Source organism: Streptomyces sp. NPDC033216 (assembly GCF_055577115.1).
This window is the reverse complement of record NZ_JBVIQK010000011.1, coordinates 170,700-261,606: the sequence shown is the minus strand read 5'-3', so window position 1 is coordinate 261,606 and position 90,907 is coordinate 170,700. Positions and strand designations below refer to the sequence as shown.

Here is a 90,907-nt window from a genome sequence, read left to right as displayed (position 1 = left end):
GAACGCCTCGGCGTCTCCCAGATGCACGTCTCCCGGCTGATCTCCCGTCTCCTGGCCCACCTGCGCGAAGGCATGCTCAGCACCGCCTGACGGCCACCACCCGCCCCGCCCACGGTACGAAGCACCGGTGACCCGGCGGGCGGGGATGCGGGTCCCCTGAGCCGAGCCGAGCCGTGCGGAGGGGCACGTCCGACAGGAACCGGCTGCGGCCCTCCGGGTCGCAGCCGGTTCCCGCGTTCACGCGGAGGGTCGTGCGGGGTCCTGCGCGGCACGGAAGACTCGGCGGGCGGCCGCGAGGCGCATCTCCTCGAGCATCACGCTCTGGCGGTCCGCGCGTTCCAGGAGGGAGTCCAGGTGTTCGGCGTAGAGCCGATCGTCGGTTTCCGCCAGGGCGCGCAGGAGGCGCCAGCAGCCTGCTTTCCCCTCCACGGCCAGGCGCATGGACTCCAGTTCCAGGACGTCGCTGAGGGGGGACCGGGAGAAGAGGTGGCCGTTGGGCTTGAGGCGGCCGGCCTTCTCGGCGAGCCAGCCGAGGGCGATCTTCGAGTGGGCGGTGGCCACGTCGAGGTCGGCCATGATCTGTACCAGGGAGTCCCGGTCCTGCTCGGCCTGCTTGGCCAGTTCGACCAGCGAGGTGTTCTCCTGGTGGCCCTGCTGGGCCTGCGCGGCCCGCCGGAAGAGTTCCAGGCCCGCGGTCGCGCCCGACAGGTGATCGTTGAGGTAGATCGCCAGCAGCTCGGCGCTCTCCGAGGGCCCCTTCGCCGTCGACGCGGTGTTCGCGTTCGCCGCCTGTCCGGCGCCGTCTTCCTCCTCGTGGGCCGCGGAGAGCATCTCGCGGCCCACGGTGCTGCCGAGTTCCGCCCAGCTCTTCTCGAACTTGGCCAGTCCCTCACGTTCGAGGGTGTCGGTGACATCCGCGAAGTCGACGCCGACGCGGCCCAGCGCCTGGAAGTGGGCGGCAGCCTCGGTGTAGTCGCCGGACGCCGGTGTGCGGGCCTGGACGACGCCGTGGTCGGCGAACGCGGCGAGTGTGGTGCCGGGCATGGTGTTGACGGTGCCCGCGATCACGAGTTCGCTGACGTACATGGTGTCGGGGTACGCCGGGTCCTTGACACCGGTGGATGCCCACAGGGGACGCTGCGGAAGGGCACCCGCCGCGGCCAGACTCCGCCAACGCGGCTCGGCGGTCATCCGCTCGTACGCCTGATGGGCCAGTCGAGCGTTGGCGATCGCGGCCTTGCCCTTGAGGGCGCGGGCCTCGGGGGTGCCGATGGCGTCGAGGCGCCGGTCGACCTCCGTGTCGACCCGCGAGACGAAGAACGAAGCCACCGAATGGATGCCGGCCAGGTCGTGTCCGGCGTCCCGGGCCTGCTCCAGGCCCGTCAGATAGGCGTCCATCACCGCGCGGTAGCGGTCCAGCGAGAAGATCAGCGTGACATTCACACTGATCCCCTGGGCGATGACGGCGGTGATCGCCCGCAATCCCTCGTGGGTGGCTGGGATCTTGACGTAGAGGTTCGGTTCGCCGACCGTCGCCCACAGGTCGCGTGCCTGCGCGATGGTCGCGTCGGTATCCCTGGCCAGTCGGGGGTCGACCTCGATCGACACCCGCCCGTCCAGGCCGCCGGTCCGCCGGTGGACCGGGCCGAACGTCCGGCAGCCGGCGCGTACGTCGTCGGTGGTGACGGCGAAGACGGCCTCGTCGACGCTCCTGCCCTCGCCGCGCAGTCGGCGCAGCTGCTCCGTGTAGCGGTCTCCCTTGGACAGCGCGGAGGCGAAGATCGTCGGGTTCGTCGTCACCCCCACCACGTGTTTCTCCGCGATCAGCTTCTCCAACCCCCCGCCCGCGAGGAGTTCACGCGACAGGTCGTCCAGCCACACCGACACCCCGGCGGCTGACAGTTCGGCGAGCGGATCGGACGCGGTGGCAGCGGACATGTGAACCTCCGGGAGGATATGGGGACCGAAGTCGGCGGCGGGCCGGTCCGGACCACGCGGCGACGACGTGGGACGAGTTGCACGGGCCACCGTGAGGCAGCCGCCGTGTGCCGGGTTCCCGGACAGGTGACGCCGGCCCGACGGCGGTACGCGCGGCGACTTCCTCGCTGCTCACCGACTGTCTCCTGGGGACCGTCGCCGGCCCGGGACATCGGGCCGGGCCGTCAGCCCCGGTCACCGGTGCCCCCGTCGGTGGGGGCGGAAGTGCGCTGGTGGCCGCCGGGACGCGGTGCCTGGCGGGTGTCGCGGACGCTGTCACGGGCGGCTTCGGCGACGGCCTGCGGCGTGATGCCGAACTCGGCGTACAGGCGCTGGTAGTCGGCGGAGGCGCCGTAGTGCTCCAGGCTCACGATCCGTCCGGCGTCACCGACCACCTCGCGCCAGCCCTGCCCGACCGCGGCCTCGACGCTGACCCGGGCGCGCACGTCCGGCGGCAGCACCTGGTCCTGGTAGGCAGGCGGCTGGGCGGCGAACCACTCCCGGCAGGGCATCGACACGACGCGCACCGCGAGTCCGTCGGCCGTCAGCAGCTCACGGGCGTCCAGAGCGATCTGGACCTCGGAGCCCGTCGCGATCAGGATGACGTCCGGGGCGGCGCCGTCCGCCGCGTCGGCGAGGACGTAACCGCCTCGGGCCGCCTCCCGCGCGGGGGCGTACTCTCCGCCGTCGCGGTCCAGGACGGGCAAGTTCTGCCGGGTGAGGACCAGCCCGGCGGGCCGGTCCGTGTGTTCCAGGACGGTACGCCAGCAGGCGGCTGTCTCGTTCGCGTCCGCGGGGCGCACCACGTCGAGGCCGGGAATGGCACGCAGGGCGGCCAGGTGTTCCACGGGCTGGTGGGTGGGGCCGTCCTCGCCCAGGCCGATGGAGTCATGGGTCCAGACGTAGACGGCGGGCAGCTTCATCAGCGCGGCGAGCCGTACGGCGGGGCGCATGTAGTCGGAGAACGTCAGGAACGTGCCGCCGTAGGGGCGGGTCAGGCTCTGGAGGGCGATGCCGTTGAGGATGGCGCCCATCGCGTGCTCACGGATACCGAAGTGCAGGGTGCGGCCGTACGGGCCGCCCTTCCACTCCTTGGTCTGCCGGTCGGCGGGAACGAAGGAAGGCTCGCCGCTCATGGTGGTGTTGTTGCTCTCGGCCAGGTCCGCCGAGCCGCCCCACAGCTCCGGCAGCACCGGCGCCAGCGCGGTCAGGACCTGGCCGGACGCCTTGCGGGTGGCCATGCCCTTCGGGTCGGCCGGGAACGTCGGCAGCGCGTCGGCCCAGCCATCGGGCATCTCCTGCGCCTGGAGCCGGTCGAGCAGGGCGGCGCGGTCCGGGTTCGCCTCGCGCCACGCCGCGAAACCGCGCTCCCACTCGGCGTGCGCTTCGCGGCCCCGGCCGGCCACCGCGCGGGTCCGGCTCAACACGTCGTCCTCGACGGTGAACAGCTGCTCCAGGTCGAAGCCGAGCACCCGCTTGGTGGCGGCGACCTCGTCGTCGCCGAGCGCCGAGCCGTGCGCCTTGCCCGTGTTCTGCTTGTTCGGAGCCGGCCAGCCGATCAGCGTGCGCAGCATGATCAGCGACGGGCGGTCGGTCTGGCGCCTGGCCTCCTCGATCGCGGCCAGCACCGCGTCGACGTCCTCGACGTACGAGCCGGTGCGGGTCCAGTCCACGGTCTGCACGTGCCAGCCGTAGGCGGCGTACCGGGCGGGAACGTCCTCACTGAAGGAGACGTCGGTGTCGTCCTCGATGGAGATGTGGTTGGAGTCGTAGAACGTGATCAGGTTGCCCAGCTCCTGGTGGCCGGCCAGCGAGGCGGCCTCGGAGGTGACGCCCTCCATCATGTCGCCGTCCGACGCGACCACGTAGACGTGGTGGTCGAAGGGGCTGTCGCCCGGCGCGGCGTCGGGATCCAGCAGGCCGCGCTCGCGGCGGGCGGCCATCGCCATGCCCACCGCGCTCGCCAGACCCTGGCCCAGCGGGCCGGTGGTGATCTCCACACCGCGGGTGTGCCGGTACTCCGGGTGGCCGGGAGTGGCCGAGCCCCAGGTCCGGTACGCCTCCAGGTCGGACAGCTCCAGCCCGTACCCGGACAGGTAGAGCTGGATGTAGAGGGTAAGGCTGGAGTGTCCGCAGGAGAGCACGAAACGGTCCCGCCCCAGCCACTGGTCGTCGCTCGGGTCGTGCCGCATCACGTTCTGGAACAGCAGGTACGCCAGCGGGGCCAGGCTCATCGCCGTTCCGGGATGGCCGTTGCCGACCTTCTGCACCGCGTCGGCCGCCAGCAGCCGCGCGGTGTCGACGGCCCGCACGTCCACCGCGTCCCAACCGACCCGGTCCGCCACCGGTACCGGTACCGACCTGTTTCGCCGGCTGCCCGACTGCTCACTTGCCATGCCCATTGCTCCTCACGCGAACCGGTGGGTGAACCTACGGGCCACGAGCCCCGTGGTCGGAGCCGGATTCCGGCTCCGACCCGGACGGGGCCAGTGGCACTGATCTGCTCCGGGGGCGTCGTCGACCGCCTCGCGGACGCCGCGGGAACCGAGTCGGCCCCGGTACGCCCCGCAACGAAGAATCGGCCCGGATCCGGCCGGGCGAGCACTCCGTGGTGCCGGCCGTTCGGCCCGGCAAGGGCCCGCCTGCCCTGTGCCGGCTCAGGCGGGCCGTGTGCGAGACGTGTCCCGAGGGACAGCGTTCCCGCGTCCCCGTTCTCCGCTTCCTGGCGAGCGGGCTCCCCGGCTGCCGTCGTAGGGGTCTCGACTTCCGGATTTGGCCAGTCCTCGGCTGATCGTGTATCCGACGGTCAGGATCACGATGTACAGCAGGCGATCAGGACCGCGACGACGGCGGCGAGGTAGACGAAGACTCCGTGGTCTTCAGCGCCGACTTCGTCTCGGCGGACAGCCTGCGGGTGGAATCAGCGGTGCGTCACCGCCCGCGCGGTGGGCCGGGTTGCCGACCGGGCTCCTCGTGTCCATGTGTCTGGGTCCTCTTGTGTCTGCGAAGCACCTGATGCACTCCGCGGGGCACCGCCAGAAGATCAACCTGCCCGCTCCGAGTACCCGTGGGTACGGAAGTAAACAGCGCATCAGTACTTGACCATGACATATCAGACAGGTGTCTGGCCGACCGCAAGGCCGGGAGCAGACCCGTTCGGGGTGTCGGCCAAGAGTCACCGGCTGCTCGTGCCCGTGATCGCCGAGGGGGGACGGGGGACGGGTTCACACCGCAGACGCCGCCGAGGAGGAGAGCCGCGGCGACGGCGGTCGCGGCGACCGGCGCGGAAAGATTTCCGGCTCCGGGGCGACGGCGGCGGCCAGGGCTGTTCCGACCCGTCCTCGGACGGCTGTCACAGAGCCAGGAGGTCAGTTGTCGGAAAGCGCGTCTTCGACCGTCTCGCGCACCGGCAGCACGGATGTCAGGCGGGTGAGCTCCAGGATGCGTCTGACCTCCGGTTGAAGACCCGTCAACGCGAAACGGCGCCCCGCGTCCGAACGGCGGCGGTGGATCTCGACGAAGGCGCCCAGAGCACTGGAGTCGCAGAAGTCCACACGGGTCAGATCGAGGATCAGCACCGGGACGTCCTGCATCTCCTTGGTGGCGAGGTGCCCCAGCAGTTGGGGTGCGGTGTGTTAGTCGATGGGGCCGTCCACGGCGACGACCGCGTGTCGTGGACCGCGGTGCGAGGCGAGGGTCAGCGTGGGGCCCGCGGGAAGCAGGCTGTGGGGATCGGCCGATGGTGGGGTGTCGGCGGGCTCGTGCCCCTCGCGGCCGGACGGGGTCATCGGGGGCGGCTCTCCTGTGTGAGGGGCGAACGGGCCGGCCGGTCGTCCCGGTTCCGGTCGGGCAGCGGATCGAGGCAGCTCATCACGAGGTCTTGACCTCCGCCCACACCACTTTTCCTCCGTCGATCCCGCGGGTGCCCCAGCGCGTCGCGATGGCGTCCACCAAGAATATGCCCCGGTGCCCGAACTGCCCGGGATGGGAGACGATCGGACGAGGTTCCTCGGGACTGCTGTCCGTGACCTCCAGGACGACGCGTTCACCGGCCCGCCGCAACTCGACGCGCAGCGGTGTCCTGGCGTGGCGTACGGCGTTGGCGACCATCTCGTCGGCGATCAGCATCATGTCGTTCACCAGATGGGCGAGGTCCCACTCGCGCATGACCTCCGACACCAGCCGGCGTGCGTCCGGGACCGCCCCGGAGACCGGGGCGTAGTCACGTACGACCAGCGCCACCGCACCGTCCGCGAGCGGTATGAGATCCACCCGGTCACCGCCGACGCCGCGGTCACGGGTGGCGGGCAGGTACCGCGATGTGCTGGCGATCCCCGCCACGCGCGGCAAGTCGGCAGCAGGTGGCGCTGCAACTCCATGGCCGCTTCCCGCTCGTGGCGGTACGTCTGCGCGTTCTGAAGGGCCACGGCGGTCTGCGCGGCGAGGCCGGTGACCAGGCGCTCGTGCCGCTCGGTGGAGACACGCCGCCCCGCCGGCCTCTTTCCGCAGGTGGACACCACACCGGGCTATCTCGCTGAGACCGAAAGCGGACAGATCGAACCGGGCGTCCTGCTCTGCGTCGCACCTCGATACCCGAAGACGGTAGGCCATGGCCTCGACAGATTAGGCCCCGGCCGATGCCGGTCCGCCCCGGCGGCGGTGCCGTCCCGACGCCCGGCCGCTCCGTACGGGTGCGGTACGCCACGGCAGGTCAGTGGTGGAGTGCGGCGAGAGCGTCGTCGGTGGTGGGGTGGAGGACGAACACCTGGTCCAGTCCGACGGTCTGGAAGACGCGGGTGAGATCGTGGCTGAGTCCGGCCAGGCTGAGGGAACTGCCGGCGGCCCCGGTGCGGTGGTAGGCGGTGACGAGCACGGTGATGCCCGTGGAGTCGCAGTACGTGAGACCGGAGAGGTCGATCACCAGGGGGGCGCTGGGCGCGAGAGGGATGCTCTCCAGCGCCCGGGTGAGCTGCGGGGCGGTGTGATGGTCGAGTTCGCCCGTCACCTTCAGCAGGACGGGGCCGGCCTCGTGGATCTGCTGGCCGACGGTCAGGGTGGGCTCGGTCACCGGTTCTCCTGAGGGGGTGATGCGGGTGGTACGGGTACGGACAGGGCGAGCAGGGCGGTGTCGTCGCCGACGCCCGGACCCAGGCTGCCGAGGAGGCCGTCCACAGTGTGCAGCAACTGGTCGGCCGACGACCCGCCGGTGGTCGTGAGATGCCTGATGAGACGTTCTTGGCCCAGTACGGCGCCGTCGGGTGTGCGCGCCTCGACCAGGCCGTCGGTGTACAGCAGCAAAGCCTCGCCCGGACCGAGGCGGGTGGTGGCCGGCACGAACCGCGGCTCCGGCAGCAGGCCGATGAGCTGGCCGCCCATCGTGGAGATCGGCTCCACGGTCCCGTCGGCACGAAGGACGAGAGCGGGGGGATGGCCACCACCGGCCAGCGTGATCGTGAAGGAGTGTTCCCCGACCGGTTCCAACACGCCGAACAGGGCGGTGCAGTGACGGGGAGCGCCACCTTGTTGCTCCCCTTTGAGGACGGTGTCGAGGTTGCTCAGGACGGTGCAGGGGTCCGGGTCGTAGATGGCGGCGGCCCGCAGGGTGTAGCGGGTGAGGGAGGTGAGGGCTGCGGCACCGGCGCCCTTGCCGCACACGTCGCCGATGAAGAAGGCCCACCGGCCGTCGTCCAGCGGGAACAGATCGTAGAAGTCGCCACCGACCTCGTCCGGGGAGGCGGTGTGGTAGGCGGCGGCCGTGAGGAGGCCGGGCACCGCGGGCAGGGCCGGGGGCAGCAGGGTGCGTTGCAGGGTGCGGGCCAGACGTTCGGCGTCGGCACGCCGCGCGCGCTCGGCGGCCACGGTACGCAGAGCGGACAGACGCAGATCGAGGTCTTCCATGACCAGGGCCGCCAGGTCGTGCAGAGCGTCGAGCTGGTCACCGGTGGGCCGGCGCGGGCGGGTGTCCCACACGTTGACGGTACCCAGACGCTGTCCGTCGGCGGTGGTGATCGGCGCGGCGGCGTGGAACCGGATCCCGGGTTCACCACATACCAGTGGGTGATCCGCGGTGCGCGGATCGGTGAGGGCGTCGGTGACCACGTACGGACGCGGTTGCAGGACGGCCGAGAGGGACAGCCCCGGCAGGCCCACCGTCTCGGCCCCGTGGGGCACGCCCTGGGCGGCCCCGAGCCGCACCCGGTCGGCGTCCACGATCGCCACGCCGGCCATGGGGGCGTCGAAGATCCGGGCCGCCAGGGAGACGATTCTGGCGAAAGCGTGATCGGAGGAGGTGTCCGCCAGCGCGTACCGGTGGACGGACACGCCTCTGTCCTCGTCGGGGGACAGGTCGAGGAGGCGTGCCGACGCACTCGAAGTCATTGCCGCCGTCCCCCGCGTGAGTCGCCCTCTGGGTCGTGCCCGGTGCTGCTGCCCCGGCTGGTCGGCCTATCCTACGAAGCGATCGGTCCCGACGTGGGCAGGACGGTTGCGGTACCGGCGGGAAAGTGCCAGGCAGACACCGTTCGCGTCGGCCTGCCCGCCCGGTGGGTACGTCGCCCTGCCGAGGACGCGGTACGAGGGTCGGCCATGCCGCGGTCCCGCGGTGGCCAGGGTTGGACAGTGTGGACGAAGGGGTCACCTGTGGGGCGTTCTGCGGATGCCGAGCACCGGCCGTCGGCCGGTGCGGCCGATGTGTTCGCCGCCGACGCGGAGGTCGGCGGGGACCTCGCGGCGGTGGACTGGTCCGCGACCCCGCTCGGGCCGCCGGACGGCTGGCCGCAGAGTTTGCGGACCGCCGTCAGCATCCTGCTCTCGTCACGCTTTCCCATGTGGATGGCATGGGGGACCGACCTGACGTTCTTCTGCAACGCGGCCTACCGCCGGGACACCCTGGGCCAGAAGTACCCCTGGGCCCTGGGCCGCCCCGCGAGCCAGGTGTGGACGGAGATCTGGGACGACATCGGCCCGCGCATCGACGCCGTACTGGCCACCGGCGACGCCACCTGGGACGAGGCGCTGCTGCTGTTCCTCGAGAGGTCGGGGTATCCCGAGGAGAGCTACCACACCTTCTCCTACAGCCCGCTGCGGGACGACTGCGGGGCGGTGGTCGGGATGCTGTGCGTGGTCAGCGAGGAGACCGAGCGGGTCATCGGCGAACGGCGGATGGCGACGCTTCGTGACCTCGGGTCGGACCCCAGCGTCGTACGGACCGAGGAGGAGATGCTCGCCTTCGCCGGTCAGCAGCTCGGCCGCAATCCGCGTGACCTGCCGTTCACCCTGACGTACCTCTTCCAGCCGGACGGCACCGCGCGACTGGCGGCGTCCACCGGGCTGTCCGCCGGACACCCGGCGGCGCCCGACACCCTGCCGGCGAACGCCGAGGACGCCCCGTGGCCGACCGCCGCGCCGGCCCGGGGAGAGTCCGCGGTCCTGACCCTCGACGGCGCCCCGTTCACCGCGCTGCCCGCCGGGGAGTGGCCGGAGCCGCCCACCCGGGCCCTGGTCGTGCCCATGCTGCAACAGGGGAGCGCGCCCTACGGGTTCCTGGTGGCCGGCCTGAACCGGTACCGCCCCCTGGGCGCGGGCTACCGCGGTTTCGTCGAGCTGGTCGCCGGACACATCGCCGCCGGGATCGCCAGCGCGCGCAGCTACCAGGCCCAGCAGCGGCGGGCCGAGGAGCTGGCGGAGCTGGACCGGGCGAAGACCACGTTCTTCTCGAACATCAGCCACGAGTTCCGCACCCCGCTCACGCTGATCATGGGGCCGGTGGAAGAGCTCCGCGCGCGGTTCGACGGCGCCGACCCCCGGGTGCGCGAGGAGCTGGAGGCCATCCACCGCAACGGTCTCCGACTGGGCAAACTCGTCAACAGTCTGCTGGACTTCTCCCGCATCGAAGCCGGGCGGATGCAGGCCAGGTACGAGCCGGTGGACCTGTCGGCGGTCACGGCGGAGCTGGCCAGTGTCTTCCGCTCGGCCGTGGACAAGGCCGGACTCGCCTTCGAGGTCGACTGCCCCGCGCTGGACGAGCCGGTGTACATCGACCGGGGCATGTGGGAGAAGGTGGTCCTCAACCTGCTCAGCAACGCGCTGAAGTTCACCTTCGAGGGTTCCCTCCGCGTCGCGGTCCGAGCCGAGGGCGACCACGCGGTGGTCACGGTCGCCGACACCGGCATAGGGGTGCCCGCGACGGAGATGCCGAGGCTCTTCGAACGCTTCCACCGCATCGAGACGGCCCGCTCCCGCTCCAACGAGGGCAGCGGCATCGGCCTCGCCCTGGTCAAGGAGCTGGTAGGCCTGCACGGCGGCACGATCAACGCCGACAGCGCCGTGGGCCGGGGCACCCGCTTCACCATCCGGCTGCCCTTCGGCTCCGGGCACCTGCCCGCCGACGCCCTCACGTCGGCCCCGTCCGCCGGGGCGGTCTCGGCCACGGCCGAGCCGTACGTCCTGGAGGCACTGCGCTGGCTGCCCACCGGCACGTCCGGGCCGGACATGCCCATGGTGCCGACGTCCGACGGCGCAGTGCCCTACACCTCCGGACCCGTCGTACCGGCTCGGGTGTTGATCGCCGACGACAACGCCGACATGCGCGAGTACCTCACCCGCATCCTGCGCGGCGCCGGATATCACGTGCAAGCGGTCGTCGACGGTCGCCAAGCCCTGCGAGCCGTCCGCGCCGACGCCCCGGATCTCGTGGTCAGCGACGTCATGATGCCCGAGCTCGACGGACTGTCCCTGGTGCGGGAGCTTCGCGCGGATTCGCGTACCGCGGCCGTGCCCGTGCTGCTGCTCTCCGCCCGAGCCGGTCAGGAGGCCTCCATCGAGGGCCTTCAGGCCGGTGCCGACGACTATCTCGTCAAGCCGTTCGCGGCGGCCGAACTGCTGGCGCGGGTGCGGGCCAACGTGGAACTGTCCCGCCTGCGCACCCATCACGCCCGCTGGCGCACCGCGCTGGTCGACTCGCTGCAAGAGGCGTTCTTCGTCTGCGACGAGGGCGGCGCGGTCGTCGAGATCAACGCGGCGTTCACCGGCATCCTGGGTTACGGCCCCGAGGAGCTGCCCTACGCGCCGATCCACCCGTGGTGGCCGGACGCCGACAGCGACCCGGACGCTCACCGCCAGACCCACGAGGCGTTCACCGGTCTGATGGGGGAGGGGCACGGTCGCTACACCGTTCCCGTCACCCACCGCGACGGGCATCGGCTGTGGATCGATGCCGCCTTCAACCAGGTACAGGACCCCGACACCGGGCAGCGCGTGATCGTGGGCACCTTCCGTGACGTCACCGCCGAGCACTACGCCGTCCAGCGCGACAGCGCCCTCGCGGCGCTGAGCCTGCGGGTCTCCCAGGCCACGAGTCTGCCCGAGGCGCTGACCGGTGCCCTGAGCGAACTGAAGGAACTGTGGCGGGCCCGGCAGGTCCTGGCCGTCGTCTTCGGCCATCGGGCGGAGCCGGTACTGACCGCCACGGACGCCGCACCGCACTGGCAGGAGTTGCCCGCCGACCGGCGCGAGGCACTGGTCGCGCTCCGCGAGCGGCCCCTGCTGACTCCGGTCACCGACCACACCGGTGCGGGCATCACCGTGGAACACCCCGACGGCCCGATGGTGCTGTGGGTGGACCTGGGCCAGAACCGGCCCTTCACCGACGAGGACAGACTGCTGTTGTCGCTGCTGGCGGGGCACCTGGCCCAGGGCCTGGTCCGTGTCCACCAGATCGACCAGCAGCGTGAGACCGCCATCGCCCTTCAGCGGGCCATCCTGGGCCCCTCCCACCTGCCCGACGGCTTCGCCGTCCGCTACGAACCGGCCACCCAGCCCCTGGAAGTGGGCGGTGACTGGTACGACACCGTCGCCCTGCCCGACGGGCGGATCGGCATCGTGGTGGGAGACTGCGTCGGCAGGGGACTGGAAGCGGCCACCGTCATGGGACAGTTGCGCAGCGCCTGCCGTGCCCTGCTCCTCCAGGACGCCAGCCCCGCCCAGACCCTGATGGCCCTGGACCACTTCGCCGCCGGCGTTCCCGGCGCCCTGTGCACCACCGTGTTCTGCGGTGTCCTCGACCCGGAGACCGGCCGTCTGACCTACTCCAGCGCCGGCCACCCGCCGGGCATTCTCGCGTACCGCGACGGCACCACCCACCTCCTGGAGGACGGGCGGTCCCTCCCGCTGGCGGTGCGCCCCGGCAGACCGCGCCCCGAGGGAGAGTGCACCATCCCCGCCCGCGCCACCCTGCTGCTGTACACCGACGGCCTCGTCGAGCGCCGTCGACGCCCGCTGAGCGAGGGCATCGACCAGGCCGGTGAAGCCGTCCAGGACGGCAGGGAAGCCGCCGTCGACGATCTCGCGACCCACGTGATGACCCGCCTGGCTCCCGAGAACGGCTACGACGACGACGTCGCCCTGTTGCTGTACCGGCACCCCGCGCCGCTGGAGATGACCTTCCCTGCCGAGTCGTCGCAGCTCGCGCCGGTCCGCAAGGCGCTGCGCACCTGGCTGGAACGGTGTCAGCTGCCCCCGCAGACGGCGCAGAACGTCCTGGTCGCTGTCGGTGAAGCCTGCGCCAACGCCATCGAACACGGTCACCGCCACGCGCCCGGCGACCCTGTCCGGCTGCGCGCCGAGGCGTATGTCGACGACGTACGCCTGACCGTCGCCGACACCGGTCGGTGGAAGACCCCGCAACCCGAGGCCAACGCTCACCGCGGCCGCGGCATGACCCTGATGAAAGCGCTGATGCACCAGGTCACCGTCACCTCCGGCGCCGCCGGGACCACCGTCGACATGCACACGAGGATCGCGTGATGACCACTCCGCTCACCCTGACCCCCGGCCGGCGGCCCGACGGCACGGCGCTGCTGACGGCTGTCGGCGAGATCGACATGACGAACACCGACGCCCTGGCCGAGGCCCTGGACACCGTGCACGGCCCGGTCGTCCTCGACCTCACCGGCGTCGAATACCTGGACAGCGCCGGTCTCAACGTGCTGTTCTTCCGCGCCGACCGCGTCGAACTCGTGGCCACTCCCCTGCTCGCCCCCGTGCTGACGATCTCGGGACTCACCGACCTCACCACCGTCCACGGTCTGTAGCAGAGCCCCTCGTGCACCGATCGGGCGGTTCGCTCGCCGTGGTCGGCGTGCCGACCCGTCCGCACCGGTGAGCACCGCCCACCGACCGGGCGCACGCTCGCCGACGCCGGAGTGAACGAACTCTTTCCGGCGGGCATCCCACGGCCGCCGACCCGGTGCGAGGCCGGGTCGGCGGGGCCGTCCTCCGTCCGGACGGCCCCGTATGCCGCTCGTGTCGCGTTCCGTGCCCGGGCCGGCGGACGGAAGCAGGACCAGCCGAACCGCGCATGATCCGTGGCGCCCGCACCGCGGACCCCGGCCTTCGCCGTCCGGCAGGCGAGCCCCCGCCCGCCGCGGCGCTCGTCGAAGGTCCTGCCGAACGGGGGTGTTCCGGGGCCCGCCGCCCGAGGACGCGTCCGGGCGGCTGCCGACCCCCGTGCCCGGCCTCGACGCCCGGCCGCGACCGGAACACCGAGGGCCGTGCCGCCGGGCTGTGGCTCAGGCGTCGATGATGACGGGGATGATGAGCGGCTTGCGGCGGTGCGTGCGGAACGCCCAGTTCGCCACGGCGCGGGCGATGAGCTGTTCGAGTTGACGCGCGTCCCCGACGCCTTCCTCGGCCGCGGTGGCCAGGGTCTTCTCGATGACCGGGACGACCGGCTCGAAGGTGGTGTCGTCGTGGACGAAGCCGCGAGCCAGGAAGTCGGGGGCCTCGGCGAGGGCGCCGGTGTCCGCGTCGACGATCGCCACCACCGTGACGACGCCTTCCTCCGCGAGGGTGAGGCGGTCCTTGAGGGACGCTTCGGTGGCACCGCCGACTTCCATGCCGTCCACGTAGACGTTGCCGGCGGGAACCTTGCCGGTGATGGACGCGCGCCCGTCGACGAGGTCGACGACGACGCCGTCCTCGGCGATGACGACCCGGTCGGGGTCGACGCCGGTACGGATGGCGAGGTCGGCGTTGGCCCGCAGGTGGCGCCATTCGCCGTGCACGGGCATGACGTTGCGGGGCTTGACGACGTTGTAGCAGTAGACGAGTTCGCCGGCGCTGGCGTGCCCGGAGACGTGCACCTTGGCGTTGCCCTTGTGGACCACGTGGGCGCCCCACCGGGTGAGTCCGTTGATCACCCGGTAGATGGCGTTCTCGTTGCCGGGGATGAGGGAGCTGGCGAGCAGGACGGTGTCGCCCTTGCCGATGCGGATCATGTGGTCGCGGTTGGCCATGCGTGACAGCGCGGCCATCGGTTCGCCCTGGGAGCCGGTGCAGACCAGAGTGATCTTGTGATCCGGGAGCTTCTCCAGCTCCTTCGTGCTCACGACCAGACCGGAGGGGACCTTCAGATAACCGAGGTCACGGGCGATGCCCATGTTGCGCACCATCGACCGGCCGACGAAGGCGACCTTGCGGCCGTGCTGGTGGGCGGCGTCCAGGACCTGCTGGATGCGGTGCACATGGCTGGCGAAGCTGGAGACGATGACCCGCCGCGGCGCGGTGCGCATCACCTGCTCGATCGCCGGGTTCAGCTCACGCTCGGACGTGGTGAAGCCGGGCACCTCGGCATTGGTGGAGTCGGTGAGGAACAGGTCCACACCCTCCTCGCCGAGCCGGGCGAAGGCGCGCAGGTCGGTGATGCGGTCGTCGAGGGGGAACTGGTCCATCTTGAAGTCGCCGGTGTGCAGCACCATCCCGGCCCTGGTGCGGATCGCGACCGCGAGGCTGTCCGGGATGGAGTGGTTGACCGCAACGAACTCGCAGTCGAAGGGCCCGAAGCCGCGCCGGTCGCCCTCCCGCACCCGCACCGTGCGCGGCCGGATGCCGTGTTCCTTGAGCTTTGCCTCCAGGAACGCCAGCGTCAGCTTGGAGCCGACCACGGGAATGTCCGAGCGCTCGCGCAGCAGGTAGGGCACACCGCCGATGTGGTCCTCGTGTCCGTGGGTCAGCACCACGGCCACGATGTCGTCCAGCCGGTCCCGGATCGAGGTGAAGTCCGGCAGGATCACGTCCACGCCGGGCTGGTTCTCCTCGGGGAACAGCACGCCGCAGTCGACGATGAGCAGCTTGCCCGCGTGCTCGAAGACGGTCATGTTGCGGCCGATCTCGCCCAGGCCGCCCAGGGCGATGACCCGCAGCCCTCCCTCAGGAAGAGGCGGCGCGGCTTTCAGTTCGGGGTGCGGATGACTCATACCTTGACGTTACCCGGAGAGTGGGAGGGGTTGATCCATTGCCTGTGTGATCTGCCTTCCCCACGGAGCGGGGCATCGGCGCCGGCTGCCCCCGGAGCGATCGGCTGACGCCGGCGGCCGGGACGGGAGTGCGGGCGGCACCACCGTCCGTGGGAAGCCGCTCGGGGCCGGGCTCCCGGCCGGGCTGGTCACTGTGAATGCGCCGTCGAGGACGGCGACGCGGCGGCGGATGCCCGGCAGGCCGGAGCCGCCTGCTCGTCACGCCGCCGGTGTCCTCGTCCCGGAAGACCGTCCGCAGCCGGGCAGTCAGGCGCGAGAGACGAAACGGGGCCCGGCGTCCGCCGCTGTGCCCGGCCATGCTGGTCAACGGTTCCGCCACCGCGAGGTACGCGGCCGCCTCCACCGCCGCCGGGTACCGCGGTCCTCCCTCATGGCCGCCCGGGATCGCCACGGCCACTTCCAGCCCGTTGCCGACCGCCGGCGCCCGCGCGGCGCCGACCCGGCCGCGGTCGGAGAGGATCGGCGGGTGAAGGCCGCCGCCACGGGCCGTAGCACCGCGTGGTGGCCTGGATCAGGAGAAGGCCGGTCCCTGGTTCGTGCCCCACTCCTGTTCGGGGGCACTCGCCCGGGCGGGCCCTCACCGTCAGGCGGGGGACGGTTCCGAGCGGAGCGTCTCCCAGTGGATCGTGCGGTCGCACCAGCGGTGCAGGAGGGTGCGGTCGTGGCCGACGGCGAGCAGGCCGGCGCCGGTGCTCCGGCGGTAGTCCTCGACCACCGTGACCAACGCGGCGGTGGTGGAGGCGTCGAGCATGGCGGTCATCTCGTCGCAGATCAGCCAGCGCGGTCGCAGGATGAGGGCTCGGGCCAGGCAGGCGCGCTGGAGTTGGCCGTCGCTGACCTCGTGCGGGCGCCGGACGATGAGGTCCGGGGTCAGGCCGACCGTCGCGGCGAGTTCGGTCACCCGCTCGGAAGGTGCGTCGCGGCGGCCGGTGGCGCGCAGTGGTTCGGCGATCAGGTCGGTGAGCCGTAGCCGGGGATCCGCGGAGAGTCTGGGCTGCTGGAAGACGACGCCGAAGGCGGTGCGGAGTTCACGCGGGGCGCGATGGCGCCAACGGCGTACCGGCGTGCCGTCGAGGAGGACGGTTCCCGAGTCGGGGCGGTGCAGGAGAGCGGCGACGCGGGCGAGCGTGGACTTGCCGCAGCCGCTGGGGCCGAGCAGGCCGACGGCTTCACCCAGCGCGACCTCCAGGGAAGCGCCGCGCACCACGGGGGTGTGTCTGTCGTATCCGGCGGTGATGGCACGCAGTTCAAGCACGGGCGTCCTCCGGTACGTGCGGGTGGTGGCAGGCGACCGTGTCGGCCAGGCGAGGCAGTGCGGCGCAGGTGTCGGTGGCACGGTCGCAGCGGGGCGCGAAGGCGCAGCCGTCGGGGAGGTCGCCGAGTTCGGGGGGCATGCCGGGGATGGGGGCGAAGGAACGGTCGGGGAGGGCCTGGAGGAGGCCGTGGCTGTAGGGATGGCGGGGGCCGGGCGCGCCGAAGAAGGCGGCCGCGTCGGTGACTTCGACGATGCGGCCCGCGTACATGACTGCCACGCGGTCGGCGATGCGCTCCGCCGCGGACAGGTCGTGGGTGATCATCAGCAGGGCCCGGTCGGCGTCGTCGATGTGGCGCCGTAGTTCGTCCACCGTGTGCTCCACCAGGTCGCGGTCGAGTCCGGTGGTCGGTTCGTCGGCCAGCAGGAGAGGGGCGTCGCCGACGAGGGCGAGGGCCGTCGCGGCGCGCTGGGCGAGGCCGCCGGAGAGCTCGTGCGGATGGCGGTCGAGGTGGTCCCCGGGGAACGCCGTGCGTTCGGCGGAGGCTTCGGCGGCGGTACGCACGGCCTTGCGGCCCCGTACGCCGGTCAGCGCTGCGACGGTTTCCTCCAGTTGGGAGCGGATGGTGCGGACGGGCGTCAGGTGTGCGGCAGGGCTCTGCGGGATGAGGCCGATCCGGCGGCCCCGTACGGTGCGGGCGAGGGTGCGTTCGTCGGCGGTGAGCAGGTCGAGGTCGCCGAGGCGGGCCTCGCCGGCGGTCTGGGCGTTGGCGGGGAGCAGGCCCAGGAGGGCTGAGGCGAGGACGGACTTGCCGCAGCCGCTCTCGCCGATCAGGGCGAGGCACTCGCCGGGTGCCACGTCGAAGCGTGCGTCGGTGACGGCGGCGATGCGGCGTCCGCCGGGCATCAGGAAGCGCACCGACAGCCCGCGCACCGACAGCACGGGAGGCCGCGTGGTCGGTCGGTGGGGTGCTTGCCCGGTCACAGCATCAGCTCCGATCGGCGGCGCGGGTTGATCCGTTCCCGCCAGGCTCCGGCGAGTCCGGCGATGGCGAGGGTGGGGACGATGATGAAGAGGCCGGGGAACAGGGTGGGCCACCACTGGCCGGCGAGCAGCGAGCCCCGCGCGCTCTGGATGAGGGTGCCGAGGCTCGCCGTGTGGGTGGGCAGGCCCAGGCCGAGGAAGGACAGGGCCGATTCGTGCCACATGGCGTGCGGCACCATCAGCACGGCGGCGAGCGCCGCCTGGGGCAGCACGCCGGGCAGCAGGTGCCGTACCGCGATCCGCCACCGCGAGGCGCCGCCGGAGACGGCGGCGTCGATGTACGGGAGGGAACGCAGGGAGAGGACCTCGGCGCGGACGATCCGGGCGGTGGACAGCCAATGGGTGAGCGCGACCGAGACCACCACCGGCCACACGCCCGGCCGGAACATCGCGACGACGAAGATGCCGAGCAGCAGGTGGGGTACCGAGGAGACGGTGTCGACGACCCGCATGAGGGCGCGGTCGGCCCAGCCGCCCAGGGCGCCGGCGGTGGCACCTACGGCCGTGCCGATCACGGTCGCGGTGAGCGCGGCGGCCATGCCGACGAGCAGGGAGACCCGCAGGCCGTAGACGCAGCGCAGCAGCAGGTCCCGGCCGACGTCGTCGGTGCCGAAGGGGTGTGCCCAGGAGGGCGGCAGGAGCTTGGCGGACAGGTCGACGGCCTGCTGGTCGAGTTGGGCCAGCGGGGGGACGACGAGGACGGCGAGGGCGACCACGGTCACCAGCGCGGCCGAGGTTCGCACCCGCAGGGTGCGGGTGGAGCGGCGGTTCGTGCCGGGGGAGCGCCATGCGGTCCCGGACGGCTTCTCGGTATCGACGGTGGCCTCAGCCATGGGAGTCACATTTCACTGAGCTTCACCCTCGGGTCGAACAGTCCGTAGAGCAGGTCGGCGGCCAGGTTGCCGATGAGGACGGCGGCGGTGGCCAGCGTGGTGAGGGCGGCGAGCAGCGGGAAGTCGACGGCGGTGGCCGCTTCGACGGTGGCCGCCGCGATGCCGGGCCAGCTGAAGACGCTCTCCACCAGCAGCGCGCCGGTGATGAGTTCGGGGATGCGGGAGCCGATCAGAGTGAGGACCGGCAGGAGACCGGAGCGCAGGGCGTGTCCGAGCAGGACGGTTCGTTCGCTGAGGCCCCGTGCGCGTGCGCCGCGAACGGGGTCCTCCGCCAGGGCGTCGCCGACCCCCTGCCGTACGTACAGGGTGAACCAGGGGATCTGGGAGACGGCGAGCACGCCGGCGGGCAGGACGAGGTGGCTCGCGACCTGCCCCGGGGTGACCTGCTCGCTGGCGGTGTCGGTGAGGCCGCCCGCCGGGAGGACGTCCAGGCGGAGGGCGAACAGCCAGATGGCCAGTAGGGCGATCCAGAAGACCGGTGCCGCCTCCAGGGTGTAGGCGAGCGAGCTGACGGCCCGGTCGAGCCACGAGCCGGGGCGGCGGGCGGCCACCACCCCCAGCAGGGTGCCGGTCAGCACCGCTGCGACGAAGGCGACCGCGCACAACAGCGAGGACCACACCAGGCGTTCGCCGATCACCTGCGCCACCGGCTGCCGCAGCACGCCGGACTGGCCCAGGTCGCCGCCGAGAGCGGAGGTCAGCCACTCCCACCAGCGGGCGGTGAAGGGCTCGTCCGCGCCGAGGTTGTCCCGTAGCCGGTCCAGGGTCTCCTGGTCGGCGCCGAGGGCGGCCGTGCCCGCGTACGCCTTGACGGGGTCGAAGGGGGAGGCGGCGGCGATGGCGAAGACGCCGAAGGTGACGACGAGGAGGACGGGAACGGCGAACAGCAACCGCCGTCCCGCCAGGCGTGCCATCGCTCCCCAGGGCAGGGAGGTGACGGTCACTTCTTCGGCCGCCAGTCCTCGATGTTCCACCAGGGGCCGCTGGCGAAGCCGTGCTCGTGCGGCTCGAGCTGTGTGGTCAGCCCGTCCCAGTGGTCGGCGAGCACGTAGAGGTGGTCGATGTGGGTGAGGAACGTGTAGCCGGGGTCCTCCACGAGGGCACGCTGGAGCGTGTCGTAGGCGGTCTTTCGGGTCGCCGGGTCGGAGCTGCGGCGGCCGGTGTCGAGTGCCTTGTCCACGGTCGGGTTGTCGTAGCGGGCCATGTTGTTGAAGCCGTCGCCGGCGAGGGAGGAGTGCAGCAGGGTGTAGAGGCCGAAGTCGGGGTCGCCGGTGCTGCCGAAGCCCGCGAGGACCGCGTCGTTCCTCATCCGTGGCTCGATGACCTCCCAGGTCGCGCTCTCCACCGTCACGTCGATGCCGGCCTTCATGGCGTCGGAGGCGTAGGCGAGGGCGTGGTCCTGGCGGACCTTGTCGCCCGAGGGGTAGAGCAGGGTGAACGCCGCCCGCTGACCGGCTCTGGCGCGGATGCCGTCCTCGCCGGCCTCCCATCCCGCCTGGTCGAGGATCCGCCTGGCCTTGCCGAGGTCCTGGTCGCGCTCCATGCCCTTCGTGAACCAGGGTTCGCCGACGGGCAGCGGCCCGTACGCCGGTCGGCCCGCGCCGTCGAGGATCTTGTCGACCATGGTCTCGCGGTCCACGGCGGCGTCGAGCGCCTGCCGCACGGCACGGTCTCCGGTGACCTCGTTCGCGGTGGGAAGGGTGACGGCGCGGAAGTCGTAGGACTCGGCGTCGTACGTCGTCATGTCGTGGTCGTTGTCGAAGGTGGCGGCGAGGTTGGGCGGGAGGACCGCGCCGTCCAGGTCGCCCGAGCGCAGCCGGGTGGCGCGCACGTCGTCGTCCGCGATGACGGCCATGGTGAGCGTCTTCACCTTCGGTGTGCCGCCCCAGTAGTGCGGGTTGGCCTTGAAGGTGAGCTTCTCGCCCTTGCTCCACGCGGAGAGGACGTAAGGGCCGGTGCCGACCGGCTGCGTGTTGAACGAGCCGGTGTTGGGGTCCTGCCCGCCGGCCATGTGCTCGGGGACGATGGGCAGCACCGTGCGCCCGGCGAACGGCGCGTAGGGGTACTTCAGCGTGAAGACGACCTTGTCGTCACCGCTCGCCCGGACCTCCTTGACGGCGTCCAGCTCGCTGCGGGAGGCGTTGTTGGTCTTCTCGTCGAGGACGGTCCGGTAGGTGAAGACCACGTCGTCGGCCGTCAGCGGCTCGCCGTCGCTGAACTTCACGCCGTCGCGCAGGGTGTACGTGTAGGTGAGCCCGCCGCCGCCGACGGCGGGGAGCGCTTCGGCGAGGGCGGGTCTGAGTCCCAGGTCGGCGTCACGGGCGAGCAGGCCGTCGAAGATCTTGGAGTTGCCGTCCTTGCCGTAGCCGAGCAGTGGGCTGAGGGTGTCCGGCTCGGAGGCCACGCCGATCACGACGGAGTCGGCGGCCCCGCCGTCGCTCCCGGCGTCACCGGGTGCGGAGCAGGCGGTGCCACCGGACACCACAACCGCCGCCACCACGGCGGCACTTCGTATTCGACGGGTCGTCATGAACCTCACACCCCTGTTGCTCGTGAATCGTTGTCGCATGTCATGTGCGTCGGGAGGATCACCCAGGCGCATGGCGCATCGGTCCGCCGCGGCGGTCGGCGGGCTTGCCGCGCGGCTGTGGCGCACCGGCAGGGCCGTCGCGATCAGGGGGCCCTGCCGGGTGGATCTGTCTCGCCGGGGAACGGCCCGACGTCCGGCCGGTGCGCAAGCGGCGTGCGGGGATGTTCACAGGGGCAGGGCGGCAGCCGTACGGGCCGGATGGCGCGGACCGAGGAAGACGGCGACCCCGTCGCCCCGCGGGGAGGGGTGGGTGACCTGGGTCCAGCCCTGGCCGCGGTAGAAGGCGACGGCCCGGGGTGCCCGGACCGAGGTGAGCAGCCAGCTACGGCCTTCCGGGGCGTCGGCGGTGACGGCCTGAAGCAGCGCGGCGGCCAGGCCGGTGCCCTTGGTGGCGGGACGGACGGCCAGTTCGTCGATCTCGCGCGCGCCGCACAGCCACTGCCGAGTGCGCTCGGGGCCGAGGCCCGCGGCGGCCCGGGGGTAGCGGCGGTCCGTGGGGAAGGGGGTGCAGGTGGTCCAGGCCGTGGCGAAGCCGGCCACGTCCGATCCCGTCAGGGCGAGCGCGGCGGTGAAGCCCGGCCGGTGCACGTCTCCGGCGAGGCGGCCCACGAACTCGACCGCCTGCTGCTCGTCCTCGTTCCAGGGCGGGGCACAGAAGGCGTCGGCATACACGGACCGCAGCGCGGTGGCGTGCGTGAGCAGGTCCTCGCCCGTGAAGAGGCGGATGTCCGTCAGCATGAGGCCGGCCGCGCCGTGGTTGCCGACGCCGGGGGAAGAGGCGCCGACCGGCCGGTCGACGGATCCGGTGGCGCGGCTTCGGCCCCGGTCCGGACGAGGACGTTCCCGACGGCCGCGATCACCGCGCCGTCTTCCGCGTACAGCCGTGGCCCGGCCCCGTCCGGTGCCCGCCCGGTCACCGGCCGTACGGCGTGCAGGTGCGCGCGGGCGGCGCTCTCGGGAGCCACGCCGCCGTGGCGGGAGTGCCGGTCCCCGCTCGACGCCCTCGCGTGGCCGGGCAGCCGGCCGCCCGCGCTCCGCCCTGCGCCGGTCCCGTCGCAGGACGGCTCGGCGCCGAGCACGATCGGAGACCTCACGCGACCACCCTTCTCTGCATTCCACTGGCTGTTGCAATAAGTGTGCAACAAGAGGGAGGTGTTGTGTACCCGGGGCTGACGAGTTGTCGGGCGACAGCCTTCTGCCCGTGTCAGCTCGATCTCACTCCGGCCCGGACGCCGCGGCAGGTCCTCAGGGGAGCCGGTCCGGCGCCTGTGCGTTCAGAACCCCGTTACAGGACGGGCCGCGGAGGACGTCGTCGGCCGGCGCGCCGGCGCAGCCCTTCCATGAAGGCGCGGGTCGCGGGCACGAGCCGCCCTCACCGGCGGATTCCCGGTCTCCGGGAGGCGGCGTCCGCCCAGGTCCACCCGAAGGATCGTCAACGCACCGCGTCCGCACCCCCCGTGCGTTCCCGGTGGCGCGGCACCAGGGCCACCGCCAGGGCCGGGACAGCGGCGAGGACGAGCCAGGGAACGGCGGCCGGGAGACCGAGGTCGAGCAGGGACCCCGTGGCCGCGCTGCCGACGAGGACGATCAGGCCGGAGACGGAGGACAGCGCGCCGATGTAGAGGCCGATCCGGCCCTCCTCGGCGAGGTCGGGCACCCACGCGCGGGCGGCGGGGACCACCAGCATCTGCCCGAGGGTGAGCAGGACGACGAAGCACGCGGCGGGCAGCAGGCCCGAGGCGCCGGTCCGGTCGGCCGGGCGGGCCACGGCCACGACCGCGAATCCGGCGGCGATGAGCAGCAGCCCGGCGGTCATGGAGTGACGCAGGTCGAGCCGGTCGCCCGCCCAGCGGGTGACCGGGAGCTGGGCGAAGACGACCAGCAGGGAGGAGAGGGCGAACAGCCAGGACAGGGGCGCCTGGGAGCCCGCGGCGCGCTGCACCTCGTCCGGCAGGGCGAGGTAGAGCTGGTTGTAGGCGAGCAGGTAGCTGCCGTAGGCGCAGCACAGGGCGAGGAAGCGGCGGTTGCGCAGCAGCGCGAGCATCCCGCCCCGCTCCCTGGTGCGGACCCGGCCGGGGATGTGCTGCGGCATCAGCCGCGCGTGTCCGGCGAGGATGAGGACGAAGACCGCGGCCCCGGCAAGGCAGGCGGTGCGGAAGTCCACGGCGAGCAGCAGCGCGCCGAGGAGCGGGCCGACGAAGGCGCCGGCCTGACCGGCCACGGTGAACATGGCCAGGACTCGGGTACGCGGGCCGTTGCCCTCCTCCTCCCAGGCCACCGCCTGCCGGGCGACCTCGGACTCCACGGCCGGGGAGAACAGCGCGGCCGCGAAGCCGATCACCAGTACGGCGCCGGTCACGGCCGGCGCCGCCTGCGCGTACCCCAGCCAGGCGAACCCGGCGATCCGCAGCGCGCAGCCGGCCAGGACGACTGGGCGCACCCCGTACCGGTCGACGAGCCAGCCGCCGACCACGAACAGGCCCTGCTGACTGAAGGTGCGCAGGCCGAGGACGAAGCCGACCAGCCAGCCCGCCATGCCGATCGCGGTGCCGAGGTGCTCGGCGAGGAACGGCAGGACGGCGTAGAAGCCGATGTTGAAGGCGAGCTGGGTCCCGATCAGCAGCCGCAGCAGCGGTGACAGGTCCTTCCAGAGTCTCCGGGCCCGCTCGGGCGGGGCCTTGGGCGTCCGGCTCGGGGATGTTCCGTCCTTGGGCCCTCGGGGTGTTCCGTCCTTGGGCGTACGGCCGGTTCGCTGGGCCGGGGCGCGGGAGATGCGAGGATCGGTCATGGGGTCCGTGTGGGTGAGGTGGGCACGGGGACGGGTGCCAGGAGGGCGTACGGGCGGGTCGGCTGCCGTTCCGGTTCGGGCACGGCCCTCTCGGCCTCGTCGGGCGTGCCGGACGGGATCCCCGGCCGCTTCCGTCGCCGGGGCGGCCGTACGCCGCCCGCGGCGGTCACCGCGAGAGCGCCGAGCAGGGCCAGCACGGCGGCGGGGAAGAGGACCGCCCACGGGGCGCGTTCGGCGTACGGCTGGTTCTCGGCGAGCAGCAGACCCCACTCGGGGGAGGGCGGCTGGGCACCCAGTCCGAGGAAGCCGAGCGCGGCCAGGGACAGGGCGACGCCGGGCAGCCGGACCAGGGCGTGCCGGGTGACCGGTGGCAGGACGGCGGGCAGCAGTTCGTGCCGGAGCAGGTACCAGCGGCCGGCGCCGAGGGCTCGGGTGGCGGTCAGGTGGGTGGTGGCGCGCTCCTGTCGGAGCAGGGCTGAGGTGTGGGTGGCCAGCGGGGACCAGGCGACGAGGCCCACGGCCAACGCCGGGGTCCACGGGCTGCTGCCCGCGATTCCGGTGACGAGGAGGCCGGCCAGCACGGCGGGTACGGCGGTGACGGTCTCGACGAGCGGGGCGGACAGGCGGTGCAGCAGTCCCAGCAGTACCCCGGCCACGAGTGCGGCCACACTCACGGCGAGGGCGACGGCGAGGGTGTTCAGCGCCCCGTGCGCGATGCGGGCCAGCAGGTCGCGGCCGAGCGCGTCGGTGCCGAAGGGGTGCGCGGCGGACGGGGCCTGGAGTCTGGCTCCGGTGTTCAGGGCGAGCGGGTCGCGGGGCAGACCGAGGCCGACGACCGCGAGAAGCAGCGACCCGTGGAGCAGGGGGAGGATCCGGGGCGCCGGCGGGGTGGGCCGGTGCAGGGAGTGCAGGGCGCCGTCCCGCAGGGCGGGCCCGATCAGCCACCGCGTCGCGAGCCGGGCGAGGACCCCGGCGGCCGCCGCGAGGAGCACGAGGGCGAGCGTGCCGGTCTGTAGGACGGGCAGGTCCTGGGCGAGGGCGGCGCGCAGTGTGAGCCGGCCGAGGCCCGGGATGTCGAAGATCTGCTCGACGGCGACCGAACCGCCGGTCAGGCCGACCACGAACAAGCCCGCGTTGGGCAGGAGTCCGGGCACACACCGTCGCAGCGCCTGCCGGGCCACGGTCCTCGGCGGAAGGCCGCGTGCGGCGGCGGCCAGCGCCCACGGTTCGGCGAACGCGCCGGGCAGCACATCGTCCAGCATCCGCCCCAGCACCGCCCCGGCGGGCAGCCCGAGGGCGAGACAGGGCAGTACGGTCCACTGCGGCCCGTACCAGCCGAGCGCCGGTAGCCAGCCCAGCTGCACCCCGATCACCGAGGCCAGCACGGACGCGAGAAGGAACTCGGGCAGCGCGGCCAGGACGGCCGTCGCGGTGCCGCCCGGCGTGCGGTCGCCGAGACGGCGCCGCGAGCCGAGCCACAGGGTGCGGGCGCACACCGCCGCGGCCGTGGCTACGGCGACCGCCAGGGCCCCGGCCATCAGCAGCAGGGAGACGCCGAGGGCCTGCGCGGTGGCGGGCAGCACCTCGGTGCCGGAGATCCACGACGTGCCCACGTCCCCGTGCAGCAGCCCGCCGAGCCACTTCCCGAGCAGCGGCAGCGGGCCGTCGTCCAGGCCGATCTGGTCCCGGACGGCCCGCAGCGTCTCGGGTGTCGGGTCACGCTCGGCCGAGCGGGCCTTGAGGACGGTCACCGCGGGGTCGGTCCGGGACAGCCACGGCAGCAGGCCGATGCCGCACACCAGGGCGGCCGTGAGCACGGCCCGCCACAGCAGCGTGAGGCCGCCGCCCCGCGCGACGGCGCGCAGGACGGCGACGGTGCCCTTGGTCAAGGGTTCGTCCGAGCTGTTCAGCGCCGAGTCCCCGTACCCGCGAAGGTGCGCTCGTACGGGTCGAGCAGTGCGCCTTGCACGGACGTGCCGATGCCCGTCGCGACCTTCAGATGCACCAGCGGAACAACGGCGTCGGTGCCGAGAACGGCGGCCTCCGCCCTCATCGCGGCGACCTGCCGCTCGACCGTGTCGGACTCGGCCTGGGCGGCGGCGACGAGCTTGTCGATGTTCTCGTCGCACAGGAGCGACAGGTTGAAGGAGCCTTCGCACGTGTAGTCGCTGGCGAGGACGGAGACCGGGTCGCCCGTGTCCGTCATCATGTTGCGGGAGGCGACGGCGGCGTCGAACTTCCCGGCCAGCAGGTCGCTTTCGAGGCGCGCGTACGTACGCACCTCCAACTTCACCGTGAAGCCGGCCTTCTGAAGCCGCTGCTGGAGCACCTGGGCGGCCTCCGGCAGTTCGGGCCGGTCGTTGTAGGTGGCGATGGTGATGCTCTCGCCGTCGGGGTCGGTGGCCTCGGCCCGGCCGGTCGGCTCGACGCGCTTGCCCGACGCCCAGGTGAGGGCGGGGCCGTAGAGGCCCTTGGCCGGTTCGGCGTATCCCTCGTACACGTCCTCGGCGATGACGGAGGTGTCGACGGCCTCGCGCGCGGCGGCCCGCAGTCCCGCGTCGGTGAAGGCGCCGGACTTGGTGTTGAGGTGCAGGCTGAGGTTGCGGGCGGTGTCGACCTCCTTGACGGTCTCCTTGCCCAGGGAGGCGAGTTGGGCGACGGGGAGGGCCTCGGCGATGTCGACGTCGCCGGTGCGCAGGGCGTTGGCGCGGGCGGTGCCGTCGGAGACGAACTTCGCGTCGATCCCGGATGCCTGGGCGCGTCCGCCCCAGTAGTCGTCGAACCGGTCCAGCGTGGCCGCCGTGTCGCCGGTGGTCCTGGTGAGTTCGAACGGACCGGTGGCGGTGCCGACCGTGTTCACGGTGCCCTTCTTCCCGTACGCCTTCGGGGAGAACACCGAGAGGGACGGGTTGGACAGCCGCAGCGGCAGGACGGGGTCGGCCTCGCCGGTGCTCACGCGCACCCGGTTCTCGCCCACGGGTTCGGCCGTCAGCCGCACGCCGGAGATCGCGGAGGGGGCGGGGTCGGCCTCGCCGGCGGCGGTGAGGGCGGCGGCGACGGCCTTCGCGGTGACGGCCTCGCCGTCCTGGAACGTTGCGTCCCGCAGGGTGAACACCCAGCTCTTGCCGCCGTTCTCGTTGCTCCACGACTCGGCGAGCGCGGGGGCCGCGGTGCCGTTGGCGTCCAGCTTCGTCAGCCCCTCGGCGACGCCCAGCCGGGACAGGGCGAAGGCGTCATACCCGTACGGGGAGTAGTTCTCGGTCGGAGCGAAGGCGAGAGCGACACGCAGGCGCCCGCCGTCGGCGGATCCGGTGGAGCCCGAGGACGACGAGTTGTCGCCGGAGGAGGCGAAGCAGCCCGAGAGCAGCGGGGTGAGCAGCAGGCCGGCTGTGAGCCGACGGCGGGGGTTTCTCATGGTCCTCGTCGTTCGTGGTCTGGTTCTGTGTGCGGTCTCCAGGTCTGACACCGGATGTGAAGTATATGAATGTCATTTTCATTTAAACAAGTGGGATCTCGAAGTGGACGACGCCACTCCCGCCGCCGGGCACTTCCTCCCGCTCGTCGCAGACCTCCTTGCCCAGGGTCTGCCACAGGCCCATCGCGCCGGGTGAGCGCGGGTACGTGTGGAGGTACACGGCCTGGTAGCCGCCGTCCGCCTTCGCGAAGTCCAGCAGTCCTGCCACCAGTTGCCGGGCCAGTCCGCGGCGCCGGTGCTCGGGGCGGACGTACACCCGTCGCAACTGCGCGGTCTCACCGGAGGGATACCGCTCGGCCAGCCGACGCGGGTTCGGCGGATGCGCGGGCCCCCGCGCGTCGAGCGCGGCCGTGGCCGCCACCGTCCCGTCCCGCTCGTCGACCGCGACGAGCAGGGTGTGCCGCGGCGGTACGAGATAGAACGTTGCCGGATCGATGATGTCGGCGTGCCAGTGCGGCACGTACCCGGTGCCGAAGTCGCGGTACACGGTGTCGAGCATCACGCCCCGCGCCCCGCCGAGATCCGCCGTCGTGGCTTCCCTGATGCTGTAGTCGCGCATTTGCGCATCATAGGCAACAACAGATTGTCGTCTCGTGACCGCGGCCTGATCGCAGACCAGGGCGAGGCGGAGACGTCGTCGCCGCCGGCCGTGTGGCGGACGCCGGTCCCGGCGCGCGACCGCGAGCGCGCTCCGTGCCCTTGCCCGCTTCGTCGCGGGGCCCGAAAGGCCTCGCCGACCTGACGGCTGGTCGTGGCGCCACCGTCGCCCGGCGCCGAGCGCCGCGCTCAGCCGTCGCGAGCTGTGCCGTTGCGGCCTCGTGGCACGATGTGGTCCGCCTGCACGCAGGCCCCCGCCACAGGGGCTTCCGCGAGAGATGAGAGGGTCTGACGGGTGAGCGAGACACCACCGAACACCCTGCAACACCGCTTTGACGGGCCAGAAGACGCACCTGTCCTGATCCTGGGTCCTTCCCTGGGCACCACATGGCACATGTGGGACCGGCAGGTTCCCGAACTGGCCCAGCAGTGGCGGGTCTTCCGGTTCGACCTGCCCGGTCACGGCGGGGCCCCGGCCTATCCGGCGGGCTCCGTGAGCGACCTCGCCGAGCGGCTTCTCGCCACGCTCGACGCGCTCGGCGTGCAGCGCTTCGGCTACGCGGGCTGCGCGCTCGGTGGCGCTGTCGGTGCGGAACTGGCGCTGCGTCACCCCGAACGGGTCGCCTCGCTCGCGCTGATCGCGGCCTCGCCGCGGTTCGGCACGGCGGACGAGTTCCGGCAGAGGGGCGTCATCGTCCGCACGAACGGCCTCGACCCCATCGCCCGCACCTCGCCCGACCGCTGGTTCACCAGCGGCTTCGCCGCCGCCCAGCCCGCGATCACCGAGTGGGCCGTGCAGATGGTGCGCACCACCGACCCCGGCTGCTACATCGCGTCCTGCGAGGCACTCGCCTCGTTCGACGTGCGGGCCGAACTCGGCATGGTCGGTGTGCCGACGCTCGTCCTCGTCGGCTCGGACGACCAGGTCACCGGCCCGGCCGAGGCCCGCACGCTGGTCGCGGGCATCCCGGACGCCCGCCTCGCCGTCGTCCCCGGCGCCTCCCACCTGGTGCCGGTCGAGCAGCCCGCCGCCGTCACCGACCTCCTGGTCCGCCACTTCTCCACGGCCTGGCAGCCCGCCCACGAACACAGCACGGGCCAGACCGCCGTCCCCGGCGTCTCCCTCAGGCCGGTGCGGACAGTGCCCCCGCAGGCGGGGCCGATCGCCGAGATCGCGCCCGCTCCGGCGGCCGCGCCGCCGCAGGCCGTGGGCCGCCCCGACCCGTACGACGCCGGGCTGAAGGTGCGCCGCGAGGTCCTCGGGGACGCCCATGTGGACTGGGCGCTGGCGCAGGCCGACGACTTCTCGGGCGACTTCCAGGAACTGGTCACCCGTTATGCCTGGGGCGAGATCTGGGACCGCCCCGGCCTCGACCGGCGCTCGCGCTCCTGCGTCACGCTCACCGCGCTGGTGGCCGGCGGGCACCTCGACGACCTGGCTTTCCACACCCGCGCCGCACTGCGCAACGGTCTCACCCCGGACGAGATCAAGGAGGTGCTGCTCCAGGCGGCGGTCTACTGCGGCGTACCGGCGGCGAACAGCGCGTTCCGGGTGGCGCAGCACATCATCCGGGAGGAGACCACGCCCCCCGGGTGAGCCGCGTGCCCGGCGGAGGCAGGATGGGTCCATGACGCCCCCGACCCCCGAGACGCCCATGACTGCCATGAAGCTCACGAAGAAGTCGCACGCCTGTGTCCGCCTGGAGAAGGACGGCCGCACCCTCGTCCTCGACCCGGGCGCGTTCACCGAGGCGGACGCCGCGCTCGGCGCGGACGCGATCCTCGTCACGCACGAGCACCCCGACCACTTCAGTGAGGAGCGGCTGCGGGCCGCCCTCGAGGCCGACCCGGCCACCGAGATCTGGACCCTCGGGGTGGTCGCGGAGAAGATCGCGAGTGCCTTCCCGGGCCGCGTCCACACCGTCGGACACGGCGACGCGTTCACCGCGGCGGGCTTCGACGTCCAGGTCCACGGCGAACTGCACGCCGTGATCCACCCGGACCTGCCGCGTGTCACCAACATCGGCTTCCTCGTCGACGGCGGCCGCGTCTTCCACCCCGGGGACGCCCTCACCGTGCCCGACCACCCGGTGGAGACCCTCCTCGCCCCGGTCCAGGCCCCCTGGAACAAGATCGCCGAGGTCATCGAGTACGTCAGGGAGGTGAAGCCGCGGCGGGTCTACGACATCCACGACGCCCTCCTCACCGACCTCGCCCGCCCGATCTACGACACCCACCTGGGCAATCTGGGCGGTGCGGACCACCAACGGCTGGCCTCGGGGGCGTGGGCCCAGATCTGAGCGTGGGTGTTGTCGGACCCTCCGGGTAGGTTGTCGGTCATGCGCATCGCGACCTGGAACGTGAACTCGATCACCGCCCGCCTGCCGAGGCTCCTGGCCTGGCTGGAGAGCAGCGGCACCGACGTGCTCTGCCTCCAGGAGGCCAAGGTCGCGGAGGCGCAGTTCCCGTTCGACCAGCTGCGCGAGCTGGGCTACGAGGCGGCGGTCCACGCCACCGGACGGTGGAACGGCGTGGCGGTGATCTCCCGAGTCGGTATCGAGGACGTGGTCAAGGGCCTGCCCGGCGATCCCGGGTTCGACGGTGCCCCCGAGCCCCGCGCGATCTCCGCGACCTGCGGCCCCGTCCGCGTCTGGTCGGTCTACGTGCCGAACGGCCGCGAGGTCGACCACCCGCACTACGCCTACAAGCTCCAGTGGTTCGAGGCCCTCGAGGCCGCCGTCGCCGGTGACGCCGCGGGCAGCCGCCCCTTCGCCGTGCTGGGCGACTACAACGTGGCGCCGACCGACGACGACGTCCACGACGTGGCCGCCTTCGAGGGCCTCACCCATGTCACCCCCGCCGAGCGCGCCGCCCTCGCCTCCCTGCGCGGGGTGGGGCTCTCCGACATCGTCCCGCGCCCCCTGAAGTACGAGCAGCCCTTCACGTACTGGGACTACCGTCAGCTCTGCTTCCCCAAGAACCGCGGCATGCGCATCGACCTGGTCTACGGGAACGCGCCCTTCGCCAAGGCGGTGAAGGACGCCTACGTCGACCGCGAGGAGCGCAAGGGCAAGGGTGCCTCGGATCACGCCCCGGTCGTCGTCGACCTCGACGTGTAGGCCCGAGGACCGCTCCTGTCCGTCCGATCCCGTCTTCCGCACGCGGTGACGGTGGTCCGGACACCGGGACGGTGGCGAAGCCGTCGCCTGCCGGTCGATGCGCCGCGAACGGCGGGGGAGGGGAGGCCGGCCGCCCGCGCGCCTGTGGTGCGCGCGCCGGTGTGAATGTCACGCTGGGCTTATGAACATCCCTTTCCTGGGCAGCAGGCGCAAGAAGCACGCCGAGGCGACGCTGACCGCCGCGGACCCCGAAGGGGTCGCCGAACTGCTGTCCGAGTGCGAGCTGCTGCGCACCCTGGCGGAGCGGGAGGGCATCCGGCTCGACGACACACCGGCCTCTCTGGAAGCACTCGACCAGTTGCTGCCGCGCTGGCGCGACGACGAGGAGATCCTGCCGTGGCTGGGCAACGATGCCGGCCTCTACCTCGGCACGGTCGTCGTGCGCACCGTCCCCGGTGCCGCCTGGGAGGTCTGGCCCGGCGGCCAGCCCGTCGTGCGCCTCGCGTCGGGCCGGGAGTTCGACGTGGTGACGGCCGGGCAGGAGTGGGCCGTGAACGGCGTTCCGGAGCTGTCTCAGCACTACGGCGAGGTGGCGGAGGTCTGAGACCGAGGCCCAAAGGCCGAGGGCGGGTCCGGTATGGGAGTAAATACGGCTAATGCACAACGGGTGCGTGTCGCCACTTCAGGCCGGTTCCACCTGGATAGTTTGCGGCAGCACGGGACAGCCGAGAGTGAGTAGGGCTGCGCATGGCCGTCGATCCGTTGATCGAGCTGCGTGACGTCAACAAGTACTTCGGGGAGCTGCATGTCCTCCAGGACATCGACCTCACGGTCGCCAGGGGGGAGGTGGTCGTGGTCATCGGCCCTTCGGGGTCGGGCAAGTCGACGCTCTGCCGGGCGATCAACCGGCTGGAACCCATCGGCTCCGGCACCATCCTGCTGGACGGCAGGCCGCTGCCGGAGGAGGGCAAGGAACTGGCCCGGCTGCGCGCCGATGTCGGCATGGTGTTCCAGTCGTTCAACCTCTTCGCGCACAAGACCGTCCTCCAGAACGTGATGCTGGGCCAGGTGAAGGTCCGCCGAACGGACAAGGCCGAGGCCGAGGAGAAGGCGCGTGCCCTGCTCGACCGGGTGGGCGTGGCCGACCAGGCCGACAAGTACCCCGCGCAGCTCTCCGGCGGCCAGCAGCAGCGCGTCGCCATCGCCCGGGCCCTCGCCATGGAGCCCAAGGTGATGCTGTTCGACGAGCCGACCTCCGCCCTGGACCCGGAGATGATCAACGAAGTGCTGGAGGTCATGCGGCAGCTCGCCCGGGACGGCATGACCATGATCGTCGTCACCCACGAGATGGGCTTCGCGCGCTCGGCCGCCAACCGCGTGGTGTTCATGGCCGACGGCCGCATCGTCGAGGACCGCAGCCCCGACGAGTTCTTCACCGATCCGCGCAGCGACCGGGCCAAGGATTTCCTCTCCAAGATCCTCAAGCACTAGTCCGGTGCATGCCAGCCATTGCCTCTGAGCGGACCTCGTCTAGGATGGGCCGTTCATCTGGGCCACAGGGGCAGCAGTTCACAGGAGCCATACCCGCCCGGCGGCGGCCGGAGATCACTGTTCGCGCAGCGGGATCGACACGTATGACGGGTCGTTCGCCGGCGAGGAGAAGGTCAGCCGCGCGCCGGTCGGGTTGTGCTCGATGTAGAGCGGGTCGACCGTGTCGACGACCACAGCCAGCCGGTGCCCTGCCGGGACGTCGTAGGCCGTGGAGAACAGCTCCAGGTCGACGCCGAACGGCCTTCCCGGCGCGCGCCCGTGAAAGGTGTGGGGCGCGGTGGTGACCAGCTTGCCCAAGCCGAGCGTCCCCACGTCGTAGAGGTGGGCGACGAGGGTGCCGCTCTCCGCGGTCGGTGTCACGGTGGTGTGCAACCTCGCCGTGCCGCGCACCCGTTGGACCTCGGTGTACCTCTCCGACTGCCATACGGCGGCCCAGCGGCGGGGGAGCAGGGGGATCGAGGCCACCGGGGGGAGCCGGGCGATCTGGTCGAGGACGCTCGACAGGAAGACGATCCCGCCGTTCGCTCCCGAGTCGACGTTCGCACGGATGGTGGTCGGGCCCGCGAGGTTCACCTTGCGGGTGGTGGCGGCAACCGACTTCCAGTCCGGATAACCCTCGTAACCCCCTGTGGAACGGGACCTGAGCCGCACCGGCTGTTCGCGGTCGACGCCGTTGTCCACGCCCCTGAGGTGGTGGTCGAACCAGCGCACCGTGTCGGACCACACGTCGTTGGGCAGCCCGAACAGGCCGGTGAGTTCGGCCGTCGCGTGGTCGCCGGGCCGGAACAGCAGCCGCTTCGGGCCGGTCAGCTTCTCGTAGAAGTCGGCGTACTGGTTGGGCGGAAACACGCTGTCGCCCCAGGTGTTGGCGAGCATCACCGCCGCGCCGTTCGCGTTGAGCCGGTTCAGAAAGGTCGCCGGAGAACGTTTCTCCCCCCAGGCGATCAAATCCTGTTCCTTGGACAGGTCGGCGGAGTAGAAGTCGTCGAAGGCCCGGCGGGTCTCGGCGCTGTGGCGGCCGGTGACGGTGCCCGTGGCGTCCAGAAGGGCGGCCGCCTGGACGTGTTCGGTGCGGCCGGAGTAGATCGAGCCGGTCAGGTCCGCCCAGCCGCTGAGTGCAGCGACCGCCTTGATGCGCGGGTCGTGGGCGGCGGCGAGCAGGCTGATACCGGCGCCGTAGGAGACGCCGCCGATGCCGATGTGGCGGGGGTCGGCGGCGGTGTGCGCGAGCGCCCAGTCGACCACCGCGGACGCGTCGGCCACATCGGCCGGGCCCGCCACCTCTATCTCGCCGCCGGACTGCCAGAAGCCGCGCACGTTGTACGTGAGCACGACGTAGCCCGACTCGGCGAGCCTGTGGGCCTGGGCGAGGTACTCGCCCTGGGGGAAGGCCCAGCTCGTGGGGAGCACGACCAGCGGGTGGCCGTCGGTGGCGTCGGCTCCCACGGGTGCGACCACGTTCGCCTTGAGGACGGTGCCGTCGGCGCCCCGGATGTCGACGAAACGGATGCTGCTCGTGGCGGCCTGCGCGGCGGGGGCGAGGCCGAGGAGGCCACCGGCGAGAAGGGCCGCGGAGACGGCGCCCACGGCGGTCGTGCGCAGGCCCGTGCGGTGGTGTCCCACGGTCACTCCTCACTCGTTGTCAGTGCAAAGTGACCCGACGGTAACCTCTCGCCTCGACCGCGAGTAACCCGCCCGTGAGTTACGTGCCAGTAACGATCGTCGAGCGGGAGCGGCAGGCGGTGTGCGCGGACTCAGGACGCACGGTGCGAGGTGCGGGTGGAGCCGGCCTGCGCGGGCAGCGGCGCCTGGGCCGCCCGCGTCACGTCGGCGACCAGTTCCACCACGTCCGGGCCGTACGCATGGGAGTTGACGACCTTCAGCAGCAGCACGAAGGAGTTGTTCCCGTACTTGCGGTACAGGCGCTCGTGGTTGCGGGCCAGATAGCGGGTGGCGGCCTGGTTGGTGATCGCGCGCTGCCCGCAGAACAGGAACACCGGCCGCGCCTCTCGGCGTTGGGCGGCGGTGAGCCGGGCGAGCAGTACGTACTCGGTGACGCCCGCCTCCAGGCGGTGGCGCTCGGCGCCGATCTGGAACGCGCCCCGGTCCGGGCCCGGTTCGGCATCGACGTCGACCCGCACGCCGGGCAGCATCGCCGACATGTGCGCCGTCATCCGCCGGCTGGAGGCGGGACCGCCGACGCAGAACTCGGTGCGCTCGCCGAACCCCTGCTGGGCCGTGTCCTGGGTGACCACCTGGATGTTGGCGCCGCAGTCCTTGATCAGCGCGGACAGCTCCAGGAGCGCGAAGACGTCGAAGCGGTGGACCGCCGGTTCCGAGGTCGCCGGGTCCCGGTTGACGACGAGCAGGCACTCCGAGTTGTCCGGCAGTCCGAAGAAGGCCTGCTTGCGCCGTAGCCTCCGCCGCCAGAGGTAGGTGCGGGCCACCCAGCCCAGCGCGGCACTGATGCCGGCCGCGACCACACCCAGCACGAGGTTGCGCACGTCGTCATTCATGGGCGTGCACAGTAGTGGGGTCCCATGGCCGGAACGTACCCGTGTTCGATGTATGCCAGTCGTACGACACGCCCCGGAAGGGGGCTGTCGGGGGGCGGGTGTTGTGGTTACGCTGCGCGGACGTTCCCGGACTGGAGGTACGGATGCGCCGCTCTGTCGCGCGGAAACTGTCGGCCCTGGCGGTCTCCGCCGCCGTGGTCTCGGTAGGAGCGGCGGCGCCACCCGCCGACGCTCAGAGAACGGCCGCCGAGAAGGTACCCCTCGCCGTCGGCTACGGCGGCGCCGTGTCCAGCGTCGACGCGGACGCCTCCGCGGCCGGTATCGAGATCCTGCGCAAGGGCGGCAACGCGGTCGACGCGGCCGTCGCCACCGCTGCCGCCCTCGGCGTCACCGAGCCGTACTCCTCGGGAATCGGCGGAGGCGGGTACTTCGTCTACTACGACGCCAGGTCCCGTACGGTGCGCACGATCGACGGCCGCGAGACCGCGCCCCTGACCGCCGACGCCGACCTCTTCGTCGAGAACGGCAAGCCCCTCGCCTTCGCCGACGCCGTAAGCAGCGGCCTCGGCGTCGGCACCCCCGGCACGCCCGCCACCTGGGCGACCGCCCTCGACCGGTGGGGCAGCAGGAAGCTCGGCGCGGTGCTCAAGCCCGCCCAGCGACTGGCCCGCGACGGCTTCACCGTGGACGCCACCTTCCGCAGCCAGACCGCCGCCAACGAGACCCGTTTCCGCTACTTCCCCGACACCGCCGAGCTGTTCCTGCCCGGCGGGCAGCTCCCGGCCGTCGGCTCGACCTTCAAGAACCCCGATCTCGCCCGCACCTACGCCGAACTGGCCCGCAAGGGGGTCGGCGCGCTCTACCGGGGCGACATCGCCGAGGACATCGTCGACACCGTCAACAAGCCGCCCGTGGACCCGGCCTCGGGCTGGAACGCCCGGCCCGGCGAGCTGTCCGCGAAGGACCTGGCCGCCTACCGCGCCAAACTCCAGGCGCCCACCCGGACCGCCTACCGCGGCCTCGGCGTGTACTCCATCGCCCCCTCCTCCTCCGGCGGCACGACCGTCGGCGAGGCCCTCAACATCCTGGAGCGGACCGACCTGTCCAAGGCGAGCCGGGCCCAGTACCTGCACCGGTTCATCGAGGCCAGCCGCATCGCGTTCGCCGACCGCGGGCGCTGGGTCGGCGACCCGGCTTTCGAGGACGTACCGACGCAGGAACTGCTGTCGCAGCGGTACGCCGACTCGCGGGAGTGCCTGATCAGGGACGACGCGGTGCTGACCAGCCCGGTCCCGCCCGGCGACCCGCGCCGTCCGGCGGCCTGCGCCACGGCGGGCACGGCGGCACCGACGACGTACGAGGGCGAGAACACCACGCACCTGACCGTCGCCGACAAGTGGGGGAACGTCGTCTCCTACACGCTCACCATCGAGCAGACCGGCGGCAGCGGCATCACCGTCCCCGGCCGGGGGTTCATCCTCAACAACGAGCTGACGGACTTCTCCTTCGCCCCGGCCGATCCGGCCGTGCACGACCCGAACCTGCCCGGTCCGGGCAAGCGGCCGCGCTCGTCGATCGCGCCGACCATCGTCCTGGACCGGCACAACCAGCCGGTGGTCGCCCTCGGTTCACCCGGCGGCGCCACCATCATCACCACCGTGCTCCAGACCCTCACCGGGTTCCTCGACCGCGGGCTGCCCCTCGTGGAAGCGATCGCCGCGCCCCGCGCCAGCCAGCGCAACGCCGCCCGGACGGAACTCGAACCAGGCCTCTACGGCAGCGACCTGGCCCGGCAACTCGAGTCGATCGGGCACTCGTTCCGCCTGAACCCGGAGATCGGCGCCGTGACGGGAGTACAGCGGCTGCCGAACGGAAAGTGGCTCGCCGCGGCCGAGACCGTGCGGCGGGGCGGCGGCTCGGCGCGGGTGGTGCTGCCGGCGCCGTAGGGCGCCGGCCGCCTCACAGGCCGGGAGCGGGTGGCTCGTCGCGGCTCGTGCGGAACGCGAGCCGCCCGTCCGCGACGTCGACCGTCACGCGGGCGCCCTCCTTAATCCGTCCGTCGAGCAGCAGCCGCGACAGCTGGTTGTCGACCTCGCGCTGGATGGTGCGGCGCAGCGGACGGGCGCCGTACTCGGGCTGGTATCCGCGTTCGGCGAGCCAGTCGACGGCGGCGTCGGAGAACTGCACGGCGATGCCCTGCGCATGCACCAGCCGACGGGTCCCCTCCAGCAACAGATCGGTGATCCGGCGCAGTTGATCACCGCTGAGCTGGCGGAAGACGACGATCTCGTCGATGCGGTTGAGGAACTCGGGCCGGAAGTGCTCGCGCAGCGGGCGCAGGATCTGCTCCCGGCGCGCCTCCTCGTCGGCCTCGGCGCCGCCCGCCCCGAAACCGATTCCCGCGCCGCGCCGAGTGATCGCCTCCGAGCCCAGGTTGCTGGTCATCACGATCACCGTGTTGGTGAAGTCGACCGTGCGGCCCTGCGCGTCGGTCAGCCGCCCGTCGTCGAGGACCTGGAGCAGGACGTTGAAGACATCCGGATGCGCCTTCTCCACCTCGTCGAGCAGCAGCAGCGAGTACGGGTGGCGGCGGACCGCCTCGGTGAGCTGGCCGGCCTCCTCGTGGCCGACGTAGCCGGGCGGGGCGCCCACCAGGCGGCTGACGGTGTGCCGCTCCTGGTACTCGCTCATGTCCAGGCGGACCATGCGCTCCTCGCTGCCGAACAGCGCCTCGGCGAGTGTGCGGGCCAGTTCGGTCTTGCCGACGCCGGTCGGGCCGAGGAAGAGGAAGCTGCCGATCGGCCGGTCCGGGCTCGACAGTCCGGCACGCGAGCGCAGCACCGCGTCCGAGACGACCCGTACGGCCTCGTCCTGGCCGACGACGCGCTCGTGCAGATGCTGCTCCAGCCCCAGCAGCCGGTCCTTCTCCTCCTGGGTGAGGCGTGCGACGGGGATGCCGGTCTGCCGGGAGACGACCTCGGCGATGGCCTCGGCGGTGACCTCCAGATGCTGGCCCTCGTCGGCCTCGCCGCCCCCGGCCGCGATCCGCTGCTTCAACTCCACGATGCGGTCACGCAGCTGGGTGGCGTGCTCGTACTGCTCGTCGGCCACCGCCTGGTCCTTGTCGCGGGCGAGCTGCTCGACCTCGCGCTCCATCGCGCGCACGTCCGTGCCCTTCGTGCGGGCACCGAGCCGCACCCGGGCACCGGACTGGTCGATCAGGTCGATGGCCTTGTCGGGCAGCCGCCGGTCGGTGAGGTACCGGTCGGACAGCTCCACGGCCGCCACCAACGCCTCGTCGGTGTAGCGGACCTGGTGGTGGGCCTCGTACCGGTCGCGCAGACCGCGCAGGATCTCGATCGCGTCCGGGGCCGACGGTTCCGGCACCAGGATCGGCTGGAACCGGCGGGCCAGCGCCGCGTCCTTCTCGATCCGCCGGTACTCCTCCAGCGTCGTCGCGCCCACGATGTGCAGTTCGCCGCGGGCCAGCGCCGGTTTGAGGATGTTGCCCGCGTCCATCGAGCCGCCCTCACCGCCGCCGCCCGCGCCGACCACCGTGTGCAACTCGTCGATGAAGACGATGAGCTGGTCGGAGTGCTCGCGGATCTCGTTCACGATGGCGTTGAGGCGTTCCTCGAAGTCGCCCCGGTAGCGGGTGCCGGCGACCACCCCGGCCAGGTCCAGGGCGACGACCCGGCGGCCGGTCAGCCCGTCCGGGACGTCGCCGTCGGCGATGCGCTGCGCGAGCCCCTCCACGATGGCGGTCTTGCCGACACCCGCGTCACCGATGAGCACGGGGTTGTTCTTGCCCCGCCGGGACAGCACCTCGATCGTCTGCTCGATCTCGTCGTCCCGGCCGATCACCGGGTCGATACGGGCCTGACGCGCCAGCTCGGTGAGATCGCGGCCGTACTTGTCCAGGGTGGGTGTGGAGGTGGGCCGCTGCCGCTCCTGGCGGGACTGCGGGGGCATGGTGTCCGCGGGCTCGGACGGCCCGGTGGGCGGAGCGAAACGGGCCGCGTTGAGAATGTGCCCGGCGGCGGAGTCCGGGTTCGCCGCGAGGGCGCTCAGCACGTGTTCGGGGCCGATGTAGCCGGTGCCGCGCGAGCGCGCCAGGTCGTGGGCGTCCAGCAGGGCCCGCTTGGCGGCAGGCGTCAGCGACAGCGAGGTGGGCGGCGGTACCTCGCCCGGTGGGTGCTGGACCGGGCCCGAGCGCTCGTCGATCTCCGTCGCGAGGGAGTCCGGGTCCGCCCCGGCGCGGCTGAGCAGACCGCGGGTCGGCTCGGTCGCGAGGGCGGCACGCAACAGGTGCTCGGTGTCCAGATCGCGGCTGCCGTGCTCGGCGGCGTACTGGGCCGCGCCGCGGACCAGTTCCCTGGCCGGCTGGCTGAGGAGCTGGCCGATGTTGATCTGACGGGGGCCGGGGCGCGGCCCGCCGAAGAAGCGGGCCAGGAATTCACCGAAGGGGTCGCCCTCAGGGCCGATGTAGCCGCTGGTCATGGCATTCCGTTCCCTCGACTGCGTTGCCGGTGCGGACGCGTCTTTCGTCCGGGTCGGGCTACACCACGATGACACGTTCCTTTTGAGGCGGCATGTCCTGGACGGTCCGGGGCGTCAGTGGCTCCCGCGGGGCGGGTGCGCCTGCCGTTCGGTCACGACGCGGGGTCCGGTGGCCGTGATCGTCGGCATCGGTTCCGTGGAGGCACGCCCCGGAGTGATTCCACCGTGCCAATTATTATGCCGGTATTAGAATGGAGCCATGGTACGTACCCCGCTGACCCCCGAAGAGCGCGAACGCGGCGAGCGGCTCGGCAAGCTGCTCCGCGAGGCCCGTGGCGGCCGCAGCATGGTCACGATCGCCGCGAGCGCCGGCATCTCCGCCGAGACGCTCCGCAAGATCGAGACCGGCCGCGCACCGACCCCGGCCTTCTTCACCGTCGCCGCCCTCGCCCGCGCGCTCGGCCTTTCCATGGACGAACTCGGGGCGCGGTGCGCCCTCGTGGCGGTCGCGGAGGTCGACGCGGCCGATCCCGGCGGAGCGGCCGTTCGGGTCGGCCGGGCCGCCTGAGCGGTGGCCGTGTCCCGCACGCCGGTTCCGCCCCCTCCGTCGGGATCGCGTCGCGGGACCGTCGCGCCCGTTGGAAAACTCCCTGTATCCGCTCTGTAACACGGATGGTGTTCCCTACGGACCGGAGTGTTCCGGTCGGCGGGAGCGGGGCGATGGCTTTAGATCAACTCCCAGAACAGGTGCGGGAGTTCATGAACTACCTGGACGGACTGCTGGCGCGCCTGGATCAGGGTTCCGGCTGGTGCGTGGTCTTCTGGCGGCGCGACCCGGACGGCATGCGGGCCTGCCTCGACGGCCGTGAGGTGCCGCCCTGGGACGTGGTGGCGGCCCTCCTCCAGGACCTCGCCGCCACCTACGGCACCCCTCTCGCCGCCCGGGAGGCCGAACGTGCCCGGCCCCTGCACCTCGCGGCACTCGCCGCCCACGACGCCCGCCCCGGCGCCCGCGACGCCCTCGGGGACCGGCTCGACGTCATGCTCCGCGAGCGGCGCCACGCTGTCGACCGGCAGGCCGAACTGGGCCGCCTCCTGGCCGCCGCCACGGGCCCCGAAGAGACCGAGGCCATCCGCCTCGACCTCGCCTGGGCCCACGACGACCACGAACGGGCCACCGCCCGCTGCGCCGAACTCCGTTCTCGAATAGCGGAGTTGGACCGGCGTGACAATGCCGGTGGTGGCGGCCTCGCCGCCTGGGACCCGCCGATCCGGCGTGCGGAAACGGACGCGTACGGCTACCCCCGGCCGTCCCCCGCTCCAGGTGACCCGCGCGCCTCCCGGACCCCGTACGGCGACCCCCGCACGTCTTCGGTGTCGCCGTACCCCGAGGCGGCCCCGACCGCGCCGGCCGCCCGCGTCCCCGGGGACTCCGGCACCCCCTCCCGCGAGGCGGCGCCCTCCCACGAGGAGCCGCTCACCGAACCCGCCGCCCGCCGACCCGCCCCGGACGACACCTCCCCCGCCGTGCCCAAGCAGCGCAAGCGCCGCCGGGGCGGTGCGCGGTTCGCCGGGATGGCCGAGGAGGAGGCCGCCCCCGTCGCCGTACCGCCCGCCGCCGAGGCACCGCCGCCGGACTCCGCGCCGAGCACGCGCCGCACCCCGCGCGGCGCCCGCTTCGCCGGGGTCGCCGAGGAACCGCAGCAGCGGCCCGAGCGGCAGGCCCGGCCGTCGGCCCCGGCCGGGCCGACGGGCGCGGCGGCCCGACGGGAGACCGCCGAGGCAGTGGAACGGCTGATCCGGCTCCGCGCCGAGGGCCGCGGCGGCGAGGCGCACGCGCTGCTCGTCGAGTTCGCGTACTGGCCCGCCGCCCGCATCCCGCTGCTCGCCGCGGGCCTGCAACGCAGCGGGCTCACCGCCGACTGGACGACCCTGGTGTGGGAGGCCGCCTCGCTGCCCGCCGACCGGCTCGTCGCCGCGGCGGACGCCCTGGCCGAGGCGGGCCGCACGGCCGACGGGGAGCACATCCTGCGGCAGGGCGTGGCCCGCCCGGCCGAGGAGATCGGGGAGGCGGTCGCCGCCCTGGCGGCCGAGGGCCGCCGCCGTGAGGTGCGCGCGCTGCTCGACGCCTACGTCCGCGTCCGTACCCCCGAGGAGGCGGCCCGCAGCGTCGCCCCCGACCCGCGGCTCCTGGTCCCGCTGCTGCTGGAGGCCGCCCGCGGCGTCTCGGACGAACGGCACTGGGATCTGGTGCACGCCCTGCGGGTCGCGGGCTTCACGACCTGACCCGCGTCGTCGCCCCTACGCCGTCCGCCCGCGACTCACCCACCGGAGTGTGAAACGCGATCGACTCCGCGGGTTGACGACGATGGTCTTGGCAAGCCCGTCCCCGAGGCTTACGTTCGTCCCTCTACGGCCCGTTTCTACGGGCGTAGAGGCTCTGACGTCTTCCGTCGAAGGAGCAGCTCATGGCCAACGTCGTACGTGCCGCCCTGGTCCAGGCCACCTGGACCGGCGACACCGAGTCCATGGTGGCGAAACACGAGGAGCACGCCCGCGAGGCGGCCCGGCAGGGCGCGCGGATCATCGGTTTCCAGGAGGTCTTCAACGCGCCCTACTTCTGCCAGGTCCAGGAGCCGGAGCACTACCGCTGGGCCGAGCCCGTCCCCGACGGGCCGACCGTGCGGCGTATGCGGGAGCTGGCCCGCGAGACGGGCATGGTGATCGTCGTCCCGGTCTTCGAGATCGAGCAGTCCGGTTTCTACTACAACACCGCGGCCGTGATCGACGCCGACGGGACCTACCTCGGCAAGTACCGCAAGCACCACATCCCGCAGGTGAGGGGCTTCTGGGAGAAGTACTACTTCAAGCCGGGCAATCTCGGCTGGCCCGTCTTCGACACGGCCGTCGGCAAGGTCGGCGTCTACATCTGCTACGACCGCCACTTTCCCGAGGGCTGGCGCCAGCTCGGCCTCAACGGCGCCCAGCTGGTCTACAACCCGTCCGCCACCCACCGGGGGCTCTCCGCCCACCTCTGGCAGCTCGAACAACCCGCGGCGGCCGTCGCCAACGAGTACTTCGTCGCGGCCATCAACCGGGTCGGCGTCGAGGAGTACGGCGACAACGACTTCTACGGCACGTCCTACTTCGTCGACCCGCGCGGACAGTTCGTCGGCGGGACCGCCGGCGACAAGGACGAGGAACTCCTCGTCCGCGACCTCGACTTCGACCTGGTCGAGCAGGTGCGGCAGACCTGGGCCTTCTACCGCGACCGACGCCCCGACGCCTACGACGGGCTGGTGCGGCCGTGAACGACCTCCACGCCCGCCACCGACGGGTCCTGCCGGACTGGCTCGCCCTCTACTACGACGAGCCGCTGGAGATCACGCACGGGGAGGGCCGCCACGTCTGGGACGCCGAGGGGAACAAGTACCTCGACTTCTTCGGCGGCATCCTGACCACCATGACGGCGCACGCGCTGCCCGAGGTCACGAAGGCGGTGAGCGAGCAGGCCGGACGGCTCATCCACTCCTCCACGCTCTACCTCAACCGCCCGATGGTCGAGCTCGCCGAGCGCATCGCCCGGCTGAGCGCCGTCCCGGACGCCCGCGTCTTCTTCACCACCTCCGGCACCGAGGCCAACGACACCGCCCTGCTGCTCGCCACCGCCCACCGGCGCAGCAACACGATCCTGGCGATGCGCAACAGCTACCACGGTCGTTCCTTCAGCGCCGTCGGCATCACCGGCAACCGCGGCTGGTCGCCCACCTCGCTGTCCCCGCTCCAGACGGTGTACGTCCACGGAGGCGTGCGCACCCGCGGCCCGTACGCCTCGCTCGACGACTCCGCCTTCATCGCGGCCTGCGTCGAGGACCTGAAGGACCTGCTCGGCCACATCCGGCCACCGGCCGCCCTGATCGCCGAGCCGGTCCAGGGCGTCGGCGGCTTCACGTCCCCGCCCGACGGGCTGTACGCGGCGTTCCGCGAAGTGCTGGACGCGCACGGGATCCTGTGGATCGCCGACGAGGTGCAGACCGGCTGGGGCCGTACCGGCGACCACTTCTGGGGCTGGCAGGCGCACGACCGCAACGGCCCGCCCGACATCGTCACCTTCGCCAAGGGCATCGGCAACGGCATGTCCATCGGCGGGGTCGTCGCGCGCTCCGAGATCATGAACTGCCTCGACGCCAACAGCATCTCCACCTTCGGCGGCACCCAGGTCACCATGGCCGCCGGCCTCGCCAACCTCGCCCACCTGCTGGAGCACGACCTCCAGGGCAACGCCCGACGGGTCGGTGGACTGCTCATCGAACGGCTGCGGTCCGCCACCGCCCAGGACCCCGGCGTACGGGAGGTCCGCGGACGCGGGCTGATGATCGGGATCGAGCTGACCGATCCCGGCACCGACCAGGCCGACCCCGGCCGGGCCGCCGCCGTCCTGGAGGCCGCCCGCGCCGAGGGCCTGCTGATCGGCAAGGGCGGCGGTCACAGCACCAGCGCCCTGCGCATCGCCCCGCCCCTGTCCCTGACCGTCGCGGAGGCCGAGGAGGGCGCCGCGATCCTCGAAGGCGCCCTGAGGAGCACGCGGTAGCGCCTGAGCGTCCACAGCAGCTCCCGAGCCGAGGGAACCACGCCATGACCACCACCATCCGGGAGCACCGGGGCCCCGTCGAGCCCCTGGAACCCGCGCTGTCGGTCCGTCAGGTCCTCGCGCTGGAACGCGTGCTGGCCGGAGAGCCCGAGGTGGTGGCCGGCGCGGCCCACCTCGACCGGCCGGTGCGCTGGGTGCACGTCGCCGAGGCCGCCGACGTCGGCGTGATGCTCAGCGGCGGCGAGATGGTCCTCACCACCGGAGTGCTGCTGGCCGGCGACGAGAACGCGCAGGCCGAGTACGTCCGCTCGCTGCACCGCGCGGAGGCGGCCGCCGTCGTCCTGGGCCTCGGCCGGGCCTTCCCCGCCCCGCCGGACATGATGCGGCGCGCCGCCGAACGGTGCGGACTGCCCATGGTCGTCCTGCACCGGCCGTTCCCCTTCGCGGAACTGACCGAGGAGGTCCAGTCCCGGCTCGTACGGCGGAAGTTCGCCGCCGTCAGTCTCTCCGAGGCCGTACGGACCGCGCTCACCGCACTCATCACCGCCGGGGCGCCGCTGCAACGCGTGCTCGACGAGATCGCCCACCACACCGGGTGTCCCGTCGTCGTCACCAACCTCGCCCACCGGGTCCTCGCCACGGCGGGGGAACGTTCCGCGGTCGACGACGTGCTGCGCGACTGGGAACGCATCGCCCGCCAGGCGGGCGGCAGCGAGGGCGACGGCTGGATCCGCGCCGAACTGGGCGGACGCGGTGAACGGTGGGGGCAGATCATGCTCTGCGGCTACCGCGGCGACACCGCCGGCGGGCGGTTGCTCGCCGAGCGGGCCGCCGAGGCCCTCGTCCTGCACCGCATGCTCGGCGGCACGTCCGTGCACTCCTGGGAGGAGCAGTGCGCGCAGGGCCTGCTCACCGACCTGGTCTCGGGCGTCGTAGCGGCCCGCCAACTGCTGCCCCGCGCGCGGTCGACCGGCCTGCCGGTCAACCGGCGCACCTTCGTCCCGCTGGTCGTCCGCGACGGCGACTGCCGCCAACTGGAGCGATTGCTACGCCTGTTGGGCATGGCCGGGCTGGTCGCCGAACTCGCCGACGGGGCCACCGCCGTACTGCTCAGCCTCGCCCGGGACCAGGACGCCGAGGCGCTCACCGCGCACTTCGCGGCCCGGCTGCGCACCGAGTCCGGCGAGAGCGGCACGGTCGTGGCCGCCGCCGCACCACGCATCGCCTGGGACGACGTACCCGCGGGACTGCGCGAGGCGCAGCACGTTGCCGACGCCGTCGCCGACTCCTCGACCGTCGGGGACCTCCCGGCCGTCGTCCGCCTGGGGGACGTGCACCTGCGCGGTCTCATACGGCTCTTGCGGGACGACCCGCACGTGCAGGCCTTCGCCGAACGGGAACTGGACGGGCTGCTGTGCGCGGCCGGGGACGATCTGCTCGCCGTTCTGCGCACCTACCTCGCCACCGGCCGCAACAAGTCCCGTACCGCCCAGCTCCACCACGTCTCACGGCCCGCGCTGTACCGGCGGCTGGAGGCCATCCAGGCCCGGCTGGGCGTCGACCTCGACGACTTCGAGCAGGCCGCGTCGGTGCACATCGCCCTCCTGGCGCACGACGCGCAGCAGACATGACAAGCGTTGCCGCGGCCGGTCCGCCGCGGGGCCGGGACGGGGCGCCCCGTGTGGCGCACGACAGGCGGCGGACGGCGGGCCCGCCCGGCGTGCAACAGGAGTGAAACATGCGACGACCTGCGAAAACGGTGGTGAAACATGCGTCGGCCAAGTCGTGACACCGTGGCACGCCCAACGCTCCCGGACGTGACACCGTGCACCTCAAAGCCCGCTTTCGGACTTCCTAGGCTCCTCGCACACCGAGCGACCGGAGGTCCCGATGAGCCGAGTGATCCGAGCCGCCGTCTTCCAGACCGCATGGACCGGCGACAAGGAGTCGATGATCCAGGTGCACGAGCGGGCGGTGCGCGACGCGGCCGCCCAGGGCGCCCAAGTCCTGTGCTTCCAGGAGCTGTTCTACGGACCGTACTTCTGCCAGGTCCAGGACCCGGCGTTCTACGAGTACGCCGAACAGATCCCCGACGGACCCATCGTCAAGCGGTTCCAGGCCCTCGCCAGGGAGCACGGCATCGTGCTGGTGCTGCCGATGTACGAGGAGGAGCAGCCCGGCGTCCTCTACAACACGGCCGCGGTGGTCGACGCGGACGGCTCGTACCTCGGCAAGTACCGCAAGCACCACATCCCGCAGGTGAAGGGATTCTGGGAGAAGTTCTACTTCCGTCCCGGCAACGCCGGCTGGCCCGTCTTCGACACCGCGGTGGGACGGATCGGCGTGTACATCTGCTACGACCGCCACTTCCCCGAGGGCTGGCGTGCCCTGGGCCTGGAAGGCGCCGAGATCGTCTTCAACCCGTCGGCCACCTCGCGCGGCCTGTCCGCCTATCTGTGGCAGCTGGAGCAGCCGGCGGCGGCCGTCGCCAACGAGTACTTCGTCGGCGCGATCAACCGGGTCGGCGTCGAGGAACTGGGCGACAACGACTTCTACGGGACCTCGTACTTCGTGGACCCGGAAGCGCAGTTCGTCGGCGAGGTGGCGAGCGACAAGGAGTCCGAACTCGTCGTGCGCGACCTGGACATGGCCAAGCTGCGCGAGGTCCGCGACCGCTGGCAGTTCTACCGGGACCGCCGTCCCGACGCCTACTCCCCGCTGACCGCGCCCTGACCCGTGCGCATACCCGCGCCCCCCGTGCGGGGCCGAGCCCTCAGCGGGGGGCGCGGGACGGCGTCCGGGTGCGGCCTCGCCGCGGGACGCGACCAGCCCCCCACGACCCGTCCCTGCCGACCACGACCCAGCGGAGCGTCACCGCATGAGCCGAACCGTCATCCGGGGTGGCCTCGTCATCACCGCGTCCGACGAGATCCACGCCGACGTCCTGATCGAGGACGGCCGTATCGCCGCCCTCGCCGCCTCCGGTACCCCGGCCGCCGAGGCCTGGACCGCCGAGGGACGCGAGAGGGGAGCACCCCCGCCCGAAGGGTGGGGGCAGGTCATCGACGCCACCGGGAAGTACGTCATCCCGGGCGGGGTCGACGCCCACACCCACATGGAGCTGCCGTTCGGCGGCACCTTCGCCTCCGACACCTTCGAGACGGGCACCCGTGCGGCCGCCTGGGGAGGCACCACGACGATCGTCGACTTCGCCGTGCAGAGCGTCGGACACACCCTGCGCGAGGGCCTGGACGCCTGGCACGCCAAGGCCGAGGGCACCTGCGCGATCGACTACGCCTTCCACATGATCGTCTCCGATGTGAACCAGGAGACGCTCAAGGAGATGGACCTGCTGGTGGCGGAGGGTGTGACCTCCTTCAAGCAGTTCATGGCCTATCCGGGCGTGTTCTACAGTGACGACGGCCAGATCCTGCGCGCCATGCAGCGCTCCGCCGAGAACGGCGGCCTGATCATGATGCACGCGGAGAACGGCATCGCCATCGACGTGCTGGTCGAGCAGGCGCTGGCGCGGGGTGAGACCGATCCCCGCTACCACGGCGAGGTGCGCAAGTCGCTGCTGGAGGCGGAGGCCACCCACCGCGCGATCAAGCTCGCCCAGGTCGCCGGCGCGCCGCTCTACGTGGTGCACGTGTCGGCGATGGAAGCGGTCGCGGAACTGGCGCGGGCGCGCGACGAGGGGCTGAACGTCTTCGGCGAGACCTGCCCGCAGTACCTGTTCCTGTCCACCGACAACCTCGCCGAGCCCGGCTTCGAGGGCGCGAAGTACGTGTGCAGCACGCCCCTCCGGCCCCGGGAGCACCAGGCCAAGCTGTGGCAGGGCCTGCGGACCAACGACCTCCAGGTGGTGTCGACGGACCACTGCCCCTTCTGTTTCGTGGGCCAGAAGGAGCTGGGCCGGGGCGACTTCTCCAAGATCCCCAATGGTCTGCCGGGCGTCGAGAACCGCATGGACCTGCTCCACCAGGCCGTCGTCGACGGACACATCTCGCGCCGCCGCTGGATCGAGATCGCCTGCGCCACTCCGGCGCGCATGTTCGGCATGTATCCGAAGAAGGGCACCATCGCCCCCGGCGCCGACGCGGACGTGGTGATCTACGACCCGCACGCCGAGCAGACCGTCTCCGCCGAGACCCACCACATGAACGTCGACTACTCGGCGTACGAGGGCAGGCGGATCACCGGCCGGGTCGAGACGGTCCTCTCGCGGGGCGAGCCCGTCGTCAGCGAGCGGGAGTACACCGGTCGCGCCGGTCACGGCGCCTACATCCCCCGCTCCACCTGTCAGTACCTCAACTAGGAGTGGCGCCATGGACTTCGGACTCGTCCTACAGACCGACCCGCCGGCCTCGAAGGTCATCAGCCTGATGAAGCGGGCCGAACGCAACGGCTTCACCCACGGATGGACCTTCGACTCCGCCGTGCTCTGGCAGGAACCGTTCGTGATCTACAGTCAGATCCTCGCGAACACGAGCAGGTTGACGGTCGGCCCGATGGTCACCAATCCGGGCACCCGCACCTGGGAGGTCACCGCCTCCACCTTCGCCACCCTCAACGACATGTTCGGCAACCGCACCGTGTGCGGCATCGGCCGCGGCGACTCAGCGATGCGCGTCGCGGGCCGCAAGCCCAACACCCTGGCCCGGATCAGCGAGGCCATGAAGGTCATCCGTGCCCTGGGCCGCGGCGACGAGGCCGACCTCGGCGGCACGGTGATCAAGTTCCCGTGGATCAGGCCGGGCGCCGAACTCCCCGTCTGGATGGCCGCGTACGGCCCCAAGGCCCTGAAGATGACCGGCGAGGAGGCCGACGGTTTCATCCTCCAGCTGGCCGACCTGTACCTCACCGAGTACATGGTCAAGGCCGTGAAGGACGCGGCCGTCGCCTCCGGCCGCGACCCCGGCGAGGTCAGGATCTGCGTCGCCGCCCCGGCGTACGTCACGGAGGACGACTCGCCCGAGGCGCTCGCCCACGCCCGCGACCAGTGCCGCTGGTTCGGCGGGATGGTCGGCAACCACGTGGCCGACCTGGTCGCCAAGTACGGCGAGCACTCCGCCGCCGTACCCGACGAACTCACCGACTACATCAAGACGCGTGAGGGTTACGACTACTCGCACCACGGCCGGGCCGACAACCCGGACACCCGGTTCGTGCCCGACGAGATCGTCGACCGGTTCTGCCTCATCGGCCCGGTCGGGAAGCACATCGAGAAGCTGAACGCGCTCCGCGAGCTGGGCGTCGACCAGTTCGCGGTCTACGACATGCACGACGCGCAGGAGGCCACCATCGACGCCTACGGCGCCCAGGTGATCCCCGCCGTCAACAGCTGACCGTGCGGCGGAGACCGGCGCCCCGTCGGTCACCGGCTCTCCGCACACCCCGGGATCCCCCTTCCCGCCGTCCGGGGGAGGGGGCCCGGGGCGCCTCCCGCGCACCGCCCGCACGGCCTCTCCCGTCCCACCTCGTTCGATTGGCCTGCTCATGACCGACACGGCTCCCACGGCCATACCGCCGACCTCTCAAGTCACCCTTCCCGACGGCCGGGTGGAGATCGCCCCTGGCACGCCGCCGCCCAGCGGTCCCTACGCCAACGAGGACCTGCTGCCGGTCCCCGTCGAGAGGCGCACCTGGACCACGTACAACTTCTCCGCGCTGTGGATCGGCATGGCCCACAACACGGCCTCCTGGACCCTCGCCTCCGGTCTGATCGCCGTCGGCATGGACTGGAAACAGGCGGTGTTCACCATCGCCCTCGCCAACCTGATCGTGCTGGTGCCGATGCTGCTCACGGGGCACGCGGGACCGAAGTACGGCATCCCCTTCCCGGTCTTCGCCCGCGCCTCCTTCGGGATCCGCGGCGCCAACCTCCCCGCCGTCGTGCGGGCGTTGGTGGCGTGCGGCTGGTTCGGCATCCAGACCTGGATCGGCGGCGAGGCGATCTACTTCCTCGCCGGGAAACTGATCGGCAACGGCTGGAGCGAGGCGGGCGGGTTCGGCGGCCACCCCTGGACGATGTGGCTGTCGTTCGCGATCTTCTGGGCACTCCAGGTCGCGATCATCTGTCGCGGCATGGAGACGATCCGCCGCTTCGAGAACTGGGCGGCGCCCTTCGTCCTCGTCGGCGCGCTCGTGATGCTGATCTGGATGAGCGACAAGGCGGGCGGTTTCGGCCCGCTGCTCGACCAGCCCTCCAGGCTCGGCTGGGGCGGCGACTTCTGGAAGCTGTTCTGGCCGTCCCTCATGGGCATGATCGGCTTCTGGTCCACGCTGTCGCTGAACATCCCCGACTTCACGCGGTACGGAAAGTCACAGCGGGCACAGACCTGGGGACAGGCCCTCGGCCTGCCCACGACCATGACCCTCTTCGCGCTGCTGTCGGTGATGGTCACCTCCGGTTCGCAGGCCGTGTACGGCGAGACGATCTGGGACCCGGTACAGCTCGCCGCCAGGACGGACAACGTCGTGGGTCTGCTGTTCGCCCTGGTGACCGTGCTGGTGGCGACCCTGTCCGTGAACATCGCGGCCAATCTGGTCTCGCCGGCCTTCGACTTCTCCAACATCGCGCCCCGGAGGATCAGTTTCCGCACCGGCGCGCTCGTCACCTGTGTGCTCGGCGTGCTGATCTTCCCGTGGAAGCTGTACTCCGACCCGCAGGGCTACATCTTCACCTGGCTCGGCCTGGTCGGCGGGCTGCTCGGCACGGTCGCCGGCATCCTCATCGCCGACTACTGGGTCCTGCGCCGCGGCAAGCTCGACCTGACCGACCTGTATCGCACCGAAGGCCGCTACTGGTACGACGCCGGCTGGAACTGGCGGGCCGTCGTGAGCTTCGTGGTCGGCGGTGTCCTGGCCGTCGGCGGCGCGAGCTTCAAGCCCCTGGTCGACGGCCGTCCCGTCCCGGCGCTGGAGCCGCTGGCCGACTACGGCTGGGCGGTGGGCCTGGGCACCTCGATGGCGCTCTACCTGGCGCTGATGCTGCTGAGAGGACGGGAGAAGGCCACCGCGTGACGCAGGGCGCTCGATGCAGGACGCGCGCACGCAGGGCGCGTGACACAGGAAGAAGGAAGGACGGGCAGGGCGGCGGGCGGGCGGAAGAACCCTCCGCCGCCCTGTTCCGGCTCCTTCGCCTCAGTTCACCGCCGCGGCCCTCAGTGAAGCAACCGCTTCCTTCGCCGCCTTGATCGCACCCCTGTTGATCTCGTCCGTGCCGGGAGCCTTCTTCGACTCGAAGTCGCTGCCGTTGTAGGTGACGACGACAAGCGCGTTCGCCACCCGCGCGATCACGGTGCCCTCACGGGTCTGCTGCTTGTCCTCCGTGATCAGGTTCACCACCGAGTAGCCCTCGTCCCCCAGCCCCGGAACGGCCCCGCCGCCGCCCTTCTCCGTGGTGCGGTCCTTGTACGACGTCGCGGCGGCCTGGTCGGACTCCAGCAACTCGAAGGAGACGTCCAGCCAGCGGTAGTCGTACCCCTTCAGCGCGTTCCAGGAGCAGGTACGGCGCAGGGAGGTGTCCGTCGACGGGATCTCCTTGCCGGCCGTCCTGGCGGCCGGCACCAGCGAACCCACGGTCTTCGCGGCCACACTCGTGCACGGCGCGGGCGCGGCGCCGTACGTCTTCGTCACCGCCTCGGCGGACGGCGCGGAGGCCTCGGAGAGAGGTTTCCGCGTGTCCTCGGCCGCGACGTCCTTGTCGGGTTCGAGCGGACCGGACGACAGCGCCCAGCCCGCGCAGGCGAGCACGATCACCGGGGTCAGTCGCGCGGTGAGGGCGAGCGGCAGAGGGAGAGAACGCACGGCGCGCTTTCGGGGGACGGTGCGGACGGGGTCCACGATGCGGACAGGGGGCGCCAGTTTCACACGACTCCCCGTGGGGTGGAAGGGCGAACTCGCTCCGTGGCGGGGCGGTAACAGGCGAGCGTGGATTTCCCGCCACGGCGGACGGTGCGCGGCCCGGTGGGGGAGGCTCACCGCCGGGCGGTACCGGTGATCACGCCCGACGGCCCGCTCGGTGGGCCCGGTCGTCGGCGCCGCCGCGGGCGACGGCCGGTGAGGCCGGACGGCGGATCGGCACCTGCTTTCGGATGACCTCGCCGTCTGTCGCCGGTGACGGTGGCCCGTCATGGCCGAGGATCGCGGTCGGCGGCCATCGCTGCCGGCCGTTCGTCCGCCCGGAGGCAGCCGTGCACATCCTGCTCGTAGCCAGCGCGTTCAACAGCCTCACCCAGCGCGTCCACGCCGAACTGCGCGACCGCGGCCACAGCGTGGCGGTGGAACTCGTCCTGCCCGGCCGCCCGTTGCCGGAAGCCGTGCGACGGCACGCACCCCAGCTCATCGTGGCGCCGATGCTGAAGACGGCGATTCCCGAGGAGGTGTGGACGGCGCACACGTGCCTCGTCGTCCATCCGGGGCCCGTGGGCGACCGCGGACCGTCCTCCCTGGACTGGGCGATCCACGAGGGCGTCGACCAGTGGGGCGTCACCGTGCTGCAGGCCGATGGCGAGATGGACGCCGGTGACGTGTGGGCCTGCGTACCGTGCCGGGTCCCTCCGGTGTCCAAGAGCGAGCTGTACCGGGGCGAGATCGCCGACGCCGCGCTCGAAGCCGTGATGCTCGCGGTGGAGCGCTTCGCCGGGGGAACCCACGTACCGCGCAAGCAGGAGGCGGCACGCACGGCCGACGCCCGCCTGCGCCCGCGTCCGTACCTCGACCAGACCGTCCGGCGGATCGACTGGGCCGAGGACTCCACCGCGGACGTCCTGCGCAAGCTGAGAGCGGCGGACTCGCAGCCCGGTGTGCTCGACGTGCTGCTCGGCGGTGAGTGGTACCTGCACGGAGGTCATCCCGAGAGCGTGTTGCGCGGCCGCCCCGGCGAACTCCTGGCCACGCGGGCCGGAGCGGTCTGCCGGGCCACCAGGGACGGCGCCGTGTGGATCCCGGAGCTGCGGCCCCGGCGGCTCCCCGGGCAGCCGCCGACGTACAAGCTGCCCGCCGTCTCGGCCCTCGGCGGCCGGCTGCCGTCCCTGCCCGAGGTCGGCGAGGCCACCTGGACGGACATCCGCTACCGGGAGGACGGCGACGTCGGCTTCCTCTCCTTCTCCTTCCCCGGCGGCGCCATGAGCACGGAGCAGTGCCGGCGTCTGCTGGACGCCTACCGGGAAGCGTGCACGCGACCCACGTCGGTGCTGGTGCTGGGCGGTGGACGCGGCTTCTTCTCCAACGGGATCCACCTCAATGTCATCGAGGCCGCGGACGGCCCCGGCGCGGAGTCCTGGGCGAACATCAACGCCATCGACGACCTGGTCGAGGCGGTCCTGACGACGACGGACCGGCTGGTGGTGTCGGCTGTCGGGGGCAACGCCGCGGCGGGCGGGGTGATGCTCGCGCTGGCGGCGGACGAGGTGTGGTGCCGTGCGGGCGCCGTGCTGAACCCGCACTACCGGTTGATGGGCCTGTACGGCTCCGAGTACTGGACGTACACCCTGCCGCGCAGGGTGGGTGCCGCGACCGCCGAACGGCTCATGGGCGAGGCACTGCCGGTGAGTTCGGCCGCCGCCCTGTCCCTCGGACTCGTCGACCGGGTGGTCGACTGCGGCCCGCAGGAGTTCGCGGCACAGGTCGGCTCCCTGGCCGCTCGCCTGGCGTCACTGCCGGCCACGGCGTCACGGATCACCGCGAAGAAGACCGAGCTGGACCGGCAGGAGAGCGTGACCCCGTTGGCCGTCTTCCGGGAGCGGGAGCTGGCCCGGATGCGCCGCGCCTTCGACGATCCGGACGCTCCGTTTCACGCTCTGCGTCGCGCGTTCGTCCGCAAGGAGCGGCCGACGCGCACCCCGCCGCACCTGAACCCGGCCGCGGTCGCGCGAACCGGTCCGGCCGCTTCGGACGCTCACGTCACCTGAACGGCCCTCGATCGGGTCCCATCACGGCCGAGCCGCTGATACCAAGAAGGCTGGTGGTCGAAATGACGGCCTTCATCCCATACCTCCCCGGGAGGCGGTCCCATGACTGAGGCGACGCCGGACACGGTCGTCGCTGCGGACGCCGTAGGCGCGCCCGCCGACGAGACACCCACGATCCACATTCTCTGGATCAACGCGGGGCTGAGCTGTGACGGCGACTCGGTCGCGTTGACAGCGGCCATGCAGCCGAGCATCGAGCAGATCGCACTCGGTGTTCTGCCAGGGCTGCCGAAGATCGCCGTCCACTGGCCGCTCATCGACTTCGAGTGCGGTCCGGTCGGTGGCTCGGACACGTTCATCGAGTGGTTCTTCAAGGGCGAGCGGGGCGAGATCGACCCGTTCGTGCTGGTCGTCGAGGGCTCCGTCCCCAACGAGGCGATCAAGCCGGAGGGCTACTGGTGCGGCTTCGGGGACAACCCGGAGACCGGTCAGCCCATCACGACCAGCGAGTGGATCGACCGGCTCGCGCCGAAGGCCCTGGCGGTCGTCGCCATCGGCACCTGTGCCACCTACGGCGGCATCCACGCCATGGCGGGCAACCCGACCGGTGCTATGGGCGTGCCCGACTACCTCGGCTGGGACTGGAAGTCGAAGGCCGGTATCCCCATCGTGTGCGTCCCGGGCTGTCCGATCCAGCCCGACAACTTCGCCGAGACGCTCACGTATCTGCTCTACCAGGCGGCCGGCGCCGCCCCGATGATCCCGCTGGACGACAAGCTGCGTCCGACCTGGCTCTTCGCGGCCTCCGTGCACGAGGGCTGTGACCGCGCGGGCTATTACGAGCAGGGCCAGTTCGCCCTCACGTACGACTCTCCGCAGTGCCTGGTCAAGCTCGGCTGCTGGGGCCCCGTCGTGAAGTGCAACGTGCCCAAGCGCGGCTGGATGAACGGTATCGGCGGCTGCCCGAACGTCGGCGGCATCTGCATCGCCTGCACCATGCCCGGCTTCCCCGACAAGTTCATGCCGTTCATGGACGAACCGCCGGGCGCGAAGGTGTCGAGCAAGGCGAGCGGGGCCTACGGGGCCGTGGTCCGCAAACTGAGGTCCTTCACGGCCAAGACCGTGGACAAGGAGCCCAAGTGGCGTCGCACCGGGGACCGGATCACCACCGGGTACCGGCCACCGTGGTGAGACCCCGCCGCAAGTGATCCCCGATTCGTGCACCCCCACCCCTCCCGCGCAACGAAGGGCACGGCATAAGCGATGGCACTGACGACGAAGGCGGCCGGCGACGGCGACGGCCTGGTGGAGATGGCCTGGGACCCGATCACCAGGATCGTGGGCAGTCTCGGCATCCACACCAAGATCGACTTCAAGCAGAAGCAGGTCGCGGAGTGCTACAGCACCTCGTCGGTCTTCCGGGGCTACAGCGTCTTCATGCGCGGCAAGGACCCCCGCGACGCCCACTTCATCACCAGCCGTATCTGCGGGATCTGCGGGGACAACCACGCCACGTGCTCGGTGTACGCGCAGAACATGGCCTACGGAGTGAAACCCCCGCACATCGCTGAGTGGATCATCAACCTCGGCGAGTCCGCGGAGTACATGTTCGACCACAACATCTTCCAGGAGAACCTGGTAGGGGTCGACTACTGCGAGAAAATGGTCAGGGAGACCAACCCCGGTGTCCTCGAACTGGCCGAGCGCACCGAGGCACCGCACGCCGGGGACCACGGCTACCGCACGATCGCCGACATCATGCGGTCGCTGAACCCCCTGGAGGGCGAGTTCTACCGCGAGGCCCTCCAGGTCAGCCGTTACACGCGGGAGATGTTCTGCCTCATGGAGGGGCGCCACGTACACCCCTCGACGCTCTATCCGGGCGGCGTCGGAACGATCGCCTCCGTGCAGCTCTTCACCGACTACCTCAGCCGGCTGACGCGGTACGTGGAGTTCATGAAGCGCGTCGTGCCCCTGCACGACGACCTGTTCGACTTCTTCTACGAAGCCCTGCCCGGGTACGAGGAAGTGGGCCGCCGGCGTGTCCTGCTCGGCTGCTGGGGAGCGCTCAACGACCCCGAGCACTGCGACTTCACCTACGCCAACATGACGGACTGGGGCCGGCGGATGTTCGTCACGCCCGGCATCGTCGTGGACGGCAAACTCGTCACCAACGACCTGACCGAGATCAACCTCGGTATCCGCATCCTGCTGGGCAGCTCCTACTACGAGGACTGGCAGGGCCAGGAGCAGTTCGTCACCCACGACCCGCTCGGGAACCCGGTGGACCCACGGCACCCATGGAACCAGCACACCATTCCCGCCCCGCAGAAGCGGAACTTCGACGACAAGTACAGCTGGGTCATGTCGCCCCGGTGGTTCGACGGCAAGGACCACCTCGCCCTGGACACCGGAGGCGGCCCCATCGCCCGACTGTGGTCCACCGCCCTGTCGGGACTTGTCGACGTGGGGTACGTGAAGGCCACCGGCCACAGCGTGGTCATCAACCTGCCCCGCACCATGACCAGACCCGAGGCCACCTTCGAGTGGCAGATCCCGAAGTGGAGCAACGCGCTGGAGCGCAACCGCGCGCGCACCTACTTCCAGGCCTACACCGCGGCCATGGCCCTGCACTTCGCGGAGAAGGGACTGGAGGAGGTCCGGGCCGGACGCACCCAGACCTGGGAGAAGTTCGAGGTGCCGGACGAGGGCATCGGCGTCGGATTCACCGAGGCGGTACGAGGCGTCCTCTCCCACCACATGGTGATCCGCGACGGCAAGATCGCCAACTACCACCCCTACCCGCCCACCCCCTGGAACGCCAGCACCAGGGACACCTTCGGCACGCCCGGCCCCTACGAGGACGCCGTGCAGAACACCCCGATCTTCGAGGAGAACACGCCGGAGAACTTCAAGGGCATCGACATCATGCGCGCGGTCCGCAGTTTCGACCCCTGCCTGCCCTGCGGCGTCCACATGTACGTCGGCGGCGGCCGGACCGTGCAGAAGATGCACGTGCCGACCGGCCTGAGCGGACTGGGCGGATGAGCGCGGCGACGGGGACGCGCCCCGTGAACGCCGAGCAGACCTGCCGCCGTGTCGAGGACGTACTGGACCGTCTGGCGGGCGCCGGCGATCCCACGGTCGCCGCGGCGGCGGAGGAACTCGTGCGGTCCCTCATGGACTTCTACGGCTCCGGCCTCGCCCGCATCCTCCAGTTGCTGCCCGCTTCCGGGGAGCCGGTGGCGAAGCTGCTGGACGACGAACTCGTCGCGAGCCTCCTCGTCCTGCACGACCTTCACCCCGAGGACCGGGACACCCGTATCGCGCGGGCCCTCGACAGCGTCCGCGACCACGACCTGGAAGTGGTGGGCTTCGACGTGGAGAGCGGCACCCTGAGGCTGCGGACGCGGGCGAGCGGAGGGTGCGGCTGCGGCACCGGCGCCGGCGCCCGGCAGGCCGCGGAGGACGCGCTCGCCTGCTTCGCGCCGGAGGTCAGGGCCGTCGACGTGCAGGACGCCCCCGCGGAGCCCGCCCTGCTCCAGATCGGCACCGGCCCGGCGCAGGCGAAGACACCATGAGCGCTGCCCCGGCACCCCTTCGGCCACCCGGACCGGGCCCCCGGAGCCCGGGCCTGCGCCGGTTCCTGACCGAGCGTCCGGCACGGCCGGAACGGTGCGAGCTGTGTTCGGCGGCGGTGCCAGAAGGAGACCACCGCCACCTGGTCGACACCGAGAGACGCGCCCTCGCCTGCGCCTGTGTCCCCTGCGCGCTGCTGATGGAACAGCCGGGCGCCGCGGCGGGCCGCTTCCGCGCGGTCCCGGCCCGCTACCTCACCGACCCCGGCCACCGCCTCGACGACCGCGCGTGGGAGTCGCTGCGGATCCCGGTCGGTGTCGCCTTCTTCTTCCGCAACGCGGCACTGGACCGGCTGGTCGCCCTCTACCCGAGTCCGGCCGGAGCCACCGAGAGCGAACTCGAACCGTCCACGTGGACGGAGGTCCTCGGCGGCAGCCCGCTCGCCGAGCTCCTCGAACCCGACGTGGAGGCGTTGCTGGTGCGCCGCACCGACGGCCGGTGCGACTGCTACCTCGTACCGATCGACATCTGCTACGCACTGGTCGGCCGCATGCGGCTGTCGTGGCAGGGTTTCGACGGCGGCGTCGAAGCACGCGCCGCCCTGGAGGCGTTCTTCGGGGACGTCGCGCGACGCGCCCGGCCCGTGGGGGAGGTGAGCGCGTCGTGACGGAGTTCTCGTTCGCCTGCACCGGTGTCCGCGCCGACCGGTACGCCGCCGGGCCGACCCTCGCCTTCCGGCTGCGCGTCACCGCGGCCGACAACGCCCGCGTGCACGCCCTCGCCCTGCGCTGCCAGATCCGTATCGAACCCGCCCGCCGCGGCTACGAGGCCGCCGAGGCCGACGGGCTGGCGGATCTCTTCGGCGAGCGCTCGCGCTGGGGCAGCACCCTCCAACCCGTGCAGTTCGCCCAGGTCCCGCTCATGGTCCCCGGTTTCACCGGGGAGACCGAAGCCGACCTCGTCGTGCCCTGCACCTACGACATGGACGTCGCCGCGAGCCGCTACCTGGCCGCCCTCACCGGCGGCGAGGTCCCGCTGCTGATGCTGTTCTCGGGTACGGCGTTCACCGGCGCGGGCGGCTTCCAGGTCGAGCCGGTCCCGTGGGACCGCGAGGCGCCCTTCCGGATGCCGGTCGCCGTATGGCGGGAGATGGTCGAGCAGCACTTCCCCGGCTGCGGCTGGATCCGGCTGCCCCGGGACACCATGGACGCCCTGCTCGCCTACCGCTCCCGGCGCGCGCTGCCCTCCTGGGAGGCGACGGTGGGGGCACTGCTCGACGAGAGCGGCGCCGCGGACCCGCCGGTGACGGACCCCTTTCTCGCCCTCACGAACACCACCGGAAGGACCCGTCCGTGACCGTGACCGCGTTCGCTCCCGAGACCGAGGCGCGGTTCGCCGTCGCCCGGCAGGTGGCCGACGCCGTGCTCTTCGAGGGCTACGTGCTCTACCCGTACCGGGCCTCGGCGGCCAAGAACCGGCTGCGCTGGCAGTTCGGGGTGCTCGTACCGCCCGCCTGGGGCGCCGAGTGCGAGGAGCACGACTTCCAGCACACCGAGTGCCTGATGGAACCGAAGCCGGGCGCGACCCTGTCGGTCGAGCTGCGCTTCCTGCACGCCCGGCGGCGTGGTGTGCAGCGGCTCCGCCCGGACGGCGGCTACGACACCGTTCCCGAACTCCACCTGGAGGACCGGGTGCTGGTGCCCTGGGACGAGGGCGCCGAGGAGCGCGTCGAGGTGGTCGCGACGGTGGAGGAGCTGCTGGGGGACGGCGTCACGTTTCCCTTCGAGCGACCCGCCCGTCAGGACACCGAACCGGTTCTCGACGCGGCCGGCCGGACCGTCGGCCGACTGGTCCGGCAGTGCCAGGCGATCAGCGGCGCGGTGCGCCTGTCCGCCCGCGAAGTCGACGGACCCTACCGGGCGTTGCGGCTGACCGCCGTCGTCGAGAACACCACGTCCTGGACACCCCCTGAGGGTCGAGGCGCCGACCGGGACGCGGCGCTGCCGCACTCCCTGGTGGCCGCGCACCTCCTCATGGCCCTCAGCGCCGGATCGTTCCTGTCGATGACCGATCCCCCCGAGTGGGCCAAGGGCGCGATCGCCGGCTGCCGCAACCTGCACACCTGGCCCGTACTCGCCGGCGAGCCCGGCCGGGCCGACCTCGTGCTGTCCTCGCCGATCATCCTGGAGGACCACCCGGCCATCGCACCGGAGAGCCCCGGCGCGCTGTACGACGCCACGGAGATCGACGAGATCCTCGCCTTGCGGACCGCGGCCCTCACCGACGTGGAGAAGCGCGAGGCCCGGGGCACCGACGAGCGGGCGGCCGCCGTGATCGACCTCGCGGACTCGATGCCGCCCGAGGTTCTGGAACGCCTGCACGGCGCGGTACGGAGCCTGCGGGAGGTGACCGGCTCCGCCGCGGCCCCTTCCGCCGCGGACGGGTTCCCGGACGAGTACGGGGTGCCGCGCCCGGACACCCCGTGGTGGGACCCGGCGAGCGAGGCCGGCTTCGACCCGGCACAGGACCGAGTCGTCGTGGACGGCCGGTCGCTGGGCGCGGGCAGCCGAGTGGTGCTGCGACCGGGTCTGCGGCGCACCGACGCACAGGACCTGTTCCTGCGAGGGTGCGGCGCGACGGTCGAGGCGGTGCTGCACGACGTGGACGGCGGCGTGCACCTGGCGGTGACGGTCGAGGGCGATCCGGGCGCCGACATCCGCCGGGAGCAGGGCCGTTTCCTGTACTTCCGACCGGACGAGGTCACACCGCTGGAGGACGACGAGTGAGCCTTCCCTCACAGGCGGGGCCGAGGATCCTCGTCGCGGGCATCGGCAACGTCTTCCTCGGGGACGACGGATTCGGCGTGGAGACCGCGCGCAGGCTCGCCGAGCGGCGACTGCCCGGACACATCGAGGTCGTGGACATCGGCGTGCGCGGGGTGCACCTCGCCTACAAGCTCCTGGACGGCTACGACACCCTCGTCCTCGTGGACGCCACGGCACGCGGCGAAGCACCCGGCACGCTGTACCTGATCGAGCACGACGGCCCTCGCGCGGGCGAGTCGCAGGGCGTCCCCGCGATCGACGGTCACCGGATGACCCCCGACACCGTCCTGGCGTTGCTGGACACCCTCTGCGCCGGGACCGGCGGCGAGCCGCCGCGACGCATCCTGATCGTCGGATGCGAACCGGCCACCGTGGAGGAGGGCATCGGGCTCAGTTTGCCGGTGTCCGAGGCCGTACCGGAGGCCGTACGGCTCATCGAGAAGACGCTGCGGGGCGGCGAGCCGCCCGCGGCGCGCGCCACAGCCACGAAGGCATCGAAGTGAGGAGAGACGGGATGAAGAAGACCCTCGTCGGTGGCGCGGCCCTCGCCGCGGCGGTCGCACTTGTCGCACAGGTTCTTCCCGACATCAGACGCTACCTGCGGATCCGCCGCATGTGAGCGGGACCCCGGACGGGTACGTCACGAGGTTGCGTCGAACGGCGTACCCGGCCGGCCGGTGGCGGCGTGCCTGGCCGTCGAACCCGGCCCCCTCGCCTCTAATGACGGCTGGGAGGACACAGACCTATGCACGAGATGTCCGTCGCGCTCGCCGTGATCGACCAGGTGGAGGAGGCCGCCGCCCGGGCCGGTGGCGTCACGGCGGTGCGGTCCGTGCGACTCCAGGTGGGTGAACTGGCCGGGATCGTGCCGGACTCCCTCTCCTTCTGCTTCGAACTGGCCTGCGCCGGAACGGTGCTGGAAGGCGCGGAGCTCGTGACCGAAGCGGTGCCGGGGCGGGCCCGTTGCGCGTCCTGCGCGTACGAGTGGGCTGTCGGCATGCCACCCCGGCTGAGCTGTCCCGAGTGCGACGGGGCGAGCACCGACCTGCTCTCGGGCCGGGAACTGAAGATCGTCAGCGTGCACTGGGAGGACGGCCGGACGCACGCGCAGACCCGCGAACCGATCTTTGAGGAGCGCTGAACCATGTGCCGTGTCGTCGACCTCCAGCAGGCCGTACTCGCCAAGAACGACGCGACCGCGCACACCCTGCGCGCCCGCCTCGCGGCTCGCGGCACCGCCGTCGTCAACCTGCTGTCCAGCCCCGGCAGCGGGAAGACCGCGCTGCTGGAACGTGAACTGCTGCTGGCACGCGAGCGGTCCGTCCCGGTCGCGGCGCTGACCGCCGACCTCGCCACCGAGAACGACGCGACACGCCTGGCGCGTTCGGGTGTACCGGTCAAGCAGGTGCTCACCGACGGGCTGTGCCATCTGGAGGCGGGAATGCTCGGCGGCCATCTCGAGGGCTGGCTGCCCGACGACACCCGGCTGCTGTTCGTGGAGAACGTCGGCAACCTGGTCTGCCCGGCCTCCTACGACCTGGGGGAGACGCTGAGAGTCGTCCTCGCCTCCGTCACCGAGGGCGAGGACAAGCCGTTGAAGTACCCCACCGCCTTCGGTCTCGCGCACCTGGTCGTGGTCACCAAGACCGACATCGCCGAGGCCGTCGCGTTCGACGAGAGCGCGTTCCGCGCGAACGTGGAGCAGGTCAATCCGGGAGTCGAGGTGCTCCTGACCTCGGCACGCCGGGGCGAGGCGATCGGCGCCCTGCTCGACAGGGCGATGGCGGCCGCCGACGGCGCGCCTCTCCACCGCCCTGTCATGGCCCGCAGGCCGGACGTCCTCCCGGTCGAGGACCCCGCTCATCACCACGACGGCCATGGGCACGTCGGTCCGCACGGCACGGGCGCCGTGGCCCGGACCCGCTCGTGAGCGGTCCGCGACCCTCGATCGCCGTCGCGGGCGACATGCCGCTGCGTCGGCGGGTCGTCGTTCGGGGAGTGGTCCAGGGCGTGGGCTTCCGGCCGTACGTGTACAGCCTCGCCACCGAGCTGGCCCTGGCCGGACATGTGACCAACACTCCCGAGGGCGTCGTCGCCGAGGTCGAGGGGACCGCCTGGGCCGTGGTCCGGTTCTGCGACCGGATCGCCCTCCACGCGCCCCCGCTGGCCCGCGTGGAGTCCGTCCACCACAAGGAGCTACCGGTCACGGGTGACGCCGCGTTCACCATCCTCGCCTCCCGCACCGACGGGCCGGCCCGCACCCTCGTCTCCCCGGACACGGCCACCTGCGCCGACTGCCTCGCCGAACTGGCCGATCCCGCCGACCGGCGACACCGCCACCCCTTCGTCAACTGCACCCACTGCGGACCGCGCTTCACGATCGTCACCGGTGTTCCCTACGACCGGACGAACACCACCATGGCCGGCTTCCCGATGTGCTCCGACTGCACCCGTGAATACGCCGATCCGGGCGATCGCCGATTCCACGCGCAACCGGTCGCCTGCCCCGCCTGCGGTCCGCGTCTGCGGCTGATCGTCGCCCGACAGCCGCCCGGCGGGCGGCCGGAGAACGTCGGCGGGGCGGACCCGGTGGCCGGGGCCCGCGCGCTTCTCGCGCGAGGGGCGATCCTCGCCGTGAAGGGCCTGGGCGGCTACCACCTCGCCTGCGACGCCTGCGACGCCGAAGCCGTCGGCCTGCTGCGCCGCCGGAAGGGTCGCGGGGACAAGCCGTTCGCCCTCATGGCCAGGAGCGTCGACGACGTCGAGCACCTCGTCCGGCTGAGTCCCGAGGAGCGCGGCCTGCTGGAGGGCGGCACCAGGCCGATCACGCTGCTGCGCCGCCGCGCGGAACCCTGCCACGGGACAGGGGCCGCGCGGCCGGCCGAGGCCGTCGCGCCCGGCAGCCCCGACCTCGGCGTGATGCTGCCGTACACACCCCTGCACCATCTGCTCCTCGGCCTGCCCGGTGACGTCGAGGCCCCCCGCCTGCTGGTCATGACCAGCGGCAACGTGGCCGGTGAACCGATCGTCACCGACGACGACGAGGCGCTGGAACGGCTGGCGCCCCTGGCCGACGCCTGGCTCACGCACGACCGGCCGATCCATGTGCCCTGCGACGACTCCGTGATCCGCGTCAGTGACGGGAAGCCGCTGATGGTGCGGCGGGCTCGCGGCTATGCCCCGCTGCCGGTCGCCCTTCCGCTGCCCGTCCGTCCGGCCCTCGCGGCGGGCGGAGACCTCAAGAACGCGTTCTGTCTCGGGGAGGGGCGTCGCGCCTGGCTGTCCGCGCACATCGGCGACATGGACGACCTGGGCACGCAGCGAGCCTTCGAGCGGGCCGTGGGACAACTGGCCTCCATCACCGGCGTGCGCCCCGAGACCCTGGTCGCCGACCGGCATCCCGGCTACCGCTCCGCTCGGTGGGCCGAAAGGAACGCCGCCGGCCGGCCCGTCGTGCGCGTCCAGCACCATCACGCCCACGTCGCCGCCGCGATGGCCGAACACGGGCTGGACGGCACCCGGCCGGTGATCGGCGTCGCCTTCGACGGCACGGGCCACGGTGACGACGGGGCCGTGTGGGGCGGGGAGGTCCTGCTCGCGGACTACGACGGCTTCACCCGGTTCGGGCATCTCGCGTACGTCCCTCTCCCCGGTGGGGACGCGGCGGTGCGCAGGCCGTACCGGATGGCGCTGGCCCACCTGCGCGCGGCCGGGATCGGCTGGTCGGACGACCTCCCCTGTGTCTCCGTCTGCCCGCCCGACGAACTGCGCGTCCTGGGACGGCAGTTGGAGCGGAACCTGAACTGTGTCCCCACCTCCAGCATGGGCCGGCTCTTCGACGCCGTGTCCTCCCTCGCCGGCGTGTGTCATCGGGCCGGATACGAGGCCCAGGCGGCCGTCGGGCTGGAGAGCGTCGCACTGGGCGCGCCCGCCGAGGACACCACCACGTACGCCTTCGCCCTCCGCACCCCGCGGTCCGACGGGGGCGGCGCGGTGCTGGCCGACCCGGCACCCGTCCTCGCGGCGATCGTCGCCGATCTGCGGGCGGGTCTGGAGCCGACCGTGGTCGCGGCCCGCTTCCACCGGGCGGTGACCGACCTGGTGCACCGGATGTGCGCGCGGGCGCGAGAGCGTCACGGACTGGACACCGTCGCCCTGACCGGGGGCGTGTTCGCCAACACCCTGCTCTCCTCGGCCTGCGCCGGCGCCCTGCACGAGGACGGCTTCACGGTCCTGCGGCACCACCTGGTCCCGCCGGGCGACGGCGGCCTGGCGCTCGGCCAGCTCATGGTGGCCGCCCGTGCCACTCCCACCGACCGACCGACGCCCGACCCACAGCAAGGAGAGGCCCATGTGCCTGGCGGTACCCGGCAAAGTGCTCGACATCGAGGAACGTGACGGCACCCGCATGGCCACCGTCGACTTCGGCGGCGTGGTCAAGGAGGTGTGCCTGGAGTACCTGCCCGACCTCCGGGTCGGCGAGTACGCCATCGTCCATGTCGGGTTCGCCCTGCAACGCCTGGACGAGGAGTCGGCGAAACAGACGCTCGAACTCTTCGCCGAACTGGGTTTGCTACAGGAGGAGTTCGGCGACCCCTGGGAACTGGCCGCGGAAGCGGGACAGGCCGCCGGGCGCGCGGGTGAGGACACCGTCGAGGAGGTGCGGAAATGAAGTACGTCGACGAGTTCCAGGACCCGGAACTGGCCCGCCGGCTCCTCGACGACATCCACTCCACGGTCACCCGGCCATGGGCCCTGATGGAGGTCTGCGGAGGACAGACGCACAGCATCATCCGCCACGGCATCGACCAGCTCCTGCCGGAGGAGGTCGAACTGATCCACGGGCCGGGCTGCCCGGTCTGCGTGACCCCGCTGGAAGTCATCGACAAGGCTCTGCACATCGCCTCCCGCCCGGAGGTGATCTTCTGCTCCTTCGGCGACATGCTCCGGGTGCCGGGTACCGGCCGGGACCTGTTCCAGGTACGCGGGGAAGGCGGCGACGTGCGCGTTGTCTACTCGCCGCTGGACGCCCTGCGGATCGCGCAGCAGAACCCGGACCGCGAAGTGGTGTTCTTCGGCATCGGCTTCGAGACGACGGCGCCCCCCAACGCCATGACCGTCCATCAGGCGCGCCGGCTGGGCATCCCGAACTTCAGCCTGCTGGTCTCCCACGTCCGCGTGCCGCCCGCCATCGAGGCGATCATGGCGGCGCCGAAGTGTCGTGTACAGGGTTTCCTGGCGGCCGGGCACGTGTGCAGCGTCATGGGTGTCGGGGAGTACCCGGACCTGGCCGAACGCTTCCGCGTGCCGATCGTCGTGACCGGCTTCGAGCCACTGGACATCCTCGAAGGCGTGCGCCGGACCGTACACCAGCTGGAACGCGGCGAGCACACCGTGGACAACGCCTACGCGCGCGCCGTCCGTCCGGAGGGCAACCCGGCCGCCCGGGCCATGCTGGAGGACGTCTTCGAGGTCACCGACCGGGCCTGGCGAGGCATCGGCGTGATCCCCGACAGCGGCTGGCGGCTGGCGGAGAAATACCGCGACCACGACGCCGAGTACCGCTTCTCGGTCGACGGGATCCAGACCCGTGAACCGGCCGAGTGCCGCAGCGGCGAGGTCCTCCAGGGACTGCTCAAGCCGCACGAGTGCGAGGCCTTCGGAACCCTCTGCACGCCCCGCACCCCCCTGGGGGCCACCATGGTCTCCAGCGAGGGCGCCTGCGCCGCGTACTACCTCTACCGGCGCCTGGACCTGACCACCGCGGACCAGGAGGCGAGTTCCGTTGTCTGACAACACCGGCCCCGCGGTGACGGCGGTGGACCCCGCGGCCTGGACGTGCCCGGCCCCACTGCGCGACCGCCCCCGCGTGGTCATGGGCCACGGCGGCGGCGGTGCTCTCTCCGCCGAACTGGTCCAGCAGGTCTTCGCTCCCGCCTACGGGGGTGAGACGCTCGCCCAGATGGGTGATGCCGCCGCTCTCTCCCTGGGCGGCGCCCGGTTGGCCTTCTCCACCGACTCGTTCGTGGTACGGCCGTTGTTCTTCCCCGGCGGCAGCATCGGCGACCTCGCCGTCAACGGCACGGTCAACGACCTCGCCATGAGCGGCGCCCGAGCCGCCTACCTGTCCTGCGGCTTCATCCTGGAAGAGGGCGTCGAACTGGAGGTGGTCGCCCGAGTGGCCGAGGCACTGGGCGGGGCGGCCCGCACCGCCGGCGTCGAGGTGGCGACCGGCGACACCAAGGTGGTCGAGGCCGGCCACGGCGACGGAATCTTCATCAACACGGCCGGCATCGGCCTCATCCCGGCGGGCGTCGATCTGCGCCCTCAGCGGGTCACCCCCGGCGACGTCGTGATCGTCAGCGGCGCCATCGGCGTGCACGGTGTGGCGATCATGAGCGTCCGCGAGGGCCTGGAATTCGGCGTGGAGATCGACAGCGACTGTGCGGCGCTCGGCGGCCTGGTCGACGCCATGCTCGCCGTCACCCCGGACCTGCGCGTGCTGCGTGATCCCACCCGAGGGGGCCTGGCGGCCGCGCTCAACGAGATCGCGGCGGCCTCCGGCACCGGGGTGGTCATCCGGGAGCGCGACATTCCGGTCCCGCCGACCGTGGCCAACGCCTGCGCCATTCTGGGCCTGGACCCGATGTACGTCGCCAACGAGGGCAAGCTGGTGGCCTTCGTCCCGCGCGAGCACGCCGACGCCGTCCTCGAGGCGATGCGGGCCCACCCTCTGGGCGCGGACTCCGTGATCATCGGCGAGGCCGTCGAGACGCATCCCGGCATGGTGGTGGCCCGGACCGGGCTGGGGGGGACGCGGGTGGTCGATATGCCGATGGGGGAGCAGTTGCCGCGGATCTGTTGACACGGGGCTTCGCGCGGCGCTTCCCCGGCAGGGAAGGCGCCGCGCGTTGCCGGGCGTCGCGCACCCGGCGGGAATCGTCAGAACACGCCCTAACCCGGTCGGCGCCCGGACGGCGGGTCCTGCGGGTCCACGCCGGTGAACGCCGAAGCGTCCCTCGTGCCGCTGGGCCGCTGGGACCTGCCCTTGCGTCCGGTGTCCCGCATGCCCTTCTGGTCCTCGTCGCCGTACTCCTCGCCCCGCGCACCGGCACTCTCCACCGTGTCACCGGGCACGGACTTCGTCTCCTCTTCGGACCTGGTCCGGCCGGGGCCCCTGTCGCCGGCGTGCTCGGCGTGGAAGGAGCGGTGAGCGCTCGGGTTGTCCTGCTGACGCGTCTCATCCACGTCGGGCGACCAGCCATGCTGCTCGGTGCCCTCGTGACGGCTGGGGCCCTTGCCGTGCGGTGGCTCGGACGAACGTGGCTTCTTCGACATGTTCCGATCCGCCTTTTCATGGTCAGAGGGGGACGCCGGGCACGCGCACCCGCGATGACTGAATTATCCCCTCTTGCAGGAATTCGAGCATGTTGTGAACGCTTCCCGCTTCCCGCTTCCCGCTCCCTGCCGCTCGGTGCGACCGCGACGCGGCGGCCGGCCCGGTCCCTGGTGAGGGTGGTGGGGATCAGCGCGTCACCGTCGAGCGGTGGAGGCGGAGCCCCGGGTGCAGAGGCGGCCGCGCGGACGCCGCGGCAGGCGTGCGGGCCGACACACGGCGGGAGGTCCAGGTCGCGCCCTGTCCCCGGTCTTTCGGGTCGCTCGTGTGCGGAGCATCGCGAGCAGGCGAGGAACGTCGGCGTCGGCTGCGCGGTGGTGGCCCGTGCGTCAGGCAGTGCCGGTGCTCACTCGGAGGTCCGTTCGGCCTGGTGAAAGGGGTGGCCTCGGTCGGTGACGCGCCTCTACGCTGCCTGCGGCAGCGGCCGACGTCGGCAGCCTGACCCAGGGGGCCGAGGACATGGGGCGGTGCGGAGGAGATGGTCTCGCGTTCGTTCTCCCCGGATCCCCCCGCGGCCCATTTCGCCGTGACACCGGACCACCGACGTACACCCCGAGGTCAGATATGCGGTTCACGACTCGCCCCACCCTGAGTGGCACCTTCGGCATGGTGTCCACCACCCACTGGCTGGCCTCCCAGTCGGCGATGGCCGTCCTGGAGGACGGCGGCAACGCCTACGACGCCGCCGTGGCCGGCGCCTTCGTGCTGCACGTCGTGGAACCCCACCTCAACGGCCCCGCCGGCGAGGTCCCGATCCTGCTCGCCCCCGCGGGCGGCGAGGTACGGGTGCTCTGCGGGCAGGGCGTCGCCCCGGCCGGCGCGACCGTCGCCCACTACCGGGGCCTCGGACTCGACCTCGTCCCCGGCACGGGCCCCCTCGCGGCGGCCGTCCCCGGCGCCTTCGACGCCTGGATGCTCCTGCTGCGCGACCACGGCACCAAGTCCCTCGACGACGTCCTGAAGTACGCCATCGGATACGCCGAGCACGGGCACGCGCCCGTGGAGAACGTCGGCGCGACCGTCGAGACGGTACGCGAGCTGTTCGAGAACGAGTGGACGTCCTCGGCGGACGTCTACCTGCCCGGCGGCGAGGCGCCGCGCCCCGGCCGGCTGCTGCGCAACCCGGCGCTCGCCGCCACCTGGAAGCGGCTCCTCGCCGAGACCGCGGGCGTGGCGGAGCGGGAGGCCCGCATCGAGGCGGCCCGGAAGGTCTGGCGGAGCGGATTCATCGCCGAGGCCCTCGTCCGGCAGGCACGGCGCCCGACCCTGGACACCAGCGGCACCCACCACACCGGCACGCTCACGGCCGCCGACCTCGCCGGCTGGTCCGCGACCTACGAGGCGCCGGCGGCGTACGACTGGAACGGCTGGACCGTCTGCAAGGCGGGCCCCTGGAGCCAGGGCCCGGCCTTCCTCCAGCAGCTCGCCCTCCTCCCGCCCGAGCTGCCCGCCCACGGCTCCGCCGACTACGTCCACCTCCTCGTGGAGGGCTGCAAGCTCGCCATGGCCGACCGGGAGGCCTGGTACGGCGACGCGGCCGAGGTCCCGCTCGGCGAACTGCTCTCGGCTCCGTACAACGCGGGCCGACGTGCGCTGATCGGCGACCGGGCGTCGTACGAGCTGCGGCCCGGCAGCCCCGACGGACGCGAGCCCCGGCTGAGCGCCCACGCGCGCGTGGTGGCCACGGACGAGCCCGGCTCTCACCCGATGGGTGCTGGCGAGCCGACCGTCGCGAAGCCTCCGACGTCGCCGGTGCCGGGGGAACCCGACACCGCCGCGGACGGGGCCACGCGGGGCGACACCTGTCACCTCGACGTCGTCGACCGCTGGGGGAACATGGTCGCGGCCACGCCCAGCGGCGGCTGGCTCCAGTCGAACCCGGTCGTGCCCGAACTGGGTTTCCCGCTCGGCACCCGGTTGCAGATGACCTGGCTGGAGGAGGGCCTGCCGAACTCCCTCACCCCCGGCCGCCGCCCCCGTACCACCCTCACGCCGTCCATCGCCCTGCGCGACGGCGTCCCGGTCCTCGCCTTCGGCACCCCCGGCGGCGACCAGCAGGACCAGTGGCAGCTGCACTTCTTCCTGGCCGTCGCCCTGGGCGCGCGCGTGCGTGGCGGCCTCGATCTCCAGGGCGCGATCGACGCCCCGAACTGGCACAACGACGCCTTCCCCGGCTCCTTCTACCCGCGCGGCATGCGTCCGGGCAGTCTGACCGTGGAGTCCCGCATGCCGCACCCCGTCATCGAGGACCTCCGCGGACGCGGCCACGACGTGACCGTCGCCGACCCGTGGTCCGAAGGGCGGCTGTGCGCGGTCGCCCGCGACCCGGAGACGGGAATCCTGTCGGCGGCGGCGAACCCTCGGGGAATGCAGGGGTACGCGGTAGGACGCTGAGGAAGGGGGCCGCCCCTCTCCTCTTCATCCGGATTCCACCCGGTGTGCACCGACGGGGCGGGGAATGTCAGTGGGGCGTGTTCTCATGGGGGAATGATCGAAGACACGGAAACCATCGACGAGTTTCTCGCCCGCCACGCCGCTGATGTGGAGGAAGCGGTCCGCGAGGCCGCAGCCGCGGAGATCATGCCGCGCTTCCGGCAGCTCGCCGCCCACGAGGTGGATCAGAAGAGCGGACCGCACGACCTGGTCACGGACGCCGACCGCAACGCCGAGCTGTATCTCACCAAGGTCCTCCGCGCGCTGCTGCCCGGCTCGCTCGTCGTCGGTGAGGAGGCGGTGCACGCCAACCCGGCCGGATACGAGGCGATACGGGGCGACACCCCGGTGTGGATCGTCGACCCGGTCGACGGCACACGGCAGTTCGTGCACGGCGACGAAGGCTTCTGCACCCTGGTCGCCCTCGCCCGGCACGGCGTCGTACAGGCCTCCTGGACGTACGCGCCCGCCCGCGGCCGACTCGCCACCGCCGTGCGCGGCGGCGGCGCCTTCCTGGACGGCGAGCGGCTGTTCGCCGGCCCGCCCGCGCCCGGCCGCGATCTGACGGTGGCGACCTCCCACCCCGACTACACCACCGACGACCAGAAGCGCGCCCTGCTCGGCCTGTGGACGGACGGCGTCGCCCCGCGCGCCTGCGGCTCGGCCGGCCTGGAGTATCTCGCCGTGGCGCGCGGCGAGTTGGACGCGACGGCCTTCTCCTGGGAGGCGGCCTGGGACCACGCGGCGGGCCTGCTGCTGGTCGAGGAGGCCGGGGGCGCCCATCTCACCGTGACCGGCGAACCGTTCAGGATCACGGGCGGCAACACCCTGCCGTTCACGGCCGCCAGGGACGCGGCGACGGCACGGCGCGTCACCGGCCTGCTGTCCGGAACGCGCCCCTGACCCCCTGACCGGGCCGGCGTCCGCGGTCTGGGTGGGAGGTCGCCGCCGTCACGTCGCGCCTTGGGCCCACGCCCACGTTCGACCGCGCCGCCGACGGCGTGGTACCTCCGGCATATCCTGACCCCGGAGGCCGCCGGCTGACGAAGGGGTCCAGGTGTCGTCGATGCTCGATGTCGTCGTGGTGGGGGCGGGGCCGAACGGCCTGACCGCCGCCGTGGAGCTGGCCCGCCGCGGCTTCTCCGTGGCCCTCTTCGAGGCGAGGAGCACGGTGGGCGGAGGCGCCCGAACGGAGGAACTCACCCTCCCCGGCTTCCGCCACGACCCGTGCTCCGCCGCGCACCCCCTGGGGATCAACTCGCCCGCGTTCCGCGCGCTGCCCCTGGAGCGCTACGGCCTCGAATGGCTGCACTCCGAGCTGGCCATGGCGCACCCCTTCCCCGACGGCAGCGCCGCCGTGCTGTCCCGTTCGGTCGCCGAGACCGCGGCCTCCTTCGGCCCCCGTGACGCGGGCGCCTACCGCAGGCTCGTCGAGCCGTTCCTGCCCAAGTGGGACACTCTGGCACGCGACTTCATGTCCCTGCCGCTGACCGCCCTGCCCCGCGACCCGGTCACTCTCGCCCGTTTCGGACTGGTCGGGATGCCCCCGTCCACGTGGCTGACCCGCCGCTTCCGCGACGAGAGGGCCAGGACCCTCTTCGCCGGACTCGTCGCCCACGTCATGGCCCCCCTCGGCGGCTTCGCCACCGGCGCGGTCGGCCTGGTCTTCGCGCTCGCGGGCCACGCCCGCGGCTGGCCGGTGGCCCGCGGCGGCTCCCAGGCCATCTCGGACGCCCTGGCCGGCTATCTCCAGGACCTCGGCGGCGCCGTCCACACCGACTACGAGGTCAAGCGCCTCGACGACCTGCCCCCGGCCCGCGCCTACGTCTTCGACACCTCGCCCACCGCCCTCGCCCGCATCGCCGGCCTCGGCCGCTTCTACGAGCACTACAAGTACGGCGCCGGCGTCTACAAGATCGACTACGCGCTCGACGGCCCCGTCCCCTGGACCGCCGAGGAGGCCCACCGCGCCACCACGGTCCAGATCGGCGCGGACAGCGCGGAGATCGGCGCCGCCCTGCGCGCCGCCTCCCGCCAGGGCCGCCCACCGGAGAAGCCGTTCATGATCACGGTGCAGCCCGGTGTCGTCGACCCCTCCCGTGCCCCGGCCGGCAAGCAGGTCTTCTGGGCGTACGCCCACGTGCCCAACGGCTGGACCGGCGATCTCACCGACACCATGGAACGCCAACTGGAACGCTTCGCACCGGGATTCCGCGACCGCGTCCTGGCCAGGGCGACCTCCGGCCCCGCCGCGCTCGCCGCCCGCAACGCCAACTACGTCGGGGGCGACATCGGCACGGGCGCGGCCTCCGGCCTCCAGCTCCTGCTGCGCCCCAGACTCTCCCTCTTCCCGTACTCCACCCCCCACCCGGCGGTCTTCATCTGCTCCTCGGCCACCCCGCCCGGCCCCGGCGTCCACGGCATGTCGGGCCACAACGCGGCCAAGGCGGTCTGGCGCAGACTGCGGCAGGAGCCGTAGCGCCGCCGTCCGGCAACGCGGACACCGGGTTCGCACAGAAAGGCCGATCCGTCATGACCGCCATCACGTTCGTGCGGGGCGACATCACCGCGGAGTCCGTGGACGCCGTCGTCAACGCCGCCAACTCCTCGCTGCTGGGCGGCGGCGGGGTCGACGGCGCCATCCACCGCCGCGGCGGACCCGCCATCCTGGAGGAGTGCCGCGAGCTCCGCGCCTCGCACTACGGCAAGGGCCTGCGCACCGGCCAGGCCGTCGCCACCACCGCCGGCCGGCTTCCCGCCCGCTGGGTGATCCACACCGTCGGCCCCCGCTACAGCACCGAAGAGGACCGCTCGGAACTGCTGGCCTCCTGCTACCGCGAGTCCCTGCGCGTCGCCGACGAGCTGGGCGCTCGCACGGTCGCCTTCCCGGCCGTGTCCGCCGGCATCTACGGCTGGCCCATGGAGGACGCCGCACGGATCGCGGTGGAGACCGTACGGGCGACGCCGACGGCGGTCGGGGAGGTGCGCTTCGTCCTCTTCGACGAGCGGGCGTACACGGCGTTCGCCGCGCGAGAGGCCTGACGGGAGGGCACAGGCGGCCCTCTCGCGCCGTTCCGCCTCGGCGGGCAGGCGCACGACACGACCTTCGTCAAACGCGGGGGTGGGAACGGGAGGGCGGGGCCGGCCCTCCCGCGCCGTCCGCACGCGGGCCGCGGCGACGAGCTCGTGCGGTGTCACCGACGGAAGCGGGGTGCCGGAGAGACACGGTTCCCGTGCGTGCATCACCGGGCAGGGCCGGACCCGCCGCGCGGGTCGTGGCGCGCACGCCGACGCGGCTCGGCACGAGCCCGGCACGCGGGCCGGTCTGGCGTGGACCGCCGTCGTCGCCCCCGCGAGGAGCCGTCGGTCAGGGCAGCGGGACCGCCTTCGCGCCCCGGCGGGGAGCCTTCGGCCCGGCCACCGTGCGGCTGCCCGCTCACATCCGGCCACGCCCCGGTGTGCGCCGGGATTAACCCCCGGCGGCCGGTCCGGGAGACAGCTGCGTAATGCGCGGTTCGTACCGTCGCAGCAGGCTCGCAGCGGCTCTCACCAGGCCGATCGTCAGAAAGAAGGGGGGCGCCCGTGGCCGTGCCGGACCCGCGGACCGACAGCACGACGAAGGTGCGCACGGTCTGCTCGTACTGCGGCGTCGGCTGCGGCCTGCTCCTCGACGTCGGCCGCGGCCCCGACGGACGCCGTACGGTCCTGAAGGCGTCCGGCGACAAGGAGCACCCGGCGAACCTCGGACGACTGTGCACCAAGGGCGCGACCACCGCGGACATGCTCGCCGCGCCGGGCCGGCTCACCACCGCCCTGGTCCGGCCGGACCGGGGCGCGGAACCCGAGCCGACCCCCGTCGACGCGGCCGTCGCCGAGACGGCACGCCGGCTGCGGGCGATCGTCGACGAGCACGGCCCCGACGCCGTCGCCCTCTACGTCTCCGGCCAGATGAGCCTCGAAGCGCAGTACCTCGCGAACAAGCTGGTGAAGGGTTACCTGCGCAGTAACCGGATCGAGTCCAACTCGCGGCTGTGCATGGCCGGCGCCGGAACCGGTTACAAGCTGTCTCTCGGGGCGGACGGCCCGCCGGGCTCGTACCAGGACCTCGACCGGGCGGACGTCTTCCTCGTCATCGGCTCCAACATGGCCGACTGCCACCCGGTCCTCTTCCTGCGGATGATGGACCGGGTGAAGGCGGGCGCGAAACTGATCGTCGTCGACCCGCGCCGCACCGCCACCGCCGTCAGGGCCGACCTCTTCCTCCAGATCACGCCCGGCACCGACCTCGCCCTGCTCAACGGCCTCCTCCACCTGCTGCACGAGAACGGGCACACCGACCCCGCCTTCATGGCCGCGTACACCGAGGGCTGGGAGGCGATGCCGGAGTTCCTCGCCGACTACCCGCCCGCGACCGTCTCGGAGATCACCGGCATCCCCGAGGCCGGGTTGCGCGAGGCGGCCCGGCTGATCGGAGAGGCGGGGGAGTGGACCAGCTGCTGGACCATGGGCCTCAACCAGTCCACGCACGGCACCTGGAACACCAATGCGCTGGTCAACCTCCACCTCGCCACCGGCAAGATCTGCCGCCCCGGCAGCGGGCCCTTCTCCCTCACCGGCCAGCCCAACGCCATGGGCGGCCGGGAGATGGGCTACATGGGGCCCGGCCTGCCCGGACAGCGGTCCGTGCTCGTCGACGCCGACCGGGCCTTCGCCGAGGACGTGTGGGGGCTGGAGCCCGGCACGATCCGCGCCGACGGCGTCGGCAAGGGCACCGTCGAGATGTTCCGGAAGATGGCCGACGGCGACATCAAGGCCTGCTGGATCATCTGCACCAACCCCGTCGCGTCCGTCGCCAACCGCCGCACGGTCATCGAGGGCCTGGAGGCCGCCGAGTTCGTCGTCGCGCAGGACGTCTTCTCGGAGACCGAGACGAACGCCTACGCCGATGTCGTCCTGCCCGGCGCCCTGTGGACCGAGTCCGAGGGCGTCCTCGTCAACAGCGAACGCAACCTCACCCTCGCCCGCCCCGCCGCCGACCCGCCCGGCGAGGCCATGGCCGACTGGCGGCTGATCGCGGCCGTAGCCCGCGCGATGGGTTTCGAAAGCGGATTCTCCTACGACAGCGCGGAGACGATCTTCGAGGAGATCAAACGCTTCCACAACCCGCAGACCGGCTACGACCTGCGCGGAGTGACATACGAGCGACTGCGCTCCACCCCCGTCCAGTGGCCGGCCGCCACGGTCGACGGCCCCGACCGCAACCCCCTCCGATACGTCGACGACGACGGCTCCCTCACCTTTCCCACCCCAGGCGGCCGTGCCGTCTTCCACGCCCGACCGCACGTCCCGCCCGCCGAGATGCCGGACGACGACTACCCGTTCGTCCTCAACACCGGTCGCCTCCAGCACCAGTGGCACACCCTGACCAAGACGGCGAAGGTGGCCAAACTCAACAAGCTCGATCCGGGCCCCTTCGTCGAGGTGCACCCCGAGGACGCGGCCGGGCTCGGGATAGCCGACGGCGACCCGGTGGAGATCGCCTCGCGGCGCGGCCGGGCCGTGCTGCCCGCCGTCGTCACCGACCGGGTCCTGCCCGGTTCCTGCTTCGCTCCGTTCCACTGGAACGACCTGTTCGGCGAGTACCTCAGCGTCAACGCCGTGACCAGCGACGCCGTCGACCCGCTGTCCTTCCAGCCGGAGCTGAAGGTGTGTGCGGTGTCGCTGGGCAAGGTGTCGACGCCGGTGAGCGTGCGGGCGCCCGACACCTCCCCGGCGCGGACCCGGGCCGTCGCACCGCCCGAGGGCCGTCCCGCCCCGGCGGCAGCCTCCGACACCCGCGGGGCAGCCGCCCTCGCCGGTCCCGCGGCCGCTTCCCTCACCGGTCCCGCGGCCTCCTCCGCAGCCTCCGTGTTCGGTCTGGAGCCCGTCCCGCCGCCGGTCCTGACCGAGCGGGAACGGCAGTATCTGGTCGGGTTCCTCGCCGGGATCCCGGCCGGTGCCCCCGGCGTACCGGTCCTGCCGCCGGACGCGCCCTTCAGCCCCGAACACGCCCTCTGGGTCAACGGCACCCTCGCCGGGATGCACTCCCGCACCGAAACCCCCACCGACCCCCGCGCCGGCATGGCGCCGCGGAGCCCCGCGGGACGCCGGGTGGTGATCCTATGGGCCTCCCAGACCGGCAACGCCGAGGAGCTCGCCGCCGCCACCGCCGACCGGCTCGCCGCGGGCGGTCACACCGCATCGCTCGTCGCCATGGACGAGGCCGATCCCGCGGCGCTGCCCTCCGACGCCGATCTCCTGCTGATCACCAGCACCTTCGGCGACGGCGACGCCCCCGACAACGGCGCCGGCTTCTGGGACGGCCTCGCGGATCCGGACGCCGGACGCCTGACCGGCCGCCGCTACGCCGTCCTCGCCCTCGGGGACTCCTCCTACGACGACTTCTGCGGACACGGACGCCGGCTCGACCGCCGGATGGACGAGCTGGGCGCCGTACGGCTGGCGCCCCGCACGGACTGCGAGCCGGACTACGGACCGCAGGCGGACGCCTGGCTGGGCCAGGTGCTCGTCGCACTCGAGGAGGCCGATCCCGAGGGGGCGGAGCCCGAGGGGGCGGAGCCCGAGGGGGCGGGACGACCCGTGGCGGCGGCCGTGACCCTCGCGTCCGCCGGCACGGCCGTCGCGGCCGCGCCCACCACGCCTTCCCCGCCCCTGCCCGCCGCGGCACGGCGCTCCCGGCGTCCCGCTCCCGTGACCGCCCGGCTGGTCGGAAACCGGTTGCTGAGCTTGCCGGGCTCGGGCAAGGAGGTACGCCGTTTCACCTTCGACACCCGCGACAGCGGGACCCCGCTCGTCTACGAGGCCGGGGACGCTCTCGGGGTACGTCCGCTCAACTCACGCGCGCTGGTCGCGGAGTGGCTGTCCGTCACCGGCCTCGACCCGCACGCACGGGTACGGTTGAACGACGTCGGCGAGGTCGGCCTCGACGAGGCTCTGCTGCGCCACCTCGACATCACCCGGATCACTCCCGCCCTCCTGCGTTTCACCGCGGACCGCACCCGTGACCCGCGCGGGCTGCGCAAGCTGCTGCGCCCGGACAACAAGGGCGAGCTGGCGAAGTGGTCCTGGGGGCGGCAGGCCGTCGACGTGGCCGCCGAGTTCGGGGTGCGGGCCGGGGCACAGGACTGGGCCGAGGTGCTGGGTCGGCTCCAGCCTCGCCTGTACTCGATTGCGTCGAGCCCGCTCACCGACCCCCACCTCGTGTCGCTGACCGTCTCCGTCGTGCGTTACGAGAACCTGGCCGGCCGTCCCCGGCAGGGTGTCTGTTCGCCTTTCCTGGCCGACGCCGGGCCGGGCACCGAGGTGCCGGTGCACGTGCAGCGCTCACCGCACTTCCGGCCGCCCGCCGATCCGGCGACCCCGATGGTGATGGTGGGGCCCGGCACCGGAGTGGCGCCGTTCGTCGGTTTCCTGGAGGAGCGCCGGGCGCGCGGCCACCGGGCCCCGAACTGGCTGTTCTTCGGCGAGCAGCACCGGGCCACCGACTTCTACTACGAGGAGGAACTGACCGCCCTGCTCGCCGACGGCACCCTGGAACGCCTGGACACCGCCTTCTCCCGCGACCAGCGCGCCAAGGTCTACGTGCAGGACAGGATGCGTGAGCACGGCTCCCAGCTGTGGTCCTGGCTCCGGGACGGCGCCCACTTCTACGTCTGCGGGGACGCCTCCCGTATGGCGGGGGACGTCGACGAGGCCCTGCGCGACATCGCCGTCGTCCACGGCGGCCTCGGGGAGTCGGAGGCGGCGGCGTACGTCAAGCGGCTGGCAGCCGACAAACGGTACGTGCGGGATGTGTACTAGCGCGTGTCCGACAGCCCGCCGGGTGCGCGACGCCAGGCGCGGCACTTCGCCGCGTTGTCGGATCACCCGGGTACCTCCGGTACGCGGACGGTCCTCCGCCCTGCGACGCACCGCACCGGACGCCGCGCGCCGATCCGACGCGCACGGTCAGACACGCCCTGGCGGTCGGTCACCCACAGTGATCGCAGTCAAGTCGCGTTGCGCCGAGATGAGTTGATATTCAGCCAATATCGGCGCGTCCCTGTTCGGTTTCTCAACAGTAACGGACAAGATCTGACGCACCCTCCGTCCCGTGCAGCCGCACGGTTCGCCCCGAGGAAGGTGATGGTCATGTCGCACCCGCACGTGTCGTCCATGGACCGGCCGGACCGCCCCGAGCGGGTGGTCGTCAGCCGTCGTCGTCTCCTCGAGGGATCGGCCGCCGTACTCGGCGCGCTCGCCCTCTCCGCCCCCGCCGCCGGCCACCACGCCGCCGCCGCGGAGACGGCTCCGGAATGGAACGGTCGCCTCGACGTCTTCCGGCTCGGCACCGAACCACCGCACACCACCCTCATGCCGTACGCGGATCTCGCCCAGGCACTCGCCGCCGACCGCACCCGCTCGCCCTACCGGCTCAGCCTGGACGGGACCTGGAGGTTCGCGCACGCGGAACGCCCCGACGACCGCGACACCGACTTCCACCGCACCGACCTCGACGACAGCGACTGGGACACCATCCCCGTGCCGTCCGTCTGGCAGATGCACGGGTACGACCGCCCGATCTACCTCAACATCACCTACCCGTACTGGGGCCCCAACGGTCACGGCGAGGACCCGCAGCCGCCCGCCGCGCCCACCCGCTACAACCCCGTCGGCCAGTACCGGCGCACCTTCACCGTGCCGAGGAACTGGACGGGGCGACGCACGTTCCTGCACTTCGAGGGCGTCAAGTCCGCGCACTACGTGTGGATCAACGGACGCCTCGTCGGCTACCACGAGGACTCCTACACCCCCGCCGAGTACGACATCACCGAGCATCTGCGGCCCGGCACCAACCAGATCGCGGTCGAGGTCTACCGCTACTCCGACGGCGACTGGCTGGAGGACCAGGACATGATCCGGCTGAGCGGCATCTTCCGCTCGGTCCACCTGTACTCCACCCCGTCGGTCCACCTGCGCGACTTCAAACTGGACACCCCACTGGGTGCCGACCACACCACCGCGGAGCTGGCGGTGACGGCGAGCGTGCGGGACTACCGGGACGGGGGCGGCAAGGCAGACGGATACGGTGGACGGTATACCGTGGACACCCTTCTGTACGACGCCGACGGCCACCCGGTCTGGCCCCGGCCCCTCCGGCAGGCCATCGACCTCGCCTCCGGCGGAGAGGCGACCGTACGGGCCGCTAAGGCGGTGCCCTCACCCCGCCTCTGGTCGGCCGAGGACCCCTACCTCTACACCGCCGTCCTGCAACTGCGCGACCCCGCGGGAAAGGTGATCGAAACCCTCTCCCACCGGGTCGGCCTGCGCGAGTTCACCCTCAAGGACGGGTTGATGCGCATCAACGGCCGCCCCGTCTCCTTCCGCGGCACCAACCGGCACGAGATGCACCCCGCCCGCGGCACCGCCCTCACCCGCGCCGACATGATCCGGGACATCGAGATCATCAAGCGGCTGAACATGAACTCCGTCCGCACCTCGCACTACCCGAACAACCCCCAGTGGTACGAACTCGCCGACCAGTACGGGCTCTACCTCGTCGACGAGACCAACCTCGAGACCCACGGCATCCGCTCCGAGTACCCCGGCGACCACCCCGACTGGACGGCCGCCTGCGTGGCCCGCGCCCAGAACATGGTCCACCGCGACAAGAACCACGCCTCGGTCGTCATCTGGTCCCTCGGCAACGAGGCCGGCGGGGGCAGCACCTTCACCGCCATGTACGACTGGATCCGCTCCTACGACCCCACCCGCGTCATCCAGTACGAGGGCGACGACCGCCCCGGCATCAGCGACATCCGCTCCGAGATGTACGACAGCCCCCAGCGCGTCGAACAGCGCGCGAAGGACACCGCCGACACCCGCCCGTACGTCATGATCGAGTACAGCCACTCGATGGGGAACTCCACCGGGAACTTCAAGAAGTACTGGGACCTCGTCCGCCGCCACGACGTCCTCCAGGGCGGATGGATCTGGGACTTCGTCGACCAGTCCCTCAACTGGCCCACCCCGACACGCACGCTGTTCACCGAGACCGGCCCCGCTCGGCTGCGCGGCGAACTCATGGCGTCCAGCGGCACCTTCGACCGCACCCGAGGGGTCTCCGGCGCCACCGTCTTCGCCCGTGACCCCGGCCTCGACCTGACCGGCTCCCTCACGTTGGAGGCCTGGGTCACCCCGCGCTTCACCGGCTACCACCAGCCGATCATCGCCAAGGGCGACACCCAGTACGCCCTGAAACAGAGCGACCGGACCCTGGAGTTCTTCATCCACGGCGACGGACAGTGGATCACCGCGAACTGGACCGTTCCCGAGGACTGGACCGGCCGCGAACACCACGTCGCGGGCGTCTTCGACGCGGACGCCGGCACCCTCACCCTGTATGTCGACGGCGTGCGGCGGGCCACCCGCACCACCACCCGCCGTCCGGCCGGCAACACCGCGCCCCTCGCCCTCGGCAACGACACCGACAACCACACCCGCGAGTTCAGCGGCAGCATCCGCCGCGCCCGCGTCTACGCCCGCGCGCTGACCGCGGCCGAACTCGCCGACGACGGCCGCGGCCCCGGCGACGACGGCGTGCGGTTCTGGTTCGACGCGGCGACGGTCGCCGTCGACGAGAAGCAGCCGCGCGAGAAGACCTTCCTCGCCTACGGCGGCGACTGGGGCGATCTGCCCAACGACGGGAGCTTCGTCGCCGACGGCCTCATCACCGCCGACCGCCACCACACCGGCAAGGCCGCCGAGGTCAAGCGCGTGTACCAGGCCGTCAACGCCGCCCCGGTGTCCGGCGGCGCCCCCGGCGCGGTCACGCTGATCAACGAGTACCTCTTCACCGACCTCCGTGCCTTCAACGGCTGTTGGTCGCTCGTCACCGACGGGAAGGTCACGCAGAAGGGCAGACTGACCCGCGGCCAGCTCGATGTCCCGCCCCTGTCCCGCAAGGAGATCACCGTCCCCCTGAAGCTGCCCGCCACCCCGGCGCCCGGCAGCGAGTACTTCCTCGAACTGTCCTTCACCCTCAAGGAGCCGACCCCCTGGGCCAAGGCCGGGTTCGAGGTGGCGCGGCAGCAACTGCCCGTCGACGCGGGCAGTCCGGCCGTGACTCCCGTCCCCCTCCAGGAAGTCCCCACCCTCACCCACCAGGAGGGCGACACGACGGTCACCGTCACCGGCCGGGACTTCTGCGTCACCGTCGACAAACGCACCGGCGTCATCACCTCCTACGAGGCCGGCGGCACCCGCCTCATCACCTCCGGGCCCGCACCCAACTTCTGGCGGGCGCCCACCGACAACGACCACGGAAACGGCCAGCACATCCGCAACCAGACCTGGCGCGACGCGGGCGCCCTGCGCACGGTCACCGGAGTGAGCGTGCGCGGCCTGCGCGACCGGGCCGTCGAGATCAAGGTCACCGGCACCCTGCCGACCACGACACCGTCGACGTACACCACCACCTACACCGTCTTCGGAAACGCCGAGATCAAGGTCGACCACACCCTGCATCCGGGCGCCGCGAGCCTGCCGTACATCCCGGAGATCGGAAGCATCCTGTTTCTGCCGGCCCGCCTGGAGCACGTGCACTACTACGGGCGCGGCCCCGAGGAGAACCACTGGGACCGCAACGACGGCACCGACGTGGGCCTCCACTCGGGGACGGTCACCGGGCAGTGGACGCCGTACATCCGCCCCCAGGAGAACGGCAACAGGACCGACGTGCGCTGGGTCGCCCTCACCGACCGCGACGGCTTCGGCCTGCTCGCCACCGGCGAACCGCTGCTGGAGGTCAACGCCTCCCACTTCACGCCGGAGGACCTCTCGGTCGGCGCCCGCCACGACTACCAGCTCACCCCGCGCCGCGAGGTCGTACTACGCCTGAACCACCGGCAGATGGGTGTCGGCGGCGACAACAGCTGGGGCGCGCACACCCACGACGAGTACAAGCTGTTCGCCGACCGCGACTACGCCTACAGCTACCGGCTGCGCCCGCTGAAGCGCGTCACGCGGGCGATGGCCGCCTCGCGCCGGCCGACGGCGACGGAGTAGCGGCCGCACCGGGTAGGGGTCCGCCGGAGCCGCCGTCGGCGGGCCCCTCCCCATGGCGATCTCGGACACACCGCGATGATCTCTGTGGCGGTGGGCGCGGCGGAGCGGAACAATCCACCACGGAACGGGTAACGCCAACCGAGGAAGAGGAACGTCCCATGGTGGAGCAGGACGAGCGCTTCGATGTCGTCGTACTCGGCGCCGGGCCCGGCGGCTACGTCGCCGCGGTACGCGCCGCCCAGCTGGGAAAACGCGTCGCCGTCGTGGAGGAGAAGTACTGGGGCGGCGTCTGCCTGAACGTGGGCTGCATTCCGACCAAGGCCCTCCTGCGCAACGCCGAGCTCGCGCACATCTTCACCCGTGAGGCGAAGACGTTCGGGATCAAGGTCGACGGAGAGGTCTCCTTCGACTACGGCGAGGCCTACCGTCGCAGCCGCAAGGTCGCCGACGGCCGCGTCAAGGGCGTCCACTTCCTGATGAAGAAGAACAAGATCACCGAGTACGACGGCCGCGGATCCTTCCTCGACCCGCACACGCTCCAGGTGACCGGTTACGACGGGGAGACCCGCACCATCGGTTTCGAGCACTGCATCATCGCCACCGGCGCCACGCCTCGGCTGCTGCCCGGTACCAAGCGCAGCGCCCGGGTGGTGACGTACGAGGAGCAGATCCTCGCCGATGACCTGCCGCGGTCCATCGTCATCGCGGGGGCGGGCGCGATCGGCATCGAATTCGCCTACGTGCTGCACAACTACGGCGTGAAGGTCACCATCGTCGAGTTCCTGGACCGGATGGCGCCGCTGGAGGACGCGGAGGTCTCCACCGAACTGGCCAAGCAGTACCGCCGGCTGGGCATCGACGTGCTCACCTCGACTCGTGTCGAGTCCATCGACGAGTCCGGCCCACAGGTCCGGGTCACGGTCACCGGCAAGGACGGCTCCCAGCAGGTCCTGGAGGCCGACAAGGTCCTCCAGGCCATCGGCTTCGCCCCGAACGTCACCGGCTTCGGCCTCGAGAACACCGGCGTGACGGTCACCGAGCGCGGCGCCATCGACGTGGACGGCCGCTGCCGCACCTCGGTCCCGCACATCTACGCCATCGGCGACGTCACCGCCAAGCTGATGCTCGCGCACGCGGCCGAGTCCATGGGCATCATCGCCGCCGAGACCCTCGCCGACGCGGAGACCATGGAACTCGACTACGCGATGATTCCGCGCGCCACCTTCTGCCAGCCCCAGATCGCCAGCTTCGGCTACACCGAGGCGCAGGCCCGCGACCTCGGACATGAGGTCAAGGTCGCCAAGTTCCCCTTCACCGCGAACGGCAAGTCGCACGGTCTCGGCGACACCACCGGGTTCGTCAAGCTGATCAGCGACGCCAGGTACGGCGAGCTGCTCGGCGGCCACCTCATCGGCCCCGACGTCACCGAGCTGCTGCCCGAGCTGACCCTGGCCCAGCAGTGGGACCTCACCGTCCACGAGGTCGCCCGCAACGTCCACGCCCACCCCACCCTGAGCGAGGCCGTCAAGGAGGCGGTGCACGGCCTGGCCGGACACATGATCAACATGTGAGAGACCGGCGGCGGGACCGTTCACCCGGACGGCCCCGCCGCGCTCGCCCTCGCCGTGCGTCCGGGGTGTCCTGGCATCCGGCGGACCGCGCCGACGGCCGAGGGAGGGCAACCATGGCGGAAGGTTCCGCCCCCTCGAGGGGCACCCCGAAGGGCGAGATCGGCACCGCCTGGTCCGTGCCGCCCGGCGGTCCCCGCCCGCCCGACCGCTCCGACGCCCGGATCACCGGCGGCGTCGGCCCCGCCGGCACCCTGATGCTGTGCGGCGGCTTCCTCGCCGTCCTCCAGGGCATCGCGGCGATCGCCGAGGACGACGTCTACGCCCGCGTCGGCTCGTACGTCTACGGGCTGAGCCTCCTCGGCTGGGGCCGGCTCCACCTCCTCCTGGGGGTCCTGGTCGCCGTCACCGGCGCGAGCCTGCTCAAGGGCGCGGCCCGGGCCCGCCTCCCCGGAGTTGTCCTCGCCTCGCTCAGCCTCGTCGCCCAGTTCCTGTTCCTGCCGTACGAGCCGGCGTGGTCGGCGGTGGTGATGGCGATCGACGTGTGGGTGATCCGGGCACTGACGTCGTGGCGGGAGAAGGACGGTTGACCGGGAAGGCGAGGTCCGCCGAGGGGCCGGCCGTGGGCGTCGTCGCCGGGTCCGCGTCGGCGTCGTGTGCTTCGCGGGCGATGGTGACACCGGCCGTGTGCGGCGGCCACATCTGGCCGGTCGAGGCGCTTTCCGACTTACTCGGAGGTGTCGCTGATGCCCAGTCGCAGGTGTTCCACGTGGTAGACGGCCTGGTCGAGCAGTTCCGCGACGTGATGGTCGTGCAGTGCGTAGACGACCGAACGGCCGCGGCGCTCGCCGACCACGAGGCCCAGGTTGCGCAGCAGCCGTAGCTGGTGCGAGCACGCGGACTGCTCCATGCCCACGGCGGTGGCCAACTCCGTGGCGGGAAGCGGTCCTTCGCGCAGGCGGGCGAGGATCAGCAGCCGGGAGGGGGTGGAGAGGGCCTGGAGGGTGGTAGCCACCTTGGCCACGTTGTCCGCGTCCAGGCGCACGCGTTCGGTGGCTGTGGTGGTGACGGCTCCATGACCCATGGGGGTATCTTACCCACCGAGCATGAATGAATGAACGAGTCTTCATGTATTCCTGTATGGTGGGCCAGGTGTCCACCACCCTCGCCTCCCCCTCCCTCGCCGCGGGCCCGGCGGCACCCCGCCGCCGCACCCGCCTCCTCGCCCTTCCGGAGGTCCGCTGGGCCCTCACGGCCACGGTCGCCTTCCTGGCCGGGCTCGGGGCCGACCTCGGCGGCACACCGTCGTGGGTGTACGGAATCCTGTATGCGGTCGCCTACGCGGCCGGTGGATGGGAACCGGCACTCGAAGGTCTGCGGGCCCTGCGCCGGAAGACCCTCGACGTCGACCTGCTGATGATCGTCGCCGCGCTCGGGGCGGCCGCGATCGGCCAGGTCCTCGACGGCGCCCTGCTGATCGTCATCTTCGCCACCTCCGGCGCCCTGGAGGCCCTGGCCACCGCCCGTACGGCCGACTCCGTCCGCGGCCTGCTGGACCTCGCGCCCGACACCGCGACCCGCCTCACGGCCGACGGGGAGGAAACCGTCCCGGCCGCCCGACTCGCCGTCGGCGACCTGCTCCTGGTCCGGCCGGGCGAACGCATCGGCGCCGACGGCCGTGTCGTCGACGGCGTCAGCGAGGCCGACCAGGCGACCATCACCGGCGAACCCCTCCCCGTCGTCAAGCGCCCCGGCGACGACGTCTTCGCCGGCACCCTCAACGGCGCCGGCGCGCTCCGCGTCCGCGTCGTACGCGATCCCGGCGACTCCGTCATCGCCCGCATCGTCACCCTCGTCGAGGAGGCCTCCCGCACCAAGGCGCCCACCCAGCTGTTCATCGAGAAGATCGAACAGCGCTACGCGGTCGCCGTCGTGGCCGCCACCCTCGCCGTCTTCGCCCTGCCGCTCGCCTTCGGCGCGAACCTCACGGACGCGCTGCTGCGCGCGATGACCTTCATGATCGTCGCGTCCCCGTGCGCGGTCGTCCTCGCCACCATGCCACCGCTGTTGTCCGCCATCGCCACCGCCGGCCGGCACGGCGTCCTGGTCAAGTCCGCCGTCGCCATGGAACGTCTCGGCGAGATCGACACCGCCGCGCTCGACAAGACGGGCACCCTGACCGAGGGCGCCCCCGAGGTCACCGACGTGAGCCCGCTGCCGGGCTCCGGCCTCGACTCCGACGCCCTCCTCGCCCTGGCGGCGGCGGCCGAGCATCCCAGCGAGCACCCGCTGGCGCGGGCGATCGTGGGAGCGGCGCGGGCTCGCGGAGTGCGCATCGCTCCGGCGAAGGGGTTCACGGCGACGCCGGGGAGAGGGGTGAGCGCGATGGTCGAGGGGCGCGCGGTGGAAGTGGGCAGGGTCGGTGATCCTGACGACCGAATGCGGCGGGTCGACGGTGTGCGGCGGGCCGACGGCGTGGCGGATCCTGTCGACTGTGGGCACGACGTCGACGGTATGCAGAATTCCGTCGACCCCGCGCTCAGGGACGAGGGCGCGGCGGACGTCGCCGACCGTCCGTCGGTCGTCGACGGCGTGCGGCATCCGGCCTGCGCCCGCCCCCACACCCCCTCCCGCCCGTCGGCCGGCACCACCGTCCTCGTCACCCGCGACGCCACCGCCGTGGGCACGCTCACCCTCACCGACCGAGTCCGTCCCGCCGCTCCGGCCGCCACCGCCGCCCTGGCCGGGCTGACCGGCACCACTCCCGTCCTCCTCACCGGCGACAACGCGCACGCCGCCGCCCGGGTCGCCGAGGCCACCGGCATCACGGACGTGCGTGCGGATCTGCTGCCCGAGGACAAGGTGAACGCCCTCCGCGACCTCCAACTCGCTGGCCGCAAAGTGCTGTTCGTCGGCGACGGGGTCAACGACGCGCCCGCGCTCGCCGCCGCCCACTCGGGCCTCGCGATGGGCAGGGCGGGGTCCGACCTGGCGCTGGAGACAGCCGACGTCGTCGTGGTCCGCGACGACCTCACGGCCGTACCGGCGGTCGTACGGCTCTCGCGGACCGCTCGTCGGCTGGTGCTCCAGAATCTGGTGATCGCGGGTACGTTCATCACCGGCCTCGTCCTGTGGGACCTCGTCGGCCACCTTCCGTTGCCGCTCGGTGTCGCCGGTCACGAGGGGTCGACCGTGCTGGTCGGACTCAACGGGCTGCGACTGCTGCGGGAGCGTGCCTGGCAGGGGTGATCGGCGACGGTGCTGGACAGGCGAGGTTCATGTCGGATTCTCGCCAGCACCGGGCGGCGCGGTGGCCGATGCTGGACACATGCTGAACGGGATGTACACCGACCGGGAGCGCTGTGTGCGCGCCGTCCAGTCCAAGGACGCCCGGTTCGACGGCTGGTTCTTCACCGCGGTCCTGACCACCGGCATCTACTGCCGGCCGAGCTGTCCGGTAGTGGCGCCGAAACCGGAGAACATGGTGTTCCACGCGAGCGCCGCCGCCTGCCAGCAGGCCGGGTTCCGGGCCTGCAAGCGCTGCCGGCCCGACACCAGCCCCGGCTCCCCGGAGTGGAACCGGCGGGCCGACCTCGTCGCCCGCGCCATGCGGCTGATCGCCGACGGCGTGGTCGACCGCGAGGGCGTGCCCGGCCTCGCCGGCCGCCTCGGCTACAGCACCCGTCAGGTCGAGCGGCAGCTCCTCGCCGAACTCGGCGCGGGTCCCCTCGCGCTGGCCCGCGCCCAGCGTGCGCTGACTGCCCGGCTGCTCGTCGAGTCGACCGAACTGCCCATGGCGGACGTGGCGTTCGCGGCGGGCTTCGCCTCTGTCCGCACGTTCAACGACACCGTGCGCGAGGTCTTCGCCCTCTCCCCGACCGAGCTGCGCGCCCGCGTCCCGAAGCGGTACGACCCCACCCCGGCGGCGCTCCGGACCTCGACAGCCCGAACTCCGCCGGCCCCGGGTGCGCCGCCCACCGGCACCACCGCGACCCCGGCCGCCCCCGCCACCCTCCACCTCCGACTGCCGTTCCGCGCCCCCCTCAACCCCGACAACCTCTTCGGGCACCTCGCGGCCACCGCCGTGCCGGGTGTGGAGGAGTGGCGGGACGGGTCGTACCGGCGCACACTGCGGCTGCCGTACGGGCACGGGATCGTGGGGCTCGCCCCGCGCCCCGACCACATCGCCTGTCGGCTCACCCTCAGTGACTCGCGGGATCTCACGGTCGCCATCAGCCGCTGCCGGCGGATGCTCGACCTGGACGCCGACCCCGTCGCCGTCGACGACCAGCTGCGCACCGACCCGACGCTCGCCCCACTGGTGGACAAGGCGCCGGGCCGCCGCGTTCCGCGCACCGTGGACGAGGCGGAGTTCGCCGTGCGCGCGGTGCTCGGCCAGCAGGTGTCCACGGCGGCGGCGCGTACCCACGCCGCCCGTCTGGTCACCGCGCACGGGGACGCCGTCGACGACCCGGAGGGAGGCCTCACCCACCTCTTCCCGACGCCCGAGGCGCTCGCCGCACTCGATCCCGACTCCCTCGCGATGCCCCGCACCCGCCGTACGACGTTCACCACCCTCGTCGGACGACTCGCCGACGGCAGCCTGCACCTGGGAGTGGAGTCCGACTGGGCCCGGGCCCGGTCCCGACTGCTGTCCCTGCCCGGCTTCGGCCCGTGGACGGTCGACGTCATCGCGATGCGCGCCCTCGGCGACCCCGACGCCTTCCTCCCGACCGATCTCGGAGTCCGGCGCGCCGCCCGTGAGTTGGGCCTGCCCTCCACTCCCGCGGCGCTCACGGCCCGCGCGGCGGCGTGGCGCCCCTGGCGGGCGTACGCCGTCCAGTACCTCTGGGCGACCGACCGCCACCCGATCAACTTCCTTCCGGCCTGAGCACTTCTACGAACGGACGCACCATGAAGCGGCACACCGTCATCGACAGCCCGTACGGACCTCTCACGCTCGTCGCCGACGACGGCGTCCTGTGCGGCCTCTACATGACCGAGCAGCGCCACCGCCCGGCGGAGGACAGCTTCGGCCCCCGCGACGGCACCCTCTTCGGCGCCACCGAGGAGCAACTGGGGGCCTACTTCGCGGGGGAGTCGAGGGAGTTCACCCTCCCGCTGCGCCTGCACGGTACGCCGTTCCAGCGCAGGGTCTGGGACGCTCTGCGGCAGATCCCCTACGGCGAGACCCGCACCTATGGCCAACTCGCCGGGGCCCTCGGCAGCCCGACCGCCTCCCGTGCCGTGGGTCTCGCCAACGGCCGCAACCCGGTCGGCATCATCGTCCCCTGCCACCGTGTCGTCGGCGCGAACGGCAGCCTCACCGGATACGGCGGTGGCCTGGAGCGCAAGCGGAGGCTGCTCGACTTCGAGAGCGGAAGGGGTGCGGCGGCGCTCTTCCAGCCGCGGACCTCCGACCGGCTGCCGTGGACGGACCCCCTCACCCACGCCTGTCTATGACGTTCACATAGTTGAACGTTATCCATGTGCGCGACCGTTGACGCGGTCATGGCAAGCGCTTACCTTCCAGAACAAGCGCTTTGGTCATCGGCGCGCGGATTCCGGTCGTCGGTCGTGTTCATGTCGTCGAACCAGCCGTATGGTCGCACCGGGTCCGCCGCGGAGAAAAGGGGTCAGCGAACCCCTCGTCGGACGAGCCGCAACCACCTGGAGAGAGAACGATGCAACGGAGACCCGTCATCGCGTGCGTCGGCCTGCTGGCCGGCACACTCGTCGCGTTGTCCGGCAACACGGCGCAGGCAGCGTCCACCCGCTACGAGGCCGAGAACGCCCCGGCCGTCTGCACCGGCACCATCGACTCCGACTGGGCCGGCTACTCCGGCAGCGGATTCTGCAACGCCACCAACGCGGTGGGCGCTTACGCGCAGTTCACCGTGAACGCCTCCGCCGCCGGCACGGCGACCCTGAGCATCCGCTTCGCCAACGGGACCACCGCGGCCCGGCCCGCGACCCTCACGGTGAACGGCTCGTCGGCCACCGCGGTCTCCTTCGCGAGCACCGGCGCCTGGGGGACCTGGACGACGAAGACACTGTCGGTGCCGGTGGGTCCGGGCAGCAACACCATCCGGATCAGCCCCACCGCGGCCGCCGGACTGCCCAACATCGACCACCTCGACGCCGAGGTCGGCGGCACCACCACTCCGCCGCCCTCGGCCACCGCTCTCTACGTGGCACCGAACGGCACCGACGGCGCGGCCGGCACCCAGGCGGCGCCCACCACGCTCACCTCGGCGATCAGCCGCATCACCCCCGGCGGCACGATCTACCTGCGCGGCGGGACGTACGGCCACGCGCAGACGGTCACCATCCCGGCGGGCAACAACGGCACCGCCGCCGACCGCACGGAACTCCTCGCCTACCCCGGTGAGACGCCGGTCCTGAACTTCTCGGCCCAGACCGAGGACCCCGCCAACCGCGGCCTCGCCGTCAACGGGTCGTACTGGCACATCAAGGGGATCGTCGTCGAACGCGCCGGGGACAACGGGATCTTCGTCGGCGGCAGCAACAACATCTTCGAGCGCACGGTGACCCGCTTCAACCGCGACACCGGCCTCCAGCTCTCCCGGATGCTGTCCAGCACCCCCAGCAGCCAGTGGCCGTCCAACAACCTGATCCTGAGCGCGGAGTCGCACGACAACGCCGACTCCGACGGCGAGGACGCCGACGGCTTCGCCGCCAAGCTCACCACGGGTCCCGGAAACGTCTTCCGCCACGCCGTGTCCCACAACAACATCGACGACGGCTGGGACCTCTACACCAAGTCGGACACCGGCCCGATCGGCCCGGTGACCATCGAGGACTCCCTCGCCTACGACAACGGCACCCTCAGCGACGGCTCCCAGGCCGGAAACGG

The 90,907-nt window shown here is 72.1% G+C and carries 66 protein-coding genes and 3 pseudogenes (1 of these 69 running past the window's edge); 45 read left to right on the top strand and 24 right to left on the bottom strand.

Annotated elements, in window-relative coordinates:
- Positions 1-90 (top strand): annotated as a pseudogene (locus ACZ5Y0_RS21910) (RNA polymerase sigma factor SigF); the annotation flags it as partial.
- A gap of 717 nt (positions 91-807) precedes the next feature.
- Here ACZ5Y0_RS21910 and tal read toward each other — a convergent pair.
- From tal to ACZ5Y0_RS21875, 7 genes and pseudogenes are all read right to left on the bottom strand, one after another.
- A pseudogene (gene tal / locus ACZ5Y0_RS21905) lies at positions 808-1,938 on the bottom strand (transaldolase); the annotation flags it as partial.
- 224 nt (positions 1,939-2,162) lie between these two features.
- Positions 2,163-4,373, bottom strand: coding sequence for a transketolase (gene tkt / locus ACZ5Y0_RS21900; RefSeq protein WP_469130356.1), 2,211 nt, complete (start codon positions 4,371-4,373; stop codon positions 2,163-2,165).
- A 972-nt stretch (positions 4,374-5,345) separates the two neighbouring features.
- Positions 5,346-5,600, bottom strand: a pseudogene (locus ACZ5Y0_RS21895) (STAS domain-containing protein); the annotation flags it as partial.
- Positions 5,601-5,612: 12 nt separating this feature from the next.
- Positions 5,613-5,765 carry a hypothetical protein gene (locus ACZ5Y0_RS21890; RefSeq protein WP_469130355.1) on the bottom strand — a complete coding sequence of 51 codons (153 nt, stop codon included), beginning with the start codon at positions 5,763-5,765 and terminating at the stop codon, positions 5,613-5,615.
- A gap of 82 nt (positions 5,766-5,847) precedes the next feature.
- Positions 5,848-6,249 (bottom strand): ATP-binding protein, encoded by a 402-nt coding sequence (locus tag ACZ5Y0_RS21885; RefSeq protein ID WP_469130354.1) that lies wholly within the window; start codon positions 6,247-6,249, stop codon positions 5,848-5,850.
- A 439-nt stretch (positions 6,250-6,688) separates the two neighbouring features.
- On the bottom strand, positions 6,689-7,045 hold the full coding sequence (locus ACZ5Y0_RS21880; protein ID WP_469130353.1) for an STAS domain-containing protein: 357 nt from the start codon (positions 7,043-7,045) through the stop codon (positions 6,689-6,691).
- Positions 7,042-8,355: a PP2C family protein-serine/threonine phosphatase gene (locus tag ACZ5Y0_RS21875; protein WP_469130352.1), complete on the bottom strand. Its 1,314-nt coding sequence runs from the start codon at positions 8,353-8,355 to the stop codon at positions 7,042-7,044. The genes ACZ5Y0_RS21880 and ACZ5Y0_RS21875 overlap by 4 nt, the downstream gene beginning before the upstream one ends.
- A gap of 261 nt (positions 8,356-8,616) precedes the next feature.
- Between ACZ5Y0_RS21875 and ACZ5Y0_RS21870 the strand changes: the two genes are divergently transcribed.
- Together ACZ5Y0_RS21870 and ACZ5Y0_RS21865 are read left to right on the top strand one after the other, a co-directional pair.
- Entirely contained in the window at positions 8,617-12,780 is a 4,164-nt protein-coding gene (locus ACZ5Y0_RS21870; protein ID WP_469130351.1) for a SpoIIE family protein phosphatase, read from the top strand.
- The gene (locus ACZ5Y0_RS21865; RefSeq protein ID WP_469130350.1) at positions 12,780-13,067 is read left to right on the top strand and encodes an STAS domain-containing protein; all 288 of its coding nucleotides are present in this window, start codon (positions 12,780-12,782) and stop codon (positions 13,065-13,067) included. The genes ACZ5Y0_RS21870 and ACZ5Y0_RS21865 overlap by 1 nt, the downstream gene beginning before the upstream one ends.
- A 477-nt stretch (positions 13,068-13,544) precedes the next feature.
- On the opposite strand, the gene ACZ5Y0_RS21860 is transcribed toward ACZ5Y0_RS21865, so the two are convergent.
- The 11 genes from ACZ5Y0_RS21860 to ACZ5Y0_RS21810 all read right to left on the bottom strand — a co-directional run bounded on the left by ACZ5Y0_RS21860 (position 13,545) and on the right by ACZ5Y0_RS21810 (position 27,892).
- Positions 13,545-15,230, bottom strand: a complete 1,686-nt coding sequence (locus ACZ5Y0_RS21860) for a ribonuclease J (protein WP_469130349.1) — start codon at positions 15,228-15,230, stop codon at positions 13,545-13,547.
- Between the two features lie 643 nt (positions 15,231-15,873).
- On the bottom strand, positions 15,874-16,545 hold the full coding sequence (locus ACZ5Y0_RS21855; RefSeq protein ID WP_469130348.1) for an ABC transporter ATP-binding protein: 672 nt from the start codon (positions 16,543-16,545) through the stop codon (positions 15,874-15,876).
- Positions 16,538-17,449 (bottom strand): ABC transporter ATP-binding protein, encoded by a 912-nt coding sequence (locus ACZ5Y0_RS21850; RefSeq protein ID WP_469130373.1) that lies wholly within the window; start codon positions 17,447-17,449, stop codon positions 16,538-16,540. Before ACZ5Y0_RS21850 ends, ACZ5Y0_RS21855 begins: the two co-directional genes overlap by 8 nt.
- A 74-nt stretch (positions 17,450-17,523) precedes the next feature.
- Positions 17,524-18,420 carry an ABC transporter permease gene (locus ACZ5Y0_RS21845; protein WP_469130347.1) on the bottom strand — a complete coding sequence of 299 codons (897 nt, stop codon included), beginning with the start codon at positions 18,418-18,420 and terminating at the stop codon, positions 17,524-17,526.
- Positions 18,421-18,425: 5 nt separating this feature from the next.
- Positions 18,426-19,394 (bottom strand): ABC transporter permease, encoded by a 969-nt coding sequence (locus ACZ5Y0_RS21840; RefSeq protein ID WP_469130372.1) that lies wholly within the window; start codon positions 19,392-19,394, stop codon positions 18,426-18,428.
- A gap of 26 nt (positions 19,395-19,420) precedes the next feature.
- Complete coding sequence (locus tag ACZ5Y0_RS21835) at positions 19,421-21,010, bottom strand: ABC transporter substrate-binding protein (RefSeq protein ID WP_469130346.1); 1,590 nt, start codon at positions 21,008-21,010, stop codon at positions 19,421-19,423.
- Positions 21,011-21,235: 225 nt separating this feature from the next.
- Positions 21,236-21,808: a GNAT family N-acetyltransferase gene (locus ACZ5Y0_RS21830; protein WP_469130345.1), complete on the bottom strand. Its 573-nt coding sequence runs from the start codon at positions 21,806-21,808 to the stop codon at positions 21,236-21,238.
- 694 nt (positions 21,809-22,502) lie between these two features.
- Positions 22,503-23,858 carry an MDR family MFS transporter gene (locus ACZ5Y0_RS21825; protein ID WP_469130344.1) on the bottom strand — a complete coding sequence of 452 codons (1,356 nt, stop codon included), beginning with the start codon at positions 23,856-23,858 and terminating at the stop codon, positions 22,503-22,505.
- Positions 23,855-25,675, bottom strand: a complete 1,821-nt coding sequence (locus ACZ5Y0_RS21820) for an ABC transporter permease subunit (RefSeq protein WP_469130371.1) — start codon at positions 25,673-25,675, stop codon at positions 23,855-23,857. Before ACZ5Y0_RS21820 ends, ACZ5Y0_RS21825 begins: the two co-directional genes overlap by 4 nt.
- Before the next feature lie 89 nt (positions 25,676-25,764).
- On the bottom strand, positions 25,765-27,273 hold the full coding sequence (locus ACZ5Y0_RS21815; RefSeq protein ID WP_469130343.1) for an ABC transporter substrate-binding protein: 1,509 nt from the start codon (positions 27,271-27,273) through the stop codon (positions 25,765-25,767).
- A gap of 82 nt (positions 27,274-27,355) precedes the next feature.
- Positions 27,356-27,892, bottom strand: a complete 537-nt coding sequence (locus tag ACZ5Y0_RS21810; protein ID WP_469130342.1) for a GNAT family N-acetyltransferase — start codon at positions 27,890-27,892, stop codon at positions 27,356-27,358.
- Positions 27,893-28,225: 333 nt separating this feature from the next.
- Between ACZ5Y0_RS21810 and pcaDC the strand changes: the two genes are divergently transcribed.
- The 5 genes from pcaDC to ACZ5Y0_RS21785 all read left to right on the top strand — a co-directional run bounded on the left by pcaDC (position 28,226) and on the right by ACZ5Y0_RS21785 (position 32,540).
- Positions 28,226-29,527, top strand: a complete 1,302-nt coding sequence (pcaDC, locus tag ACZ5Y0_RS21805) for a bifunctional 3-oxoadipate enol-lactonase/4-carboxymuconolactone decarboxylase PcaDC (protein WP_469130341.1) — start codon at positions 28,226-28,228, stop codon at positions 29,525-29,527.
- A 67-nt stretch (positions 29,528-29,594) separates the two neighbouring features.
- Positions 29,595-30,230, top strand: a complete 636-nt coding sequence (locus ACZ5Y0_RS21800; protein WP_469130370.1) for an MBL fold metallo-hydrolase — start codon at positions 29,595-29,597, stop codon at positions 30,228-30,230.
- A 39-nt stretch (positions 30,231-30,269) separates the two neighbouring features.
- Positions 30,270-31,049 (top strand): exodeoxyribonuclease III, encoded by a 780-nt coding sequence (locus tag ACZ5Y0_RS21795; protein ID WP_469130340.1) that lies wholly within the window; start codon positions 30,270-30,272, stop codon positions 31,047-31,049.
- A 181-nt stretch (positions 31,050-31,230) separates the two neighbouring features.
- Positions 31,231-31,653, top strand: a complete 423-nt coding sequence (locus ACZ5Y0_RS21790) for a DUF6278 family protein (protein ID WP_469130339.1) — start codon at positions 31,231-31,233, stop codon at positions 31,651-31,653.
- A 143-nt stretch (positions 31,654-31,796) separates the two neighbouring features.
- Positions 31,797-32,540, top strand: coding sequence for an amino acid ABC transporter ATP-binding protein (locus tag ACZ5Y0_RS21785; RefSeq protein ID WP_469130338.1), 744 nt, complete (start codon positions 31,797-31,799; stop codon positions 32,538-32,540).
- Between the two features lie 114 nt (positions 32,541-32,654).
- Here the strand turns inward: ACZ5Y0_RS21785 and ACZ5Y0_RS21780 are convergent, their stop codons facing one another.
- Positions 32,655-34,223: an alpha/beta fold hydrolase gene (locus ACZ5Y0_RS21780; RefSeq protein WP_469130337.1), complete on the bottom strand. Its 1,569-nt coding sequence runs from the start codon at positions 34,221-34,223 to the stop codon at positions 32,655-32,657.
- A 131-nt stretch (positions 34,224-34,354) separates the two neighbouring features.
- Positions 34,355-35,116 carry a hypothetical protein gene (locus tag ACZ5Y0_RS21775; RefSeq protein ID WP_469130336.1) on the bottom strand — a complete coding sequence of 254 codons (762 nt, stop codon included), beginning with the start codon at positions 35,114-35,116 and terminating at the stop codon, positions 34,355-34,357.
- Positions 35,117-35,259: 143 nt separating this feature from the next.
- Here ACZ5Y0_RS21775 and ggt point away from each other — a divergent pair, with 143 nt between their 5' ends.
- On the top strand, positions 35,260-37,062 hold the full coding sequence (gene ggt, locus ACZ5Y0_RS21770) for a gamma-glutamyltransferase (protein ID WP_469130335.1): 1,803 nt from the start codon (positions 35,260-35,262) through the stop codon (positions 37,060-37,062).
- Positions 37,063-37,075: 13 nt separating this feature from the next.
- On the opposite strand, the gene ACZ5Y0_RS21765 is transcribed toward ggt, so the two are convergent.
- Positions 37,076-39,616 carry an ATP-dependent Clp protease ATP-binding subunit gene (locus tag ACZ5Y0_RS21765; RefSeq protein WP_469130334.1) on the bottom strand — a complete coding sequence of 847 codons (2,541 nt, stop codon included), beginning with the start codon at positions 39,614-39,616 and terminating at the stop codon, positions 37,076-37,078.
- A gap of 259 nt (positions 39,617-39,875) precedes the next feature.
- On the opposite strand from ACZ5Y0_RS21765, the gene ACZ5Y0_RS21760 reads away from it, so the two are divergent.
- From ACZ5Y0_RS21760 to ACZ5Y0_RS21720, 9 genes are all read left to right on the top strand, one after another.
- The gene (locus ACZ5Y0_RS21760; RefSeq protein ID WP_469130333.1) at positions 39,876-40,184 is read left to right on the top strand and encodes a helix-turn-helix domain-containing protein; all 309 of its coding nucleotides are present in this window, start codon (positions 39,876-39,878) and stop codon (positions 40,182-40,184) included.
- 152 nt (positions 40,185-40,336) lie between these two features.
- Positions 40,337-41,902: a hypothetical protein gene (locus ACZ5Y0_RS21755; protein ID WP_469130332.1), complete on the top strand. Its 1,566-nt coding sequence runs from the start codon at positions 40,337-40,339 to the stop codon at positions 41,900-41,902.
- Positions 41,903-42,084: 182 nt separating this feature from the next.
- Positions 42,085-42,927, top strand: coding sequence for a nitrilase-related carbon-nitrogen hydrolase (locus ACZ5Y0_RS21750; RefSeq protein ID WP_469130331.1), 843 nt, complete (start codon positions 42,085-42,087; stop codon positions 42,925-42,927).
- Entirely contained in the window at positions 42,924-44,207 is a 1,284-nt protein-coding gene (locus ACZ5Y0_RS21745; RefSeq protein ID WP_469130330.1) for an aspartate aminotransferase family protein, read from the top strand. Before ACZ5Y0_RS21750 ends, ACZ5Y0_RS21745 begins: the two co-directional genes overlap by 4 nt.
- 44 nt (positions 44,208-44,251) lie before the next feature.
- Entirely contained in the window at positions 44,252-45,838 is a 1,587-nt protein-coding gene (locus ACZ5Y0_RS21740) for a PucR family transcriptional regulator (protein ID WP_469130329.1), read from the top strand.
- A 259-nt stretch (positions 45,839-46,097) separates the two neighbouring features.
- Positions 46,098-46,940, top strand: coding sequence for a nitrilase-related carbon-nitrogen hydrolase (locus tag ACZ5Y0_RS21735; protein ID WP_469130328.1), 843 nt, complete (start codon positions 46,098-46,100; stop codon positions 46,938-46,940).
- 145 nt (positions 46,941-47,085) lie between these two features.
- Positions 47,086-48,525: a dihydropyrimidinase gene (gene hydA / locus ACZ5Y0_RS21730; protein WP_469130327.1), complete on the top strand. Its 1,440-nt coding sequence runs from the start codon at positions 47,086-47,088 to the stop codon at positions 48,523-48,525.
- Between the two features lie 10 nt (positions 48,526-48,535).
- Entirely contained in the window at positions 48,536-49,555 is a 1,020-nt protein-coding gene (locus ACZ5Y0_RS21725) for a TIGR03842 family LLM class F420-dependent oxidoreductase (protein ID WP_469130326.1), read from the top strand.
- Positions 49,556-49,706: 151 nt separating this feature from the next.
- Complete coding sequence (locus tag ACZ5Y0_RS21720) at positions 49,707-51,233, top strand: NCS1 family nucleobase:cation symporter-1 (RefSeq protein WP_469130325.1); 1,527 nt, start codon at positions 49,707-49,709, stop codon at positions 51,231-51,233.
- Between the two features lie 120 nt (positions 51,234-51,353).
- On the opposite strand, the gene ACZ5Y0_RS21715 is transcribed toward ACZ5Y0_RS21720, so the two are convergent.
- Positions 51,354-52,019, bottom strand: a complete 666-nt coding sequence (locus ACZ5Y0_RS21715; RefSeq protein WP_469130324.1) for a hypothetical protein — start codon at positions 52,017-52,019, stop codon at positions 51,354-51,356.
- Between the two features lie 386 nt (positions 52,020-52,405).
- Here ACZ5Y0_RS21715 and ACZ5Y0_RS21710 point away from each other — a divergent pair, with 386 nt between their 5' ends.
- From ACZ5Y0_RS21710 to hypE, 15 genes are all read left to right on the top strand, one after another.
- Positions 52,406-54,124 (top strand): enoyl-CoA hydratase-related protein, encoded by a 1,719-nt coding sequence (locus tag ACZ5Y0_RS21710; RefSeq protein WP_469130323.1) that lies wholly within the window; start codon positions 52,406-52,408, stop codon positions 54,122-54,124.
- A gap of 102 nt (positions 54,125-54,226) precedes the next feature.
- Positions 54,227-55,315 (top strand): NADH-quinone oxidoreductase subunit B family protein, encoded by a 1,089-nt coding sequence (locus tag ACZ5Y0_RS21705; protein ID WP_469130322.1) that lies wholly within the window; start codon positions 54,227-54,229, stop codon positions 55,313-55,315.
- Between the two features lie 72 nt (positions 55,316-55,387).
- Positions 55,388-57,172, top strand: coding sequence for a nickel-dependent hydrogenase large subunit (locus tag ACZ5Y0_RS21700; protein WP_469130321.1), 1,785 nt, complete (start codon positions 55,388-55,390; stop codon positions 57,170-57,172).
- Positions 57,169-57,705, top strand: coding sequence for a hypothetical protein (locus ACZ5Y0_RS21695; RefSeq protein WP_469130320.1), 537 nt, complete (start codon positions 57,169-57,171; stop codon positions 57,703-57,705). The genes ACZ5Y0_RS21700 and ACZ5Y0_RS21695 overlap by 4 nt, the downstream gene beginning before the upstream one ends.
- A complete protein-coding gene (locus ACZ5Y0_RS21690; RefSeq protein WP_469130319.1) occupies positions 57,702-58,370 on the top strand; it encodes a DUF5947 family protein in 669 nt (222 codons plus the stop codon). Before ACZ5Y0_RS21695 ends, ACZ5Y0_RS21690 begins: the two co-directional genes overlap by 4 nt.
- Entirely contained in the window at positions 58,367-59,059 is a 693-nt protein-coding gene (locus ACZ5Y0_RS21685; RefSeq protein ID WP_469130318.1) for a DUF6084 family protein, read from the top strand. The genes ACZ5Y0_RS21690 and ACZ5Y0_RS21685 overlap by 4 nt, the downstream gene beginning before the upstream one ends.
- Positions 59,056-60,489, top strand: coding sequence for a hypothetical protein (locus ACZ5Y0_RS21680; protein ID WP_469130317.1), 1,434 nt, complete (start codon positions 59,056-59,058; stop codon positions 60,487-60,489). The genes ACZ5Y0_RS21685 and ACZ5Y0_RS21680 overlap by 4 nt, the downstream gene beginning before the upstream one ends.
- Entirely contained in the window at positions 60,486-61,031 is a 546-nt protein-coding gene (locus ACZ5Y0_RS21675) for a hydrogenase maturation protease (RefSeq protein ID WP_469130316.1), read from the top strand. The genes ACZ5Y0_RS21680 and ACZ5Y0_RS21675 overlap by 4 nt, the downstream gene beginning before the upstream one ends.
- Positions 61,032-61,042: 11 nt before the next feature.
- Entirely contained in the window at positions 61,043-61,147 is a 105-nt protein-coding gene (locus ACZ5Y0_RS21670) for a DUF6893 family small protein (RefSeq protein ID WP_469130315.1), read from the top strand.
- A gap of 126 nt (positions 61,148-61,273) precedes the next feature.
- Positions 61,274-61,669 (top strand): hydrogenase maturation nickel metallochaperone HypA, encoded by a 396-nt coding sequence (hypA, locus tag ACZ5Y0_RS21665; protein WP_469130314.1) that lies wholly within the window; start codon positions 61,274-61,276, stop codon positions 61,667-61,669.
- 3 nt (positions 61,670-61,672) lie between these two features.
- On the top strand, positions 61,673-62,458 hold the full coding sequence (hypB, locus tag ACZ5Y0_RS21660; RefSeq protein WP_469130313.1) for a hydrogenase nickel incorporation protein HypB: 786 nt from the start codon (positions 61,673-61,675) through the stop codon (positions 62,456-62,458).
- 35 nt (positions 62,459-62,493) lie between these two features.
- A complete protein-coding gene (hypF, locus tag ACZ5Y0_RS21655) occupies positions 62,494-64,926 on the top strand; it encodes a carbamoyltransferase HypF (RefSeq protein ID WP_469130369.1) in 2,433 nt (810 codons plus the stop codon).
- Positions 64,880-65,200: a HypC/HybG/HupF family hydrogenase formation chaperone gene (locus tag ACZ5Y0_RS21650; RefSeq protein WP_469130312.1), complete on the top strand. Its 321-nt coding sequence runs from the start codon at positions 64,880-64,882 to the stop codon at positions 65,198-65,200. Before hypF ends, ACZ5Y0_RS21650 begins: the two co-directional genes overlap by 47 nt.
- Positions 65,197-66,321 (top strand): hydrogenase formation protein HypD, encoded by a 1,125-nt coding sequence (gene hypD / locus ACZ5Y0_RS21645; protein ID WP_469130311.1) that lies wholly within the window; start codon positions 65,197-65,199, stop codon positions 66,319-66,321. Before ACZ5Y0_RS21650 ends, hypD begins: the two co-directional genes overlap by 4 nt.
- Positions 66,314-67,393, top strand: coding sequence for a hydrogenase expression/formation protein HypE (gene hypE / locus ACZ5Y0_RS21640; protein WP_469130310.1), 1,080 nt, complete (start codon positions 66,314-66,316; stop codon positions 67,391-67,393). Before hypD ends, hypE begins: the two co-directional genes overlap by 8 nt.
- An 89-nt stretch (positions 67,394-67,482) precedes the next feature.
- Here the strand turns inward: hypE and ACZ5Y0_RS21635 are convergent, their stop codons facing one another.
- A complete protein-coding gene (locus ACZ5Y0_RS21635) occupies positions 67,483-67,866 on the bottom strand; it encodes a hypothetical protein (RefSeq protein WP_469130309.1) in 384 nt (127 codons plus the stop codon).
- 622 nt (positions 67,867-68,488) lie between these two features.
- On the opposite strand from ACZ5Y0_RS21635, the gene ACZ5Y0_RS21630 reads away from it, so the two are divergent.
- From ACZ5Y0_RS21630 to ACZ5Y0_RS21595, 8 genes are all read left to right on the top strand, one after another.
- Positions 68,489-70,318, top strand: a complete 1,830-nt coding sequence (locus tag ACZ5Y0_RS21630) for a gamma-glutamyltransferase family protein (RefSeq protein WP_469130308.1) — start codon at positions 68,489-68,491, stop codon at positions 70,316-70,318.
- A 93-nt stretch (positions 70,319-70,411) separates the two neighbouring features.
- Positions 70,412-71,260 carry an inositol monophosphatase family protein gene (locus tag ACZ5Y0_RS21625; RefSeq protein WP_469130307.1) on the top strand — a complete coding sequence of 283 codons (849 nt, stop codon included), beginning with the start codon at positions 70,412-70,414 and terminating at the stop codon, positions 71,258-71,260.
- Positions 71,261-71,423: 163 nt separating this feature from the next.
- Positions 71,424-72,836: a phytoene desaturase family protein gene (locus ACZ5Y0_RS21620; protein WP_469130306.1), complete on the top strand. Its 1,413-nt coding sequence runs from the start codon at positions 71,424-71,426 to the stop codon at positions 72,834-72,836.
- A 53-nt stretch (positions 72,837-72,889) separates the two neighbouring features.
- Complete coding sequence (locus ACZ5Y0_RS21615; RefSeq protein WP_469130305.1) at positions 72,890-73,399, top strand: O-acetyl-ADP-ribose deacetylase; 510 nt, start codon at positions 72,890-72,892, stop codon at positions 73,397-73,399.
- Positions 73,400-73,939: 540 nt separating this feature from the next.
- Complete coding sequence (locus ACZ5Y0_RS21610; protein WP_469130304.1) at positions 73,940-78,217, top strand: molybdopterin-dependent oxidoreductase; 4,278 nt, start codon at positions 73,940-73,942, stop codon at positions 78,215-78,217.
- A 330-nt stretch (positions 78,218-78,547) separates the two neighbouring features.
- On the top strand, positions 78,548-82,462 hold the full coding sequence (locus tag ACZ5Y0_RS21605) for a glycoside hydrolase family 2 TIM barrel-domain containing protein (RefSeq protein ID WP_469130303.1): 3,915 nt from the start codon (positions 78,548-78,550) through the stop codon (positions 82,460-82,462).
- A 158-nt stretch (positions 82,463-82,620) separates the two neighbouring features.
- Positions 82,621-84,033: a dihydrolipoyl dehydrogenase gene (gene lpdA / locus ACZ5Y0_RS21600; protein ID WP_469130302.1), complete on the top strand. Its 1,413-nt coding sequence runs from the start codon at positions 82,621-82,623 to the stop codon at positions 84,031-84,033.
- A 113-nt stretch (positions 84,034-84,146) separates the two neighbouring features.
- A complete protein-coding gene (locus tag ACZ5Y0_RS21595) occupies positions 84,147-84,620 on the top strand; it encodes a DUF7144 family membrane protein (RefSeq protein ID WP_469130301.1) in 474 nt (157 codons plus the stop codon).
- Between the two features lie 137 nt (positions 84,621-84,757).
- Here ACZ5Y0_RS21595 and ACZ5Y0_RS21590 read toward each other — a convergent pair whose 3' ends face one another.
- Complete coding sequence (locus tag ACZ5Y0_RS21590) at positions 84,758-85,114, bottom strand: ArsR/SmtB family transcription factor (protein WP_469130300.1); 357 nt, start codon at positions 85,112-85,114, stop codon at positions 84,758-84,760.
- A gap of 56 nt (positions 85,115-85,170) precedes the next feature.
- On the opposite strand from ACZ5Y0_RS21590, the gene ACZ5Y0_RS21585 reads away from it, so the two are divergent.
- The 4 genes from ACZ5Y0_RS21585 to ACZ5Y0_RS21570 form a co-directional block, all read left to right on the top strand.
- Entirely contained in the window at positions 85,171-87,279 is a 2,109-nt protein-coding gene (locus ACZ5Y0_RS21585) for a heavy metal translocating P-type ATPase (RefSeq protein ID WP_469130368.1), read from the top strand.
- 79 nt (positions 87,280-87,358) lie between these two features.
- Positions 87,359-88,921, top strand: coding sequence for an AlkA N-terminal domain-containing protein (locus tag ACZ5Y0_RS21580; RefSeq protein ID WP_469130299.1), 1,563 nt, complete (start codon positions 87,359-87,361; stop codon positions 88,919-88,921).
- A gap of 23 nt (positions 88,922-88,944) precedes the next feature.
- Positions 88,945-89,493 (top strand): methylated-DNA--[protein]-cysteine S-methyltransferase, encoded by a 549-nt coding sequence (locus ACZ5Y0_RS21575; RefSeq protein ID WP_469130298.1) that lies wholly within the window; start codon positions 88,945-88,947, stop codon positions 89,491-89,493.
- 221 nt (positions 89,494-89,714) lie between these two features.
- Positions 89,715-90,907: the 5' portion of a carbohydrate-binding protein gene (locus ACZ5Y0_RS21570; protein ID WP_469130297.1), read on the top strand. The gene runs 373 nt beyond the window's last position; the window shows 1,193 of its 1,566 coding nt (coding positions 1-1,193); the start codon lies at positions 89,715-89,717; the stop codon falls past the right edge of the window.

Coding starts and splice junctions, on each gene's coding strand:
- tkt (WP_469130356.1), bottom strand. CDS start 4,373: ATGGCAAGTGAGCAGTCGGGCAGCCGGCGAAACAGGTCGGTACCGGTA.
- ACZ5Y0_RS21890 (WP_469130355.1), bottom strand. CDS start 5,765: ATGACCCCGTCCGGCCGCGAGGGGCACGAGCCCGCCGACACCCCACCA.
- ACZ5Y0_RS21875 (WP_469130352.1), bottom strand. CDS start 8,355: ATGACTTCGAGTGCGTCGGCACGCCTCCTCGACCTGTCCCCCGACGAG.
- ACZ5Y0_RS21865 (WP_469130350.1), top strand. CDS start 12,780: ATGACCACTCCGCTCACCCTGACCCCCGGCCGGCGGCCCGACGGCACG.
- ACZ5Y0_RS21860 (WP_469130349.1), bottom strand. CDS start 15,230: ATGAGTCATCCGCACCCCGAACTGAAAGCCGCGCCGCCTCTTCCTGAG.
- ACZ5Y0_RS21850 (WP_469130373.1), bottom strand. CDS start 17,449: ATGCCCGGCGGACGCCGCATCGCCGCCGTCACCGACGCACGCTTCGAC.
- ACZ5Y0_RS21845 (WP_469130347.1), bottom strand. CDS start 18,420: ATGGCTGAGGCCACCGTCGATACCGAGAAGCCGTCCGGGACCGCATGG.
- ACZ5Y0_RS21840 (WP_469130372.1), bottom strand. CDS start 19,394: ATGGCACGCCTGGCGGGACGGCGGTTGCTGTTCGCCGTTCCCGTCCTC.
- ACZ5Y0_RS21835 (WP_469130346.1), bottom strand. CDS start 21,010: ATGACGACCCGTCGAATACGAAGTGCCGCCGTGGTGGCGGCGGTTGTG.
- ACZ5Y0_RS21830 (WP_469130345.1), bottom strand. CDS start 21,808: ATGCTGACGGACATCCGCCTCTTCACGGGCGAGGACCTGCTCACGCAC.
- ACZ5Y0_RS21825 (WP_469130344.1), bottom strand. CDS start 23,858: ATGACCGATCCTCGCATCTCCCGCGCCCCGGCCCAGCGAACCGGCCGT.
- ACZ5Y0_RS21815 (WP_469130343.1), bottom strand. CDS start 27,273: ATGAGAAACCCCCGCCGTCGGCTCACAGCCGGCCTGCTGCTCACCCCG.
- ACZ5Y0_RS21810 (WP_469130342.1), bottom strand. CDS start 27,892: ATGCGCGACTACAGCATCAGGGAAGCCACGACGGCGGATCTCGGCGGG.
- ACZ5Y0_RS21800 (WP_469130370.1), top strand. CDS start 29,595: ATGAAGCTCACGAAGAAGTCGCACGCCTGTGTCCGCCTGGAGAAGGAC.
- ACZ5Y0_RS21795 (WP_469130340.1), top strand. CDS start 30,270: ATGCGCATCGCGACCTGGAACGTGAACTCGATCACCGCCCGCCTGCCG.
- ACZ5Y0_RS21790 (WP_469130339.1), top strand. CDS start 31,231: ATGAACATCCCTTTCCTGGGCAGCAGGCGCAAGAAGCACGCCGAGGCG.
- ACZ5Y0_RS21785 (WP_469130338.1), top strand. CDS start 31,797: ATGGCCGTCGATCCGTTGATCGAGCTGCGTGACGTCAACAAGTACTTC.
- ACZ5Y0_RS21775 (WP_469130336.1), bottom strand. CDS start 35,116: ATGAATGACGACGTGCGCAACCTCGTGCTGGGTGTGGTCGCGGCCGGC.
- ggt (WP_469130335.1), top strand. CDS start 35,260: ATGCGCCGCTCTGTCGCGCGGAAACTGTCGGCCCTGGCGGTCTCCGCC.
- ACZ5Y0_RS21765 (WP_469130334.1), bottom strand. CDS start 39,616: ATGACCAGCGGCTACATCGGCCCTGAGGGCGACCCCTTCGGTGAATTC.
- ACZ5Y0_RS21760 (WP_469130333.1), top strand. CDS start 39,876: ATGGTACGTACCCCGCTGACCCCCGAAGAGCGCGAACGCGGCGAGCGG.
- ACZ5Y0_RS21755 (WP_469130332.1), top strand. CDS start 40,337: ATGGCTTTAGATCAACTCCCAGAACAGGTGCGGGAGTTCATGAACTAC.
- ACZ5Y0_RS21750 (WP_469130331.1), top strand. CDS start 42,085: ATGGCCAACGTCGTACGTGCCGCCCTGGTCCAGGCCACCTGGACCGGC.
- ACZ5Y0_RS21740 (WP_469130329.1), top strand. CDS start 44,252: ATGACCACCACCATCCGGGAGCACCGGGGCCCCGTCGAGCCCCTGGAA.
- ACZ5Y0_RS21735 (WP_469130328.1), top strand. CDS start 46,098: ATGAGCCGAGTGATCCGAGCCGCCGTCTTCCAGACCGCATGGACCGGC.
- hydA (WP_469130327.1), top strand. CDS start 47,086: ATGAGCCGAACCGTCATCCGGGGTGGCCTCGTCATCACCGCGTCCGAC.
- ACZ5Y0_RS21725 (WP_469130326.1), top strand. CDS start 48,536: ATGGACTTCGGACTCGTCCTACAGACCGACCCGCCGGCCTCGAAGGTC.
- ACZ5Y0_RS21720 (WP_469130325.1), top strand. CDS start 49,707: ATGACCGACACGGCTCCCACGGCCATACCGCCGACCTCTCAAGTCACC.
- ACZ5Y0_RS21705 (WP_469130322.1), top strand. CDS start 54,227: ATGACTGAGGCGACGCCGGACACGGTCGTCGCTGCGGACGCCGTAGGC.
- ACZ5Y0_RS21700 (WP_469130321.1), top strand. CDS start 55,388: ATGGCACTGACGACGAAGGCGGCCGGCGACGGCGACGGCCTGGTGGAG.
- ACZ5Y0_RS21695 (WP_469130320.1), top strand. CDS start 57,169: ATGAGCGCGGCGACGGGGACGCGCCCCGTGAACGCCGAGCAGACCTGC.
- ACZ5Y0_RS21690 (WP_469130319.1), top strand. CDS start 57,702: ATGAGCGCTGCCCCGGCACCCCTTCGGCCACCCGGACCGGGCCCCCGG.
- ACZ5Y0_RS21670 (WP_469130315.1), top strand. CDS start 61,043: ATGAAGAAGACCCTCGTCGGTGGCGCGGCCCTCGCCGCGGCGGTCGCA.
- hypA (WP_469130314.1), top strand. CDS start 61,274: ATGCACGAGATGTCCGTCGCGCTCGCCGTGATCGACCAGGTGGAGGAG.
- hypB (WP_469130313.1), top strand. CDS start 61,673: ATGTGCCGTGTCGTCGACCTCCAGCAGGCCGTACTCGCCAAGAACGAC.
- hypF (WP_469130369.1), top strand. CDS start 62,494: ATGCCGCTGCGTCGGCGGGTCGTCGTTCGGGGAGTGGTCCAGGGCGTG.
- ACZ5Y0_RS21650 (WP_469130312.1), top strand. CDS start 64,880: ATGTGCCTGGCGGTACCCGGCAAAGTGCTCGACATCGAGGAACGTGAC.
- hypD (WP_469130311.1), top strand. CDS start 65,197: ATGAAGTACGTCGACGAGTTCCAGGACCCGGAACTGGCCCGCCGGCTC.
- ACZ5Y0_RS21635 (WP_469130309.1), bottom strand. CDS start 67,866: ATGTCGAAGAAGCCACGTTCGTCCGAGCCACCGCACGGCAAGGGCCCC.
- ACZ5Y0_RS21630 (WP_469130308.1), top strand. CDS start 68,489: ATGCGGTTCACGACTCGCCCCACCCTGAGTGGCACCTTCGGCATGGTG.
- ACZ5Y0_RS21625 (WP_469130307.1), top strand. CDS start 70,412: ATGATCGAAGACACGGAAACCATCGACGAGTTTCTCGCCCGCCACGCC.
- ACZ5Y0_RS21620 (WP_469130306.1), top strand. CDS start 71,424: ATGCTCGATGTCGTCGTGGTGGGGGCGGGGCCGAACGGCCTGACCGCC.
- ACZ5Y0_RS21615 (WP_469130305.1), top strand. CDS start 72,890: ATGACCGCCATCACGTTCGTGCGGGGCGACATCACCGCGGAGTCCGTG.
- ACZ5Y0_RS21605 (WP_469130303.1), top strand. CDS start 78,548: ATGTCGCACCCGCACGTGTCGTCCATGGACCGGCCGGACCGCCCCGAG.
- lpdA (WP_469130302.1), top strand. CDS start 82,621: ATGGTGGAGCAGGACGAGCGCTTCGATGTCGTCGTACTCGGCGCCGGG.
- ACZ5Y0_RS21595 (WP_469130301.1), top strand. CDS start 84,147: ATGGCGGAAGGTTCCGCCCCCTCGAGGGGCACCCCGAAGGGCGAGATC.
- ACZ5Y0_RS21590 (WP_469130300.1), bottom strand. CDS start 85,114: ATGGGTCATGGAGCCGTCACCACCACAGCCACCGAACGCGTGCGCCTG.
- ACZ5Y0_RS21585 (WP_469130368.1), top strand. CDS start 85,171: ATGGTGGGCCAGGTGTCCACCACCCTCGCCTCCCCCTCCCTCGCCGCG.
- ACZ5Y0_RS21580 (WP_469130299.1), top strand. CDS start 87,359: ATGCTGAACGGGATGTACACCGACCGGGAGCGCTGTGTGCGCGCCGTC.
- ACZ5Y0_RS21575 (WP_469130298.1), top strand. CDS start 88,945: ATGAAGCGGCACACCGTCATCGACAGCCCGTACGGACCTCTCACGCTC.